At 70.8% G+C, this 113,655-nt stretch carries 100 protein-coding genes (1 of these 100 running past the window's edge); 42 read left to right on the forward strand and 58 right to left on the reverse strand.

Annotated features, from left to right (window positions below; translation table 11 throughout):
• The first annotated feature begins 19 nt into the window (after positions 1–19).
• Positions 20–892 (forward strand): formate dehydrogenase accessory sulfurtransferase FdhD, encoded by an 873-nt coding sequence (fdhD, locus tag ACFOYY_RS28300; RefSeq protein ID WP_386193578.1) that lies wholly within the window; start codon positions 20–22, stop codon positions 890–892.
• Between the two features lie 24 nt (positions 893–916).
• On the opposite strand, the gene ACFOYY_RS28305 is transcribed toward fdhD, so the two are convergent.
• The 3 genes from ACFOYY_RS28305 to ACFOYY_RS28315 all read right to left on the reverse strand — a co-directional run bounded on the left by ACFOYY_RS28305 (position 917) and on the right by ACFOYY_RS28315 (position 5,987).
• Complete coding sequence (locus tag ACFOYY_RS28305) at positions 917–3,553, reverse strand: phosphoenolpyruvate carboxylase (RefSeq protein WP_362910286.1); 2,637 nt, start codon at positions 3,551–3,553, stop codon at positions 917–919.
• A gap of 65 nt (positions 3,554–3,618) precedes the next feature.
• Entirely contained in the window at positions 3,619–5,223 is a 1,605-nt protein-coding gene (locus ACFOYY_RS28310) for a hypothetical protein (RefSeq protein WP_386193582.1), read from the reverse strand.
• Positions 5,199–5,987 carry an ABC transporter ATP-binding protein gene (locus ACFOYY_RS28315; protein WP_362772717.1) on the reverse strand — a complete coding sequence of 263 codons (789 nt, stop codon included), beginning with the start codon at positions 5,985–5,987 and terminating at the stop codon, positions 5,199–5,201. Before ACFOYY_RS28315 ends, ACFOYY_RS28310 begins: the two co-directional genes overlap by 25 nt.
• Before the next feature lie 209 nt (positions 5,988–6,196).
• Here ACFOYY_RS28315 and ACFOYY_RS28320 point away from each other — a divergent pair, with 209 nt between their 5' ends.
• The 5 genes from ACFOYY_RS28320 to ACFOYY_RS28340 all read left to right on the forward strand — a co-directional run bounded on the left by ACFOYY_RS28320 (position 6,197) and on the right by ACFOYY_RS28340 (position 11,015).
• Positions 6,197–7,789, forward strand: a complete 1,593-nt coding sequence (locus ACFOYY_RS28320; RefSeq protein ID WP_352009999.1) for an acyl-CoA carboxylase subunit beta — start codon at positions 6,197–6,199, stop codon at positions 7,787–7,789.
• Positions 7,786–7,983, forward strand: coding sequence for an acyl-CoA carboxylase epsilon subunit (locus ACFOYY_RS28325; protein ID WP_352010000.1), 198 nt, complete (start codon positions 7,786–7,788; stop codon positions 7,981–7,983). The genes ACFOYY_RS28320 and ACFOYY_RS28325 overlap by 4 nt, the downstream gene beginning before the upstream one ends.
• Positions 7,984–8,085: 102 nt before the next feature.
• The gene (locus ACFOYY_RS28330) at positions 8,086–9,027 is read left to right on the forward strand and encodes an NYN domain-containing protein (protein ID WP_352010001.1); all 942 of its coding nucleotides are present in this window, start codon (positions 8,086–8,088) and stop codon (positions 9,025–9,027) included.
• Between the two features lie 75 nt (positions 9,028–9,102).
• On the forward strand, positions 9,103–10,512 hold the full coding sequence (locus tag ACFOYY_RS28335; protein WP_386193587.1) for an AlkA N-terminal domain-containing protein: 1,410 nt from the start codon (positions 9,103–9,105) through the stop codon (positions 10,510–10,512).
• Entirely contained in the window at positions 10,509–11,015 is a 507-nt protein-coding gene (locus ACFOYY_RS28340) for a methylated-DNA--[protein]-cysteine S-methyltransferase (protein WP_362910295.1), read from the forward strand. Before ACFOYY_RS28335 ends, ACFOYY_RS28340 begins: the two co-directional genes overlap by 4 nt.
• Positions 11,016–11,025: 10 nt before the next feature.
• Here ACFOYY_RS28340 and ACFOYY_RS28345 read toward each other — a convergent pair whose 3' ends face one another.
• From ACFOYY_RS28345 to ACFOYY_RS28400, 12 genes are all read right to left on the reverse strand, one after another.
• Positions 11,026–11,982, reverse strand: a complete 957-nt coding sequence (locus tag ACFOYY_RS28345; protein ID WP_362772724.1) for a hypothetical protein — start codon at positions 11,980–11,982, stop codon at positions 11,026–11,028.
• Positions 11,979–12,659, reverse strand: coding sequence for a hypothetical protein (locus tag ACFOYY_RS28350; RefSeq protein WP_386193591.1), 681 nt, complete (start codon positions 12,657–12,659; stop codon positions 11,979–11,981). The genes ACFOYY_RS28345 and ACFOYY_RS28350 overlap by 4 nt, the downstream gene beginning before the upstream one ends.
• Positions 12,629–15,445, reverse strand: coding sequence for a hypothetical protein (locus ACFOYY_RS28355; protein ID WP_352010006.1), 2,817 nt, complete (start codon positions 15,443–15,445; stop codon positions 12,629–12,631). The genes ACFOYY_RS28350 and ACFOYY_RS28355 overlap by 31 nt, the downstream gene beginning before the upstream one ends.
• Before the next feature lie 80 nt (positions 15,446–15,525).
• Entirely contained in the window at positions 15,526–15,963 is a 438-nt protein-coding gene (locus tag ACFOYY_RS28360; RefSeq protein ID WP_362910303.1) for a pilus assembly protein TadG-related protein, read from the reverse strand.
• Positions 15,960–16,367, reverse strand: a complete 408-nt coding sequence (locus ACFOYY_RS28365) for a TadE/TadG family type IV pilus assembly protein (RefSeq protein WP_352010008.1) — start codon at positions 16,365–16,367, stop codon at positions 15,960–15,962. Before ACFOYY_RS28365 ends, ACFOYY_RS28360 begins: the two co-directional genes overlap by 4 nt.
• Positions 16,364–16,831, reverse strand: a complete 468-nt coding sequence (locus tag ACFOYY_RS28370; protein WP_386193596.1) for a TadE/TadG family type IV pilus assembly protein — start codon at positions 16,829–16,831, stop codon at positions 16,364–16,366. The genes ACFOYY_RS28365 and ACFOYY_RS28370 overlap by 4 nt, the downstream gene beginning before the upstream one ends.
• Positions 16,806–17,081, reverse strand: a complete 276-nt coding sequence (locus ACFOYY_RS28375) for a hypothetical protein (RefSeq protein ID WP_352010010.1) — start codon at positions 17,079–17,081, stop codon at positions 16,806–16,808. Before ACFOYY_RS28375 ends, ACFOYY_RS28370 begins: the two co-directional genes overlap by 26 nt.
• A gap of 1 nt (position 17,082) precedes the next feature.
• Positions 17,083–18,021: a type II secretion system F family protein gene (locus tag ACFOYY_RS28380; protein ID WP_352010011.1), complete on the reverse strand. Its 939-nt coding sequence runs from the start codon at positions 18,019–18,021 to the stop codon at positions 17,083–17,085.
• On the reverse strand, positions 18,011–18,925 hold the full coding sequence (locus tag ACFOYY_RS28385) for a type II secretion system F family protein (protein WP_362910305.1): 915 nt from the start codon (positions 18,923–18,925) through the stop codon (positions 18,011–18,013). The genes ACFOYY_RS28380 and ACFOYY_RS28385 overlap by 11 nt, the downstream gene beginning before the upstream one ends.
• Positions 18,922–20,223 carry a CpaF family protein gene (locus ACFOYY_RS28390; RefSeq protein ID WP_352010013.1) on the reverse strand — a complete coding sequence of 434 codons (1,302 nt, stop codon included), beginning with the start codon at positions 20,221–20,223 and terminating at the stop codon, positions 18,922–18,924. Before ACFOYY_RS28390 ends, ACFOYY_RS28385 begins: the two co-directional genes overlap by 4 nt.
• Complete coding sequence (locus tag ACFOYY_RS28395) at positions 20,220–20,975, reverse strand: hypothetical protein (protein WP_386193602.1); 756 nt, start codon at positions 20,973–20,975, stop codon at positions 20,220–20,222. The genes ACFOYY_RS28390 and ACFOYY_RS28395 overlap by 4 nt, the downstream gene beginning before the upstream one ends.
• A 1-nt stretch (position 20,976) precedes the next feature.
• Complete coding sequence (locus ACFOYY_RS28400) at positions 20,977–21,675, reverse strand: hypothetical protein (RefSeq protein ID WP_352010015.1); 699 nt, start codon at positions 21,673–21,675, stop codon at positions 20,977–20,979.
• A 723-nt stretch (positions 21,676–22,398) separates the two neighbouring features.
• On the opposite strand from ACFOYY_RS28400, the gene ACFOYY_RS28405 reads away from it, so the two are divergent.
• The gene (locus tag ACFOYY_RS28405) at positions 22,399–26,979 is read left to right on the forward strand and encodes an FtsK/SpoIIIE domain-containing protein (protein ID WP_386193604.1); all 4,581 of its coding nucleotides are present in this window, start codon (positions 22,399–22,401) and stop codon (positions 26,977–26,979) included.
• Between the two features lie 64 nt (positions 26,980–27,043).
• Here the strand turns inward: ACFOYY_RS28405 and ACFOYY_RS28410 are convergent, their stop codons facing one another.
• Positions 27,044–27,316, reverse strand: a complete 273-nt coding sequence (locus ACFOYY_RS28410) for a WXG100 family type VII secretion target (RefSeq protein WP_012888044.1) — start codon at positions 27,314–27,316, stop codon at positions 27,044–27,046.
• A gap of 370 nt (positions 27,317–27,686) precedes the next feature.
• Between ACFOYY_RS28410 and ACFOYY_RS28415 the strand changes: the two genes are divergently transcribed.
• From ACFOYY_RS28415 to ACFOYY_RS28450, 8 genes are all read left to right on the forward strand, one after another.
• On the forward strand, positions 27,687–29,462 hold the full coding sequence (locus ACFOYY_RS28415) for an acetyl/propionyl/methylcrotonyl-CoA carboxylase subunit alpha (RefSeq protein WP_386193609.1): 1,776 nt from the start codon (positions 27,687–27,689) through the stop codon (positions 29,460–29,462).
• Between the two features lie 107 nt (positions 29,463–29,569).
• The gene (locus ACFOYY_RS28420) at positions 29,570–30,928 is read left to right on the forward strand and encodes a hypothetical protein (RefSeq protein ID WP_386193612.1); all 1,359 of its coding nucleotides are present in this window, start codon (positions 29,570–29,572) and stop codon (positions 30,926–30,928) included.
• A 229-nt stretch (positions 30,929–31,157) separates the two neighbouring features.
• Positions 31,158–32,189, forward strand: coding sequence for a FecCD family ABC transporter permease (locus ACFOYY_RS28425; protein WP_386193615.1), 1,032 nt, complete (start codon positions 31,158–31,160; stop codon positions 32,187–32,189).
• Complete coding sequence (locus tag ACFOYY_RS28430; RefSeq protein WP_362772754.1) at positions 32,186–33,253, forward strand: FecCD family ABC transporter permease; 1,068 nt, start codon at positions 32,186–32,188, stop codon at positions 33,251–33,253. Before ACFOYY_RS28425 ends, ACFOYY_RS28430 begins: the two co-directional genes overlap by 4 nt.
• 105 nt (positions 33,254–33,358) lie before the next feature.
• Positions 33,359–34,408 (forward strand): iron-siderophore ABC transporter substrate-binding protein, encoded by a 1,050-nt coding sequence (locus tag ACFOYY_RS28435; protein ID WP_386193619.1) that lies wholly within the window; start codon positions 33,359–33,361, stop codon positions 34,406–34,408.
• A gap of 40 nt (positions 34,409–34,448) precedes the next feature.
• A complete protein-coding gene (locus ACFOYY_RS28440; protein ID WP_386193621.1) occupies positions 34,449–36,242 on the forward strand; it encodes an ABC transporter ATP-binding protein in 1,794 nt (597 codons plus the stop codon).
• A 1-nt stretch (position 36,243) separates the two neighbouring features.
• Complete coding sequence (locus ACFOYY_RS28445; protein ID WP_386193624.1) at positions 36,244–37,944, forward strand: ABC transporter ATP-binding protein; 1,701 nt, start codon at positions 36,244–36,246, stop codon at positions 37,942–37,944.
• Positions 37,945–38,047: 103 nt separating this feature from the next.
• Positions 38,048–39,277 (forward strand): pentapeptide repeat-containing protein, encoded by a 1,230-nt coding sequence (locus ACFOYY_RS28450; RefSeq protein WP_362910315.1) that lies wholly within the window; start codon positions 38,048–38,050, stop codon positions 39,275–39,277.
• Between the two features lie 7 nt (positions 39,278–39,284).
• Here the strand turns inward: ACFOYY_RS28450 and ACFOYY_RS28455 are convergent, their stop codons facing one another.
• Together ACFOYY_RS28455 and ACFOYY_RS28460 are read right to left on the reverse strand one after the other, a co-directional pair.
• Positions 39,285–40,112 (reverse strand): alpha/beta fold hydrolase, encoded by an 828-nt coding sequence (locus tag ACFOYY_RS28455; RefSeq protein WP_386193628.1) that lies wholly within the window; start codon positions 40,110–40,112, stop codon positions 39,285–39,287.
• A gap of 23 nt (positions 40,113–40,135) precedes the next feature.
• On the reverse strand, positions 40,136–41,530 hold the full coding sequence (locus ACFOYY_RS28460) for an NAD(P)H-quinone dehydrogenase (RefSeq protein WP_362772768.1): 1,395 nt from the start codon (positions 41,528–41,530) through the stop codon (positions 40,136–40,138).
• Positions 41,531–41,711: 181 nt separating this feature from the next.
• Between ACFOYY_RS28460 and ACFOYY_RS28465 the strand changes: the two genes are divergently transcribed.
• From ACFOYY_RS28465 to ACFOYY_RS28480, 4 genes are all read left to right on the forward strand, one after another.
• A complete protein-coding gene (locus ACFOYY_RS28465; protein ID WP_352010026.1) occupies positions 41,712–42,164 on the forward strand; it encodes a gamma-glutamylcyclotransferase in 453 nt (150 codons plus the stop codon).
• Positions 42,165–42,212: 48 nt separating this feature from the next.
• Positions 42,213–43,016, forward strand: a complete 804-nt coding sequence (locus ACFOYY_RS28470; RefSeq protein ID WP_386193632.1) for a purine-nucleoside phosphorylase — start codon at positions 42,213–42,215, stop codon at positions 43,014–43,016.
• Between the two features lie 12 nt (positions 43,017–43,028).
• A complete protein-coding gene (locus ACFOYY_RS28475; protein ID WP_386193635.1) occupies positions 43,029–44,666 on the forward strand; it encodes a phospho-sugar mutase in 1,638 nt (545 codons plus the stop codon).
• A 224-nt stretch (positions 44,667–44,890) separates the two neighbouring features.
• A complete protein-coding gene (locus ACFOYY_RS28480; RefSeq protein ID WP_386193638.1) occupies positions 44,891–45,463 on the forward strand; it encodes a hypothetical protein in 573 nt (190 codons plus the stop codon).
• A gap of 43 nt (positions 45,464–45,506) precedes the next feature.
• Here ACFOYY_RS28480 and ACFOYY_RS28485 read toward each other — a convergent pair whose 3' ends face one another.
• Both ACFOYY_RS28485 and ACFOYY_RS28490 read right to left on the reverse strand, forming a co-directional pair.
• Positions 45,507–46,130, reverse strand: coding sequence for a hypothetical protein (locus ACFOYY_RS28485; protein WP_386193641.1), 624 nt, complete (start codon positions 46,128–46,130; stop codon positions 45,507–45,509).
• A gap of 73 nt (positions 46,131–46,203) precedes the next feature.
• Positions 46,204–47,283, reverse strand: a complete 1,080-nt coding sequence (locus ACFOYY_RS28490) for an adenosine deaminase (protein ID WP_352010031.1) — start codon at positions 47,281–47,283, stop codon at positions 46,204–46,206.
• A 173-nt stretch (positions 47,284–47,456) separates the two neighbouring features.
• Between ACFOYY_RS28490 and ACFOYY_RS28495 the strand changes: the two genes are divergently transcribed.
• Both ACFOYY_RS28495 and ACFOYY_RS28500 read left to right on the forward strand, forming a co-directional pair.
• The gene (locus ACFOYY_RS28495; protein ID WP_386193644.1) at positions 47,457–48,044 is read left to right on the forward strand and encodes a TetR/AcrR family transcriptional regulator; all 588 of its coding nucleotides are present in this window, start codon (positions 47,457–47,459) and stop codon (positions 48,042–48,044) included.
• 11 nt (positions 48,045–48,055) lie between these two features.
• Positions 48,056–48,346 carry a hypothetical protein gene (locus ACFOYY_RS28500; RefSeq protein WP_352010033.1) on the forward strand — a complete coding sequence of 97 codons (291 nt, stop codon included), beginning with the start codon at positions 48,056–48,058 and terminating at the stop codon, positions 48,344–48,346.
• A 6-nt stretch (positions 48,347–48,352) separates the two neighbouring features.
• Here the strand turns inward: ACFOYY_RS28500 and ACFOYY_RS28505 are convergent, their stop codons facing one another.
• The 4 genes from ACFOYY_RS28505 to ACFOYY_RS28520 form a co-directional block, all read right to left on the reverse strand.
• Positions 48,353–49,336 (reverse strand): aldo/keto reductase, encoded by a 984-nt coding sequence (locus ACFOYY_RS28505; RefSeq protein ID WP_386193647.1) that lies wholly within the window; start codon positions 49,334–49,336, stop codon positions 48,353–48,355.
• A gap of 95 nt (positions 49,337–49,431) precedes the next feature.
• A complete protein-coding gene (locus ACFOYY_RS28510) occupies positions 49,432–49,785 on the reverse strand; it encodes a cupin domain-containing protein (RefSeq protein WP_386193650.1) in 354 nt (117 codons plus the stop codon).
• 158 nt (positions 49,786–49,943) lie between these two features.
• Entirely contained in the window at positions 49,944–50,567 is a 624-nt protein-coding gene (locus ACFOYY_RS28515; RefSeq protein ID WP_386193653.1) for an AMIN-like domain-containing (lipo)protein, read from the reverse strand.
• Positions 50,568–50,725: 158 nt separating this feature from the next.
• Positions 50,726–52,165 carry an MFS transporter gene (locus ACFOYY_RS28520; protein WP_386193656.1) on the reverse strand — a complete coding sequence of 480 codons (1,440 nt, stop codon included), beginning with the start codon at positions 52,163–52,165 and terminating at the stop codon, positions 50,726–50,728.
• A gap of 86 nt (positions 52,166–52,251) precedes the next feature.
• Here ACFOYY_RS28520 and ACFOYY_RS28525 point away from each other — a divergent pair, with 86 nt between their 5' ends.
• Positions 52,252–52,644: a MarR family winged helix-turn-helix transcriptional regulator gene (locus ACFOYY_RS28525; protein ID WP_352010038.1), complete on the forward strand. Its 393-nt coding sequence runs from the start codon at positions 52,252–52,254 to the stop codon at positions 52,642–52,644.
• A 55-nt stretch (positions 52,645–52,699) separates the two neighbouring features.
• Here the strand turns inward: ACFOYY_RS28525 and ACFOYY_RS28530 are convergent, their stop codons facing one another.
• Together ACFOYY_RS28530 and ACFOYY_RS28535 are read right to left on the reverse strand one after the other, a co-directional pair.
• A complete protein-coding gene (locus ACFOYY_RS28530; RefSeq protein ID WP_352010039.1) occupies positions 52,700–53,314 on the reverse strand; it encodes a VC0807 family protein in 615 nt (204 codons plus the stop codon).
• Positions 53,311–54,492, reverse strand: coding sequence for an alpha/beta hydrolase family protein (locus tag ACFOYY_RS28535; protein ID WP_386193661.1), 1,182 nt, complete (start codon positions 54,490–54,492; stop codon positions 53,311–53,313). The genes ACFOYY_RS28530 and ACFOYY_RS28535 overlap by 4 nt, the downstream gene beginning before the upstream one ends.
• Positions 54,493–54,577: 85 nt before the next feature.
• Here ACFOYY_RS28535 and ACFOYY_RS28540 point away from each other — a divergent pair, with 85 nt between their 5' ends.
• Entirely contained in the window at positions 54,578–55,132 is a 555-nt protein-coding gene (locus ACFOYY_RS28540) for a TetR-like C-terminal domain-containing protein (RefSeq protein ID WP_352010041.1), read from the forward strand.
• Positions 55,133–55,141: 9 nt separating this feature from the next.
• Here ACFOYY_RS28540 and ACFOYY_RS28545 read toward each other — a convergent pair whose 3' ends face one another.
• The 7 genes from ACFOYY_RS28545 to ACFOYY_RS28575 form a co-directional block, all read right to left on the reverse strand.
• A complete protein-coding gene (locus ACFOYY_RS28545; RefSeq protein WP_352010042.1) occupies positions 55,142–56,416 on the reverse strand; it encodes a thymidine phosphorylase in 1,275 nt (424 codons plus the stop codon).
• A gap of 3 nt (positions 56,417–56,419) precedes the next feature.
• Positions 56,420–56,824, reverse strand: a complete 405-nt coding sequence (locus tag ACFOYY_RS28550; protein WP_386193664.1) for a cytidine deaminase — start codon at positions 56,822–56,824, stop codon at positions 56,420–56,422.
• Positions 56,821–58,098: an ABC transporter permease gene (locus tag ACFOYY_RS28555; protein WP_386193667.1), complete on the reverse strand. Its 1,278-nt coding sequence runs from the start codon at positions 58,096–58,098 to the stop codon at positions 56,821–56,823. The genes ACFOYY_RS28550 and ACFOYY_RS28555 overlap by 4 nt, the downstream gene beginning before the upstream one ends.
• The gene (locus tag ACFOYY_RS28560; protein ID WP_362772802.1) at positions 58,095–59,267 is read right to left on the reverse strand and encodes an ABC transporter permease; all 1,173 of its coding nucleotides are present in this window, start codon (positions 59,265–59,267) and stop codon (positions 58,095–58,097) included. The genes ACFOYY_RS28555 and ACFOYY_RS28560 overlap by 4 nt, the downstream gene beginning before the upstream one ends.
• On the reverse strand, positions 59,264–60,814 hold the full coding sequence (locus ACFOYY_RS28565; RefSeq protein WP_386193671.1) for an ABC transporter ATP-binding protein: 1,551 nt from the start codon (positions 60,812–60,814) through the stop codon (positions 59,264–59,266). Before ACFOYY_RS28565 ends, ACFOYY_RS28560 begins: the two co-directional genes overlap by 4 nt.
• 75 nt (positions 60,815–60,889) lie before the next feature.
• Positions 60,890–61,966, reverse strand: coding sequence for a BMP family lipoprotein (locus ACFOYY_RS28570; protein WP_352010047.1), 1,077 nt, complete (start codon positions 61,964–61,966; stop codon positions 60,890–60,892).
• Positions 61,967–62,335: 369 nt separating this feature from the next.
• On the reverse strand, positions 62,336–63,571 hold the full coding sequence (locus ACFOYY_RS28575; RefSeq protein WP_352010048.1) for an amidohydrolase: 1,236 nt from the start codon (positions 63,569–63,571) through the stop codon (positions 62,336–62,338).
• Positions 63,572–64,473: 902 nt separating this feature from the next.
• On the opposite strand from ACFOYY_RS28575, the gene ACFOYY_RS28580 reads away from it, so the two are divergent.
• The gene (locus ACFOYY_RS28580; protein WP_362772810.1) at positions 64,474–65,814 is read left to right on the forward strand and encodes a peptide ligase PGM1-related protein; all 1,341 of its coding nucleotides are present in this window, start codon (positions 64,474–64,476) and stop codon (positions 65,812–65,814) included.
• On the opposite strand, the gene ACFOYY_RS28585 is transcribed toward ACFOYY_RS28580, so the two are convergent.
• Positions 65,788–65,991 (reverse strand): SCO4848 family membrane protein, encoded by a 204-nt coding sequence (locus ACFOYY_RS28585; protein ID WP_362772813.1) that lies wholly within the window; start codon positions 65,989–65,991, stop codon positions 65,788–65,790. The two genes, ACFOYY_RS28580 and ACFOYY_RS28585, sit on opposite strands and share 27 nt — an antisense overlap.
• Positions 65,992–66,085: 94 nt before the next feature.
• On the opposite strand from ACFOYY_RS28585, the gene ACFOYY_RS28590 reads away from it, so the two are divergent.
• The 4 genes from ACFOYY_RS28590 to ACFOYY_RS28605 all read left to right on the forward strand — a co-directional run bounded on the left by ACFOYY_RS28590 (position 66,086) and on the right by ACFOYY_RS28605 (position 69,741).
• Positions 66,086–67,222, forward strand: coding sequence for a D-alanyl-D-alanine carboxypeptidase family protein (locus tag ACFOYY_RS28590; RefSeq protein ID WP_386193677.1), 1,137 nt, complete (start codon positions 66,086–66,088; stop codon positions 67,220–67,222).
• A gap of 87 nt (positions 67,223–67,309) precedes the next feature.
• Entirely contained in the window at positions 67,310–68,554 is a 1,245-nt protein-coding gene (locus ACFOYY_RS28595) for a sensor histidine kinase (RefSeq protein WP_352010052.1), read from the forward strand.
• On the forward strand, positions 68,545–69,186 hold the full coding sequence (locus tag ACFOYY_RS28600; RefSeq protein WP_352010053.1) for a response regulator transcription factor: 642 nt from the start codon (positions 68,545–68,547) through the stop codon (positions 69,184–69,186). Before ACFOYY_RS28595 ends, ACFOYY_RS28600 begins: the two co-directional genes overlap by 10 nt.
• Positions 69,187–69,198: 12 nt before the next feature.
• Positions 69,199–69,741 carry a hypothetical protein gene (locus tag ACFOYY_RS28605; RefSeq protein WP_352010054.1) on the forward strand — a complete coding sequence of 181 codons (543 nt, stop codon included), beginning with the start codon at positions 69,199–69,201 and terminating at the stop codon, positions 69,739–69,741.
• Between the two features lie 4 nt (positions 69,742–69,745).
• Here ACFOYY_RS28605 and ACFOYY_RS28610 read toward each other — a convergent pair whose 3' ends face one another.
• The 3 genes from ACFOYY_RS28610 to ACFOYY_RS28620 form a co-directional block, all read right to left on the reverse strand.
• Complete coding sequence (locus ACFOYY_RS28610; RefSeq protein ID WP_362910346.1) at positions 69,746–70,690, reverse strand: YihY/virulence factor BrkB family protein; 945 nt, start codon at positions 70,688–70,690, stop codon at positions 69,746–69,748.
• Positions 70,691–70,765: 75 nt separating this feature from the next.
• Entirely contained in the window at positions 70,766–71,770 is a 1,005-nt protein-coding gene (trpS, locus tag ACFOYY_RS28615; protein ID WP_352010056.1) for a tryptophan--tRNA ligase, read from the reverse strand.
• Positions 71,771–71,784: 14 nt separating this feature from the next.
• Positions 71,785–73,098, reverse strand: a complete 1,314-nt coding sequence (locus ACFOYY_RS28620) for a hemolysin family protein (protein WP_352010057.1) — start codon at positions 73,096–73,098, stop codon at positions 71,785–71,787.
• Between the two features lie 122 nt (positions 73,099–73,220).
• Between ACFOYY_RS28620 and galE the strand changes: the two genes are divergently transcribed.
• Entirely contained in the window at positions 73,221–74,183 is a 963-nt protein-coding gene (gene galE, locus ACFOYY_RS28625) for a UDP-glucose 4-epimerase GalE (protein ID WP_352010058.1), read from the forward strand.
• A 499-nt stretch (positions 74,184–74,682) separates the two neighbouring features.
• Here galE and ACFOYY_RS28630 read toward each other — a convergent pair whose 3' ends face one another.
• From ACFOYY_RS28630 to ACFOYY_RS28640, 3 genes are all read right to left on the reverse strand, one after another.
• A complete protein-coding gene (locus ACFOYY_RS28630) occupies positions 74,683–75,441 on the reverse strand; it encodes a hypothetical protein (RefSeq protein WP_362915991.1) in 759 nt (252 codons plus the stop codon).
• A gap of 240 nt (positions 75,442–75,681) precedes the next feature.
• On the reverse strand, positions 75,682–76,659 hold the full coding sequence (locus ACFOYY_RS28635; RefSeq protein ID WP_352010060.1) for a malate dehydrogenase: 978 nt from the start codon (positions 76,657–76,659) through the stop codon (positions 75,682–75,684).
• Positions 76,660–76,700: 41 nt separating this feature from the next.
• Positions 76,701–78,161 carry an MDR family MFS transporter gene (locus tag ACFOYY_RS28640; protein WP_386193686.1) on the reverse strand — a complete coding sequence of 487 codons (1,461 nt, stop codon included), beginning with the start codon at positions 78,159–78,161 and terminating at the stop codon, positions 76,701–76,703.
• A gap of 55 nt (positions 78,162–78,216) precedes the next feature.
• On the opposite strand from ACFOYY_RS28640, the gene ACFOYY_RS28645 reads away from it, so the two are divergent.
• The gene (locus ACFOYY_RS28645; RefSeq protein WP_386193689.1) at positions 78,217–78,744 is read left to right on the forward strand and encodes a PadR family transcriptional regulator; all 528 of its coding nucleotides are present in this window, start codon (positions 78,217–78,219) and stop codon (positions 78,742–78,744) included.
• Between the two features lie 2 nt (positions 78,745–78,746).
• Here ACFOYY_RS28645 and ACFOYY_RS28650 read toward each other — a convergent pair whose 3' ends face one another.
• Positions 78,747–80,942 carry a protein kinase domain-containing protein gene (locus tag ACFOYY_RS28650; RefSeq protein WP_386193692.1) on the reverse strand — a complete coding sequence of 732 codons (2,196 nt, stop codon included), beginning with the start codon at positions 80,940–80,942 and terminating at the stop codon, positions 78,747–78,749.
• Between the two features lie 198 nt (positions 80,943–81,140).
• Between ACFOYY_RS28650 and ACFOYY_RS28655 the strand changes: the two genes are divergently transcribed.
• A complete protein-coding gene (locus tag ACFOYY_RS28655; RefSeq protein ID WP_352010064.1) occupies positions 81,141–82,670 on the forward strand; it encodes a hypothetical protein in 1,530 nt (509 codons plus the stop codon).
• A 108-nt stretch (positions 82,671–82,778) separates the two neighbouring features.
• On the opposite strand, the gene ACFOYY_RS28660 is transcribed toward ACFOYY_RS28655, so the two are convergent.
• From ACFOYY_RS28660 to ACFOYY_RS28670, 3 genes are all read right to left on the reverse strand, one after another.
• Positions 82,779–83,993, reverse strand: coding sequence for an NADP-dependent isocitrate dehydrogenase (locus tag ACFOYY_RS28660; RefSeq protein WP_352010065.1), 1,215 nt, complete (start codon positions 83,991–83,993; stop codon positions 82,779–82,781).
• A gap of 102 nt (positions 83,994–84,095) precedes the next feature.
• Positions 84,096–84,383, reverse strand: a complete 288-nt coding sequence (locus ACFOYY_RS28665; RefSeq protein ID WP_352010066.1) for a DUF3017 domain-containing protein — start codon at positions 84,381–84,383, stop codon at positions 84,096–84,098.
• Between the two features lie 43 nt (positions 84,384–84,426).
• Entirely contained in the window at positions 84,427–85,548 is a 1,122-nt protein-coding gene (locus ACFOYY_RS28670) for a citrate/2-methylcitrate synthase (RefSeq protein ID WP_352010067.1), read from the reverse strand.
• A 181-nt stretch (positions 85,549–85,729) separates the two neighbouring features.
• Here ACFOYY_RS28670 and ACFOYY_RS28675 point away from each other — a divergent pair, with 181 nt between their 5' ends.
• Together ACFOYY_RS28675 and ACFOYY_RS28680 are read left to right on the forward strand one after the other, a co-directional pair.
• Positions 85,730–86,383, forward strand: coding sequence for an FHA domain-containing protein (locus ACFOYY_RS28675; protein WP_352010068.1), 654 nt, complete (start codon positions 85,730–85,732; stop codon positions 86,381–86,383).
• A 479-nt stretch (positions 86,384–86,862) separates the two neighbouring features.
• Entirely contained in the window at positions 86,863–87,327 is a 465-nt protein-coding gene (locus ACFOYY_RS28680) for a hypothetical protein (RefSeq protein ID WP_386193699.1), read from the forward strand.
• A gap of 137 nt (positions 87,328–87,464) precedes the next feature.
• Here the strand turns inward: ACFOYY_RS28680 and ACFOYY_RS28685 are convergent, their stop codons facing one another.
• Genes ACFOYY_RS28685 through ACFOYY_RS28705 form a run of 5 tightly spaced genes read right to left on the reverse strand, consistent with a single transcriptional unit; the run spans position 87,465 to position 95,789 of the window.
• On the reverse strand, positions 87,465–88,463 hold the full coding sequence (locus ACFOYY_RS28685) for an aldo/keto reductase (protein ID WP_352010070.1): 999 nt from the start codon (positions 88,461–88,463) through the stop codon (positions 87,465–87,467).
• A complete protein-coding gene (locus tag ACFOYY_RS28690; protein WP_352010071.1) occupies positions 88,463–90,214 on the reverse strand; it encodes a CocE/NonD family hydrolase in 1,752 nt (583 codons plus the stop codon). Before ACFOYY_RS28690 ends, ACFOYY_RS28685 begins: the two co-directional genes overlap by 1 nt.
• The gene (locus ACFOYY_RS28695) at positions 90,207–92,783 is read right to left on the reverse strand and encodes a N,N-dimethylformamidase beta subunit family domain-containing protein (protein WP_386193703.1); all 2,577 of its coding nucleotides are present in this window, start codon (positions 92,781–92,783) and stop codon (positions 90,207–90,209) included. Before ACFOYY_RS28695 ends, ACFOYY_RS28690 begins: the two co-directional genes overlap by 8 nt.
• 40 nt (positions 92,784–92,823) lie before the next feature.
• On the reverse strand, positions 92,824–93,753 hold the full coding sequence (locus tag ACFOYY_RS28700) for an AraC family transcriptional regulator (protein WP_352010073.1): 930 nt from the start codon (positions 93,751–93,753) through the stop codon (positions 92,824–92,826).
• A 41-nt stretch (positions 93,754–93,794) separates the two neighbouring features.
• Positions 93,795–95,789 carry a dipeptide ABC transporter ATP-binding protein gene (locus tag ACFOYY_RS28705; RefSeq protein WP_386193706.1) on the reverse strand — a complete coding sequence of 665 codons (1,995 nt, stop codon included), beginning with the start codon at positions 95,787–95,789 and terminating at the stop codon, positions 93,795–93,797.
• A gap of 244 nt (positions 95,790–96,033) precedes the next feature.
• Here ACFOYY_RS28705 and ACFOYY_RS28710 point away from each other — a divergent pair, with 244 nt between their 5' ends.
• The 4 genes from ACFOYY_RS28710 (at position 96,034) to ACFOYY_RS28725 (ending at position 100,824) form a co-directional block, all read left to right on the forward strand.
• On the forward strand, positions 96,034–97,647 hold the full coding sequence (locus tag ACFOYY_RS28710) for an ABC transporter substrate-binding protein (protein WP_352010075.1): 1,614 nt from the start codon (positions 96,034–96,036) through the stop codon (positions 97,645–97,647).
• A 6-nt stretch (positions 97,648–97,653) separates the two neighbouring features.
• Positions 97,654–98,598, forward strand: coding sequence for an ABC transporter permease (locus ACFOYY_RS28715; protein ID WP_352010076.1), 945 nt, complete (start codon positions 97,654–97,656; stop codon positions 98,596–98,598).
• On the forward strand, positions 98,595–99,497 hold the full coding sequence (locus tag ACFOYY_RS28720) for an ABC transporter permease (RefSeq protein ID WP_352010077.1): 903 nt from the start codon (positions 98,595–98,597) through the stop codon (positions 99,495–99,497). Before ACFOYY_RS28715 ends, ACFOYY_RS28720 begins: the two co-directional genes overlap by 4 nt.
• Positions 99,498–99,567: 70 nt before the next feature.
• A complete protein-coding gene (locus tag ACFOYY_RS28725; protein ID WP_386193711.1) occupies positions 99,568–100,824 on the forward strand; it encodes a multidrug effflux MFS transporter in 1,257 nt (418 codons plus the stop codon).
• An 89-nt stretch (positions 100,825–100,913) separates the two neighbouring features.
• Here ACFOYY_RS28725 and ACFOYY_RS28730 read toward each other — a convergent pair whose 3' ends face one another.
• The 5 genes from ACFOYY_RS28730 to purN form a co-directional block, all read right to left on the reverse strand.
• A complete protein-coding gene (locus ACFOYY_RS28730) occupies positions 100,914–101,084 on the reverse strand; it encodes a hypothetical protein (RefSeq protein WP_386193714.1) in 171 nt (56 codons plus the stop codon).
• A 156-nt stretch (positions 101,085–101,240) separates the two neighbouring features.
• Positions 101,241–102,110, reverse strand: a complete 870-nt coding sequence (locus ACFOYY_RS28735; RefSeq protein WP_352010080.1) for a bifunctional methylenetetrahydrofolate dehydrogenase/methenyltetrahydrofolate cyclohydrolase — start codon at positions 102,108–102,110, stop codon at positions 101,241–101,243.
• A gap of 22 nt (positions 102,111–102,132) precedes the next feature.
• Positions 102,133–102,306: a hypothetical protein gene (locus tag ACFOYY_RS28740; protein WP_352010081.1), complete on the reverse strand. Its 174-nt coding sequence runs from the start codon at positions 102,304–102,306 to the stop codon at positions 102,133–102,135.
• 158 nt (positions 102,307–102,464) lie between these two features.
• Positions 102,465–104,009, reverse strand: coding sequence for a bifunctional phosphoribosylaminoimidazolecarboxamide formyltransferase/IMP cyclohydrolase (purH, locus tag ACFOYY_RS28745; protein ID WP_352010082.1), 1,545 nt, complete (start codon positions 104,007–104,009; stop codon positions 102,465–102,467).
• 43 nt (positions 104,010–104,052) lie between these two features.
• Positions 104,053–104,673, reverse strand: coding sequence for a phosphoribosylglycinamide formyltransferase (gene purN / locus ACFOYY_RS28750; protein WP_386193718.1), 621 nt, complete (start codon positions 104,671–104,673; stop codon positions 104,053–104,055).
• Positions 104,674–104,751: 78 nt separating this feature from the next.
• On the opposite strand from purN, the gene ACFOYY_RS28755 reads away from it, so the two are divergent.
• A complete protein-coding gene (locus ACFOYY_RS28755; RefSeq protein ID WP_352010084.1) occupies positions 104,752–105,162 on the forward strand; it encodes a hypothetical protein in 411 nt (136 codons plus the stop codon).
• A gap of 6 nt (positions 105,163–105,168) precedes the next feature.
• Here the strand turns inward: ACFOYY_RS28755 and ACFOYY_RS28760 are convergent, their stop codons facing one another.
• Both ACFOYY_RS28760 and ACFOYY_RS28765 read right to left on the reverse strand, forming a co-directional pair.
• On the reverse strand, positions 105,169–105,642 hold the full coding sequence (locus ACFOYY_RS28760) for a TIGR00725 family protein (RefSeq protein WP_352010085.1): 474 nt from the start codon (positions 105,640–105,642) through the stop codon (positions 105,169–105,171).
• Between the two features lie 80 nt (positions 105,643–105,722).
• Positions 105,723–106,451 carry an SDR family NAD(P)-dependent oxidoreductase gene (locus tag ACFOYY_RS28765; RefSeq protein WP_352010086.1) on the reverse strand — a complete coding sequence of 243 codons (729 nt, stop codon included), beginning with the start codon at positions 106,449–106,451 and terminating at the stop codon, positions 105,723–105,725.
• 144 nt (positions 106,452–106,595) lie between these two features.
• Here ACFOYY_RS28765 and ACFOYY_RS28770 point away from each other — a divergent pair, with 144 nt between their 5' ends.
• The 4 genes from ACFOYY_RS28770 to ACFOYY_RS28785 all read left to right on the forward strand — a co-directional run bounded on the left by ACFOYY_RS28770 (position 106,596) and on the right by ACFOYY_RS28785 (position 110,960).
• Positions 106,596–107,252 (forward strand): TetR/AcrR family transcriptional regulator, encoded by a 657-nt coding sequence (locus ACFOYY_RS28770; protein ID WP_352010087.1) that lies wholly within the window; start codon positions 106,596–106,598, stop codon positions 107,250–107,252.
• A 443-nt stretch (positions 107,253–107,695) separates the two neighbouring features.
• The gene (locus ACFOYY_RS28775; RefSeq protein WP_386193724.1) at positions 107,696–108,040 is read left to right on the forward strand and encodes a hypothetical protein; all 345 of its coding nucleotides are present in this window, start codon (positions 107,696–107,698) and stop codon (positions 108,038–108,040) included.
• A gap of 122 nt (positions 108,041–108,162) precedes the next feature.
• The gene (locus ACFOYY_RS28780; protein ID WP_386193726.1) at positions 108,163–109,503 is read left to right on the forward strand and encodes a KGGVGR-motif variant AAA ATPase; all 1,341 of its coding nucleotides are present in this window, start codon (positions 108,163–108,165) and stop codon (positions 109,501–109,503) included.
• Positions 109,503–110,960, forward strand: coding sequence for a hypothetical protein (locus ACFOYY_RS28785; protein ID WP_386193729.1), 1,458 nt, complete (start codon positions 109,503–109,505; stop codon positions 110,958–110,960). Before ACFOYY_RS28780 ends, ACFOYY_RS28785 begins: the two co-directional genes overlap by 1 nt.
• Before the next feature lie 30 nt (positions 110,961–110,990).
• Here the strand turns inward: ACFOYY_RS28785 and ACFOYY_RS28790 are convergent, their stop codons facing one another.
• Complete coding sequence (locus ACFOYY_RS28790; RefSeq protein ID WP_352010088.1) at positions 110,991–112,652, reverse strand: cell division protein PerM; 1,662 nt, start codon at positions 112,650–112,652, stop codon at positions 110,991–110,993.
• A gap of 231 nt (positions 112,653–112,883) precedes the next feature.
• Positions 112,884–113,655: the 3' portion of a succinate--CoA ligase subunit alpha gene (gene sucD / locus ACFOYY_RS28795; protein WP_352010089.1), read on the reverse strand. The gene runs 104 nt beyond the window's last position; only the last 772 of its 876 coding nucleotides appear in the window; its start codon lies off the right edge, out of view — the gene reads right to left on this strand; it ends in the stop codon at positions 112,884–112,886.

The following is a 113,655-nucleotide window of genomic DNA, read 5'->3' on the forward strand; positions in this document are numbered from 1 at the left end:
GAGCGCCAGGATGGGAACCATGAACGAAGACTCACGTCATCCGGTGCCCGGAGGGGTCGTCCGGCGCCCCGGCCCCAGCACCAGGACCCGGGTCAGGGAGGTGGCCGGCGGGGTCGTGCGGGACAGGCGTGACGACCTGGCGACCGAGGAGCCGCTGGAGATCAGGGTCCAGGCGGACGGCGCGCGCCGTACGGTGGCGATCACCATGCGGACGCCGGGGGCCGACTTCGAGCTGGCGGCCGGGTTCCTGCACGGCGAGGGCCTGGCCTCGGCGGCGGAGATCGTCTCCATCGCCTACTGCACGGACGAGGACGTGGCGCCCGAGGCCCGCTACAACACCGTCACGGTACGGCTGCGCGGCCCGCTGCCCGACCTGCCCTCCCTCGACCGGCACTTCGTGACGTCGAGCGCCTGCGGCGTCTGCGGCAGCGCCAGCCTGGACGCGCTGCGCGACCGGTGCGCCCCGTTGCCCGCCGGTGACGTGCGGGTCTCCCCCGAGACCCTGTACGGCCTGCCGGAGAGCCTCAGACGGGCACAGGGCGTGTTCGGCAAGACCGGGGGGCTGCACGCCGCCGGGCTGTTCACCCCGGAGGGCGACCTGGTGGCGCTGCGCGAGGACGTGGGACGGCACAACGCTCTGGACAAGCTGGTCGGCTGGGCCCTGATGAAGGGCATGACGCCGCTGACCGGGCACGTCCTGATGGTGAGCGGGCGCACCAGCTACGAGATCACGCAGAAGGCGCTGAGCGCGGGCGTCCCGGTCGTCTGCGCCGTCTCCGCCCCCTCCTCCCTGGCCGTCGACCTGGCCAGGGAGTTCGGGATGACACTGGTCGGCTTCCTGCGTGAGGAGCGTTTCAACCTCTACGCGGGTGCCGAGCGGGTGACCGGGTGAGGACCCGGTCACCCGCTCGAACGGTCAGCCGGTGTTCTGCAGGCCCGCGGCCACGCCGTTGACCGACAGCAGCAGGAGCGTGGACAGCCGCTCGCGCTCCTCCTCGGTCAGGGTGTCGCCGGAGCGCAGGGCGGACAGGGCGCGCAGCTGCAGGTGCGAGAGCGCGTCCACGTACGGGTCGCGGAGCTGGACCGCGCGGGAGAGCACCCTGCGGTTCTCCAGCAGGCGGCTGTGGCCGGTCACCTCAAGGGCCAGACGGCGGGTGCGGTCGTACTCGGTGAGCACCTGCTCGACGAAGTCGTCCCGTCCGCCGAGGGCGAGGTAGCGGGCCGCGATGTCCCGGTCGGTCTTGGCCAGAGACATCTCCACGTTGTCCAGCAGCGAGGCGAACAGCGGCCACTCGCGGTAGGCGGCGCGCAGCTCGTCGATGCCCGACTTGGCGACGGCCGCCTCAAGACCGCTGCCCAGGCCGTACCAGCCGGGCAGGTTGACCCGGGTCTGCGCCCAGGAGAACACCCACGGGATGGCCCGCAGGTCGTCCAGGGACCTGGGCGCGCCGAGGCCGCGCCTGGCGGGGCGGGAGCCTAGGCGCAGCAGGCCGAGCTCCTCAAGCGGGCTGACCAGGGAGAACCACTCGGGGAAGCCGGAGGCCTCGGTCAGCGACCGGTAGGCCCGCTCCGAGGCGGAGGCGACCTGCTCGGCGAGGCCGCGGAAGCGTCCCGCCGCCCTGGCCGTACGGTCCTCGATGGTCGGGGTCGAGGCGAGCAGCACCGCCGAGGTGACCTGCTCCATGTGGCGGCGGGCGATGGCGGCGTGGCCGTAGCGGGCGAAGATGACCTCACCCTGCTCGGTGACCTTGAACCTGCCTCCGACGGAACCGGGCGCCTGGGCGAGCACGGCGCGGTTGGCGGGACCGCCGCCCCGGCCCAGGGCGCCGCCCCGGCCGTGGAAGAGCGTCAGCCGTACGTCGTGTTCCGCGGCCCAGGCGGTCAGCGCCTCCTGCGCCTCGTACAGCTTCAGCGTCGCGGCGGCCGGGCCGAGCTCCTTGGCGGAGTCGGAGTAGCCGAGCATGACCTCAAGCCGGCGGCCGTTGACCGCGAGCCTGTCCTGGATGCCGGGGATGTCCAGCATGCCGGACAGTACGGCGGGCGCGTTGGCCAGGTCGGCGCCCGACTCGAACAGCGGGACCACGTCGAGGCTGGGCGCCCGATCTCCCAGGGCGTGCCCGGCCAGCGTGTAGACGGCGGCGACGTCGTCCGCGGAACGGGTGAAGGAGACCACGTAGCGGGAGCAGGCGGTCGTGCCGAACCGCTCCTGGATCCAGCCGATCGTCCTGATGGTGGCCAGGACCTCGTCGGTGCGCTCCGAGGTACGGCCCTCGGCCAGCTCGGCCAGCGCCTGGGCGTGGACCTGCGAGTGCTGGCGCACCTCAAGCTCGGCCAGGTGGAAGCCGAACGTCTCCACCTGCCAGACGAGGTGCTGCAGCTCGCCGTAGGCCTGCCGGGACGCCTTGGCGGCGACCAGCGACTCCTGGGCCAGGCGCAGGTCGGCCAGTAGCTCCTCCGGAGAACGGTAGGCCAGGTCGAGGCCGCGCTTCCTGGTCGCCGCGATCCTGGCGGCGACGAACAGCAGCCACTGCCGGTGCGGTTCCTGCGGCGAACGGGTGGCCATCTCCGAGACCAGCTCGGGGTGGTCGTTCTCCGCCGCGTACAGCGCGGCCCGCAGCTCCGCGGAGGCGGGCGCGTAGGAGGAGGTCAGGGTGAGCGACCTGCCGATCCTGAGCGCGGCGTTCTCCAGTGCGATCAGCACGTGCTCCGACTGGATGAGCACGGCGTCCCTGGTCACCTTGGCGGTGACGTTGGGGTTGCCGTCGCGGTCGCCGCCGATCCAGCTCCCGTAGCGGATGAAGGCCCTGGCCAGCGGCTCACGGGTGCCGGTGCCCTCGCCGAGCGCGGCGTCCAGCGAGCGGTAGACCAGCGGCACGACCCGGAACAGCGTCTCGTCGAAGGCGGCCATGGCGGTGCGCACCTCGTCGAGCGGGTCGAGCTTGGTCGACCTGAGCTGCGCGGTCCGCCACAGCAGGTCGATCTCCTCAAGGAGCCGCCGCCGGGTCTCGGCCCGTTCGGCCGCGCCCCGGTCGGGACTGTTGTAGGCGGCGAGCCTGCCGCTGATCCGCTGGATCGCGGTGACGACCGCGCGCCTGCGGGCCTCGGTCGGGTGCGCGGTCAGCACCGGGTGCAGCCGCAGCCCCTCGACCAGCTCGGCGACGCGCTCACCGCCCAGTTCCTGTACGGCCTGCGCGATGGACTCCGGCAGCGGTTCCTCCCCCGTGTCACGGACACGGAGGGTGCGGATCCTGAAATGCTCCTCGGCGAGGTTCGCCAGGTGGAAGTAGCAGGTGAAGGCGCGGGCGATCAGCACCGCCCTGTCGACCGGCCACTGCGCGACCATCTCGGTGATCTCGTCGCCGGAGACCTTCCCGCGACGGGCGTCGATGACGGCCTTGCGAAGGCGTTCGACGTCGGCGAGCAGGTCGTCGCCTCCGTGCTCGGCGATCACCTGCCCCAGGAGCCCACCGAGCAGCCGCACATCCGCGCGGAGCTCGTCGGGCATCTCGGTGACAGCGGATGAACGTTCTGCGGTGTTCGCGATAGCGGACATAATCGTCAGCGTAGTCAGTCCGAATTCTTCACCGCAGACCGGTCCCACCTATTGGACTAGACCAATCAACCCCCTCGGGAGACGGCCCCCACGAGCTCCGGATACCTGCGGAAACCGACGCTCCCCGCCACTCTCCGTCCCGCCCACGCGACCAGCAGTCCGTACGGCACCGCCAGCACGCTGACCCAGGTGGCGCCGAGCAGGACGGGCACGACGACGGGCAGCGACAGCAGGCCGCCGCCGATCATCGCGCCGAAGGAGGCCACGAAGGCGAGGCCGCCCTGTCCCGGCACCGCGCCGGTGAAGGCGTTGAGCCGCTCCGGCACCGAGTACGGCACCAGCACGCTCGTCAGGGCGCCGACCCCGAGCCCGACGCCCAGGACGCCCCAGCCGCTGAGCGCTCCGGGGATCGCCAGCATCGGGTCACCGGCCAGCAGGGAGGCGATCACGGCCACCAGGGCGAGCAGCGGCACGGCGATCGTCGCGACGGCCAGGTGCCGCCCGGCCAGGTCGGTCCGCCAGTCTCCGCCGGTGCCGTAGACCACGGCGTTCATCCACAGCGAGCGGCCGTCGATGCCGAAGGAGTTGGCCGACTGCAGGGCGATCATCACCGCGCCCAGGCAGGCCGGGCCGACCACCAGGCCGGCACCGCCCATCCCCTCCCCCCTGCTCAGGGAGAAGGCCATGATGCCGGTGACCACAAGGGAGGTGAACCAGACGACCCTGCCCCTGGGGTCGCGGCGGGCGTACTTCAGCTCCTTGGTCGCGACCGCGGCGAGCTGCCCGTCCGGCAGGAACCTGGCGAGCAGGCCCCGGGAGTTGCGCACCGAGGCGCCCTGGGTCGAGGCGTCCGGGGTGACCAGCGCCCTGCGCAGCGCGGCGATCCACAGCCGCCCGATCACCAGCACCAGTACGGCCAGCACCAGCAGTTCGGCGACGGCGACCAGGCCGCCGTCCGCGACGGCGTGGGCGGCCAGGCCCGGCGGGGTCCAGCGCAGCACCGAGGCCACGGCGTGCAGCATCCGCCCCGGGTCGGCGGAGAAGCCGCCGTTGAGCACCAGGTTGGGGATCTGCCCGGCCAGGACGAACAGGACGACGGAGACGGCGAGCACGTCGCGTCCCCTGCGGGTGCGCATGACACCGGACAGGGAGGTGGTGACCAGCCGTGAGGTGACGATGCACAGCGCGAACTGCAGCAGCACCGCGACGACCCCGAGGAGCACTCCGCCGATCCCGCTCGCGATGCCGACGACCGCGCCGGACATGACGATCAGCGCGGAGATCGGCCAGACACCGGTGATCGAGGCGGCGAACATCCCGGCCGCGAGCCTGCCGGTGGTCAGCGGCAGCAGCGCCAGGCGCGACGGGTCGAGCGTGTCGTCGAGACCGAAGACCAGCAGCGGCCCGATGGCCCAGCACACCACGAAGACGGTGAACAGCACCACCCCGACGTCGGCCGCGATCCCGGCGGGGGCGAACCGCAGCGCGGAGACCCCGACGAAGCCGAGACCGGCGACGACCACGGCGGCGAGCACGGTGAAGACGAACCCGGCGACACGCGCGCCGTTGCCGCGCAGGTTCCCGGCGATCAGCCTGAGCTTGAGCCGTACGAAGAGCATGGGGCCGACCCGCGCGGCCCGTTCGTTCACGCCGAGGTCGCGCCCAGCCATGACAGACCCTCCCCTCCGCCGTCGCCGTGTCCGTGGCCGCCCGCGCCGACCAGCCCGAGGAAGGCCTCGTTGAGGCTGCGTCCCGCGCGGACCTGGTCCAGCGGCCCCTGGGCGACGATCTGGCCCCTGCTCATCACGGAGACCCAGTCGCACAGGCGCTCGACGAGGTCCATGACGTGGCTGGAGAAGACGACGGTCGCGCCGGACTCGGTGTAGCGCCGCAGGACCTCGGTCAGTGTGTTGGCGCTGACCGGGTCGACGCCCTCGAAGGGCTCGTCGAGGAAGAGCACCCTGGGGTTGTGCAGCAGGGCGGAGGCCAGGCCGATCTTCTTGCGCATGCCGGTGGAGTAGTCGACGACGAGCTTGTCCGCCGACTCCGTCAGGTCCATGACCCGCAGCAGTTCCTCGGCCCTGCGTTCGACCTCGGCCTTGGGGATGCCCCTGAGCTGGCCGTTGTAGGACAGCAGTTCCCTGCCGGACAGGCGTTCGAACAGGCGCAGCCCCTCGGGCAGCACACCGATACGGGCCTTGACCTGGACCGGGTCGCGCCAGACGTCGAGGCCGTCGATGTGGATGGCGCCGCCGTCCGGGCGGAGCAGACCGGTGACCATGCTGAGCGTGGTCGTCTTACCCGCGCCGTTCGGACCGACCAGTCCGGCGAAACTGCCGCGGGGCACGACGAGATCGACACCGCCGACGGCCACCTGCTGCCCGAATCTCTTGAAGAGCTGTTGTGTTCGTACCGCTTCGGCGCTGTCCATCATGACCTCTATTTTGCCAGAATTAACCTTTTGGAAGTCATACCTCCCAGCTCAGAACGGTCCGGGACCCCTCTGGGTTCCGGGATCACCGGAGGGCTACCCTGCTGGAAACGAGCGGGGAAAGCGCCCGCGCGCCCGGGAACGTCAGGCCGCACAACGGCAGCCACGCCCGGACGCGCCTGTCACGAACGCAGCGAGGAGTGAAGGACCCGATGAGCGCCGAGCCGACAGCCCCGGGGATCGACATCCACACGACCGCGGGCAAGCTCGCCGACCTGGAACGCCGCCTGGACGAGGCGGCTCACGCCGGTTCGGCGCGCGCGGTCGACAAGCAACACGCCAAAGGCAAGATGACGGCCAGGGAGCGTGTGCTCTCCTTCCTGGACGAGGGCAGCTTCGTCGAGTTCGACGAACTGGCCAGGCACCGTTCGACCAACTTCGGCCTCGACCGCGAGAGGCCGTACGGCGACGGCGTGGTGACCGGGCACGGCACGGTCGACGGCAGGCCGGTGGCGATCTTCGCCCAGGACTTCACCGTGTTCGGCGGCTCCCTCGGCGAGGTCTTCGGCGAGAAGATCGTCAAGGTCATGGACCACGCCCTGAAGACCGGCTGCCCGGTGGTCGGCATCAACGACTCCGGCGGGGCGCGCATCCAGGAGGGCGTCGTCTCCCTGGGCCTGTACGCCGAGATCTTCAAGCGGAACGTGCACGCCTCCGGCGTCGTCCCGCAGATCTCGCTGGTCATGGGCCCGTGCGCGGGCGGCGCGGTCTACTCCCCCGCGCTCACCGACTTCGTGCTGATGGTGTCGGAGAAGTCGCACATGTTCATCACCGGCCCCGACGTCATCAGGACGGTCACCGGCGAGGAGGTGACGTTCGAGGAACTCGGCGGCGCGCACACGCACAACTCCAGGTCGGGCGTGGCGCACTACGAGGCCGTCGACGAGGCCGACTGCCTGGAGTTCGCCAGGGCGCTGCTGTCCTACCTGCCCTCGAACAACCTGGACGAGGCCCCGGTGCTGGACGCGGAGCCGGTCCTGGAGACCACCGACGAGGACAGGGAGCTGGACACGCTGATCCCCGACTCGGCGAACCAGCCGTACGACATGCACACCGTCGTCGAGCACGTGCTCGACGACGGCGAGTTCCTTGAGGTGCACGCGCTGTTCGCGCCGAACATCCTGGTGGGTTTCGGCCGGGTCGAGGGACGTTCGGTGGGGATCGTCGCCAACCAGCCGATGAGTTTCGCCGGGACGCTGGACATCGCGGCCTCCGAGAAAGCCGCCAGATTTGTCCGTACTTGTGATGCCTTTAACATTCCCGTTCTTACTTTTGTGGACGTACCGGGATTCCTTCCGGGAACTGATCAAGAATGGAACGGGATCATCCGCCGCGGGGCCAAACTGTTGTACGCCTACGCCGAGGCGACCGTCCCACTGGTCACCGTGATCACCCGCAAGGCGTACGGCGGCGCCTACGACGTCATGGGCTCCAAGCACCTGGGCGCGGACGTCAACCTGGCCTGGCCGACCGCGCAGATCGCGGTGATGGGCGCCCAGGGCGCGGTCAACATCCTCTACCGGCGTGAGCTGGCCTCGGCCGCCGATCCCGACGCCGAGCGGGCCAGATTCGTCACCGAGTACGAAGACACCCTCGCCAACCCGTATCTCGCGGCCGAACGAGGGTATGTGGACGCCGTGATCCGCCCGTCCGACACCCGAGTCCAGGTCGTCAGGGCCCTGCGCGCCCTGCGCAACAAGCGAACGGTCCTGCCCCCCAAGAAGCATGGGAACATCCCGCTATGACACACCTGAAGATCGTTCATGGAGAAGCGACACAGGAGGAGGTCGTCGCGCTGGTGGTCGCCCTCGCCGCACGGACGGCCCCGGCGGCGAAAGCAGTACCAAAGCGCGAAAATTGGCGTAATCCCTCACACCGCATGCGAAAGTATCTGCCCACCGGACATGGTGCTTGGAGATCAAGCGGACTGCCTCGTTAGATCCATGGAACGGGGTGTCAAGTTGCACGAGACTTGGGACTATCTAAGAAATGGGCGCATATAGTCAGCCCGATCAGTGAGTTCCGAGGCCTGGAGGACGAGATGACCATCCTGGACCTCACAACGCATCCCGTCGCCGCCAAGTACGCCGTCCTCGTGGACGTCGGCTATCTCTACGCGGCGGCGGGAGAGGTCCTCCTGGGCGCCAAGGAGCGCAAGGAGTACCGCGTCGCCGCCGACGAACTCATCCAGGCGCTGCAGAAGCACGCCGAGGCGCGCATCCACGGCGAGCTGCTGCGGATCTACTGGTACGACGCCGCCAGAGACCGGGTGCCGACCGTCGACCAGCGCGTCATCGCCCAGCTCCCCTGGGTCAAGGTCCGGCTCGGCAACCTCAACGCCCGCGGCCAGCAGAAAGGCGTGGACGCCCAGATCAGGAGCGACCTGGAGGCCCTGGCCAGGCACCACGCGGTGAGCGACACCATCCTGCTGGCCGGGGACGAGGACATGGTCCCCGCCGTCGAGGCGGCCCAGGCCTACGGCGTGCGCATCCACCTGTGGGGCGTCGAGCCGCCCTACGGCACCAACCAGGCCGAGCGCCTGGTCTGGGAGTCCGACACCGTCGAGATCATCAGCGCCGACTTCCTGCGCTCCTTCTTCAGCCGCGCCCCCGCGCCCGTCCCCGTCCCGGTGCCGCCGGTGACGCCCTCCCCGGCCCAGGTCTTCGCCGGCCGTACCGCCGCCAAGCCGAAGGCCCCCGCCGGCCAGCCCGCCAAGCTCGGGCCGAGCCGCCCCCGGGTCGAGGACGTCGGCGAGCACGTGGCCCAGAAGTGGATCCTCACCCGGGGCCGCGACAACATCCGCGACCTGCTGCCCGGCCCGATCCTGCCCACGGTCATCGACACCGAGCTGCTCATCGAGGCCGAGAAGGAGCTGGGCCACTCCCTGCGCCCCTACCCCGAGGCCAGGGTCTGGCTGCGCGACGGCTTCTGGGCCAGGGTCTACCGCGAGTTCGAGATCGGGGTCGGCATCTCCTCGAAGTGATCTCCCCGCGGTGATCCACGGTCACGTCCGAATCCCGCCGGTCACACCCTCTACGCTGCTCATATCGTTGAGGACATGTCCGTCGCAGAGCTTGACTTCGACTCCTGTTACCGCGCGGTGACCGCCAGGGACGCCCGGTTCGACGGGCGGTTCTACACAGCTGTCACCTCCACCCGCATCTACTGCAGGCCCATCTGCCCCGCCCGCACACCCGCCTCGCGCAACGTGCGCTTCTACCGCCACGCCGCCTCCGCCGAGGCGGCCGGGTTCCGGCCGTGCAAACGCTGCCGTCCCGAGCTCAGCCCCGGAGACCCCGGCTGGGACCACCGGGGCGACCTGATCGGCAGGGCACTGCGGCTGATCGACGAGGGCGTGGCCGACGACGGCGGGGTCGCCAGGCTGGCCGGTCGCCTGCACATCACCGAACGGCACCTGCACCGCCTGTTCACCACCGAGATCGGCGTCGGCCCGCTGGCCGTCGCCAGGACGAAACGCCTGCTGCTGGCCAAACAGCTGCTCACCGAGACCGGCCTGCCGATCACCGACGTGGCCTTCGCCTCCGGCTTCGGCAGCGTGCGCCAGTTCAACGCCACCATGAAGGAGACGTACGGCTTCACGCCCGGCGAACTGCGGGCGACCGCGAGCAGGGACGGGGGCGGGAACGGGGGCAGGGCCGTGGCCGACACCTCGCTGACGCTGCGGCTGCACCGGCGCGAGCCGTACGACTCGCGGGCGCTGCTGCGGTTCCTGCGGGCCAGGGCGATCCCCGGCCTGGAGACCGTCGACGAGACCTCCTACAGCAGGGTGGTCCCCGGCGGTGCCGTCACCCTCACCCCGTTGCCCGGCCACGTGCGGCTCGACGTCGAACTCGACGACACCCGGGGGCTTGCCCGCGTCGTGGCCCGCTGCCGCCGTCTGCTCGACCTCGACGCCGACCCGCAGGCCATCGCCGACGCGCTCGGGGGAACCTCCCTGGGCCCGCTGGTCACCGCCAACCCGGGCCTGCGGGTGCCCGGCGCGTGGGACGGCTTCGAGGTCGCCGTGCGCGCCGTGGTCGGCCAGCAGATCTCCGTCGCGGGCGCCCGTACCCTGCTGGGCAGGATCGTCGCCCGCGCGGGCCACGGGGGCGTGCTGTTCCCGGCCCCCGGCGAGCTGCTCGAAGCCGACCTCGAAGGGCTCGGGCTGACCGGGCGGCGGGTCGCCACGCTCAGGGCGCTCGCCGCGTGCGTCGCCGAGGGCGAGATCGACCTGGACGGCGCGCAGGAACCCGCCCAGGTCGTCTCCCGGCTGCTGCCGCTGCCCGGCATCGGGCCGTGGACGGCGAGCTACGTGGCGCTGCGGGCGCTGCGCGACCCGGACGCCTGGCCCGACGGCGACCTGGTGCTGCGCAGGACCATGGCCCGCCTGGACATCCCCGAAGATCACATCGAGCGGTGGCGGCCCTGGCGGGCCTACGCCGCGCTACACCTCTGGAGCGCCGCATGACCGTCGAGGCACAGGTCCTCCCCACCCCCATCGGCCCGCTGGCGCTGCTCGCCCGCGAGGGCGTCGTCGTGGCGGCCGGTTTCACCGCCGACCCCCAGGAGATGTTCGTACGGCTCCCGCCCGCCCTCAGGGCCCTCGACCTGGTCGTCACCGACGACCTGGGCCCGTCCGCGCGGGCCGTACGGGACTATCTGGACGGCGACCTCAAGGCCCTCGACAGCGTCGAGGTGACGCAGCCCGGCACCCCGAAACGGCAGCGGCTGCTCGACGCCCTGCGGCAGGTCCCACCCGGCGTCACGGTCAGCTACGCCGAGCTGGCCGAACGGGCGGGGCTGCCCAGGACGGCGGCCAGGGCCGCGGGAGGCGCCTGCGCGCAGAACCTGATCGCCCCGTTCGTGCCGTGTCACCGCGTCCTGCCCTCGACCGGCGGCTTCGGCGGTTACTACTACGGCGTCCCGGTCAAGCGGTGGCTGCTCACCCACGAGGGCGCCCTCCTGCCCTGACCGGCCGGCCTCATTCGTCTCCCTTGACGACGCTCTGCACCTCGCCGACGGCCACGTCCCGGTCCGCGCTCACCTGGACCGGGGCGTAGTCGAAGTCGACCCCCGGCGCCGTGACGGGCCACACCGCGGTCACGGTCATCGTGTAAACCCCGCGCGGCTGGTCGGCCGAGGCCCGCCGGTAGGTCACCCCGCAGCTGAACCTGTCCTTCTCCCCCTTGCTGTACGGCTTGCCGCCCCCCGCACAGTTCTGCTTGACGTCGGCGCGATCGCCCGTGGTGCCCGACTTGATCTGCAGGCTCCCGAGGGTGGCCGTGACCGTGGCGCTCATGACGCCGGGCAGCGTCGCGGTCACCGAGCGCGTCTTGGCGCCGGTGTCACCGAGCCAGACCCAGGTGTCCAGGTTGACGTAGCTCTTGACGTTCGGATTGACCTCGATCTTCGGCTTGGGCACGGTCAGCGCGGCCCTGGCGATGTCGGCCAGCTCCCTGACGGTGATCCCGGCGGGCGGGGTGGTGTTCGGCGGGACGAACACGTACGGTTCGAGCCCCGCCAGGCAGGACAGCGCGTTCGGGTCGGCCGCGTTGTAGGCGCGCGTCCACCAGTTCCCCTCCTTGCCGACCTTGTCCTTGAACTGCTTGAGGTCGTCCAGGTGCCTGCGCCACTCCGTCTCGGGGATCCACTCGGGCTTGCTCCCCTCCTGCTTCTTCAGCATGTCCTCGGCGTTTCCGCCAGGTTCGTACCAGCAGGGGCGCTTGACCCGGTAGCCGTCGCTCTTGCCGCCCGTCCCGTTCCCGGACACGACGATCCGGGAGTCCTTCAGGACGACGCCGACCTTCTCGTTGCCCTCGCCCCCCTGGAAGCCCGTGGCCTCGGGACCGCCGCCCCCTCCGGGAGGGGCCGCGAAGGCGACGGAGGGACTCGTGACAGCGAGCAGGACCAGCCCCGCGACGGCCGTTCTCCCGATCATCGCAAACATCCCTTCACCCGTTCGCTGGGAAGTTCCGTGTGCCGCAGCAGCGCGACCCGCCACACCCCGTCGTCGCCGAGCCGCATCCCGGCCGCCTGAAGGAAGGGCTCACGGGTCCACGCGGGCTGGCGGGCGAGCGGCCTCCCGGTCGCCGTGTCGAGCAGACGCATGCCGGACTCGTCCATGCACGCCTCCATCTGCGCCCCTCTGCCGTCCACGGGGCCGACGGTCAGCGCGTAGACGCGGGCGGTGCCCCGTACCGAACGGTGCTGGTCGAGGAACTCCCCCACCCACGTGCTCAGCTCGCCGACCGCGTCACCGGTGACGGCGTCGAGATAGCCGACGTCCCTGCCGCCGGTGACGACGGCCCTGAACGACCCGGCCAGGTGGTCGCGGAAGGCGGCGACCATCCCGGCGGTGTCCCGGTCGGGGGCGGCGGGCCACTCGACGACCAGCCGTACGCCGGGGGCGACCTCGACCGTCTCCGTCCGTGCCGTGGGGGTCGCGACGGGCGCCCTTGAGAGGTCCGGCGTCGCGCTCGCCCCACCGGCGTCGCCCTGCGGGACGAACCTGTCCGGCTCCGCCGTACAGCCCGCGAGCAGGACTCCTGCCACCGCGACCCCGGCCGCCAGGGCCCTCCCCGCCCTCATGCGGACGGCGCCGAGCGCATCCGCCACGAGGGCAGCAGCTCGTCGATCAGGGCCTCGGTCTCCGGGGCCATCCCGCTCCCGCCCGGCTGGGCGGCGGCCCTCCTGCTCAGGGCCTCGACCACGGTCCGCAGCCGCGCCTGGTCTCCGGTGAGGTGGGTGGCCCGCAGCAGGTCACGCCAGAGCCCCTCGTCGTCGGCGGCGAGCAGCAGGCCCGCCCGCACCGCGGCGACGGCCCGTCCCCCGTCGCCCTCCTCGATCCGGATGTCGCAGAGCCGGTGCGCGGCGTCCGCGACGGCCGCCGTCACGTCGTACTCCAGGTCGTCGTCGGCCAGCCAGGCGTACCGGCCGCGCGGGCGGCCGTTGAGCAGCGGCCCGCGCACCAGGTTCAGCGCCCGTTCGAGCAGTACGGCGCGCACCCCGGAGTCGGTGTGGGAGCGGCGGACCAGATCGCGGAAGACCATCCAGTCGGTCCGCACCTCGGGGCCGAGGCGGAACCTGCCCGCCTCGTCGGCGTAGAGGTTGGGGCGCCCCGCGCCGTCGGTGCCCAGCCAGTCGACGACCCTGGCGATGGTCGCGTCCCTGACCGCCGCCTGCACGCCGCGTGGCCACAGGACGCCGCCGAGCACGACCGGGTGGACGCCGCCCGGGTGGGTCGCGAGGTAGACGACGAGTTCCACCGCGAGCGTGGCCCGTCCCTCCTCCATCGGTGAGGGGCCCGCGATCTCCACGGGGCCGAGGACCCGCACCTCGACCGAGGCGTTCGCCGGGACGGGCTCCGGCCGGTCGCTCATCGGCTCGCCGTCGAGCCGTCCTGCGGTCTCGAACAGGTCGATCAGGGCACGGTAGTGGCGGCGGGGCAGCAGCTGGGCGTCCACCTCGAAGCCGAGCGCGTCCACCTTCGCCCTGCCGTCCTCGGTGACCTCCCAGTTCCAGGTGGCGTGCGGGACCTTCCCCGCCACGACGTACCCGGCCGCTGTCCTGACGCCCTTCCTGGCAAGTACGGCCAGCCGGTGCCCCTCCTCCTCGTTCGGCACGAGCGCGGAGAGCACGTAGTGCGGCGGCCAGATCGGCTCCGCGGCCCGCCCCTGGATCCTGCCGGTCAGCACGTCCCCGCCCTGGCCGCGTTCCGCGGCCCTGGCCTCAAGCTCGGGCAGCAGTTCGGCGAGGGTCGCGACGTGCCTGACCCGGTCGGGGGCGATCACGGTCAGCTCCTCGCCGAACCCGACGAGCGTGACGGTCATCAGGTCCGACCAGCGGTTGGTCGCCAGTTCGACGGCGAGCGCGGCCAGGGCCTCGGTGCTGCGCGGGCCGTCGAGGCTGATCAGGCCGTGCGCCGCCTCCAGGTCGACGAGCACGCGCCCCTCGCCGTTCGACCCGAGCGAGACCAGCCCGGGGTACGGCGCGGGCGCCTCGGACAGCGCCCGTTCGTCGAGCATCCTGCCCTCGTGGGCGGGCAGCTTCCACACCTGGCCGCCGTCGTGGGCGCTCCAGGGCGCGGGCGCCTCGGCCACGGGCGGGTGGATCCACAGGTCGAGGCTCTGCGCCGACAGGTGGGCGGCGTAGATGGTGGGCGGGATGCGCTTCTGCGCGGCCAGGGAGCGGCCGAGCAGCCGCAGCCCGATGTCCAGCATCCGGCTGCCCGGGGCGTCGGCGCCCAGTCTGAGCGCCACCTCCGCCTTGGCCGCGTCGTCCTTCGGCCTGGCGATCCTGCGCCCGAACGCCCTGTGCCACAGCTGCTGTCTGCGCCTGCGGCCCAGGGCCGCCAGCAGCCCGGCCGCCGCGAGCGAGGCCCCGGCCAGGTAGTCGAGCAGCTCCAGCCCCTGCTGCTGCCCCTGGTCGCGGCCCTGGTCCTGGCTCTGCTCCTGTCCCTGGTCCTTGGTCCTGTACGGCTCCCGCCTGCCGCTGTCGGCGCTCTCCTCACGGGAGTCGGCGGGTCTGCGGGCCTCGCCCCTGTTCTCCCCGCCGCCCGCCTCCTGCCGGGCCTCGCCCGGCAGGTCGGAGCCTCCCTTGGCCGAGATGTCCTGGGTGTGGCCGTCGAGTTCCGCAGGCTTGCCCGGGTGGTCCTCAAGGGTCTCCCCGCGCGGCTGGGAGGCCGGGACGATGTGCACGTTCCTGGCGTCGTCCGGCATGTCGAGCACCCAGCCCGGCCTGATGAGGTCGGCCATGTGCAGGCGGCTGCCGTCGGGCTGCTCCTTGTGCTGGTTGAGCCGGTAGATCTCCGGATAGCGCCGCCCGTCCCCGAGGCACTTCTCCGCGATCTCCCACAGGCTCTCGTGGTGGCGCCCGTGCGGCGGCTGCACCACGTAGACCTTCCTGGCCTTCTCGACGTGCACCAGCGGCGCCCGTTCCTCGGGCTCCGGGGTGGTGACCGAGGCCGCCGCGGTCGCGGGGGCGGCGGGCGTCGCCGTGGGCCTGACGATCGGCACGACGACCGCGGAGACGGTGAACAGCAGCAGGACCGCGGAGACCAGCCGGTTGGCCAGCATCTGGGTGCCGCCGGAGAAGGGCACCCTGGCGGGCATGCCGACCCGGCGCAGCCCCGCGTAGATCTCGACGATCACGCAGACGGTCAGCTGCAGCCAGGCCAGCCAGACCAGCAGCACGAGGATGGCCACGATCATGCTCGTACCGACCTGGCTGGTCAGCAGGTTCAGGTGGAGCAGTTCGGGCGACAACGGCGGCCCGGCCAGCCTCAGCAGCGCGTAGGGAACCCCGCCGACCAGTGCGACCAGCACGACCAGCGCGCCGAGACCGGCGGCCAGGTCGCCCGCCGTACGTCTCGGTCGTATGCGCGTTGGCTGTCGCGTGGGCATGCGTCTCCCTTCGTGTCCAGGTTCTTCGTCCTCAGCCGGCTCCGCCAGCCGTTCGCCTCAATCGGTACGGCCCGCGCCCGTCACCCGTCGTCCCCCATGTCGGGCCCCGCGGTTGCCGAGGCCTCCATGTCGGAGCCGGGGAAGCCGAGCGCGGCCAGGAAGAACGACGTCCAGGCCGCGGAGACCCGGACCGTGACCTCGCCCTGCCCGCCGCCGACCGAGCACTCGCCGAGGCGGACGTCGGAGCCCGCGTAGCCGGAGACGATCTTCTTCGCCTCCGCGCAGACCTCGTCCTCGCCCAGCAGCCGGGCCTGACCGGTCTCCCTGAGGTATTCGACGTCGATCTTGTCGGCGGCGGCCCTGGCCGCCTGCTCGGCGATGTCCGCGGCCCGCAGCCTGGCGTTGATGGCGCCTCCGCCGTCCACGAGGAGCCCGGCCAGCATGAAGACCATCACCGAGAAGATCACCGTGAAGACCGACATCGACCCCCGGTCTCCGGGTCGGCGGGCAGAGGTCATTTCTCCACCCTCCGGAGCTGCTCAAGCGGGGCCACCGCGTCCCCCCGCATGTCCTTGGCCGCGCCGAAGCCGAGGAAGTCCAGGTCGAGTGAGCAGGTCACCGTCACCTTGACCTGGCCGCCCGCCTTCCAGTCCGTGCCGGCGAGGCTGACGTCCGGTTCGCACTGCCCGGACAGGGACCCCTTGGCGGCCTCGTCCGCGGCGCTCTCCGCGTCGGAGCGGGTGCGTTCGACGGAGGCCGCCCGCGCGGCGTCCCTGGCGGCGCCGTTCACCTCGCCCTGGGCCTCGACGATCCGTCCGGCGCCCACCAGGAACAGCAGGAACAGCAGGAAGACCGGTGCGAGGAGCACGGCCTCCGCCGACAGCGACCCCCGCTCGGGGTCCCCGCCCGCTCTCCTGGTCACTCCTGACACCCCTCACCGCCGTCGTCGGGCCGGAAGCACTCGACGGGGCCGCCGAAGCGCGAGGTGATGGTGAGGCTCGTCGAGGGCAGCAGCGGGACGACCTGGACCGCGGTCGCGGTGATCTCGACCCCCCGCTGGTCGCCCTCCTCCCAGGTCGTCACCTTCGCGCCGTCGAGAAGCTTGGGGCCGATGGCCTTGAGCACCTCCTCGGCCTTGGAGGTCGCGTCCTCCTGCCAGGAGTCGGAGTCGATCCTGGCCAGCCGTGACCCCTCCCGCGCCGCGGCGTCGGCCACCTGGCGGCCGTGGAACCACAGGGCGAACTGCACGACGAGCAGCACGACGGCCAGCACGACCGGCATGATCATCGCGAGTTCGACGACGGAGGCGCCGCGCTCGCCGTCCCGTCCGCGCACGCGCCGGGAGCGGCGCGCGGGCGCCTCAGCCGTTGCCGCCAACCGGGCCACCTCCGCCGTCGGTGCCGCCGCCCCCGCCACCGCCACCGCTTCCGCCGCCGAACTGGTCGGAGATCTCCCCCTGCCTGCCCTCGACGAGGGTCCTGATGAGGGTGGCCAGGCCGAGGGCGACCCCGGCGATGATGGCGGTGATGATGACCCACTCGACCGCTGAGGCGCCCCTGCTCGGAGCGTTGCGCGCCCGGTCGATCCGCACACTCAGGAAGGTCGTCGCGTAGACGATCCACGGATGGTTCAGCATGTCAGGACCCCAACATCTTCATCGCTGCCGGAAAACTCAGGAAGATCACAAAGCCGGCGCAGAGCAGAAGCTGCGCGACGAGCATCGACTGGGAACGTTCACCCGCCTGCCCCTCGATCTCGGCGAGCTCCCGCCGCCGCAGGGTCGCGGCGCGCGCGGTCAGCGACGAGCGGACCTTGGCGCCGTCGTCGGCGACCAGCCCGAGGGCGGCGGACAGGTCGCGCAGCTCGTCCACGTTGATCTCGTCGCCGAGCTGCCCGAGGGCCTGCCACGGGGTGATGCCGACGATCCTGGCGTTGCCGAGCGCCTCACGGATGCGGGCCATCGCCCAGTTGGCCTCCTCCTCGTCCCCGGCGGGCGCGCCGACGGAGACGGCCATCAACAGCGCCTCCGGCACGCCCCGGCCGCCCGCGAGGTTCATCGCGACCAGGTCGAGGAAGGCTCCGACGACGTGCCGGAAGTCGCGGCGCATCCGTGCGGCGTCCCGTTTGACCTGGAGGTCGGGCAGGACGAAGAACACCCCGGAGACCGCGAGGGCGACCCACAGCGGCATCGTGAGCGAGGCGTCCCAGCTCATCAGCGCCAGCCAACCGGCCAGCAGGGGGAAGGCCAGCAGCCCGGAGACGGCCAGCAGCACCTTGGTGGCCAGGAACGCCTCGAACGACCTGCCGAGCAGGGCCAGGTCGGACTTGGCCGAGCGCGCCTGCCAGCCCCTGGCCGCGTACAGGCGGGCCAGCCGTACGCCCAGCTCCCTGCGCAGGGCGCTGACGTCCTCGTCCGGCAGGATGAGCCTGGCCCTGGGCGCCTGGGTGCCCTCCCTGGCCGCGTCGAGGGCCAGCAGCCTGGTCACCAGCCCCGGCCTGGCCGGGAACAGCGCCCGCATCAGCAGGAACAGGCCGAGGCCGAACACGCCCCCGGCGAACAGCGCGTCAGTCGGCATCGCGCGCCTCGCCTCCCATGGTGCCTCCCACGGCCCCTCCGGTGGGCAGGCCGAGCAGTCTGGCGGGCTTGTCGAAGCGGGCCAGGCGCCGCATCCAGGCGAAGCCCGCGCCGAAGAACCCGGCCACGACCACGAGCACGGCCTGCCCGAGGGCGCTGTCGTACTCGGCGACGTAGGAGGGGTTGAACACCACGAGCGCCACGGCGAAGGCGATGGCCGTACCGACCACGATCTGCACGCTGCGCCGGGTCGAGCGGCGCTCGGCCTCGACGCGGCGGCGCATGTCCAGCTCCTCGCGGGCCGAGACGGCCAGCGCGCCGAGCACGTCGCGCAGGCCGGGGCCGCGCAGCTTGGAGTTGAGGATGAGCGCGGCCACGACGAGGTCGGCCGAGGGGTCGTCCAGCTCGTCGGCGAACAGCCTGAGCGCGTCCTGCAGCGGCATCCTGGTGTGCAGCCGGTCGACCAGCGACAGCAGGTGCGGGCGCAGGGTCGGCGCGGCGGCCCTGATCGACGACGGGATCGCCTGTTCCAGGCCCGCCGCCCCGGCGATGGTGTCGCGGAGCGACTCGGTCCAGGCGGCCAGGCCCTCAAGGCGCCGCATCGCCGTACGCTCCTCGGCCGCGCCGCCCGCCAGGCCCCGCCATCCGAGCGCGAGCAGTACGGCCCCGGCCGCCATGACCGGCCATCCGGTCACCACGAGCACCAGGACGCCCACGATCGCGCCGATGGCCGAGCGGGTGGACAGCGCCTTGAGAAGCTCGCGTCTTCCCGCCTTCCTGCCCGGGCTCGCGGGCCGGGGGCGCAGGCCGTACAGGGCCAGGCCGAGCAGGAACAGCCCGGCGCCGAGCGCCGCGCCCGCGAGCATGACCAGCGGGTCGAACAGGCCGGGGGGAAGGCCGTTCACGCCCAGCCTCCGGGGTCGTAGCCGTGGTGGGCCAGCTCCTCCATGCAGGACAGGGGGGCGTTCGGCAGGACCCGGCCGTCGGGGGCCGTGGCGAAGACCTCGGAGGAGAGCACCCGCCCGTCGACACCGGCGACCTCGCGCACGCTGGAGACGAAGCGGCGCAGTCTGCCGCCCTTGGCGTAGTCGTTGCGCTTCTCGATGAAGACCACGAAGTCGATCGCGCCCGCGATGAGCATGTGGGTCGCCTCGATCGGCAGACGCTCGGCGGCCTGGAGGGCGTAGGTGGCGATGCGGTTGAAGACCTCCATCGAGGAGTTGGCGTGGATGGTGGACAGGGACCCGTCGTTGCCCTGGGTCATCGCGTTGAGCATGGTGACGATCTCGTCGCCGAGGACCTCTCCGACGATCACCCGGGAGGGGTTCATGCGCAGCGAGCGGCGCACCAGCTCGGCCATCGAGATCTCGCCCTGGCCCTCGGAGTTGGGCAGCCGCTGCTCGAAGGCGACCACGTTCGGGTGCAGCTCGGCGAACTGGTCGAGGCCGAGTTCGAGGGCGCGTTCGACGGTGATGAGGCGTTCGTGGGGCGGGATCTCGTTGGCCAGGGCGCGCAGCAGGGTCGTCTTGCCCGCGTTGGTCGAGCCGGAGATCATGATGTTCTTGCGGGCCGCGACGGCCGCGGAGAGGAAGCGGCCGATCTCCGGGGTCACGGTGCCGTTGCCGACCAGGTCGCTGAGGAAGACCTTGCCCAGGCGGGAGCGGCGGATGGAGACCGCGGGGCGGACCGTCACGTCCATCACCGCGGAGAGCCGGGACCCGTCGGGCAGGCGCAGGTCGAGCTGGGGGTTGGCGGTGTCGAACGGCCTGCTGGACAGGCCGCTGTAGGCGGCGAGGACCTGGATCAGCTCGATGAGCTCCTCGTCGGAGTCGGCGACCGGCTCCCGCATGAGCTCCTGGCCGTCGGCGTAGCCGACGAAGACCCGGTCGCAGCCGTTGATGTCGATGTTCTCGACGTCGGGGTCGTCGAGCAGCGGCTGCAGGCGGCCGACGCCGAACAGCGCGGCGTGGATTCCGCCGGCGAGGGCCTCCTCCTCCTCTGCGGTCGGCGGGGTACGGCCGACGCCGATCTCCCCGCGGGCGAACTCCTCAAGCACCTGGGCGATCAGCGCGCGGGCGAACTGGCGCTCGTCCTCGCCGCTCATCGGCGGCAGGCCGCTGGCCTGGTCGAGGCGGCGCTGGTGGGCCAGCCGGTCGCCGACCTCCTGCCGGAAGCGCTTCACCAGGGTGTGGTCTATGGTCACAGGACGTGCTCCGGGGCGCGGATCTGGGCGGCGAGGCGTCCGGCCAGCTCACGGGCGGTGCGGATGAGCAGCGAGCGGTCCAGGCGCCCGCCCCACTGGCCGCGCAGCAGCTCGGCGCCCTTGGGGTCGTGCGCGATGCCGGTGACGAAGGCGACCTGCCTGCCGGTCGCCGTGACGATCCGGCGGACGTCGTCGATCGTCGTGCGGTACTGGCGGGGGTCGGCGATCACCACGACCGCGACCTGCACCGAGGAGGGCAGCACCTGGAGGCGTTCGCGCAGGTGGGCGACGTGGTCGAGGCTCGCCCTTGTGAACAGCACCACCAGGGCCGCCTCCGTGACCAGCTCGGTCATCTCGGGGTGGCCGCCCAGGCGCCCGCAGTCGGCCAGCACGTCGGCGCCGGGCAGCGCCGCGAACGCGCGGCCGAGCGGCCCCCACAGCCAGGTGAGGCCCGCGGCCTGTTCGCCGTGGGTCAGCCCGGCCAGCACGTCGAGCCCGCCGACGATCCGCTGGGTGTGCTCGTGGATCTGCTCGGGCTGCAGCCCCCTGCGGGCCGTGGCCCCCAGGGTGAGCAGGCCCCTGCCCGGGTTGAGCACGCCGCCGTCCTGCGCGGGCAGTCGGTAGGCCAGGTCGCCTCCCGCCGGGTCGCACTCGGCGAGCAGGACGGAACGAGGCCAGACCGCGCCGAGCGCGGTGGCCGCCGTGGTGACCCCGGGCGCCCCCTTGTCGGCCGCCAGCACGATGAGCGCCATCTCAGCGGGCCCCGGGGAGCTCGACCACCGCGACCTCGCCGCTTGAGGCGTAGGTGCTGATCAGGGGCGCGTCCTTGACGTCCACCACGATCGCCAGCGGACCGGCCGGGGTTCCCCTGCTGGTCGCGGTCATCCGGTGGACGAGCGCGCTCTGCGCCAGGACCCGGCTCTGCGTCCCGTCGCCGCCCCGGCCCGGCACGTAGATCACCTGGACCCGGTCGCCCTCGTCGAGGGTGATGGGCAGCTGGCCGGGTTTGAGCGACAGGCCGACGATGGCCTTGCCCGGCCCGAGCTCCCCGCTCGCCGAGGCGACCATCCTGGGGGTCAGCAGGGTGCCCGGCAGGAGGGTGACGCTGGCGAAGTCATGGGCGACCTGGGCGCTCTGCGACCACGGAACGTAGTCGATGCCGGTGTCGGCGATCTGCACCTCCTGCATGGAGGTGACGAGCATCTGCTGCCCGGCGCCGATCTGCTTGACGATCCGGATCGCGGAGACCCGGTCTCCGCTGCGCAGCACCAGGAGGGTGGTGGCCAGCGCGCCGCCCAGGATGAGCAACAGGGCGAGGGCCGCGAGCGCGGGTTTGCGCTCACGCGGGGACACGGGGAGTTTGCGCGACGCCGGGCCGGAAAGCCCTGGTTGCGCGCCCGGCCGCTCGGCGTTCGCCGGGGGGCGGCCGCCCGGCTTCTCACTGGTCCTCATGGGTAGGGGGACTCCCAGAGTCTTCGCAAATGGGACTACTGCTCGAATTTACGCCATTATGCGCACCGCACCGATGAACAGGCAGACAAAATCCAGGTCCCATGCTCGTTTGATAGGAACAGGTCTGTCAACGCCGATCGCAAGGATGCTGACGGTTCGGTGAGATGACAAGAGACTTATCGGGGTGATAAGGGCATCTGATTAACTCGTGCGGCGTCCACCCCGGCGTTTAGGGGGCTCATTCGGCGGGAAAGACCCGCGCCCTTCACCATCCGGCCGGAAGGCCGTTCACCGTGTGTCATCCTTGCGTCATGGCTTGCGTCATGGCGAAGTGGTCCGGGTACGCCGCCCCGGCCCCACACCGGATGCGGTTCCCCCTCAGGAAAACGGATCACCCGTGTCACCGCGAAACCACATACGCGAAGACGGCGTCTCCCGTTGCCCGCCGTCCGCGTCCCGCCGCCACGACCTCCCAGGTCAGGCCGTACGGCGAGGCGGCGGCCTGAGTTTTCCACAGCCCCACCCGGCCATTCCCGTGCGCGGCCCGATGAGCGAACGCCCATTTAAAACGGCACGACCGGCCACTGTCATCAGGCGGTTTTCCACAGGCCGCCACGTTTTCCACATACCGCTCCACAACCCATGGCATTGCCGCAAACCACTCCTTCGCGACAAGTGCCACTCTGTACCGTGGACCGGGGCTCCGACCCGAGGAGAGCGTCGATGCGGATCATGCTCACCGTGCTCAGCGAGCACACCGACCGCGATGTCGTGGTCGAGGGCGACGACACGACCACGGTCGCCAGGCTCGCCGAGGCGCTCGCCGGCCAGGGCGGTGAGCGGCCGAGCAACGTGGTACGGCTGACGCGCAGCAAGGCCCCCTACGGCCTGGACCGCGACATCGGGTCACAACCCCCGCCCATGTGGCTCGACGGCCGCCTCCTCGAACCGTCCGCGCCCGCCCTCGGCCTGCTCCGCGACGGCGACCTCGTCACCCTCGAACGCGACCTGGCCGCCGCGACACTCGCCGAGGAACCGGGCGGCATCGTGGAGATCCGGGTCGTCGGCGGGCCCGCCGCCGGGTCCGTGCACCGCATCAGCCTGGGTGTGCACACCATCGGCTCCGACCCGGCCTGCGCGGTCTCCGTCGCCGATCCCATGCTGCCCCCCAGGGCCGCCGTCGTCCGGCTCACGCCCGAGGCCATCACCGTCGAGGCGGGGGAGGGCGCCACGCCGAGACTCGACCGGGAACCGCTCGAAGGCCCGGCGCCCTGGCGGGAGCACGCCGTGCTGACCTGTGGCGCGAGCGTGCTGACCCTCAGGGCCGTCGAACCTCCGGACGCGCACCTGGACGCCCAGCCCGACGGCGGCCTCGCCTACAACCGGCCGCCCAGGCTGCGCACCCCGCCGAGCACACGGCGCTTCGAGGTCCCCGCGGAGCCCAAACGCGCCGAGACCATGCGGCTGCAGCTGCTGACCGCCTTCCTGCCCGCCGCGCTCGGCGTGGTCATGGCCTGGACCCTGCACGTCTGGTACTTCCTGCTGATGGCGCTGATGACGCCGTTGATCATGATCGGCCAGTGGTGGAGCGACCGGCGGCACGGCCGCAAGCAGTACCGCCAGCGGATGAAGGAGTACAGGAAGCGCCTGAAGGACTTCGAGGCGGACGTCGAGCGCGCCCGCGCCGACGACGAGGCGGAGCGCCGTACCGCCGCGCCGGACCCGGCCGAGGTGCTGCTCACCGCGACCGGGCCGAGACGGCGGCTGTGGGAGCGCCGTGACCACGACCAGGACGCGCTCAGGCTGCGGGTCGGGCTCGCCGACCTGCCCGCCGACCTGGAGTTCACCCCGGAGCGCTCCGCCCCCGCCGACTGCGTGCCCCCCGACCCGCCCGACTGCCACGCGGTGCCCGTGGCCCTGGCCATGCGCCGTCTCGGCGTCGCCGGCCTGACCGGGCACAGACCGGCCGTCACGGGGCTGGCCAGGTGGCTGGTCGGCCAGGCGGCCGCCCTGCACAGCCCCCGCGACCTGGCGATCGTGGTGCTGTCGGCGCACCGCGACGGGGAGGAGAACTGGAACTGGGTGCGCTGGCTGCCGCACTGCGCCCCGCGCGGCGGCGAGGACTGCGTCGCGCTGGTCGGCGCCGACCCCGAGGCCGCCGCCCGCAGGGTGACCGAGCTGACCGCGTTGATCGAGGGACGCCAGGGCGAGGAGGAGGGGTCGGCGGCCAAGCTCGGCCGTATCGCCTCCGGATGGGGCGACGGCGCCCCGGCAGGCGCCGACGTCGCGCCCGTATACGACGAGCGGCCCTACGACGTGCTGGTCGTCCTGGACGGCGCCCAGGTCCTGCGCGCCCTGCCCGGCATGCCGCAGGTCCTGCGCCAGGGCCCCAGGGCGGGCGTCTACACCCTGGCCCTCGACGACGACCAGCGGCTGCTGCCCGAAGAGTGCGCCACCGTGGCGGACGTGGCCGGGGACGGCACCGTACGGCTGCGCGGAGGCGGCCTGGACGGGCTCGGCGAGATCCTGGCCGACCAGGTCTCCTCCTCCTGGTGCGACCGGCTGGCCCGCTCCCTGGCCCCGGTGCGCGACGTCAGCCGGGACGAGGCCGCCCTGGCCCTGCCCGGCTCCGCCAGGCTGCTCGACCTGCTCGACCTGCCCTCGGTCTCCGGCGCCGTCCTGGCCGAGCGCTGGGGCCGTACGACACGGGCGGTGATCGGCGCGGGCCCCGACGGCGTCTTCTCCGTCGACCTGCGCACCGACGGTCCGCACGCGCTCATCGCGGGAACGACCGGCGCGGGCAAGTCGGAGCTCCTGCAGACCCTGATCTGCTCCCTCGCGGTGGCCAACCGCCCCGACGAGATGACGTTCGTGCTGATCGACTACAAGGGCGGGGCCGCCTTCAAGGAGTGCGTACGGCTGCCGCACACGGTCGGCATGGTCAGCGACCTCGACGGCCACCTCACCCAGCGGGCGCTGGCCTCCCTGGCCGCCGAGATCCGCCGCCGCGAACGGCTGCTGCTGGCCGCCGGGGCCAAGGACATCGAGGACTACCACGAGCTGCGCGACGCGCAGCGGGCCCGCGCCTCACGGGACCTGATGGTGGCCGGGGCGGGCTCGGCGGTCAGGCAGCTGCCCCTGCGCGCCGACCCGCTGGCGGCGCTGCCCCGCCTGGTGCTGGTCATCGACGAGTTCGCGGCCATGGTCAGCGAGCTGCCCGACTTCATGACCGGCCTGGTGGACATCGCCAGGCGGGGCCGTTCGCTGGGCATCCACCTGATCCTGGCCACCCAGCGGCCCGGCGGCGTGGTCACCGCCGACATCCAGGCCAACACCTCGCTGCGCATCGCGCTGCGGGTGACGGAGGCCGCGGAGTCCTCCGACGTCATCGACAGGCCGGACGCCGCGCACATCTCCAAGGCCACCCCGGGACGGTGCTACGTGAAGTCGGGCGTCGGCACGCCCACGGCGGTGCAGACCGCGCGGATCGGCGGACGCGGGCCCGGCGCGCAGAGCGAGGTGCGGGCCAGGGTGACGGAGGTCGGCTGGCGGGCGCTCGGGCAGCCGCTCACGCCGCCGGAGACGGCCACGGAGAACGCCGCGGTCACCGACCTGTCCGTACTGGTCGACGCCCTGGTCGAGGCCGCCCGTGTCACCGGTGTCCCCAGGCAGCCGAGTCCCTGGCTGCCGCCGCTCGACGACCTGCTGGTGGCCCCCGGGGTCACCGTGGCCCCCGGGGACGCGCCGCCGTACCGGGTGGGGGTCCAGGAGGTGCCGCCGCTGGCGTTCGGGACGACCGACCTGCCGTGGGCGCAGGCCCGCAGGCCGCTGGCGCTCAACCTGGCCGCCGGGGGTCACCTGCTCCTGGCGGGTGCCTCCCGCAGCGGGCGTTCGACCGCGTTGCGCACGCTCGCCGGGGCGATCGCCGCCGGGGCCTCCCCCGAGGACGTGCACCTGCACGCGATCGACTGCGGTTCCGGGGCCCTGCTGCCGCTGATGGCCATGCCGCACTGCGGCGCCGTGGTGACCCGCGACCAGCTCGACCGGGTCGAACGGCTGCTGAACCGGCTGCGCGCCGAGGTCGGGCGGCGCCAGCAACTGCTGGCCGCGGAGGGCTACGCGTCGCTGGCCGAGCTGCGCGCCGCCGCGACCGGGCCCAGGCTGCCGTGGATGGTGCTGATGCTCGACCGGTGGGAGGGGTTCGTCGCCGCGTTCGAGGGCTACGACTACGGGCGGCTGATCGAGTCGGCGATGCAGTTGCTCAGGGAGGGACCCGCGGTCGGGTTGCGCGCCGTGGTGACCGGGGACAGGTCGGTGCTGCTCGGGCAGATCTCCACGGTCTTCGAGGACCGGCTGATCCTGCGCCTGGCCGACCCCTCCGACTACGGCCTGGCCGGGCTGCCGGTGAAGGACCTGCCCGCCGCGCTGGCCCCCGGCAGGGCGCTGGCCACCGGGGAGCACGGGATCGTCGAGAGCCAGATCGCGCTGCTGTGCGACGATCCCGCCGGCCCCGCCCAGGTCGCCGCGTTGCAGGCGCTGTCCAGGGATGTGCCCGGCCGCTTCGGCGCCTCCCCCGGTACGGCCGAGCCGGGGCGGTGGCCGTGGAACGGCGAGCCGCCACTGCGGGTCGACGCGCTGCCGATGCGGATCACCTCGGCGCAGGCGCTGGAGCTGGTGCCCTCCTTCGAGCCGCCCTCCCCGCTGTGGGCGCTGTTCGGCGTCGGCGGCGACTCGCTGACCCCGCTCGGCGTCGACCTGCTCGCCCAGGGACCCGGCGCGGTCGTCGCCGGGCCGTCCCGTTCCGGGCGTTCCTCGGCGCTGCTGACCGCCGCCCGTTCCCTGCTGGACAGGGGGACGCCCGTGGTGGTGGTCACCCCCAGGCGCAGCCCGCTCAGCACGCTGGCCGGGCAGGAGGGGGTGCTGGCCGTACTCGGCGCGGACGGCGACCTCGACAGGGCCGTAGCGGGGCACGAACGGTACGTGGCGATCGTGGACGACGCGGAGCTGGTCTCCCCCGACTCGCCCCTGGGCATGTCCCTTGAGCAGGTGTTGCGCACCGGCCGCGACAGCGAGCACGGCCTCGTCATCGGCGGTACGACGGGTGACCTGACCACCGCCTACCGGGGTTTCGTCGCCGAGGCCAGGAAGGCCCGCACCGGTCTGCTGCTCTCGGTGCAGAGCCCCGCGGACGGCGACCTGTTCACCATCCGGCTCCCCCGCGGCGCGGTCGGCGGCCCGCCGGGACGGGGCCTGCTGGTGACGCTGGGCACGGCCACCGCCGTCCAGACGGCCCTGCCCGGCTGAGGTACGGCGGGGCAACGAAAACGCCGCCCCGGTCTCACGAGACCGGGGCGGCGTGGCGGCCGAATCAGCGCGTGGCGGACTCGATGTTGCCGCGGTAGGTGTTGATCACGCGGGAGGCCTCGGCGAGCTCCTCGGACATGCGCTGGAAGGCGGCACGGTAGTTCTGCCAGGCCTCGGTGAAACGCTGGGCACCCGGGCCGGTCCAGGCGGTGCCGACCTTTCCCGCCTCACGGTCCAGAGCCGCCATCGTGGCCCTCACCTGGTCGGCCTGCTGGGTGAACTGGGTGGCCATCTGCTGCATTTCCGCGGGATTGCCACCAAGCAAGTTCTGGCTCATGCCAGCACTCCTTCTGGATCGGTGTCGGGGGCTCACCAAACGACATCACGATAGGTGAGTGGATCACGGAGATACTCGGATTATGCCGAGCGGCTATGGATCTTCCCATACCCACGGACCGGATAACGCGTCATTCGCCGTAAGTCACATGTCATACCGGGAATCGTCATCCGAGAGGCGCCATGTGCCGGCGGCCGTGCCCACTCCGGCGCACGGGGATCATCACCAATACGGCCATCCAAAAACAACCCATGACATATCCCAATCCCGGCGGGCGGGACCCCGCTCTTCCCAGGCTCCGTACGGCGCCTAAACTCCGTTGGAGGCCCGCCAGCCCCCCCGTTCGCACGTGATGAAGGGAACCATGTCGGTGCAGAAGGTCTTGGTCGCCAACCGTGGCGAGATCGCCGTACGGATCATCCGCGCCTGCAGGGACGCGGGCCTGGCCAGCGTCGCGGTCTACGCCGAGCAGGACCTGGACGCCCTGCACGTCCAGCTCGCCGACGAGGCCCACTCGCTGGGCGGCCAGTCCCCCGCCGAGACCTACCTCGACATCGCCAAACTGCTCGCGGTCGCCGAGACCAGCGGCGCCGACGGGGTCCACCCCGGGTACGGCTTCCTGGCGGAGAACGCGGCCTTCGCCCAGGCGGTCATCGACGCCGGGCTGACCTGGATCGGGCCGCCCCCCTCCGCGATCGTCGCCCTCGGCGACAAGGTGCAGGCCAGGCACATCGCGCAGAAGGTGGGGGCGCCGCTGGTCGCCGGGACCGCCGAGCCGGTCTCCGGGTCCGAGGAGGTGGTGGCCTTCGCCGCCGAGCACGGCCTGCCGATCGCGATCAAGGCCGCCTTCGGCGGTGGAGGGCGGGGCCTGAAGGTCGCCAGGACCCTTGAGGAGATCCCCGAGCTGTACGACAGCGCGGTCCGCGAGGCGGTCGCGGCCTTCGGCCGGGGCGAGTGCTTCGTCGAGCGTTACCTCGACCGGCCCCGGCACGTGGAGACGCAGTGCCTGGCCGACACGCACGGCAACGTGGTGGTGGTCTCCACCCGTGACTGCTCGTTGCAGCGCAGGCACCAGAAGCTCGTCGAGGAGGCCCCGGCGCCGTTCCTGACCGACGAGCAGATGGAGCTGCTGTACTCCTCCTCCAAGGCCATCCTGCGGGAGGCGGGCTACGTCGGGGCGGGCACCTGCGAGTTCCTCGTCGGCCAGGACGGCACGATCTCCTTCCTTGAGGTCAACACCCGGCTGCAGGTCGAGCACCCGGTCAGCGAGGAGGTCACCGGGCTCGACCTGGTCTCCGAGATGCTGCGGATCGCCGAGGGGCAGCCGCTCGGCTACGACGACCCGCGGGTGAGCGGGCACAGCATCGAGTTCCGGATCAACGCCGAGGACGCGGGACGGGGCTTCCTGCCCGCGCCGGGCACGATCACCGCGGTGCGCTGGCCCTCCGGGCCGGGCGTGCGGGTCGACGCCGGATACGAGGCGGGCATGACCGTCCCCGGCGCGTTCGACTCGCTGGTGGCCAAGGTCATCGTGACCGGGGCCGACCGGGGACGGGCGCTGGCCCGGGCCAGGCGGGCTCTCGCCGAGCTGCACCTTGAGGGAATGCCGACGGTGGCCGAGTTCCACCGGGTCGTGGTCGAGGAGGAGGCCTTCACCGCGCCGGACGGCGCGTCGTCGTTCGCGGTGCACACCCGCTGGATCGAGACCGAGTTCGTCAACCCGGTCCAGCCGTACGCCGGGCCGGTCGCCGAGCCGGGGACGGCCGAACGCGAGCGGGTCACGGTCGAGGTCGGCGGCAAGCGGCTTGAGGTCGTCCTGCCCGCCGGGCTGGTCGGCGGGCAGGGCGCGGGCGTGACGGCCCAGGGCGGCGCCGGGGGCAGGCGCGCGAGCAGGCGCCAGGGCGCCGGACGTGCCACGGCGGTGAGCGGGGACGGACTGGTCAGCCCGATGCAGGGCACGATCGTGAAGGTCGCGGTCGCCGACGGGGACGTGGTCGCGGCCGGGGACGTGATCGTGGTCCTGGAGGCGATGAAGATGGAGCAGCCACTGACCGCGCACCGGGCCGGAGTCGTCGCCGGGCTGAACGCGGCGGTCGGGCAGACCGTCACGGCGGGTGCCGCCATCTGTGACATCCGCGACAACTGACCCCTCCTTCTCCCGGGTGACGCGTCCAGGTTTGGAAAGGATTACGGTCAGGGGGGAACTCTGACGTCCACTCGCTCGTCTTCCAGGGCGAAGGAGGGCTTTCTGCCGTGACCACCAAGCAAACAGCGTCAGGTCGCCTCGGTGCCGCGATCATCGCGTTGCTCGCCGGGCTGCTGACCATTTTCATGATCGCCCCGGCGGCGAACGCCGCGGCGCCCGACCCGAGCACGATCGCGTCCGGCCTGAAGGACGGCGACCACTTCTACGCCGACCCCGCGGCGGGCATCCCCGCCAGCGCCGCGGACGCCATGAGCAGCGCCGCCGAGCAGACCTCGACGGTCTACGTGGCGCTGCTGCCCTCCGGCTCGATCACCAGCCAGTCCCAGGCGAAGACTCTGCTGACGTCCCTGCGCAAGGACGTCGGAGGCAAGGCGACCATCCTGGTCATGAACGGCAAGCAGCCGTTCGGTGTCTCCAACGTCAAGGGCATCGACGTGGACGAGCTGCTCAGCAGGGCGGCCACGACCTCGAGCCCGACGGACAACATCGTCAACTTCGTGAAGCTGGCCGACGACGCGGCCACCGGTGCCGGGCTGGGCTCCAGCCCCTCCCGCTCCTCCGGGGGCTCCTCGGGTGGCGTGCTGATCGGCATCCTGGTGCTGGCCGTCGCGGGCGGTCTGGGCATCTTCTTCTACTCCCGTAAGAAGAAGCGGCAGCGCGAGGCCCGTGAGGCCGCCGAGCTGGCCGCCGTCAAGCAGACCGTCGACGAGGACGTCACCAAGTTCGGTGAGGAGATCACCGACCTGGACACCGACGTCAAGCTGCTCGGCAACGGCTCCGATCACCTGCAGGACTGGCAGCGCGCCCTCGACTCCTACGAGCGGGCCAAGGTGGAGCTCGCGGCGGTCAACCGCCCCGACGAGCTCCGCGGCGTGACCACCGCGCTTGAGGAGGGCCGCTACGCCCTGGCCTGCGTGAAGGCGCGCGTGAACAACCAGCCGCTCCCCGAGCGGCGCTCGCCGTGCTTCTTCAACCCGCAGCACGGTCCCTCGGTCCGTGACGTCCGCTGGGCCCCGCCCGGCGGCGCGGTGCGCGACGTGCCCGCCTGCGCGGCCGACGCCGAGGCCATCGAGCGTGGCTTCGAGCCGCAGACCCGTCAGGTCATGGTGGACGGCCACTACCGCCCCTACTACGACGCGGGCCCGGCCTACCAGCCCTACGCCTACGGCTACTACGGCGGCTTCGGCGACGTCATGAGCGCGATGCTCGTCGGCACGATGATGGGCAGCATGCTGGGCGGCGGCTGGGGCCACAGCGGTTACGGCGCCGGCTACGAGCAGGGCCTGGCCGACGGCGGTGGCGGCAGTGACTTCGGCGGCGGCGGAGGCGACTTCGGCGGCGGAGGCTGGGGTGACTTCGGCGGCGGCGACTTCGGCGGCGGTGACTTCGGTGGCGGCGACTGGTAGTCACCGCTGACGGATCCGGCGGCCACCACGGTCACCGGCTGAGAGCCCTCGCCGGCCAGAGATCAGGACGGGCGCGTTCCCTCGGGGACGCGCCCGTCGTCGTTCGCGCGCCGTACGGCCCCGGCCGTTCGAGGGGCCTGCGGCCGTCTGTCCCGTGGACCGGAGGGATTCCCTGGCGGACCAAAGGGATAACGTACGTCGAATGAGTGCGTCTGTGGTGAAACGTCCCATGTCTGCGGCCACGGGGGTCCGCCGGCGACGGCAAGGGGTGGGCCTGGGCGCGCTCGTGGTCGTTCTCCTGCTCGTGGGGACGGTTTCGCTGGCCGTCGGTACCCGCGCGTTGAGTCCTGCGGAGGTGTGGCACGGGCTGTTCACGGCCCCGGGCTCCGACCGGCGGCTCACCGAGATAACGCTCATCGTGCAGACCGTGCGGATACCCAGGACCGTGCTGGCGATCGTGGCCGGAGTCGCCCTGGGGGTCGGCGGGGCGTTGATCCAGGGATACACGCGCAACCCGATCGCCGACACGGGGCTGCTTGGGGTGAACTCCGGCGCCTCGTTCGCCGTCGTTTCGGTGATCACTCTGTTCGGGATCAGCAATCCGTACCAGTACGTCTGGTTCGCCTTCCTGGGGGCGGGGGTCGCCGGGGTCATCGTGTTCGGGCTGGCGAGTCTCGGCCGGGGAGCGGGCAGTCCGCTGACGCTCGCGCTGACCGGTCAGGGGGTCGCGGTGTTCCTGGCCGCGATGACCACGGCGGTCGCGCTGACGGACCAGGCCTCGCTGAACGCGCTGCGCTTCTGGAACGCGGGCTCGGTGTCCGGTGTCGGATTCGACGTCATCTGGCCGCTGACCGCGTTCGTCGTGGCCGGGCTGGCCCTGGCGGCGGTCACGCTGCCCGCCGTCAACCTGCTCAGCCTGGGCAACGACGTGGCACGAGGGCTCGGGGTGAACGTCACGCTGAACCGGACGGTCGGCATCGCCGCCATCACCCTGCTGGCGGGCGCGACGACGGCCGCGTGCGGCCCCATCGCGTTCCTCGGCCTCATGGTCGCCCACGTGGCCCGGTATCTCATCGGACCGGACTATCGCTGGCTGGTGCCGTGCGCGGGCCTGCTCGGCGCCCTTGTCCTGCTGGTCTGCGACATCGTGGGGCGCGTGGTCGCACGGCCCGGCGAGTTGCAGGCCGGCATCGTCGTCGCCCTCGTCGGCGCCCCGTTCTTCGCGGCGCTGGTGTGGCGTGGAAAGTTCAAGACGGCATGAACGAGACAACGATGAAGCGGTCGTCGGCACCGGGCGTGCGGCTCGGTCCCGTGTCGTTCGTGTGGCGGCCCTGGATGGTGCTCGTCACGCTGCTGCTGGCGGCGGCCGCCTTCGTGGCGTTCTGCCTGTCCATCGGCGTCGGCGACTTCCCCATCGGCCTGCGCCAGGTGGTCGCCACCCTCCTCGGCCGGGGGGAGCAGGTCGACGAGTTCGTGATCATGGATCTTCGGATGCCACGTGCCCTGGCCGGGCTCGTCGTGGGGATCGCGCTGGGGGTGTCCGGGGCGATCACGCAGTCCATCGCACGCAACCCGCTGGCCAGCCCCGACGTTCTGGGGATCACCGGAGGCGCGAGCGCGGTCGCGGTGACCCTGGTGACGGTTTCCGGCGGGGCCGCCGCGACGGTCGCCGGTTCCGTCGGCCTGTCCGCCGCGGCGCTCGCCGGCGGGCTCGGCACCGGCCTGCTGGTGTACCTCCTGGCGTGGCGGCGTGGGATCAACGGTCTCCGGCTCATCCTCATCGGCATCTCGGTGAGCGCCGTGATGGAGGCCGTCACGACCTGGCTGCTGGTCACGGCCGACATCAGGGATGTGGCACGGGCCCAGGCGTGGCTGGTCGGCTCGCTGAACGACCGGTCGTGGGCGGAGGTCCGGGTGGCGCTGTGGGGCACTCTCGCGCTCGTGGCCGTCGTGGTGTGCGTCGCCCCCCATCTCAGGGCCCTGCAACTGGACGACGACGTCGTGACGGGCCTGGGCGTCCGGCACTCGACGGTGCGGGCGATCCTGCTGCTGTGCGCGGTTTCGCTGGCGGGCATGGCGGTGAGCGCCGCGGGCCCGGTCCCGTTCGTCGCGCTGGTGGCGCCGCAGGTGGCGATGCGCCTGGTTCGGTACCCGGCGCCGCCGCTCGTGGCCTCCGGGCTGACGGGCGCGCTGCTGTTGATCTGCGCGGACCTGGTGGCGCGTACGGTGCTGCCGATCTCCCTGCCGGTCGGCGTGGTCACCGCCGCGATCGGCGGCCCCTTCCTCGTCTACCTGCTGGTGCGGGCGAACCTCAGGGCGGGATGACCGGCCAACCAAGGTGAGGTTAGGCTTGCCTAATCCCTTCATGCTACGGTTTCCCCACCGCTGGTTAGTTTTGTGGCGGATTGTACGAAAGCAAGGGATTCCGGGATGCTCCTCCACCGAACAACGGCCACGAAGACCTTGCGGCGGTTCGCCACGGCGTTCTCCGCCGCGGCCCTCGGCGTCGGCCTCCTCGCGGGATGCGGTTCCGAACCCGCGGACAAGCCGGCCGGCGATGTGGCCGCCGCTCCGGGAGGCGCGTTCCCGGTCACCGTGGAGCACGCGTTCGGGTCCACGCAGATCACCAAGGCCCCGCAACGGGTCGTCTCCGTCGGCTACACCGACGACCAGGCCATCCTGGCCTTCGGCGTGAAGCCGGTCGGCATGGTCGACCAGTACCCGAACCCGCCGGGCACGACCCCCGACATCAACACCCAGTGGCCCTGGGTGAAGGACAAGTGGGGCGACGCCCGCCCCGAGGTCATCATGAGCAACGGGGACTCCGGCCCGAACTACGAGAAGATCGCCGCCCTGCGACCCGACCTGATCATCGCGGTCTACTCGGAGATCGACAAGGCCGCCTACGACCGGCTCTCCAAGATCGCCCCGACGGTCGGCCGTACCAAGGGCGAGGCGGAGCCGTTCAGCGCGCCGTGGCAGGACAACGCCCTCCACATCGCCAAGGCGCTCGGCAAGGCCGACGAGGGCGCGCAGCTGGTGCAGGGCATCCAGGACAAACTCGACGCCGCCCGTAAGGCGCACCCGGAGTTCGCGGACCAGACCGCCGTCGCGCTGTCCTGGTACAAGGGCTCGGTCGCGCCGTTCGCCACCACCGACGTACGCGGACGGCTCGTGACGGGCATCGGCTTCAAGGGCGCGACGGAGATCGACAAGATCGCGGGCGGCAAGTTCTACACCGTGCTCTCCCCCGAGCGCATCGACCTCGTCGACGTCGACCGCATCTTCGTCATCGCCGACCAGGCGGACCAGGAGGCGCTGAAGAAGTTCGCGCTCTTCACCAACCTGTCCGCGGTCAAGAACGGGAAGGTCTCCTACCTCCTGGACAGCGAGGGCCCGGCGATCGGCGCGGCCCTGTCCCAGAGCACCCTGCTGTCCCTGCCGTACGCGATCGACGAACTCGTCAAGTCGGTCGGCTGAGGTCACCGATGAGCGTCCCCCGTCCCGCTGCGGTCCCGGTGTGAACACCGCGGACACCCCCGTCGCCCCGGCCCCGCTGCGTACGGCGACCGGGCGGGAGGCGGCCCGCTGGGTCGCGGCGCACTCCCGCGAGGCGCCGTGGCTGACGGCCGCCACCGTGCTCACCACGGTGGCCGGGGCCGCCCTCCAGGTGCTGCCGATGCTCCTGCTCGGCCGGGTGGTCGACGGGGTGATCGACCGCGAGCCCCGGTCGACGCTGATCACGATCGGCGCGCTGATGCTGGCCGCCGCGCTCCTCGGCGCGGCGGCGGTCGCGGCCCCGACGTATCTGATCGGACGGCTGGGCGCGGACCTGCTCGCGAGGTTGCGGGAGGGCGCCGTCCGCGCGGTGCTGGGAACACCGAGCGCGCGTGTCGAACAGGCGGGCCGGGGAGACGTGCTGTCCAGGGTCGGCGACGACGTGGCCGTGCTGTCCAAGGGCATCCGCACGGCCGTTCCCACCGTGTTCTCCGCGGGAGTGCTGGTCGTCATCGCCACGGCCGGCATGTTCGGGCTGGATTGGCGGCTCGGGCTTGCGGGCGTCGGAGCGCTGCCCGCGTACGCGCTGGCCCTGCGCTGGTACCTCCCCCGGTCCGCGCCGCTGTACCGGAGGCAGCGGGAGGCCCAGGCCGATCGCGCGCAGGCGCTGATCAGCGGCCTGAACGGGATCGGCACGGTACGGGCCTACCGTCTTGAGGCCGCCTTCCGCGAGAAGGTCACCGGCGAGTCGGCACGGGTGCGCGACCTCGGCGTCGAGGTCTTCCGGCTCTTCGGCCGGTTCGTCGGCAGGGAGAACCGCGCCGAGTTCGTCGGGCTGGTCCTGATCATCGTGGTGGGATACGTCCTGCTTGAGGCCGACGCCGTCACCCTGGGCGAGGCCTCGGCGGCCCCACTGCTGTTCCATCGGCTGTTCAACCCGCTGGGCTCCATCATGTTCACCTTCGACGAGGCACAGAAGTCGGGCGCGAGCCTGACCCGGCTGGTCGGCGTGCTCGGCGAGGCGACGCAGGAGAGGCTGGTGGGTCATGCGACCGCCACGGCGGGCGCCGGGCCGTACCCGGTGGTCGTGGAAGGGGTGACGTTCGGCTACCCCGGCTCGGACCGGCCGGTCCTGCGGGACGTCGACCTGGTGATCCCGGCAGGCGGCTCGCTCGCGCTGGTGGGGGCGACGGGCGCGGGCAAGTCGACCCTGGCGGCGCTGGTCGCGGGCGTCGTGACCCCGCAGGCAGGGACGGTCCGCATCGGGTCGACCGATCTCGCCGACCTGGACGAGGCCGGGGCACGGGCCCTGGTGAGCGTCCTCACGCAGGAGACACACGTGTTCTCCGGCACGCTCGCCGACGACCTGCGGCTGGCCGCGCCGGAGGCGACCGACGCCGAGCTGATGGACGCGCTGCGCGGGAGCGGCGCCGACACGTGGGTCGCGACGCTGCCCGACGGGCTGGACACCCCGGTCGGCGAGGGCGGCGAACGCCTTGACGGCGCCAGGGCCGCCCAGATCGCCCTGGCCAGGCTGGTGCTGGGCCGCTCACCGGTGGTCGTGCTCGACGAGTCGACCGCGGAGGCGGGCAGCCAGAGCGCCGCCGAGCTGGAACGGGCCGTGTCCGCTGCGTGCCTGGGCCGGACCACGCTGCTGGTGGCCCACCGGCTGACCCAGGCGACGACGGCGGACCGCATCGCCGTACTGGACGCCGGACGCGTCGTGGAACAGGGGACCCACGAGGAGCTGGTGGCCCTGGACGGCCGGTACGCGCGGCTGTGGCACGCGTGGCGACAGGACGGTCGGCGCACCTGAGATGACGACCTCAGAAGAACGACGGTTCCACACGGGAACCGGCATCCTCCGTACGGCACTGCGGCGCAACGCGGGCGCCATGGCCTGGGGCACCGTCCTCATGGGCCTGTACCAGGCCGGTGAGACCGCCTTTCCCATCGCGCTCGGCCTGATCGTCGAACACACGTTGCGGGACAGAGGTCTCGGCGCGCTCGCCCTGTCGATCACCGCGCTGGCCGTGATCATCACGACCGTCTCCCTCTCATGGCGGTTCGGGATGCGAATCCTGCAGAAGGCCAACACCGCCGAGGCGCACCGCTGGCGGGTGCGGGTCGCGGCCTGCGGACTCCAGCCCGTGGCCAGGGACCTCGACCTCAGGTCCGGCGAGATCCTGACCGTCGCCACCGAGGACGCCGACCAGACCGCCGACATCATCGAGGTGGTGCCGCTGCTGGTCAGCTCACTGGTCGCGGTGCTGGTCGCCGCGGTCGCCCTGGGCACGGCGGACGTACGGCTCGGCCTGCTGGTGATCGTGGGCACCGCCGCGACCCTGTCCGTCCTGAGTGTGATGTCCAGACGGATCGGCACCGCCACCGGTGAACAGCAGGCCAGGGTGGCCCGGGCGGCCGCGAAGGTCGCCGACCTGATCACCGGTCTGCGCCCGCTGCACGGTTTCGGCGGCAACCACGCGGCGTTCCTGTCCTACCGGAGGGTCAGCGCGGAGGCCAGGGACCAGGCGGTCGCCGTCGCCGGGGTCAACGGCGCGTACGCGGGCGTCGCGCTGGCGCTCAACGCCCTCCTCGCCACGGCGGTGACCCTCACCGCGGGCTGGCTGGCGTTCGACGGCCGGATCACCGTCGGGGAACTCGTCATGGCCGTGGGCATGGCGCAGTTCATCATGGAACCGCTGAAACTGTTCTCCGAGATGCCGAAGTACGTGATGATCGCGCGTGCCTCGGCGGAGCGGATGGCGTTGGTGCTGGCCGCGCCCGCGGTGACGACCCCGGGGCGGGAACCTCTGCAGGAGAGCGGAGATCTCGTGCTGGACGGCGTCCGGCACGGCTGCCTGCGGGATCTGACGTTCCAGGTGCCCGCCGGGGAGTTCGTGGCGATCGTCGCCTACCGGCCGCGCGTGGCGGCCGACCTCGTGGCGGTGCTGGCCATGGAAGCCCCGCCCGGTTCCTACGAGGGCGCGGTGCGGATCGGCGGGCGGAGGCTGGCGGACCTGTCCGTCGAGACGGTCCGCGAACGCATGCTGGTCAACCCGTTCGACGGGGAGATCTTCTCGGGCACCCTCCGCACGAACATCGTCCCGGCGGGCGGCGACCGTATGATCCACGAGGCCGTCGAGGCGTCCATGCTGACCGACGTCGTCGCCCTCCACCGTGAGGGTCTCGACCACGGCGTCCGGGACCGCGGCGCGAACCTCTCCGGCGGGCAGCGCCAGCGGCTGTCCCTGGCCCGGGCCCTCGCCGCCGACGCCGGCATCCTGGTCCTGCGCGACCCGACGACGGCCGTCGACGCGGTCACCGAACAACTCATCGCGCACAACATCGCGAAGCTGCGCCGCGACCGCACCACCATCGTGATCACCAGCAGCCCGGCCTTCCTCGGCGCCGCCGACCGCGTCCTCGTCCTGGACGACGGCACCGTCACCGCGGACGACACCCACCACAACCTCCTCGCCTCCGACGAGGCCTACCGCCTGGCCGTGGCCCGATGACATCCGGCACGCGGGGTACGGCACGCCCCGCGACGTGCAAGCCTCCGTCTAGCGGGATGCAATGATCCACTGACACGATCGGGACTGTTCCAAGGAGGTTCCCGTGCGTCGTTCCGTTTCCCTGACACTCCTCGCCGCGATCTTCGCGCTGTCAGGGGCCATGATCTCTCCCGTCACGGCCCAGGCCGAGACGGCGGCCTCGGCCGCGGCCGGGCCGTGCAGGCCCGGCCAGGGCGCCAACCTGCGCGGCAGGGACTTCACCAAGGGCGCCGCGCTGCCGTACAGCCTGCGCTGCGCCGACCTGACCAAGGCGAAGCTGGGGGGCGTCGAGCTCATCCAGAAGGACCTGACCGGAGCGATCCTGCGCGGGGCCGACCTCAGGCAGGCCAACCTCACCCAGGCCACGCTGAAGTACGCCGACCTGCGTGAGGCGAACCTCAGTGAGGCCGACCTCGGACAGATGCACGCCGACCACGCCGACCTGCGCGGGGCGATCCTGGTCGACGCGGAGGCCGGACAGGCCGAGTTCCCCTACGCCAACCTGACCGGGGCGAAGCTGACCCGGGCCGTGCTGACCCAGGTCAACTTCGTCAACGCCAAGCTGGTCGACGCCGACCTCAACGAGAGCAGGCCTGGCCAGATCAAGGGACGCAAGGCCGACTTCACCCGGGCCAAGCTGCACGAGGCCAAGATGGGGCAGTCCGACCTGGGCTTCGCGGTCTTCAAGGACGCCGACCTGCGTGAGGCCGTGTTCGACCAGGCCGAGCTCGACGGCGCCTCCTTCGTCGGCGCCCTGGTCGACGACGCCTCCTTCACCCAGGCCGACGACGCCGACCTGACCGGTGCCCGGGGAACCCCCAAGGGCATCGACGGGCCGTTCTCCGTGCCGACGCCCGCCGAGGAGCAGGCGAGCGACGACGAGCCGGAGAGCACGGCCACCCCGGACGCCCAGGCCTCACGGGGAGGGACGTCCGTCGGGCTGGTCATGGTCGTGCTCAGCGCGCTCGGCCTGGCGGTCACCGTGGTGGCCTGGGGGGTCAGCGCCCAGCGGCGCAACAGGCGCAACGCCAGGTTCGCGCTCATGCGGCGCGGGGCCGAGGAGGACATCACCCGCCTGGGCGAGGAGATCGACCAGCTCGACTACGAGTTCCAGATCAGCGGGCGGGGCGGCATGACCGCCGACGCCGACTGGCGGCACGCCCTCGACGCCTACGAGGCGGCCAAGAACGCGCTGGTGATGGCCAGGCGGGACGAGGAACTGCACTTCGTCGCGCGGGCCGTACAGGACGGCAGGAACGCCCTGAACAGGCTGCGCGCCAGGACGTCCCGCTGAGACGGGCTCAGACCGGGTGGCGGGCCAGGTGGGTGAGCAGGAGTTCGTTGACCCGGTCGGATGCCTCCAGCTGCAGCCAGTGGCCCGCCCCGTCCACACGTTCGTAGCGCCAGGAGCCGCTGACGTGCGCGGCCGTACCGGTCATCGACTCCTCGGTGAGGAAGCGGTCGCGGCTGCTCCACACCCCGAGCGTGGGTGCCCGCAGGGCGGGCGGCTCCGAGGGCGGGGCGACCAGGCTCTCCGGGGGCACGCCGGTCCGGTAGATCGCCAGGCCCGCGGTGAGCGCCTCCGGATCGCGCATGCGCGCGACGACCTCTTCGGCGTCGGGATGCCCCTCAAGCATCTCCCTGGCGTTGCGGAAGTCGTTCTGGCTGAGCCATCGCTCGGCGACACCGGCGAACTGGAACAGCAGCATGTACCACGACTTCTCCCGCTGCCGCCAGCCGGCGGCGGCCAGCGCGGCGGGGTGGCCGACCGACAGGCAGGTGAGACTGGCCACCCGTTCCGGGGCGAACACGGCGAGGAACTGCGCGAGCGCCGAACCCCAGTCGTGTCCGACCACGTGCGCCCGCTCGACGCCGAGCGTGTCGAGGACGGCGAGCAGGTCGCCGACGAAGAGCCGGGGCTCGTACGCCTCAAGCCCGGCCGGTTTGTCCGAGTCGCCGTACCCCCGCAGGTCCGGCGCGATCGTACGGTATCCGGCGGCGTTCAGCGCGGCCACCTGGTAGCGCCAGCAGGTGTGGCTGTCGGGGTAGCCGTGCACGAGCAGCACGGCGGGCCCCTCCCCCTCGACCTGGACGTTGAGCCCGATCCCGTTGACGTCGAGACGTGTCATGGCGCTCCCGTCGGTTGGCGAGGTCAGATCCCGCTGGGGGTCATCGGCTGCATCAGGCGGCGGGCCGCCTCGGTGACGGACCCGGAAAGCGAGGGGTAGACCGCGAAGGTGTGGGCGAGCTGGTCCACGGTGAGCCGCTGCTGGACGGCCACCGAGACCGCCAGGATCAGCTCGGAGGCCCGGGGCGCGACCACGACGCCGCCGAGGATGATGCCGGTGTTCGGGCGGCAGAACAGCTTCACGAAGCCGTCGTTGAAGCCCTGCATCTTGGCCCTGGCGTTGGTGGCCAGCGGCAGCTTGACGACGTTGGCCACGATCTCACCGGCCTCGATGGCCTTCTGGGTGACGCCGACGGCGGCGATCTCGGGGTCGGTGAAGATGTTGGAGGCGACGGTGGCCAGGCGCAGCGGCTGCACGGCCTCCCCCAGCGCGTGCCAGACGGCGATCCTGCCCTGCATGGCGGCGACGGAGGCCAGCATCAGCACGCCGGTGCAGTCACCCGCCGCGTAGACGCCGGGGGCGGAGGTGCGGGAGACCTTGTCCACCTGGATGAACCCGCCCCGGTCGAGGGTGACCCCGGCCTCCTCAAGGCCGATGCCCGAGGTGTTGGGGATCATGCCGACCGTCATCAGGCAGTGCGTGCCCTCGGCCGTCCTGCCGTCCTCAAGTGTGACGACCACGCCGTCGGCGGTGCGTTTGACGGACTCGGCGCGGGAGCGGCCCATGACGTTCATCCCACGGCGCCGGTAGACCTCCTCCAGGACCTCGGCGGCGTCGGCGTCCTCGTTGGGCATCATCCGGTCGCGCGAGGAGACGAGCGTGACCTCGGAGCCGAGTGAGCGGTAGGCGCCGGCGAACTCCGCGCCGGTGACGCCGGAGCCGACCACGATGAGGTGCTCGGGCAGCTCCTCCAGGTCGTACATCTGCCGCCAGGTGAGGATGCGCTCGCCGTCCGGCTCGGCGGAGGGCAGGATGCGCGGGGTCGCGCCGGTCGCCACGATCACGACGTCGGCCCGGATCGTCCGGTCGCCCGCCCTGACCACCTGGGGGTCGACCAGCCGCCCGGCGGCCTTGATCACCTCGACCCCCTCGGCGGCGAGCCGCGCGGCGATGTCGGCCGACTGGGCCTGGGCGAGGTGCTTGACGCGGCTGTTGACCAGCGGCATGTCGGCGATGACGCCGCCGACCTCCCCGTCGGGGCCGCCGGTGAAGTGCACCCCGAGCATGCTGGCGTCGAGCAGGGCCTGCTTGCGGACCGAGGTCGCGATCAGGGTCTTCGAGGGCACGCAGTCGGTCAGGACGCAGGCCCCTCCTGGGCCCTCCTGTTCGACCACGGTCACCCGCGCCCCAAGTTGCGCGGCCACCAGAGCCGACTCGTATCCGCCGGGCCCGCCACCGATGATCACGATCCTCGTCACGTACCCCATTGTCCCGCATCCTTTGCGGCATTCGCCCCCTGGGGCCCCTTCGCTTGTCGCAGAAGGACCGGTTATGGCAAAGGACACCCGGGTACGGTGGGCACCGGCGTGGGACAAAAGACACCGACACCACACCGACACACGTGAGCACCCGCCGGATCTTCGATTAGTGTTGGACGCTGTGCCTGTCTACGCCGCCTACGGCACCAACATGGACCCGAAGCAGATGGCCCTGCGGGCCCCTCACTCCCCCATGAGGGGGTCGGGCTGGCTTCAGGGCTGGCGCCTCACCTTCGGCGGGAACGACCTCGGCTGGGAGGGCGCCCTCGCCACCATCGTGGAGGACTCCTTCGAAGAGGTCTTCGTCGTGCTCTACGACGTGCCCGAGTGGGACGAGACCTCCCTCGACCAGTGGGAGGGCGCCGCGCGCGGCCTCTACCACAAGGTCAGGCTCCGAGTGCAGACCCTGGACGGCGAGGTCGTCGCCTGGTTCTACGTCATCGACGGTTACGAGGGCGGCCTGCCGTCCGCGCGCTACCTCGGCATCCTGGCCGAGGCCGCGGAGAAGGCGGGCGCGCCGGACGACTACGTCAGGCGGCTGCGGGGCCGTCCCTGCACGTCCGCGGGAGGCTGACCGGCTCCGTCCCGCCGTTTCCCACGGCGGGACGAGTACCCTCAGTTCGTGACCAACGACCCTTATGCCCTCGCAACGGACGCCGCAGCCGCCCTGAGGAAGGCCGTCGGCGTGAGCTCCTTCGATGTCGCCCTGGTGATGGGTTCGGGCTGGGTCCCGGCCGCCGACGCGATCGGTGAGACGATCGCCGAGATCCCGGTGACCGACCTGCCCGGGTTCGCCCCTCCCGCGGTCGAGGGACACGCGGGCAGGATCCGCGCGGTGCGCACCGGGTCCGGCACGAACGCGTTGATCTTCCTCGGCCGCACCCACCTCTACGAGGGCAGGGGCGTCGACCCGGTCGTGCACGGGGTGCGGACCGCGATCAGGGCGGGCGCGGGGACGATCGTGCTGACCAACGCGGCGGGCGGGCTGCGCCCGGAGACCCAGCGGGTCGGCGAGGCCGTACTGATCAGTGACCACATCAACCTGACCGGCACCAGCCCGATCACCGGCGCCACCTTCGTCGACCTGACCGACGTCTACGCCCCCCGGCTGCGCGACCTCGTCCGGGAGGTCGAGCCGTCCATGACCGAGGGCGTCTACGTGGCCTTCCGCGGGCCGACCTACGAGACGCCCGCCGAGGTCCGCATGTGCAGGATTCTCGGCGGCGACATGGTCGGGATGTCCACGGTGCTTGAGGCCATCGCGGCCAGGGAGGGCGGGGCGGACGTGCTCGGCGTCTCCCTGGTCACCAACCCGGGCGCGGGCCTGGTCGGCGAGCCGCTCAACCACGAGGAGGTGCTGGCGGTCGGCCGCGCCACCGCCTCGCGCATGGGCGACCTGCTCGCCCAGGTCGTCTGCAAGCTGTAGCGGGAGGCCACGATGAGCGACGATCTCCTGCGGCGCGCGCGGGCCTGGCTCGCCCAGGACCCCGACCCGGAGACCAGGGCCGAGCTGACCGATCTGCTCGACCGGTTCCCGGAGAGCCTGGAGGCGCTGCGCGAGCGCTTCCACACCAGGCTTGAGTTCGGTACGGCCGGGCTGCGCGGTGAGCTGGGCGCGGGCCCCAACCGGATGAACCGGGTCACGGTCATGCGCGCCGCCGCCGGACTCGCCCGGGCCCTCGGCCCCGGGGCGCACGTCGTGGTCGGCTACGACGCCAGGCACAAGTCCGACGTCTTCGCCCGTGACACCGCGGCCGTGCTCACCGGCGCCGGGCTGCGGGCCTCGGTTCTCCGCGGCCCGCTGCCGACCCCGGTGCTGGCCTTCGCCGTACGGCGTCTCGGGGCGGACGCCGGGGTGACCGTCACCGCGAGCCACAACCCGCCGAGGGACAACGGCTACAAGGTCTACTGGGGGGACGGCTCGCAGATCGTGCCGCCGGTCGACACGGAGATCTCCACCGCGATCGACGCCGTCGGGCCGGTCTCCGAGCTGCCGCTCGGCTCGTCGTGGACCGAACTCGGCGACGACGTCGTGGCCGCCTATCTGGAGGCGGTGACGGCGTTGCCCATCGGCGAGGCCAGGCGGCTGCGGGTCGCCTACACCCCGCTGCACGGCGTCGGCGGCGACCTGGCGGCACGTGCCTTCCTGGCGGCCGGATTCGACGCCCCCGTGGTCGTCGAGGAGCAGGCGGCCCCCGATCCGGACTTCCCCACCGTCGCCTTCCCCAACCCGGAGGAACCCGGCGCGATGGACCTCGCGTTCGGGCTGGCCCGGCGGATCGACGCCGACATCGTGCTGGCCAACGACCCCGACGCCGACCGGTGCGCGGTCGGGGTGCGCCTGCCCGGCGGGGGTCACCGGATGCTCACCGGCGACGAGGTCGGCGCGCTCCTCGGCGAGCACGTGATCAGGCACACCTCCGGCGAGGACCGCCTGGTCGCCACCACGATCGTCTCCTCCTCACTGCTCGGCAAGATCGCCGCCGAGTACGGCGTCCGCCACGCGGAGACCCTCACCGGCTTCAAATGGATCATGAAGGCCGGGCCCGGGCTGGTCTTCGGCTACGAGGAGGCCCTGGGCTACAGCGTCGGCTCCGACGCGGGCCTGCCCGTCCACGACAAGGACGGCATCGGCGCCGCGCTGACCGTCGCCGGACTCGCCGCCGAGGCCGCGGAGCGGGGACGCACCCTGCTCGACCTCCTCGACGACCAGGCCAGGAGGTACGGCCTGCACGCCACGTCCCAGCTGTCCTTCAGGGTCGCCGACCTGTCGCTGATCACCGAGGCGATGGCCGGGCTGCGCGCCGTACCCCCGGCCGAGCTCGGCGGGCGCAAGGTCGAGGCGGTCGACGACCTGGGTGCGGGCCTGGACGGGCTGCCGCCGACCGAGGGTCTGCGTTACCGCCTGTCCGGGGGCGCCCGCGTCGTGGTCCGCCCCTCGGGTACCGAACCGAAGCTCAAGTGCTATCTGGAGGTCGTGGTGCCGGTCGAGGAGGAGGTCTCGGCGGCCAGGGAGCGGGCCGTACGCGACCTGGGCGCCCTGCGCGCCGACCTCTCCGCCGCCCTGGGCCTGTGACCCGCCACGCCGGGCCGGCGGTCCGTCGTCCTGGATCCGTGACCTGCGGTCTTGGAAATGCGACCTGCCGGTACGGCCGGCGAGCCGCCGGTCGGCTCCGGACGGTAGGACAGCCCTCACCCCACGGCTACAGCTACCCTGAGTAATCGAATGCATGCTTTCTGATGCAGACGAGGCCGGGGCGTTCGCGCATCCGGTCTCCCTCCACAAGGAAGGCAGAGAGTATGCGTCCGATCCGCGCCCACCTGGCCGTGCTGGCCACCGTACTGGCCACCGTGCTGGTGCCCGGACTGTCCACCGCCGCCTCCGCCGAGACCGCCCCGGCCCCCCTGCCACCCAGGGTGACGCTCACCATCGGCGGAGGGCACGTGGTGAACATCGACGGCAGGGTCTTCGCCGCCCTGCTGCCCTCACCCCCGGCCACCAGGTTCCGCCTTCTGCCCGCCCGCGGCGGCGTCCGGTTCCTTGACGAGCGCACCCACGGCCTGGTCTACGTCCCCGAAACCGAGCCCTTCACCCAGTTGCGCGTGAGCGGCCCCGGCCATGTGCCCCCGCACTCGGTCTTCGTCATCGAGGCGGCCACTCCCATCGAGGACGACCTCGCCTCCGGCCCCACCTCCGACCTGACCCCCGACGGCCCCGGCGAGGCGATCCGGACCGCCAGGATCAGGCTGGCGGGCACCGACCAGTACATCGGCCGCAACCTCATCGAGGACCGCAGCCTGCTGCCCAAGTGGGTGGTGCTGCTGCCGGCGGGGGTCCGCGCCCCGGTGTTCGGCATCCACCCTGTCTTCTGACCCTCTGACGCGCTCTCCGGCGCCCGGCACCTGGGGCCGGGCGTCAGGAGAGAAGGGCTGCGACGATCATGGCCACCGAGACGGCCAGGGCCGCCAGGGCGGTCGGTGACCAGGTCACCCTGACCGTCCCCGGCTCCGGCACGGTGCCGGTGGCCTTCGACGCCGTCCGCTTGGCCGAGCGCGCTCGTTCGAGCAGCTGCTCGGCGACCCAGTCGGCGTGGGTCTTGCCCGCCAGCGCCTCGACCGCCGCCTGCTCGCCCTTCGACCGCGCGGGCTCGGTCCTGAGCCGGCCCGCCTTGCTCGGCAGGGCCCTGCGCATGGCGGAGACCCGCTCACGCCCCGAGGCCTGCGGCGTCCAGCAGCGGATCTTCCTGCCTCCCGAGGTGATCATGATCGAATGGGAGACGCTGACGTCGTCCACGAGCGGCCACGGCACGAAGAAGTTCCTGAGGGGGTTGCGGACCAGCACACCGTCCTCGACGAACTTGGTCACCGGGCGCAGGCAGGTGATGAGGACCACCGCGGTCAGCACGGTCAGCACCGCGGCGGCGATCATCGAGGGCCGCCCGCTGAACCGGACGATCAGATCGACCGCGTTGAAGGCGGCGAAGGCCATCCAGATCCAGCCGAGCACCTGCACGGCCGTCGATCGGAACGCCTGTTTCATCACACAGCTCCCACTCTCGTCACGAGCCTCCATCCAACCCGATCGCGGGAGACTTCAACACATCCGCGGGGAATCACGCCCGCCACTTGAGCCGTGCGAACCCGGGCTTGATGACGCCGTTGATGAGCGCCAGCCGTTCGTCGAACGGCAGGAACGCCGACTTCATCGCGTTGATGGTGAACCACTGCAGGTCGTCCCAGCCGTACCCGAAGGTCTCCGAGAGCTTGGCGAACTCCTCGGACAGGGAGGTGCCGCTCATCAGCCGGTTGTCGGTGTTGACCGTGACCCGGAAGTTCAGCGACCGCAGCAGCCCGATCGGGTGCTCGGCGATGGAGGGGGCGGCCCCGGTCTGGAGGTTGGAGGTCGGGCACATCTCCAGCGGGACGCGCTTGTCACGGACGTAGGCCGCCAGCCTGCCCAGTTTGGCCTGTCCGTCCTCGGAGACCGTGATGTCGTCGATGATGCGGACCCCGTGGCCGAGCCGGTCCGCGCCGCACCACTGGAGCGCCTGCCAGATCGACGGCAGGCCGAAGGCCTCACCGGCGTGGATGGTGAAGTGGGCGTTCTCCCGCTGGAGATACTCGAAGGCGTCGAGATGACGGGTCGGCGGGTAGCCCGCCTCGGCCCCGGCGATGTCGAAGCCCGCGACGCCCACGTCGCGGTAGCGGACGGCCAGCTCGGCGATCTCCATGGACCTGGCCTGGTGGCGCATCGCGGTCAGCAGGGTGCCCACCTTGATGCCGCGGCCCCGTGAGCCGGTCTCGAACCCCTCGATCACGGCCTCGATCACCTCTTCGAGGCTGAGGCCCGCCTGGGTGTGCTGTTCCGGCGCGTAGCGCACCTCGGCGTAGACCACGCCGTCGGCGGCCAGGTCCTCCGCGCACTCGGCGGCGACCCGCACCAGGGCCTCGCGGGTCTGCATGACGCCGACCGTGTGGTCGAAGGTCTCAAGGTAGCGTTCGAGCGACCCGGAGTCGGAGGCCTCGCGGAACCAGGCGCGCAGCGCGTCCGGGTCCGTCGTCGGCAGCCCGGCGTATCCCGAATCACGCGCCAGATCGGCGATCGTCTCCGGCCGCAGGCCACCGTCGAGGTGGTCGTGGAGCAACACCTTGGGAGCCTGACGGATCTCCTCAAGGGCGAGTGGCTGACTCATCTCCTCATCCTAGGGGCGAGGTCCGGAACGGACGGCGGCAGCCACGCGACCGTTCCGGGCGCCCTGGAACGGACCGGCCGGCCCGCCCGGATCCGGGAGGACCCCTTCCGCACAATCGAAACGCGTGCGTACACTTCTTGATGTGAACGGCACCGTTTCGACAGGAGGCCGGGATGCCGACGCGCCGACGCGGCGAGATACGGGAGGAAGCCATCCTGCTCGCGGCCATGAGCCTGCTGGGTGAGGTCGGCTACGACCGGTTGACCATCGAGGCCGTCGCGGAGCGGGCCCACGCCAGCAAGGCCACGATCTACCGACGATGGCCGGGCAAGGCCGAGCTGGTGGGGACGGCCGTACGGCGGCATGCCGGAACACCGGTGGCCGCCCCGCCCGAAACCACGAACCTGCGTGACGACCTGGTGGCGGTGCTGCTGGAGCTGCGAGCCGGCCTCACCGGTCAGGACAGCGCGCTCATCCTCGGGCTCCTCGTCGCGATGCGTCGCGACCCCGATCTCGCGCACGCCGTACGGCGACACGTCCTCGACCACAAACGCGACGTGTTCGCGGCCGTCCTGGCCAGGGCCGCCGCCAGGGGCGAGGTTCCCGAGACGGTCGACCACGCGCTCCTCGCCGAAATCGGCTCGGCCGCGCTGCTGTCCCGTCTCCTCGTCACCGGCGAACCCCTCGACGACCACTTCCTGCACACGCTCGTGGACGCGGTGTTGCTTCCCATGCTCAGCCGTCAGCTCGACCGACCATAAGGACTTCCACGATGTGGCAGACGATCGTTCTCAGTTTCCTCGGCGGCCTCGTCGCCGGTAACGGACTTCCGCACTTCGTCCGCGGCATCACCAGAAGGCGTTACCCGAGCGCCCTGGGCAACGGGCCCGTCCCCAACCTCGTCGCGGGATGGGCGGGCCTCGTCCTCGGCGGCGCGCTGCTGTGGTGGGCGCACATCGACCGGCACCCCGGACCGGCCTTCGCCTCCATCGGCGTGAGCGTCCTGCTCATCGGCCTCTTCCACGCGGGCCCTGGCGCCTTCGGGCGTGGGGAGACGGCCTGACGGCCGTCAGAACACGTCCAGGCGGGCTCGCTGGTCCTCCGTCAGCTCCAGGTCGACGGCGGCCAGGCTCTCCTCAAGCTGCGCGACGGAGGAGGCGCCGACCAGCGGGATGATCGGGTACGGCCCGCCGAGCTGCCAGGCAAGCACCACCTGGTTGACCGTCGCCCCGGTCTCCGCGGCGACCTCGCGCAGCGCCGCGAGCCTGACGGGCGTTCCCGGGTGGTCGTAGTCCGGCGGCAGCTGCTTGTCCTGCCGGGTGTAGACGCCGCCCATCAGCGGGGAGTAGGCGACCAGGGTGAGGTCGCGCTCCTCCTTCAGGTAGCTCAGCAGTTCGGCCCCTGCGTGACCGAGACTGCCCTCGGGGAAGATGCCGTAGGGCATGTCGTAGCGCGGGCGCAGGAGGCTGTGCTGGTACTGCAGGACCTCGTAGCCGGGCAGCCCGGCCTCGGCGGCGATGGCACGGGCCCGCTCGACCCGCCAGACCGCGTGGTTGCTCACCCCGAGCAGCCCGACGGTTCCCTCGGTGACCAGTTCGGCGAAGCCCTCGACGGTCTCCCGCGCCGAGACGCTCCTGTCCTCGATGTGCGCGTAGAGCATGTCGAGCCTGTCCACCCCGAGCCGCTGCCTGCTGGCCTCGGCGGACTCCCTGATCGCCTTCGCGGACAGCCCGTCGGCGCCGTCGGCGTAGCCGGTGCCGGGCACGAGCGGGCGGGCGCCCAGCTTGGTGGCGATGACGATCTCGTCCCCGACGCCGCGGCTGCGCCGCCACCGCCCGAGCAGTTCCTCGCTCCGCCCGCCCAGGCCTCCGTCGACCCAGTAGGCGTAGTTGTTCGAGGTGTCGACGAACGTCCCGCCCGCCTCGACGTAGCGGTCGAGGATCGCGTAGGAGGTGCTCTCGTCGGTCGCCGACCCGAAGAGCATGGCGCCCAGGGCGATCACGCTCACCTCGCGGCGGGTCTTCGGGTCGGTGCCGATGGTGCGGTACTTCATGGTGTCCTTCCGGTACGGCCCGGCGTTCGCGGGCCCCGGGAAAGGAGTCTGGGATGTGGAGTGCACTCCAGGTCAAGCCCGGAGCCCTCCGGTCGTCATTCTGAGCGGTTGGCGCTCTCCGGGGAGAAGGCGGGCAGGCACACCGCGACGTACTCGGCGCCCTCGGGGCCGGAGCTGTACCGGATCCTCTCCCCCGGCTCGCTCACGAACGCCTGGCCCGCGCCGACCTCGGTGACGCCCTCGTCGTGCTCGACGACGACCGTGCCTCTGAGCACGAGGGTGTACTCGGCGAACTCCGGCGTCTGGGCGGGTTCGTCCCACCCGGGAGGAGCCGTCATGTGGGCGATCGAGATCCGGGTGTCGCCGCTGTTGACCCGGCCGACGTACTCGTCGATGGTCTTGCCGCCGGGGACGGGGATGCGGGTGGCGTTGTCGATTCTGCGTACCATCGGGCCAGTCTGCCAGCGCGCGGGCCGGCCGCGCCGCCGGGGGACGTCCCCGGAGATCACGCCGGTCCGCCGGTGTACGGCCGGCCCGTGTGCGCGGTCGGTGCCGTCACGCCGGCGAACCCCACGCGGACCTTCGTACGGCCGGCCCGTGTGCGCGGTCAGTGCGCGACGTCGATGACCAGGCGCTGCGGGTTGCGCTGCTCCAGGACCCGGAAGGGGGCCCGGTGGTCGAGGACGATGCCCACGCCGACCACGGCCTCGAAGTCTCCGGTCTTGACCACGCTGCGCACGTTGCCCAGCCCGGCGTGGAAGACCGGGCCGCCGACCCAGGTCGGGGAGCCGGTCTCACCGTGCGCGTTGGCGGGGGTGATGGTCACCTGGAGGTAGGCCCCTCCCGGGGCGTCGATCGGGTCGCCCGAGCCGTCCTGGACCAGCCTGGGCACCCACTGCACGCTGTAGCCGGGCTGCCCGCCGTTCAGGTCGATCACCACCCGGTCGAACCCGTCGTGTTTGGCGAAGCGCGCCCCGAGCACGAGGGGCGGGTTGTCCGTGGTCCGCCTGACCGTGACCTCCCGCGTGCTCGTCGGGGGCCCGAGCCGGGTCTCCCCGGGGAAGTCGGGGGAGGCCGGGGCGGCGGAGGAGACGGAGGGTGAGACGGTGACGGTGGCCGTGACGGTCGGGGCGGTCGTCCCCGGAGCGGCCGAGGGCGGGCCGCCGGACAGGCCGCAACCGGTCAGCAGGACGAACGGGGCAAGGGCGAGTGCGACGCGGGTGCGCTTCATTATGGCCTCCTGTCCGGTTAGATGCCCAGAGGCCGGTCCGGGTTCACCACCTGCGAAGATCCACACCCGGCACACGGCCTCAGGGCCGCCGACGCGCCCCGGTTCCTGCGTCGGCGGCCCTGAGGACCGGGTTCCGCGGGCCGTACGGCCCGCGCGTCTCAGACGGTCTCCAGCACCCTGCCCTCTCCGGCGTCCCCGGCGTCCACAGCCGCGGACTCCGAACGGGGGCGGCGCAGCCCGGTGAGGGCGACCAGCAGGCCGACCACGGCGAGGATCGCGGAGACCGTGATCGCGGCGCGGAAGGCGTCCAGCGGGTCGGCACCGGTGTTCGAGGTGAGCACGGCCGTCACGACGGCCAGCACGATCGCCCCTCCGACCTGCCCCGAGGTGTTGAGCAGGCCGGAGGCCAGGCCCTGCTCGTCGTCGGCGACGCCGTTGGTCGCCTGGATGTTCAGCGAGGGGAAGGACAGGGCGAAGGCGATGCCCAGCAGGACCATGCCGGGGATGATCAGCGTGGCCAGGCTGGGATCGGCGTTGACCCGCAGGAACAGGGTGAAGGCGCCCGCAAGCGAGGCCGAGCCGACCGCGATCAGCTTGCCGGTGCCGAACCGGTCGGCCAGGCTGCCCATCCTGGTCGACGTCACGGCCACCAGGACTCCGGCGGGCAGGAAGGCCAGCGCGGTCTCCAGGGCCGACCAGTGCAGGAAGTTCTGGAAGTACTGCATGGCCACGAACTGGAAGCCGACGTAGGAGCCGAACAGGATCACCAGTCCGAGGTTGGCCCGGACGATGGGCCCGGAGCGCAGGATGCCGAGCCGTACCAGAGGGTGCTTGACCTTCGACTCGGTCAGCACGAACAGGCCGAGCAGTACGGCGGAGCCGACCAGGGAGCCGATGGTGCGCAGGGAGAACCAGCCCGCGGCGGGCGCCTCGACGACGGTGAAGACGAGCAGCAGCATCGAGGCGGTGATCGTCACCGCGCCGATGAGGTCGTGACCGCTCTCCGCCCTCTCCTCACGCCGCTTGGGCAGGACCTTCATGGCCGCGAACAGCGCGATGATCGCGACGGGGACCGGCATGAGGAACGTCCAGCGCCAGCCGAGTTCGGTCAGGAAGCCGGAGATGACCAGGCCCAGCGAGAATCCGCTGGCGCCGGAGGCCGTGAAGACGCTCAGGGCCCGGTTGCGGGCGGGGCCCTCGGCGAAGGTCGTGGTGATGATGGACAGCGCGGCGGGGGCGGTGAAGGCGGCGCTGACGCCCTTGACGAACCGGGCGGCGATCAGCATCGTGCCGTCGTTGACCAGGCCGCCGAGGAGGGAGGCGAACACGAAGACGGCGAGCGCGGCCAGGAAGACCTTGCGCCTGCCGAGGAGGTCGGCGGTGCGGCCGCCGAGGAGCAGCAGCCCGCCGTATCCGAGCACGTAGCCGCTGACCACCCACTGCAGGGCGGAGGTGGAAAGACCCAGGTCGGCCTGGATGGACGGCAGCGCGACTCCCACCATCGAGACGTCGAGGGCGTCGAGGAAGATGACGGCGCAGAGCACCGCGAGCGCTGCCCAGAGGCGCGCGTCCCAGCGCTCTTCCGTGGAGGAGATCATGCGGACAACCATACATGCAGACGCATCTAATGCAAGCGAACTTAATTCTCGTGCATTAGTTGACTGAGGATGGTATGCTCCGCGACATGAACGAGGACTCCGTCGTGCACCTGTGGCGAGATGTGCTGGCCAGGCACGCCGCGGCCTCGTGCGCGCTGGAACGTGAGCTCTCCGAGCGCCACCGGCTCGGGATGAGCGAGTTCGAGGTCCTGGAGCGCATGGTCGAGGGGGGCCGTGACAAATACCGCGTCCAGGAGGTGGCCGACGCCGTCCACCTGAGCCAGAGCGCGTGTTCACGGCTGATCGCGCGGCTGGAGAAGGCGGGCCTGGTCTGCAGGAACATGTGCGAGGCCGACCGGCGCGGGGTGTTCGTCCGCATCACCGACGAGGGCCGCGCGCGCCACAAGGAGGCCCTGCCGACCCACCGGGCCGTGTTGATGAGCGCCCTGACCACGGAGTCACGCCCCGCGGAGGCCTGATCTCCCACGTCCGGAGAAGCGCGGTCCGTGGTCACGGGCCGCGCTCTCGTGGTGTTCAGGAACGGGAGGAGGTGATCACCCGTTCCGCGCGACCGCCGTACCAGGCGGACCACACGCCGAGCAGCAGCAGCGTGCCGACCAGCAGCAGCGTGGACAGACCCGCCATGACGTCCACCGGTAGCAGGTAGACCAGCGGGATCCGCACGGCCGACTCGACCAGCAGGGCGAACGCCCAGGTCAGCGTCATCACGAAGTAGATCCGCCGGAAGGCCGCCAGATCGGTGTAGAGCCTGTCCCAGCGGGCGGCGGTCGCCTCGTCCTCCGCGCCGAGGCGCTTGGCGATCCCGAAGGCCGCCGGACGCCCGGCCAGGCAGGTGCCGATCAGGACGAGTCCGAGGACCGTCGTGGTCACCGACTTGACGACCAGCATGAACCGCTCGTCCCCGGTGAGGAAGGAGAGGCCGAGACCGAGCGCGAACACCAGGCCCGTGCACGCGGCGAAGCCGTCCAGCCTGCGTTCCCTGACACCCACGTAGACCACGCGCAACGCGCCCACACAGGTGGCGGCCAGCAGCGCGGCGTACTCGCTCAGGCCCAGCAGGCGCAGCGCGTAGTAGGCGGCGATCGCGGGAAGCACGTCCCACAGCAGAACCGGCAGCATCTTCCTCATCGGAACGTCCTCTCCAGCCAGTCGCCGATGCGGGCCATCGCCAGGCGCTGGGCGCCCGACTGGCAGTGCGCGTCGGCCCCCTCGGCCTCGTGGAACTCGATGAGCGTCTTGTCGCAGGTCAGGTGGGCGTACAGCGTCTCGGGCTGCCCCCTAAACGCGAAGTCGTCGGAGGCGGAGCAGACGAGCGTCGGGCAGGTGATCCGCTCGGCGACGCCGTCGCCCAGGTGGTAGTCGTCGAGCATCGCCCTGGCGTAGCCGCTCGGCGAGGTGCCCGTCACCCAGGTGCCGTGGCCGACGGCCCAGCGCGTGACCGCGTCCCGCTCCATCAGCCCGCGCATGAACGTGTCGGCCTCCGGGTCGTCGAGGGCCCGCCTGGCCGCCTCCCTGTCGCCGCCGAACCTCTCGGCGATGACGACGCCCATGTCGTAGACGCCGTCGAAGGCGACGAGCGCCCTGACCCTGGGCTCGAACGCCGCCGCGCGCGGCGCCAGCAGGCCCCCCATGCTCGCCCCGAGCAGCGCGACCCGCTCCCCGTCCACGTACGGCCTGGCCTCAAGCCAGTCGAGCACCGGGCCGACCACGTTCTCCCAGTCGGGCCGGAAGACCAGGCCCTTCCTGACGGCGCCCGGCTGCCCGGGGCCGTCGAAGGTCAGCACGTTGAAGCCGCGTTCCCGCAGCGCCGCCGCCCCGAAGAAGTGCATCTCCTCCACGCTGCCGTCGAAGCCGTTGTGCATGACGACCGTGGCGCCCCCGCTGCCACGATAGAAGTAGCCGGGCAGCGTGGTCCCCTCGTAGGGGATCTCGACCGGCTCGATGTCATGGACCGCGGCGAACTCCCTGAAGGCCGCCACCTGCCGTGCGTAGGCGACCGCGAGGCGCGGGTCCGACGGGTCGCCGTGCAGGAAGAACTCGGCCGCGCGGTAGTAGTTGGACGCGCGCAGGAAGCCGTCGGCGGCGCTGATCCGGTGCCCGGCGGCCAGCGAGCGCTCCGCCTCCGCGGCCACCCGGTCCGCCGTGGCCAGCCACTCGTCGTGCCAGCTGTCGTAGTCGCTCTCGGTGATGCGCTGGGAGGTCGTGACGACCTCGCCGAAGTCGGCGCCGCCGTAGGCGATGTGGCCGAACATGCGCAGTGTCTCGTACCAGAACGTGGTGTCTTCCGTGAAGACGAGAGGACGCACCCCGAACTCCTTAATGCGAGTAATTTCGCTTCAAAGTAGCGTGCACTCGACGCTAAAGCAAGCCGGTTCGCGTTAGGCTGTTCTCATGCAACCTGTACAGCGACCGGGAGGGCGCACCGCGAAGGTCAGGACGGCCGTGCACGAGGCGGTGCTCGACCTGCTGCGCGAGGACCGCTGGGACGACCTGAGCATCGCCGTGGTGGCGGAACGGTCCGGCGTGCACCAGGCCACGATCTACCGGCGCTGGGGCACGCTCAACGCGCTGGTGGACGACGTGGTGGTCGAACGCCTGTCCCAGGGGTCCCCGGTGCCCGACACGGGCACGCTCCGCGGCGATCTGGAGGCCTACGCGCTCCAGGTGGCCGAGGACGTCGCGGGGCCGCTGGGCAACCTCTACCTGCGCGCGGCCATGATCGGCTCACGCGGCCCCGAGGGCGCTACCTACCTGGTCGACCGGGCGGTGCAGCTTGAGGGCATGCTCGACAGGGCCGCCGAGCGCGGGGAGCGCCCTCCCACACTGCTCGAACTGATGGAGGTCGTCATCGCGCCCCTGTACTACCACGCGATGTTCTTCAACCGTCCGGTCGGCCCCGACCACGCCCGTTCCCTGGTCGACAGGCTCCTCAGGCTGGGCGGCTGAGACCTGCGCTCAGGCCGTGATCCGGTCGATCACCAGGGGCAGCGCCTCGGCGGCTCCCCCTTCGGCGATGACGTAGGCGCCGTCGAGCGCGGCCAGCGCCCGCTCGAAACGGGAGGCGTCGTCGGCGTGCAGCGTCATCAGCGGCTGCCCCCGCCGTACGGTCTCACCCAGGCCCGCGTGCAGCACGACGCCCGCGCCGAAGGAGACCGGGTCCTCCTTGCGCTCCCTGCCCGCGCCGAGCCGCCAGGCGGCCAGGCCGACACCGTAGGCGTCGAGGCCGGTCAGCACGCCGGATTCGGGGGCGGTCACCTCAAGGGTCTCCGCGGCCCTGGGCAGCGGGGCGTCGGGGTCGCCGCCCTGGGCGGCGATCATGCGGCGCCAGACGTCCATCGCGGAGCCGTCCCGCAGCGCCCGCTCCGGGTCGCCGTCGATCCCCGCCGCCTGGAGCATCTCGTGGGCCAGCCGCAGCGTCAGCTCCACCACGTCCGCCGGGCCGCCGCCCGCGAGCACCTCCACGGACTCGGCCACCTCAAGCGCGTTGCCCACGGTCCTGCCCAGCGGCCGGTCCATCGCGGTGAGCAGCGCCACGGTGCGCACCCCGGCGTCCGTACCCAGCTCGACCATGGTCGTGGCCAGCTCGCGGGCCCGCTCCACGGTCTTCATGAAGGCGCCCGAGCCGACCTTCACGTCCAGCACCAGCGCCCCGGTGCCCTCCGCGATCTTCTTCGACATGATCGAGGAGGCGATCAGCGGGATCGACTCCACGGTGCCGGTCACGTCGCGCAGCGCGTACAGCTTCCTGTCCGCCGGGGCGAGCCCCTCCCCCGCCGCGCAGACGACCGCGCCGGTCTCGCCGAGCACCCCGAGCATCTCCCGGCCCGACAGCGAGGCGCGCCAGCCGGGGATCGACTCCAGCTTGTCCAGCGTGCCCCCGGTGTGCCCCAGCCCCCGCCCGGAGAGCTGCGGGACGTAGCCGCCGCACGCGGCGACCAGCGGCGCCAGCGGCAGCGTGATCTTGTCTCCGACGCCGCCGGTCGAGTGCTTGTCCGTCGTACGGCCCGGCAGCCCCGACCAGTCCATCCTGGAGCCGGAGCGGATCATGGCCTGGGTCCAGTCGGCGATCTCCCGCCGGTTCATGCCGTTGAGCAGGATGGCCATCGCCAGCGCGGACATCTGCTCGTCGGCGACCACGCCCCGGGTGTAGGCGTCGAGCACCCAGTCGATCTGCCCGGTCGACAGCTCACGGCCGTCCCGCTTGGTGACGATGACGTCGACGGCGTCCATTCCTCAGTCTCCCCGGTCCAGGTCGTCCGGCCCGAACGCGTACGGCAGGATCTCGGCCAGCGTTCTGGGACCGTCCACGGTCTCCACGAGCAGGCCGGGTCCGCCGAACTCCAGCAGCAGCTGCCTGCACCTGCCGCACGGCATGAGCAGCTCCCCACGGCCGTCCACGCAGGTGAAGGCGACCAGCCTGCCACCCCCGCTCGCCTGGAGGGCGCTGACCAGGCCGCACTCGGCGCACAGGCCCAGGCCGTAGGAGGCGTTCTCCACGTTGCAACCGGAGACGACCCTCCCGTCGTCGACCAGGGCCGCGGCGCCGACGGGGAACTTCGAGTAGGGGGCGTAGGCGTGGGCCATCACCCGTACGGCCTCCCGCCTGAGGGCCGGCCAGTCCACGTTCTCCCCGCTCACTTCGCCTGCCCCCTGCGATACGGCACGCCGTCGGCGGCGGGCGGGCGCAACCGCTGGGCGGCCAGCGAGAGCACCAGCAGCGTGGTGACGTGCGGTGCGACCGAGGTGAACTCCGAGGGGATGGTGCTGGTCAGCGCGAACACCACGAAGACCGCGACCGCCGCGATCCCGCTGATCACCGCGGCCCGGGTGCGCCGCTGGGCGACGAGCTGGTAGACGGCCGCGGCGGCGACGAGGATCGCCACCACGAGCAGCAGCGCGTGCACCGACTCCCCACCCCGGCGGAGCTGGAGCGCGTCGGTGTAGCCGAACAGCGTCGCGCCCGCGGCCAGACCGCCGGGACGCCAGTTACCGAAGATCATCGCGGCCAGGCCGATGAAGCCCCGGCCTCCGGTCTGCCCCTCCCGGTAGGCGGTCGCGGCCACCAGCGAGAGGAAGGCCCCGCCGAGACCGGCCAGGGCGCCGGAGACGAGCACCGCGGCGTACTTGTGGAAGTAGACGTTGACGCCCAGCGACTCCGCCGCGACCGGGCGCTCACCGCAGGAACGCAGCCGCAGGCCGAAGGCCGTACGCCACAGCACGTAGTAGCTCAGCGGGACCAGCGCGATCGCCAGGACCGTGAACAACGAGACGTTCGTCAGCAGGCCCCGCACGATGCCCGCCAGGTCGGAGACCAGGAACCAGTGGCCGGACTCAAGGGCGGCCAGGCCGTCCCCGATCCCGGGCACGCTCACGATGCCGGGCTTGGGCACGGGGGGCGACTGGGAGTCGCCGCCACCCGGCATCTCCGCGAAAGTGATCTTGGAGAGGAACTCGGTGACGCCCACGCCCAGGATGTTGATCGCGACACCGGAGATGATGTGGTCGACCCCGAACGTCACGGTCGCGACCGCGTGCAGCAGGCCGCCCAGGGCACCGCCGATCGCCCCGGCGAGCACACCCGCCCACGGGTTGCCGAAGTGGAGCGCCCCCCAGGCACCGCACCAGGTGCCCATGACCATCATGCCCTCAAGGCCGATGTTGACCACGCCCGCCCGCTCCGACCACAGGCCGCCGAGACCGGCCAGGCCGATCGGGACCGCCAGCGCGACGGCGGCGTTGATCGCCCCCGCCGAGGTGAGGTCGGCGGCGCCGGTGACCGCCCTGGTGGCCGAGAGCAGCACGACCAGGGCACCGAAGGCGGACAGCAGGACCGGCCAGGTGACCCTGAACCGGCGCGGCCTGGGCGGCTCCACGACGGGAGCCTTGGCCAGGGTGAGACCGCCTTCGCTCATGCCGACGCTCCTTCGGCCTGGACCTTGGGTCCGCCGGACAGCTCCTTGCTGACCCTGCGCTGTCCCGCCGAGATCCGGTAGCGGTGGACCAGCTCGTAGGCGACGATCACCGACAGGACGATCGTGCCCTTCATGATCTCGACGATCTCCGGGGAGATGTCGTGGATCTGCAGGATGTTCGACGAGGTGTCGAGGAAGGCCCACAGCGCCGCGCCGAAGGCGATGCCCACGGGGTTGTTGCGGCCGAGCAGCGCGATGGCGATGCCGGTGAACCCGAGCCCCGGCGGGAAGTTCAGGCTGTAGCTGTAGGACTCGCCGAGCAGGTTCGGCATACCCGCCAGGCCCGCGACCGCGCCGGAAATGATCATCGTGGTGAAGATCATCCGCTTGACGTTGACGCCGCTGGCCACGGCCGCGGGTTCCGAGCGCCCGGTGGCGCGCAGGTCGAAGCCGAACCGGGTCCGGTTGAGCACCACGTAGTAGAGCAGGCCCATGACGGCCGCCAGGATGATCAGGCCGTCCACCTTCAGCGGGCTCCCCGGGATGAGCGGGATGCCGGGGACCTGGGCGGAGGGGCCGAGCGGCTGGGTGCCGATGTTGTTGCTGCCCGCGACCTCGACCGCGAGCCGGTCCTTGTTGAGCAGCCAGGAGCCCAGGGCGGTCGCGATGGCGTTCAGCATGATCGTGGAGATGACCTCGCTGACGCCGCGCCTGACCTTGAGCACCGCGGCGATCGACGCCCAGCCCGCGCCGACCAGCACGGCCACCAGCAGGATCGCGGCGACGTGCAGCGGGGCGGGCAGGGTGATCGCGCCGCCGACGGCCGCCGCGATGAGCGCCGCCAGCCGGTACTGTCCGTCGACGCCGATGTTGAACAGGTTCATCCTGAACCCGATCGCCACGGCCAGCGCGGACAGGTAGTAGCCGGAGGCGAGGTTCAACGCCAGCGTCAGCGGCCTGGGCTGCAGGCCGTAGTCGACCATCGTGCCCATCGTCTCGATCGGCGGGGCTCCGGTGACCAGCAGGATGACCGAGGTGATCAGGCCCGCGAACACGATGGCCAAGACCGGCGCGGCCAGGGAGAGCAGACCACCCAGCTTGACCCGGCCCATCAGCCTGTCGGCGAAGGTGGACCCCGCCTCCCGGCCGCCGGCCGTACCGTCGCTCATGCCGCCTCCCCCGCGCCCGTCATGGCCGATCCCAGCAGCTCGGGCGTGACCGTCGCCGGATCGACGTCGGCGACCAGCCGCCCGCGCAGGATCACCTTCAGCGTGTCGGACAGGCCGATCAGCTCGTCCAGGTCCGCCGAGATCAGCAGTACGGCCAGCCCGGCCGCGCGGGCGGCCCGCAGGTGGTCCCAGATCGCGGCCTGCGCCCCGACGTCCACCCCCCGGGTCGGGTGGGAGGCGATCAGGAAGACCGGCTCCCCGCTCATCTCCCTGCCGACGATCAGCTTCTGCTGGTTGCCGCCGGAGAGGGACGCGGCCTCCACGTCGATCCCCGGCGTACGGACGTCGTACTGCTCGACGATGCGCCGGGTGTCCGCGCGGGCGCCCGCGCGGTCGATCCAGGGTCCCCTGGCGTTCGGCCGCCGTGTCTGGTGGCCGAGGATCCTGTTCTCCCAGAGCGGCGCCTCAAGCAGCAGGCCGTGCCGGTGCCGGTCCTCGGGGATGTAGCCGATGCCCGCCTCACGGCGGCGCAGCGTCGTCCAGGTGGAGATGTCCTGGCCACCGAGGAGGATCTCCCCCTCCGCCTGGCGCATCCCCATGACGGCCTCGACCAGCTCCGCCTGGCCGTTGCCCTCGACGCCCGCGATGCCGAGCACCTCGCCCTTGTGGATGTCGAAGCCGATCCCCTCGATGAGGACCCTGCCGTCGGGCGCGCGGACCGTCAGGTCCCGCACCGAGAGCGCGACCTCGTCGGTGACGGTCGACTCGCGCGTCTCCGGGCTGGGCAGCTCGCTGCCGACCATCAGCTCGGCCAGCTGCCTGGCGGTGACGTCCGCGGGGTTCACCTCGGCGACGGTCGTGCCGCGCCTGATGACGGTGACGGCGTCGGCGACCGAGAGCACCTCGTCCAGCTTGTGGGAGATGAAGATGATCGTCAGGCCCTCACGGACCAGGTCGCGCAGGTTCTCGAAGAGCTCGTCCACCTCCTGCGGCACGAGCACCGCGGTCGGCTCGTCGAGGATGAGGATGCGGGCTCCCCGGTAGAGGACCTTGAGGATCTCCACGCGCTGCCGCGCGCCGACGCCCAGGTCCTCGATCATGGCGTCCGGATCGACGCCCAGGCCGTAGGAGTCGGAGATCTGCCTGATCCTGCGGCGCGCGGCGCCGAAGTCGATGGCGATCCCGCCGACGCGGGGCTCGCTGCCGAGGATCACGTTCTCCAGAACGGTCAGGTTGTCGGCGAGCATGAAGTGCTGGTGGACCATGCCGATGCCCACGGCGATGGCGTCGGAGGGAGATTTGAAGGTCACGCCCGTGCCGTTGACCCGGATCTCACCCTCGTCCGGACGCTGCATGCCGTACAGGATCTTCATGAGGGTGGACTTGCCCGCGCCGTTCTCGCCGACGACGGCGTGCACGTGGCCTTGCTGGACGGACAGGGAGATGTCGCGGTTGGCCACGACGCCGGGGAACCGTTTGGTGATCCCCTCAAGCTCGACGGCCGGTGTCGAGGTGCTGATGACGGCCCCCTCCGTACGGATGGCCACGGTGGTGAAAGCGCAACGCTGGACGTTACCCAAAGGGCCCGGGGAGGAATCCGCCGGGCCCTTCGAGGTCGTGGATCAGGAGGTCTTGTCGGGGACGACGATCTCGCCGGAGACGATCTTCTGCTTGAGCTCGTCGAGCTGGGCCTTGATGTCGTCGACCTGGCCGCCGGTGGTCGAGTAGTCGACACCGCCCGCCTTGAGGTCGTAGACCGTGGTGCCCGGCTTCAGCGAGTTGGAGGTGAAGCCCTTGAGGAAGTCGAAGACGGCGACGTCGACCTTCTTGATCATGGAGGTCATGATCACGCCCTGCACCTCGGGCGCGGCGGTCTTCGCCTGGTCGGAGTCGACGCCGATGGCCAGCCCCTTGGCGGACTTGGCCGCCTCGAACACGCCGCCACCGGAACCGCCCGCGGCGTGGTAGACCACGTCGGCGCCCGCGTCGAACATGCCCTGCGCGGCGGTCTTGCCCTTGGCCGGGTCGTTGAAGCCGGTGAAGTCCGGCGGCTGGGTGAGGTACTTGACGTCGATCTGGACGTCAGGCTTGATCTTCTTCGCCCCGGCGTAGAAACCGGCCTGGAACTTCTGGATCAGCGGCACCTGGACACCGCCGACGAAACCGATGTGCTCCTTCTTCGACTTCAGCGCCGCGGCGGCACCGACGAGATAGGAGCCCTCCTGCTCGGCGAAGAGCAGGTTGGAGATGTTGGGGCCGGTGGCCGCGGCGTCGTCGACGATCGCGAACTGCACGTTGGGGAACTCGGCGGCGACCTTCTTCAGCGAGGCCGAGTAGGCGAAACCGATGGCGATGACGGGGTTGTAACCGCCCTGGGCGAGCAGCCTGAGTCGCTCCTCCTTGGCCGCCTCGGTCTCGCCGCTGCCCGCTTCGAGCTCCTTGGTGTCGGCCAGGCTCAGCTCGGTCTTGGCCTTGTCGAGGCCCGCGGCCGCGGCGTCGTTGAAGGACTGGTCACCGCGACCGCCGATGTCGTACGCCAGGCCGACCTTCGGTCCCTTCTCCTGCGGAGCGCCACTCGCGCTGGCGTCGGGCTTGGCCGACGTCGCCGGCTCCTCGCTTCCCCCGCACGCGGCAGCCCCCATGAGCATGCCTCCCGCGACCACCGCCGCGGTCAGCCTGCCGAACCGGTTCCGAAGCAAGATGGACCCCCTTCGCGTTCAGTGCACGCGCGAGGAGACGCACGGCAACCCTGCACGGAAGATAGTTGGTTGACCAGGGTTGACCAAACCAGCACACCAGTCCGCAACAGGTCTGTTATGCAGCTCACGCCACCTCGTGACCCACAGGGACGGCCGATCCTACCGAACGGTAGCTTCGGGTGTCGTCACGGTAGCGTCACGGTAGGGCACCGTCTTCCATGCGGAGGCCCACGGGTGATCCGTCCGGGTTTCACCTACTCCGGTCACCGGCGGCCACCCAGACGCCGGTGACCGGCGTCCGGGACGGCGCTTCAGGCGACGTCACTTCAGGAGAAGGCACTCATACGGGGCGCTTCGGGCGACGACGCCTCAGGCGATGGCCCCCGCCACGTGCTCGCTCGCGCTGGGCCGCTGCCCCTCCCACAGGGCGGTCAGCGCCGTGGCCGCGAGGAAACGCACCCCGGCCGCGATGCAGGACTCGTCGACGTCGAAGGTGCCCTGGTGGATGTCACCCGGATGCGGCGTCCCCGGCGTACGGGTGCCCAGCCTGGCGAAGGCCCCGGGGATCGACTCCAGGTACCAGCCGAAGTCCTCGCCCCCCAGGCTCTGCTGCGTCGGCTCGGCCGAACCCTCGCCCAGCACGCCCCCCGCCGCCTCGGCCAGCATCTGCACGCTGACCTCGTCGTTGACGACCGGCGGCACACCTCTGACGTAGTCCATCCGGGCCTCGACACCGTAGGCGCCCGCGACGGACTCCAGCAGGGCCTTGATCATGTCGGGGGCCGCGTGCCACGCCTGCTCGTCCAGGCAGCGCACGGTGCCCTCGGCCAGCCCCTCGTCGGGAATGGCGTTGGCCACGGAACCCGCCTCGACCCGGCCCCAGACCAGGCTCAGCGAGGAACGCGGGTCGATCCTGCGCGACAGCGCCGCGGGCAGCTCGGTCAGGATCTTGGCCAGGGCGAAGACCAGGTCGGCGGTCAGATGCGGCCTGGCCGTGTGCCCGCCGGGACCGCTGACCCTGATGAAGACCTTGTCGCAGGCGGAGGTGATCGGCCCCGTCTTCAGACCGACCTTGCCGACGTCGACCCGGGGGTCGCAGTGCAGGCCGAAGATGCGGTCCACACCGCTGATACCGCCCGCCGCCATGACCTCAAGCGCGCCGCCGGGAAGCTCCTCCGCGGGCTGGAAGATCAGCCGGACCCTGCCGGGCAGCAGACCCGCCTCGGCCTGCCTGGCCAGGAAGAGGGAGGTGCCGAGCAGAACCGTGGTGTGCACGTCGTGCCCACAGGCGTGGCACACCCCGGGAACCGTCGAACTGTAGGGAACGTCCTTCTCATCCGGCACGGGAAGCGCGTCGATGTCGGCCCGCAACGCGACGGTCGGCCCGTCGCCGCTGCCGACCTCGCAGATCAGGCCGGTACCGCGCGGCAGCACCGAGGGCGTGAGACCGGCCGCGATCAGCCGGTCGGCGACGCGCTGGGTCGTCCGGTACTCGGCGAACGCCAGTTCGGGATGCATGTGCAGGTCACGCCGGAAACCGATCAGCTCCTGCCCGGTCTCGGCGAGGAACACGTCCAGTTCCCCCCGCAGATTATGCCCCCGCATTGGTCACCGTCCTATCCGCGCCTGCCAGCTCTGGGTCCCGACGCACCGTGCCACTGCCCTCAATCACGTGAATCATGGGGCAGTCGACAAAACGATCACCGCACCGACAAGCCTGAGGGGGTGCCCAGAGCCGTTCCGGCGCGGACCGATGGACCGCCAGCACGAAAGCGGCAGGCCGGTCAGAGTCCACCGGCGTGTTGACGATGACTTCGACTTTATCTCCCCTCGGACACACCTCGCCGTCATCTCGGCCAAATGTTTTGCCGCCCCATGCTCTCCATTCACATCTCCTGACCCACTTGGACCAGGGATGATGGCCCGGATTGACTATGCCTCTTTGCTCCGCCTAGCGGCGTCGCGGGGGGCTTGGGCGCCCTGAGTCGGTGCTTTCCCTCGTCGCTCATCCGCTGCGCTCCTTCGCTCCTCAGTCCAAGCACCGACGCGCCCAAGCCAAACCCTTCACGCACGGCACCGGTAAGGCACAAGCAACCCCTCACGCCCGGCGACGGGAAATCCAAGATCAAGCGGAGGGCGGGAAAAGCCAAGATCAAAGCCCTTGTCCGTGGGGCGGGGGCGAACCTTGCCGGCGTTCACGGGGCGAGGGTCACATCGGCGAGGGGTGTCCCCGGGTGGTCTCGATCAGGGGCTTCCAGCCGTCGCGGGTGGCGATGTTTGGGGTGGGGAGTGGGGAGGGGGACCGTTCTGGGGGTAGTGGCAGGTTTGTGGGGGTTTGAAACGTCGAAGGGCTGCCAATTTCCGTGTCCTCAGGTACCAGTCATAGAACCCGACGGAGTGATGCAAAGGGGAGGAATGCATGTTTAACTCCGCCTATGATCACTTGCATCCCGTTCGGGGAGAAGCATTCCGGATTGAGCATCTTTGAACCGGACGAAGGGACCATAGTGATCGTCCCTTCACTGTCGCTTCCCCAGGACGAACTCCGCAGGATCACGGGCGCCTACTGCTACGAGGAACGCATGTTGTTCTTCCTGCTCACACTCCGGCGCCCGGGTGTCGAGGTCGTCTACCTCTCCTCGGCGCCGGTGGACGCCGCCACGGTTGACTACTACCTGAGCTTCCTTGACGACCCCGCTGAGGCTCGTTCGCGGTTACATATGATCAATTTGGGTGATACGGGAGCGACCCAACTCACCGAGTCCCTGTTGCGCCGCCCCGACCTGCTGGCGAGGATCCGCACGGCCCTCGACCGTACGGCCGACGCCTGGATGGTGCCGTTCATCGTCAGCGAGCACGAGGAGCGGCTCTCGGCGCTGTTGAACCTGCCCATCTACGGGCCCGCGAGCAGACTGGCCTCCTTCGGGTCGAAGAGCGGGAGCCGTACGCTCGCCGAGGCGGCCGGGGTGCCGGTGGCGCGGGGATTCTCCGACCTGCGCTCGCTGAGCGAGGTCGAGCACGCGGCCCGCGCGCTGAATCCCGCGGCCCGGCTGATGGTCAAGCTCAACAACAGCTACTCGGGGCTGGGCAACGCCGTCGTGACCAGGGGGGACGGGCCGCTCAGCGCGAGCCCGACGAGCTTCTCCGCCCCCGACGAGACATGGGTGACCTTCGCCGAGAAGATCGCCGAGCGGGGCGCGGTGCTTGAGGAGTTCATCGAGGAGCGCCCGCTGCGCTCCCCCAGCGCCCTGGCCATGATCACCCCGGGCGGTTCCTGCCACGTGGTCGCCACGCACGAGCAGATCCTGGGCGGCCAGAACGGCGACGTCTACAAGGGCTGCGTCTTCCCCGCCGCGGCCGACTACCGCGCCGAGGTCCAGGAGTGCGCGGACCGGATCGCCAGGGCGCTCGCCGGACGCGGTGTGGTCGGGCTGTTCGGTGTCGACTTCTTCGCCATCAAGACCGACGCCGGGTACCGCGCGCTGCTGTGTGAGATCAACCTGCGTCTCGGCGGCACCACCCACCCGTTCGGGGCCGCGCTGCTGACCACCGGCGCCTCCTCCGGCGGGCAGACCGGGCTGGTGAGCGGCGACCGCCCCAAGTACTACGTGGCCACGGACAACTGTGCCTCGGACGGCCTGCTCGGCCGTACGCCCGCCGATGTCGTCAAGTTCGTCAACGACAGCGGGCTCGGCTTCGACCGCGACAGCCGTACCGGGAACGTGTTGCACCTGCTCGGCGCGATCCACAGGTACGGCAAGCTCGGCTTCACCAGCATCGGGGACTCCCCGCAGGAGGCCGCCGACCTGCACGACAGGACCCTACGGGCGCTTTGCGAGCCCGCGTAGCCCGATCACCCCGAGGGCGATTCCCAGGAGGATGTTGACCCCGATCAGGACGCCGTGCACGACGTAGAAGGCCGTTGGGTGGCCGTCGGCGAGGTTGAAACCGAGGTTTATCCACTCGAAGATCATGAAAACCGCGACGGCTACCAAGAAACCGGCGATCTTTCGCGACATTTGCATGCGTTCAGTACTCCGTCGCACCATTGCGCCCCTGATCAGGGCGTCGTGTACATGATGCGAATCAGTACGAAGCTACCCTGTGATCACTATGGGGATGAGACACGTCGCGCCCGTCGGGGTGCTGCTGGCGGCGAACGCCCTGCTCGGGCTTCCCGCACACGCCGACAACGAGCCGGTCGGCGGCACCACGCACTCCGCCGGCAGGGCGCCCGTCGGCGGCGCCGCGCTCGGCACCCGGGGCATCGTCGCCCCCTCCGGGGTGAAGGCGCCGCCGAAGACCGCCGCGAAGTCCTACGTGGTCGCCGACGCGGAGACCGGGGAGGTGCTCGCCGCCAAGGACCCGCACGGACGCTACCTCCCGGCGAGCACGCTCAAGACGCTGACGGCGCTCACCCTGATCCCCAAGCTCGACAAGAACATGAAGGTCAAGCCGAGCAGCCGCGCGGTGAACGAGGAGGGCAGCGCCGTCGGCCTGGTCTCCAAACCCCTGTACACCGTGGACGACCTCTTCAAGGCGTTGCTGCTGGTCTCGGGCAACGACTGCGCGATGGCGCTCGCCGAGACCAACGGCGGCCTCGCCAAGACCCTCAGGGAGATGAACGCCGAGGCCAGGCGCCTGCAGGCCTACGACACCGTGGCCAAGACGCCGAGCGGCCTCGACAAACCCGGGCAGAGCAGTTCGGCGTACGACCTGGCGCTGATCGCCCGCGCCGGGCTGGCCAACCGCGACTTCCAGCGCTACACCAGCACGAAGACCGGGAGATTCCCCGCCCCCAAGGGCTACTACGAGATCGGCAACCACAACAAGCTGCTGTGGCGTTACAAGGGCATGATCGGCGTCAAGAACGGCTGGACGTCCAAGGCCCTGGGCAGCTTCGTCGGCGCGGCCAGGCGTGACGGCCACACGATCATCGTGACGATCATGCGGCACGACGGCTACTTCTGGAACGAGGTGGCCGACCTGCTCGACTGGGGGTTCGCCGCCAGGAGCAGGGTCACGCCGGTCGGCACGCTCGTCGACCCGCTCCCCGAGGCCGCCCCGACGCCGACCGGCCAGGCCGTACCGAGGACGCCCCAGGTGGCGCGCTCGACCGCCCCGAGGGCCGACGCCGCACCGGCCGGGAACGGCGGCCTCTCCCCCGCCGTCTACGGGCTCGGCGCGGGTCTGCTCGGCGGCGGCGTCCTGCTGGTGTACGGCCTGCGCAGACGTTCCCGGAGCGGGTCCTCCTGAGCCTCGCCGGGGTGGAGTTTCCCTCACCTTTTTCCGGGATACCTCGCCCATGTCACACAAGCACGGCCAGTCCATACCTTTGATGCCATGAACGAGGTGCTCACCCCCTGGGACCGGGTTCGGGCCTGGGCCCGCGCCCACTGGTCGGCACTCACCTGGCTGCGCACCATCCACGTGGTGACAGGACTGCCGATCGCCCTGCTGTCCTCCGGCGTGGTCATCGGCCTGGTCGCGGCCTCGATCGTGCTGGTGTGGACCGTGGTGGTCCCGATCGCGGCGTTGCTGCTGCTCGTCTGGGCCGTACCGCTGCTCACCCACCTGCAACGGGCCCGTTTCCAGGCGTTCCTCGGCGTGGACATCCCCAGGACGCACCGCCGCTTCGGCACCCGCAACCCGTTGAAGCTGCTGGTGCGCGCGGCCAGGGACGGCGGCACGTGGCGGCAGCTCGGCTACCACCTGCTGGCGCCGCTGATCGGCCTGGTCGGCTTCCTCGGGGTCGTCTGCGGCTGGGCCGCCTGCCTGGTCGCGCTCCCCACGACCGTCCAGATCTGGCGGGCGGGCGGTGAGTGGTACATGATGCCGCCCGTCGTGATCGCGCTGGCGCTCTTCGTCACCGTGCCGTGGGTGGCGCGCGGGATCACGGCCCTCGACCTGATCGCCGCCGAGGCGCTGCTCGGCCCGAGCAGGAGCGACCTGCTGGCCCAGCGGGTGGAGAGCCTGCGGGAGAGCCGTGCCGAGGTGGTCGACGCGGCGGACGCCGAACGCCGCCGTCTGGAGAGGGACCTGCACGACGGCGCGCAGCAGCGGCTGGTGTCGCTGGCGATGAACCTGGGCATAGCCCGCACCACCCTCACCGACCTGCCCGCCCCCGCCCACGAGGTGATCGTCCAGGCGCACGAGGAGGCCAAGCAGGCGCTCAAGGAGCTGCGCGACCTGGTGCGCGGCCTGCATCCCGCGGTGCTCAACGACCAGGGGCTCGACGCGGCGCTCTCCGGGGTCGCCGCCCGCGCCCCGGTCCCGGTCAAGCTGCAGGTCGAGGTGGAGGAACGGGTCTCCCCGACCATCGAGGCGGTGGCCTTCTTCGTGGTCTCCGAGGCGCTCACCAACATCGCCAAGCACGCGCGGGCCTCCAGGGCGGAGGTCAGGGTGCTACGCCGCGACCGGCTGTTGCACGTGAGCGTCCACGACGACGGCCGGGGCGGTGCCCGCCAGGACGGTGGCACCGGTCTGCGCGGCCTGGCCCAGCGGGTCGGCTCCGTGGACGGGAGACTGAGCATCCACAGCCCGGACGGCGGGCCCACGACCATCACGGTGGAGTTGCCATGCGAGTGATCCTGGCCGAGGATTCGGTGCTGCTCAGGGAGGGGCTCGTCCGCCTGCTCGCCGGTGTCGGCATCGAGGTCGTCGCGGCGGTCGCCGACGCCGCCGCGCTGCTGCGCGCGGTGGACGAGCACACCCCCGACCTCGTCGTCACCGACGTGCGCATGCCGCCCTCGCACACCGACGAGGGACTGCGCGCGGCGCTGGTGCTGCGCAGGCAGCATCCCGGGCTGCCGATCCTCGTGCTGTCGCAGTACGTCGAGGAGCGTTACGCCACCCAGTTGCTGTCCACCGCGACCAGCGGCGTCGGCTACCTGCTGAAGGACCGGGTCGCCGACGTCGCCGAGTTCGTGGACGCGCTGCGCCGGGTCGCCGAGGGCGGCACCGCGCTCGACCCCGAGGTGGTCGCCCAGCTCCTGCTGCGCGGGCGCAGCGACCCGCTGGACCGGCTGACCCGCAGGGAGTACGAGGTGCTCGCTCTGATCGCCGAGGGGCGTTCGAACGCCGGGATCGCCGAGGCCCTCGTCGTCTCCGAGAGCGCCGTCGGCAAGCACATCAACAACATCTTCACCAAGCTCGACCTCTCCGGTGCGGACAAGGACCACCGACGGGTGCTCGCCGTACTGCGATTTCTGAAGATCTGAGGAAGGACAGGCATGCGAACCGGTGTCAGGGCCGCCTGGATCGTCGTCGGCGGGGCGCTCAGCGTCGCCCTCGTACTCGGGCTCGCCGTCACGACCTGGGGCCAGATCGAGCTGCCCCGCGCCTACGACTTCGTCTACCCCGGATCCTTCGGCTCCTCCCTCATCGAAAGCCGGGGGACCTCGGACGGCGAGAGCACGAAGGTCTACTCGCTGGCCGCCCCCTGGGTCATCGTGGACGCCACCGGCCCGGTCGGCGTCAGCGTCACCCCCGGTACGGCGGGCAGGCTCACGGTGCGGCAGAAGCTCACCTCGACCCAGGTCTCCCGCACGATGCGGGAGGTGTGGGAGAAGGGCAAGACGCTGCGGGTCGACCTCGACTGCCCCGGCTACGGCCCGCCGTGGGCGCCCTCCCCGCCCTGCCGGGCCGACTACACCCTCGCCGTCCCGCCGGGCGTCAAGGTCGTGGTCGTGACCCGTTCGGGGACCATACCGTGCCCGCTCACCTCGGAGCGGACGGTCTGCCGGTCCCCGGACGCGGAGGCGGAGGCGGGCTGAGCCCTCAGGCAGGCTCCCCGCCCAGCGCGCCCGCGTCGGGGATGGGGGTCGGGTCCGGCGGCGGGCCGAGCCTCGCGGTCTCCGTCCAGGCGGCCGCGTAGAGGATCACCCTGGCGGAGAGGTTGATCCAGATCAGCAGGCCGACCATCACCGCGAACACCCCGTAGATGGGGTTGTTGAGGGTCCGCGACAGGATCAGCGCGGCCAGCTGCTTCAGGATGCCGAAGCCGACCGCGCCCAGCAGCGCGCCCCGCACGACCACCCCGAACGGCTGCCGCGACCGGCCCATCCAGCGCAGGACGATCACGAAGAGAACGGTGTCGGCGAGCAGGCCGACCGCCACGCCGAGCAGCCACAGTGACCAGCTCCCCGCGATCGAGGCGGACAGGCCCAGCTTCTCCGCGACGAACCCGCCCGCCTGGGTGGCGACTCCGCCGACCAGCACGGAGGCGATCATCGTGACGCCGACCAGGATGAAGGCGGCCAGGTCCCTGAGCTTGGCCAGGAGGAAGTTGAGCGGGGGTTCGGCGGTCATCGACATCTCGCGGAGCGCGCCGCGCAGCGCGTCGATCGCGCCGAGCCCCGCGTAGAGCAGACCGAACAGGCCGATGACCCCGGCGCTGCCGCGGGAGTCGGCGATCTGTTTGATCGGCAGCTGGTCGGCCAGCCCGGGGAGGTACTGGTCGATGGCCTGCTGCAACGTCGCGATGGCGTCCGGCCGTACGGAGAGGAAGTAGCCGAAGACCGCGAAGGCCAGCGCGATGATCGGGAAGAACGACAGGAAGGCGAAGTAGGTCACCGCTCCGGCCAGCCGGTCACCCGACTGGAGCTGGTAGCGCTGCACGGTTCTGATCAGATGGTCGAACCAGGGACGCCTGATCCGCTCCGAGGCGATCGTCGCCCTACCCCGCTCACGGATCGCGACGATCCGCTCTCGCACGCTTGTCACGCGCGTCACCTACCCAAATACCGCCGGGCCGTACGTATGACTCCACGTGGGACGTACGGCCCGGGGCGGGAGGCGTCAGACGGTGGGCAGGAACCCCACCCGGTCGCGGACCTTGGCCATGGTCTCCGCGGCGACCGCGCGGGCCCGTGCGGCGCCGACGGCGAGCATCCGGTCGAGCTCGGCCTCGTCGGCGAGCAGCTTCTCGGTGCGCTCCCTGATCGGGGTGAAGGTGTCGACCACGGCCTCGGCGACGTCCTTCTTGAAGGTGCCGTAGCCCTGCCCGGCGTAGCGGGCCTCAAGCTCAGGGATCGGCGTGCCGGTCAGGGCCGACTGGATGCGCAGCAGGTTGGTGACGCCGGGCTTGTTCTCGTCGTCGGCCAGGACCTCGGAACCGGTGTCGGTGACGGCGCGCATGACCTTCTTGCGCAGCGGCCCCGGCTGTTCGAGCAGGTCGAGGATGCCGCCGGGCGAGGAGGACGACTTGGACATCTTCGCCGTCGGGTCCTGCAGGTCGGTGATCTTCTCGACGTCCTTGACGATGTGCGGCTTGGGCAACGTGAAGGTCTCGCCGAAGCGGTGGTTGAAGCGCTGGGCCAGGTCGCGGGTGAGTTCGAGGTGCTGCTTCTGGTCGGCTCCGACCGGGACCTGGTCGGCCTGGTAGAGCAGGATGTCGGCCGCCTGCAGGATGGGGTAGGTGAACAGGCCGACGCTGGCCGAGCCCTCGCCGTAGCGGGCGGACTTGTCCTTGAACTGGGTCATCCTGGCCGCCTCGCCCATGCCGGTGAGGCAGATCAGCACCCAGGCCAGCTCGGTGTGCTCACGGACGTGGCTCTGCACGAAGACCGTCGAGCGCTCGGGGTCGAGACCCGCGGCGAACAGCTGGGCGGCGGCGATCCTGCTGCGCCTGCGCAGGTCCTCGGGCTGGTAGTCCACCGTGATCGCGTGCAGGTCGACGACGCAGTAGAAGGCGTCGAACCCCTCCTGCATGGCGACGTACTGACGCACCGCGCCGAGGTAGTTGCCCAGGTGGAAGGAGTCTGCGGTGGGCTGGATTCCGGAGAGGACACGGGGACTGGCCATAGCTGGTAATTGTGTCAGCTGTCGGGAGTGTTCGGTGCGCCGGACGCGGGCGCTCGACGCTTTATCCGGATTCTTGACGCTCTGCGGCCGTCCATTCCGGTGACCGACAGCTCGAACCCGGGGATCTCGACCCGCTCTCCCGTCGAGGGCAGGTGTCCCAGGGCGGCCATGACGAACCCGGCGAGTGTCTCGTACGGCCCGTCGGGGAGCCTGATGCCGGTCTCCGCCTCGACCATGTCGAGGTTGGCCAGGCCGTCCAGCTCGACCTCCCCCGCGGGCAGCGCCACCCGCTTGTGCTGGACGTCGTGCTCGTCACGGATGTCGCCGACCAGTTCCTCGACCAGGTCCTCAAGCGTGACGATGCCCGCCGTCCCGCCGTACTCGTCGATCACGATCGCCAGGTGGTGCCCCTCCCCGCGCATCTCCGACAGCGTGGTCAGGACACGTTTGCTGGTGGGGACGAGCTTGACCGGGCGGATCGGCACCAGTTCGCTGATCGGCTCGATGGACCCGGTCAGCACCGGGTCGAGCAGGTCCCTGATGTGCACGAACCCCACGACGTCGTCGTAGGAGTCGCGGTAGACGGGGAAGCGGGAGTGCGGCATCGCCGCGGCCAGCACCGCGGCCTCGGCCAGCGGGGTGTCGACCGCCATGAACTCGACCTCGGTGCGCGGCAGCATCACCTCGCGGAGCTGGCGCTTGGCCGCGGCGAAGACCTCCGCGATCAGGTCGCGCTCGTCCTGGGTCAGCTCGTGGTGGCCGACGACCATGTCGCGCAGTTCCTCGGTCGTGATCTCCTCGCGGTCGGCCTCCGGGTCGCCGCCCAGCGTCCTGACCACGACGTCGGTCGAGGTGGACAGCGCCCAGATGACCGGGCGCGACAGCGCGGCGACCCGGTCGAGGAAGGGCGCGACCAGCAGCGAGATGCCCTCGGCCCGCTGTCTGGCGATCCGCTTGGGCACCAGTTCGCCGAGCACCAGCGAGAAGTAGGAGATCGCCAGCGTCACCAGCACCAGGGCCAGCGGGGCCGCGACCGCCGTGGGCACCCCCCAGCCGGCCACGACCGGCTGGAACTCCCTGGCGAGGGTGTCGGCGCCGAAGGCCGCCGAGAGCATGGTCGCCACGGTCACGCCGATCTGGACCGCGGACAGGAAACGGTTCGGGTCGTGGGCGAGTCTGGCGGCCCTGGCGCCCCTGCGCCCCCGGGTCTCCAGCCTGCGCACCTGGCTCTCCCTGAGGGAGACCATCGCCATCTCCGCCGCCGCGAAGAAACCCCCGACCAGGATGAAGACCAGGACCAGGGCCGCGTTCGCCAGGACGTTGTTCACGAGATTGTCTCCGTCATGGCCGCCGCCCGTTCCGACTGTGGCCGATATTTGAGGTGCAAGCATATGCTGGCACCGTCCTCACAAAAATAAACACATACCCACATCATCAAACAGGAGGTCTTGTGAAGCTGCTGGTCACCGGTGGTGCCGGATATATCGGGAGCGTCGTGGCGGCGCAGCTCGTCGAGGCGGGCCACGAGGTCGTCGTGCTCGACGACCTCTCCACCGGTCACGCCGACGCGGTCCCCTCCGGCGCGCGGTTCGTCCAGGGGTCGATCACCGACGCCTCCGGCGTGCTGACCGGCGTGGACGGTGTCCTGCACTTCGCGGCCAGGTCCCTGGTCGGCGAGTCCGTCGACAAGCCCGGCCTGTACTGGGGGCACAACCTCGGCGGCACCCTCGCCCTGCTCGACGCCATGCGGGCCGCCGGAGTCGGCCGGATCGTCTTCTCCTCCACCGCCGCGACGTACGGCGAGCCGGAGCGCTCCCCCATCCTGGAGACCGACCCGACCCGGCCGACCAACCCCTACGGCGCCTCCAAGCTCGCGGTCGACACGGCCCTGACCGCCTTCGCCGGCCTGTACGGCCTGGCCGCGGTGAGCCTGCGCTACTTCAACGTGGGCGGCGCCTACACCGCGCCGGACGGGCGAACCTACCGCGAACGGCACACCGTGGAGACCCACCTGATCCCTAACGTCCTCGCCGTCGCGCTCGGCGGGCGCGAGACGGTCAGCCTGTTCGGCACGGACTACCCCACGCCCGACGGGACATGCGTGCGCGACTACGTCCACGTCGCCGACCTGGCCAGGGCGCACCTGCTGGCGCTGAACGCCTGCTCCCCCGGCGAGCACAGGATCTACAACCTGGGCAGCGGCACCGGCTTCTCCGTCCGCGAGGTGCTGTCGGTCTGCCGCGAGGTCACCGGCCACCCGATCCCCGCCGTCGAACTCGACCGCAGGCCAGGCGACCCGGCCGTACTCGTCGCCTCCTCCGAGAAGATCCAACGCGACCTCGGCTGGAAGCCCGAGCACCCGACCCTCAAGGAAATAGTCACCGACGCCTGGACCGCCCTACAGACCCCCTGACCACAACTCCTCCCCCTCACCGCGCGTGAGGAGTGCCGGCCTGGCTTCCCGGCACCGGGTGCGAGGGGTTTGATCTTGGCCCTACCGGTGCCGTGTGTGAGAGGTGTCGGCTTGGGCGCGTCGGTGCTTGGACTGAGGAGTGAGGGAGCGAAGCGGACGAACGACGAGGGAAAGCACCGACTCAGGGCGCCCAAGCCCGCGACGCCGCCAGGCGTCGCAAAGAGGCCCGGCTTGGGCGCGTCGGTGTCTGGACTGAGGAACGCAGGAGCGCAGCGACGGAGTGACGAGGGAAGACACCGACCCGAAGCGCCCGAGCCCGCGACGCCGAAGGCGGAGCAAAGAGACACGGCTTGGGCGCGTCGGTGCTTGGACTGAGGAGTGAGGGAGCGAAGCGGACGAACGACGAGGGAAAGCACCGACCCGAAGCGCCCAAGCCCCGCGACGCCGCCAGGCGGAGCAAAGAGACACAGCCCGCGACGCCGCCAGGCGGAGCAAAGAGTCACAACCTGATGCGCGCCATGTTGTTCGCCGGGCGGCGGTCTCCCACGTGGGAGGAGTAGACCGTCGCCCTGGCCTTGGGGGCCGTTCTTCTGGCGCGGAAGGCGAGTCTGAGGTTGATCCGGCTGCCCGAGCCGACCGCGCCCAGCGCGCAGCCGACGTAGCCCGCGTACGCGTGGCAGCGCGCCCCCTCGGCCGACAGGAAGCGCGCCTTGACGGTGCGCAGGAAGACGGAGGCGTCCCTGACGGTTCTGGGACCCCGGTTGTGGACCACGGCGTCCATCGTCACCAGGCGGCCCTGCCGGGTCTTGCGCGCCAGCCGTACGGCCAGGTCGGCGCCCTCGTCGACCTGGGTGGTGAGCCGGGCCGAGTTGTTCGTCTCGTCGGCGTCGACCACCTCGGAGGTGAGGGCGGCGGTGGCGGTCAGCGGGCCGTGCGCGCCGGTCCTGACGATGCCGCTGATGGTCACCCCGCCGTCGGTCCCGGCCAGGACGTCCTGCTGGGAGGGGCAGATCACCTCGTTGGTCGTCCTGCCCGGCACGCATTCGGCGACGTTGACGCTGAGGACGTCCACGCCGTGCGGTAGCCGTACGACGAGGAGGGGAAGCACCGCGTCCTCCGGGCCCGCGTTGTGCACCTCCACCCGGTAGGACAGTGGTTGCCCTGGTTGCGCCACTCCCGGTAGGGCGTGGATCCGTACCGAAAGGTCCGCTCCACCGGGTCTTTCTCCCCTGTTCTCCGCCTGAGCCGCCCCCGGCATTACGAAAGCCGTGAAAAGGGCAAAACCTACAACTGCGGCGACAAAACGCCCCGCACCATACGCTGTGAACACCGATCCCCCGAACGTCAGTGGTCATTCAACGCGAGACACCCTCCCGGGGCATGCTGACACGCCGCCCGCCGACGCTCTGGAGACCTGAACCGGTTCACCCGGGGAGACGCGAGAGGGGGCCCCGGCGGACCGGGACCCCCTCTCGCGTGCGGAACGCGACCGCTCGGATCAGATGAGACCGAGCTCGCGTACGGCGGCGCGCTCCTCCTCAAGCTCGCGCACCGAGGCGTCGATGCGCTCGCGGGAGAAGGCGTCGATCTCCAGACCCTGGACGATCTCCCACCTGCCGTCACGGGAGATGACGGGGAAGGAGGAGATGAGGCCCTCGGGCACGCCGTAGGAGCCGTCGGAGGGGATGGCGGCGGAGGTCCACTCGGAGCCGTTGACCCAGTCGTAGACGTGGTCGATCGCGGCGTTGGCGGCGGAGGCCGCCGAGGAGGCGCCCCGGGCCTCGATGATCGCGGCGCCGCGCTTGGCGACGGTCGGGATGAAGGTGTCGCGCAGCCAGGCCTCGTCCACCTGCTCGGCGGCGATCTTGCCACCGACCTCGGCGTGGTAGAGGTCGGGGTACTGCGTGGCGGAGTGGTTGCCCCAGATGGTCATCTTCTTGATCTCGGTGACCGGGACCTGGAGCTTGGCGGCGAGCTGGGACAGCGCGCGGTTGTGGTCGAGGCGGGTCATCGCGGTGAAGCGCTCGGCCGGAACGTCGGGGGCGTGCTGCTGGGCGATGAGGGCGTTGGTGTTGGCCGGGTTGCCCACGACCAGGACACGGATGTCGTCGGCCGCGTTGTCGTTGATGGCCTTGCCCTGCGGGCCGAAGATGCCGCCGTTGGCCTGCAGCAGGTCGCCGCGCTCCATGCCCGCCGTGCGGGGACGGGCTCCGACCAGCAGGGCGACGCTGGCGCCGTCGAAGGCCTTGTTGGCGTCGTCGGTGACCTCGATGCCGCTCAGCAGCGGGAAGGCGCAGTCGTCGAGCTCCATCGCGGTGCCCTCGGCGGCCTTGACCGCCTGCGGGATCTCCAGCAGGCTCAGCTTGACCGGGACGTCGGCGCCCAGCAACTGGCCCGACGCGATGCGGAACAGCAGCGCGTAGCCGATCTGACCGGCGGCGCCGGTGACGGTGACCTTTACGGGAGTCTGGGCCATGACCTTCCCCCACTCGTAGGATGAATTGCGACGTTCGGATGTTACCCGTCGACGGTCGCCGACCTCGCGGCGAGTACCTTGATCCGTCCGGAGGGCAGCGCGATCAGGGCGATCAGCGCCACGACGGCCCCGCTGACGGCGAGCCAGGGGACGACGTTCGCGGTCGCCGCCGCGTGCGCCGCGCTCAGTCCGCGCAGGGGCGCCTCCTGTCTGACGACGGAGGCGTAGAGCGTTCCGGCCAGGGCCAGGGCGACCGAGCCGCCGATCTGCCGGAAGAAGGTCAGGTTGGCGCTCGCGGTGCCGATGAACCTGGGCGGCACCGCGAACTGCACCGCGACGGTCAGGCCGGACAGCATCGGCCCCATGCCGAGGCCGAGCAGCGCCATCCATCCGGCGAGCAGGACACCCGAGGTCCCGGCGGTGATCCCGGAGCACAGCAGGGCCCCGGCCGCGATGAGGAACGCCCCGCAGATCAGCCACGGCCGGTAACGCATGCTCCTGGTGATGAGCAGGCCGGTGCCCGCGCTGCCCACGACCATCCCGAGCATGAGCGGGTAGATGCGCAGGCCTGACTCGGTCGCGCTCAGGCCGACGGACTCCTGGAAGTAGCGCGGCAGGAAGACCACCCCGGCGTACAGGCAGAACGCGGTGAAGAAGGAGGCGATGTTGGCCAGGGCGTAGGTGCGGACGCGGAACAGTTCGAGCGGGATGATCGGCGCCTGGGCCCGGCTCTCGACGAGGACGAACAGCGCCAGCAGCGCGACGGAGCCCAGGACGGGCCACAGCACGGGAGCGCTGGTCCAGGTGTGCCCGTCGATCCCCTTCTCGGTCAGGCCGATGAGCAGCACGCTGATCGCCACGCTGAAGACGGCGATGCCGAGGTAGTCGGGACGGGTGCCCCGTCCCTGCCCGGCGGTGTGCGGCAGCCTGGCGACGATGATCGCGATGAGGGCGACGCCGATGGGCAGGTTGACCAGGAAGGCCCAGCGCCAGCTCGCCTGGTCGGTGAACAGTCCGCCGAGGAAGGGCCCGGCGATGTAGCTCAACGCCATCACCCCGCCCAGGGCGCCCTGCACCCGGCCGCTCCTGCCGGGCGGGAACAGGTCGGCGACCAGTGCGAGGGACAGCGGCAGCAGCGCCCCGGCCCCCAGTCCCTGCAGAGCGCGGAAGGCGATGAGCTGGCCCATGTCCTGCGCCGCGCCGCACAGCGCGGAACCGACCAGGAAGAGCGTGACCCCGGTCAGCAGCAGGGGCTTGCGGCCGTAGGTGTCCGACAGCCTGCCGTACAGGGGGACGGTGATCGTCGAGGTCAGCAGGTAGGCGGTCACGACCCAGGTGTACAGGCCTGCGCCGCCGAGTTCCTGGACGATCCGGGGTAGCGCCGTTCCCACGATCGTCTGGTCGAGCATGGCCAGGAACATGCCGCCGAGTACGGCGAGCAGCAACAGCCCGTTCTTCGCGGGCCGGGTCTCCACGGGAGGATTCAATACGTCGGTAGACACATGTTGATGGTGACATGTCAATCCTGACATGTCAATGCGTAGCTATGATGAGGACATGTCTCTCCGGATCGCGCTCCTGGGCCTGTTGACCGCCGCGGGACCCTCAAGCGGCTACGACCTGACCAAGCTCTTCGAGAGTTCGATCAGCAACGCCTGGCAGGCCCGGCACAGCCAGATCTATCCCGAGCTGAACAAGATGGCCGCCGAGGGACTGGTCACGGTCGAGGAGGCCGGACCGCGCGGCAGGAAGAGCTACGCGATCACCAAGGAGGGCTCGGCGGAGCTGCGCGCGTGGATGCTGGACGAACAGCCCTCACGCATGCACCGCAGTGAGACGGCGCTGCGCGCCTTCCTGCTGCCCACGATCGAACCGCACGAGGCCGTCGCGCTGCTGCGCGGGCAGGCCGAGGTGCTGGCCGCCAAAATGGCCGAGCTTGAGGCCATCCGCGCCAAGGCCTCCGTCTGGCGTAAGCCCGGTTTCGGACGGTACGCCCTTGATCTGGGCATCCGGCAGACCCGTCTGCTGCACGACTGGGCCGAGGAGACCGCGGCCGAGATCGAGAAGTCGGCCGGGCAGGACTGACCTCAGCCGCACCCGGCCATCGTGGGAAGGGTGTCCTCCCTGGTGGAGAAGTCCACCTTGGAGAAGTGACGGTCGAGCAGCCTGCTGATCGTGCCGTCGCGGTAGAGGCTCACGATCGCGCCCTGGACCGCCTTGCAGGTGCGCTGGTCGCCCTTGCGCAGGGCCACCGCGTAGCGCTCGTCGGTGAGCTTGAGCCCGACCACCTTGTAGCGGATGCTCTCGCGGTCGGCGAAGCCCGCCAGCACCAGGTCGTCGCCGGGGATCGCGTCCACGTCCCCGGCCAGCAGCATGTTCATGCACTCGGTGTAGGTGCTCGCGGCGACCAGGTCCAGGCGCTTGACCACGTCCTGCAGGGCGCCGACCGAGGCACTCGCCCCCGGCTGGCAGAGCTTGCGGCCTTCGAGGTCCGCCACGGAGGAGATCGCCGAACCTCCCTTGACGAGCACGTCCACGTGCGCCACGTAGTACGGCCCGGCGAAGGTGACGGCGTCCGTCTTGTTGATCGAGTAGGTCGAGATGACCAGGTCGAGGTCCCCTGAGGCCAGCAGCTTCGGCCGTTCCTCGCGGGAGGTGCCCCTGAAGGTGATCCCGCTCGCCGGCACGTCGAGCTTCTTGGCGATCGCGGTCGCCAGATCAACCTCGAACCCCTGCCAGGTGCCTTCGTTGTTCAGCGCGACGCCGGGCAGGAAGTCACGCATGCCGATGGTCAGCCGGTGGGTGCTCGCCGCCTTGTCCACGACCGAGGAGAAGGTCTTCGGGCTCGGCGTGACCGGCGTCAGGGTCGACTGCTGGACGCGTCCGGCCAGTCTCGGCAGCCAGCCCGAGAAGTAGGCGACCGCGCCCGCTCCCGCGACCAGCAGGACGGCCACCGCCGCCGCGATCCAGCGTCCCCGCGAACGCCGCCGGGGCTCCGGGGCGGAGGCCTGGTTCGCGACCGTCGCCTGCCAGTTCGGCGGCTGCTCGGCGTACCCCCCGGACGGGCCGTAGGCGGGCTGCGCCGGCCCTGTCTGATGCTGGGCCGGCCGCTCGCCGTACACCGGGAACCGCTCGGCCTGGGACCACTCAGGCTGGGACCGTTCGGCCTGGGGACGTTCGGGCTGGGACCACTCGGGCTGGGACCGTTCGATCTGGGGGCGTTCGACCTGGGACCACTCGGTCTGAGGGCGCTCAGTCTGGGACCGCTCGGGCTGGGGGCGGTCAGCCTGGGGGTGCTCGGCCGACGGGATCCGCGGGCGGGAGATCTGGGAGAGCGAGGACTGCGGGGGGCGCGGGATCTGCACGGTCGGCGGCGACTCGGAGACGGGCATCCTGATGGGGTTGGTGGCGTCCTCGGGGCCCGCGACCTGCGCTCCCTCGTTGAGCACCGCGGGCGAGGCGTTGACGGTCTCCGGGTGGCCGAGCAGGCGCAGCAGGATCTGGTCGGCGGAGGGGCGCTCGCCGGGCGCCTTGGACAGCGCCGCCGCGGCCACGCCGCGCAGCGGCTCGGGCAGGTCGCCGAGGTCGACCTCGTGGTTGAGGATGCGGTTGAGCACCACCGCGATCGAACCGCCCGCGAACGCCGTCTCGCCCGTCGCGGCGAAGGCGATGGTCGCCCCCCATGCGAAGACGTCCGTGTGCGGCCCGACGTCGCCCCCGGAGACCTGCTCCGGGGCCATGTAGGCGGGGGTGCCGATGGCCCTGCTGGTGATCGTGCCGGTCGAGTCGATGACGCGGGCGATGCCGAAGTCGACGACCCTGGGCCCGTCGGCGGCGATGAGCACGTTGTCCGGCTTGAAGTCGCGGTGCACGATCGCGGCCTGGTGGATGGCGGTCAGGGCGGTCGCGGTGCCGACGGCCAGGCGCTGCAGCGCGGTGCCGCGCAGCGGCCCCTCGGCCTCGACGACCTCCCGCAGCGACCTGCCCTCGATGTACTCGCTGGCGATGTAGGGGGTGTCGCCGTCCAGGTCGACGTCGATCACGCCCGCCGTGCAGAAGGAGGCGACCCGGCGGGCGGCTCGCGCCTCCCTGGCGAAGCGGGACCTGGCGATCGTGTCGCCGGAGAACTTTACGTGCAGCAGCTTGATCGCCGCCCGTTCCCCCTCGGGGGTCTCGCCCAGGTAGACGATCCCCTGGCCGCCCTCCCCGATCCGGCCGACAATGCGGAACTGCCCGAGCTGGTGCGGTTCCCCCGCCCCCAGCGGCGCGATCTGCGGCATCATCGTCCTCACGATCCGGTGACTCCCCGACCAGCCAAACTTTACGACCCCGCGCCCCCATCTCCGTCTTGTACGGTCTGTGGCGGGTCATCTGGACACGCCGACCTGCCCGATTACCGACAAACCACCCCAAGATGGCGCGGCACGCGCTTAGATCGCTACCGTTGACCGTTCCTTCAGTCAAAGCGGAGCCAATCCTTGATGCGCCGATACACGGGTTATCGCGACTTCATCCAGCGCGATCAGCGTCTCCTGGTCGGTACGGCCCTGCTCCTGACCGGTAGCCACGACCAGGCCTTGCGGCTCGTCCTGTGGTCCCTGCGCTCCGTCGGGCTGAGCTGGCCCCCGACCCTCTGGGAGAACCCCACCGTTCACGCCCAGATCACGATGTACCGCCGCTATCTGCGGCGGCCCGTCACGACGAGGGCCACGGCCCTGCTACGGCTCCCGCCGGTCCGGCGGGTGATCGCCGTGGCGTGCCTGCACGACGGCAGGACCCCCGAGGAGGTGGCCACCGCCCTGGGCCTGTCCCGGGAGGCCGTGGAGACGGAGGTCTCCGAGGCGGTGACCACCCTGGCCAAGGGCGACGCCAAGCGGCTGACCACCAGGCTGGCCGCCACGGCGGCCGAGGCGTCGGTCCCCGACCTCGCCGTCAGGTCCGTGCGCGCGCTGCGCCGCCGCCGCGTCCGGGGGGTGCTCCTGACCACGGTCGCGGGCCTGATCCCGGTGGGTCTCATCGCCTTCACCCTGCAGCAGGGGCAGGTGTGGAACTCCGCGCTCGGTGAGAGCAACCAGATCGCCTCGGCCGGGGTGGGGTCGGCCGTGGGTCCCGGCCCGCAGGCCTGGCAGACCCCCCGTACGTCGTTCACGATCCGCTACGCCGTACCGGACAAGTGTCCCGACGACGGCGCCTCGACCGACGGCAGGCCCGCACCCTCCCGGGCGGGGAAGGTCACCTGTGCGGGCTGGACGCTGAAGCTGGCCGGGGGCGACGAGGGCCGTCCCGCGCTTGAGTCGGTCGAGTGCGAGCGTCCCGGCCACTGCGAGTCCACCGTGAAGGTGCCCGACGCGGCCCAGCATCTGGCGCACGGCGACGACTGGAGCTACTGGAGCCTGTCACCCGCGGTCAGCGGGGACGGGCGGCGTATCGCCTATCTCAGCGCCGCGGAGGGCCGTTACGTCGCCCACGACCTGAGCAGTGGCGAGAAGAAGTACCTGTCGCCGGTCCTGGCCCCCTCCGACACCGAGACGGGGACCGGGGTGAGCGTCTCGCGCGACGGCGGCTTCTTCGTCGTCGAACTGAACGGACGGCGGCTGCGGACCGACTTCGCCACCGGCGCCACGACGTCGCTGCCCGCGGGCCAGGCGACGGCCGCGGAGAAGGCGGCCGACTGGATGCGGCAGACCTACCGGGTCTGGCGTGACTCGCCGAGCGGGAGGTTCACCGCCGCCGTCAAGCCGGGCGGGGACGACAGCGACCGCCTGCACGTCATCGACGCCAGGACCAGGAAGGTCTTCAAGGACCTGCCGATGCCCTCGCTGGGCGACCCCACCTCCGCCGAGGTCGTCGGCTGGGCGAACGTCCGCGAGGTCGTCGTCAAGCTGACCGACAGGCGGACCGGGGACCTGCTCGGCTTCTTCAGGGTCGACGCGATCACCGGACGGCTGCACCGGATCGCCGGGCTGCCGGACGGGGACTCGATCGTGCTCGGCGACCTGACCGAGCCGTGAGCGCGGCCTCTGGTTCCCGGCACGGGGGAACGCTTCCTGCGCGTTCGTGGCACGGAAGAAGGAGAGGGGCCGCCGTGACGGCGACCCCTCCGCGTGAGGAACGACCTCTCAGGCCATCTTCCTCTTGAGGTTCTCGTCCAGGGCCCCCAGGAAGTCCTGGGTGGTCAGCCACTTGGCGTCGCCGCCGACCAGGAGGGCGAGGTCCTTGGTCATCTGACCGCCCTCGACGGTCTCGACGCAGACCTGCTCCAGCTTCTCGGCGAAGTCGATCACCGCGGGGGTGTTGTCGAGCTTGCCGCGGTGGGCCAGGCCCCGGGTCCACGCGAAGATCGAGGCGATCGGGTTGGTGGAGGTGGGGTTGCCCTTCTGGTGCTGGCGGTAGTGACGGGTCACGGTGCCGTGAGCCGCCTCGGCCTCGACGGTGCGGCCGTCGGGGGTCAGCAGGACGGAGGTCATCAGGCCCAGCGAGCCGAAGCCCTGGGCGACGGTGTCGGACTGGACGTCACCGTCGTAGTTCTTGCAGGCCCAGACGTAGCCGCCCTCCCACTTGAGCGCCGCGGCGACCATGTCGTCGATCAGACGGTGCTCGTAGGTGATGCCCGCGGCCTCGAACTCGGCCTTGAACTCGGTCTCGTAGACCTCGGCGAAGATGTCCTTGAAGCGGCCGTCGTAGGCCTTGAGGATCGTGTTCTTCGTGGAGAGGTAGACCGGGTAGTTGCGGGCCAGGCCGTACCGCATGGACGCCCGCGCGAAGTCGCGGATCGACTCGTCCAGGTTGTACATGGCCAGCGCGACACCGCCGCCGGGGAAGTCGTAGACGTCGAGCTCGATCGGCTCGGAGCCGTCCTTCGGGGTGAAGGTGAGGGTCAGCGTGCCCTCGCCGGGAACCTTCAGGTCGGTGGCGCGGTACTGGTCACCGAAGGCGTGACGGCCGACGACGATCGGCTTGGTCCAGCCGGGCACGAGCCTCGGCACGTTGGACATGATGATCGGCTCGCGGAAGATGACACCGCCGAGGATGTTACGGATCGTCCCGTTCGGGGACTTCCACATCTTCTTGAGGCCGAACTCCTCGACCCGGGCCTCGTCCGGAGTGATCGTGGCGCACTTGACGCCGACGCCGTACTGCTTGATCGCGTTGGCGGCGTCGATCGTCACCTGGTCGTCGGTCGCGTCACGGTGCTCGATCCCGAGGTCGTAGTACTTCAGGTCGACGTCCAGGTAGGGAAGGATCAGCTGGTCCTTGATGAACTGCCAGATGATCCGGGTCATCTCGTCGCCGTCAAGCTCGACGACGGGACCCTCTACCTTGATCTTGGGCATGCGTGTGGTTCCCCTTCTGAACTAACACTGGCCAGACAGTCCTTGAGGCTCACTGGCCGTTGAGGCTATCGGACGGGTTTGACCGCCCTGCGACGCCCCCTGTCATCTGCCATATCGCGGCATGAGCCACGGATACTGCAACAACAGCGATCCCACCATCAGCGCGATGCCGAAGATCGCCAAGGTGACGGCGTCGGTCGCCTTGCGGCGTACGGCGAGCCGCCCTCCCCCGCCCAGGCGCAGCAGCGCGCCCAGCGCCATGACGGCGCCGAGGGCGAAACCTCCCCACTCGGGGTCGGCCAGCACGGCGAAGACCACCGCGAGAACCGCGCCGGCCAGGACCACGGGGTACGGTCCCCACCGTTCCCTGGGGACACCGCCCGCGTTCACCGTTCGCCTCCGCGCCCGTTCTCCTGCGTTTCCCGTGTCCGGCTCATCGCTCGTCGATCGGCTTCCACTTCTGGTCACGCTCGCCGACGTACTCACTGTCCGGGCGAATCAGACGGTTGTCCGCGTGTTGTTCGATGACATGTGCGGTCCATCCTGACATGCGACTGACCGAGAAGACGGGAGTGAACAGGTCGGTCGGGATACCGAGATAGTGGTAAACGGTCGCCGCGTAGAAGTCCACGTTCGGGTAGAGGCCCTTCGTCTCGAAGACGACCTCCTCCATCTCCTTGGACATCCGGTAGTAGGTGTCGTCGCCGGAGGCCTCGGCGAGCTCCCGAGACATCCTGCGCAGGTGCGTCGCGCGCGGGTCCTCCGTCTTGTAGACCCGGTGCCCGAAGCCCATGATCTTCTCGTGGGCGGCGAGCCTGTCACGCACGGACTGGGCGACCGAGGCCGGGTCCAGCGCCTCAAGGGTGCGCATGACCTGCTCGTTCGCGCCTCCGTGCAGGGGGCCCTTCAGGGTGCCGATGGCCGCCACGATGGCCGAGTGCATGTCCGAGAGCGTCGCGGCGCAGACGCGGGCGGCGAAGGTCGAGGCGTTCATGGTGTGGTCGGCGTGCAGGACCAGGCAGGTGTCGAAGATCTCGACGGCGTGCGGGTCGGGGACCCGGCCGGTGATCTGGAGCAGGAAGTTGGCGGCGACGCTCAACTCGGGGTCGGGCTCGGGGATCTCGGCGCCGGTCCTGGCCGCGTGGTAGCGGGCCACCAGGATCGGCTGCTGGGCGGTGAGCCTGGCCGCCTTGCGAAGGTTGGCCTCCGGGCTGTTGGAATCCTTGTCCGGATCGTCGCCCGAGGCCAGCGAGACCAGCGTGCGCAGCGCCTCCATGGGAGCCTGCTTGTCCGCGATCTCCGGGATGTTCGCCTCGGCGAGCGCGCCGAGCGTGCGCCCCCTGACGAGTTCGGCGCCGTAGTCGGCGAGTTGCTCCCTGGTCGGGAGGCTGCCGTGCTGGAGCAGGTGCGCGGTCTCCTCGAAGGTCGTACGGCCCGCGAGATCGTGGATGTCGTAACCGCGGTAGAAGAGACGACCGGCCTGTCCGTCGATGTCGCTGAGCGCCGTGGACGCGGCTACGACATCTGCGAGACCTTTTGTGGGCTTGTCCGCCATGACTGTTTCCTCCGCTTTTCTTCCAGCGAAGTCTACCTGTGAGCAGGACAAACCTTCCCAAGAGGTCAAGGCCAATTTCACGTGGGATTCTCCTCACGGCAAAGGCGATTCCCCTTCCCCTCGTTTGGGTAAGCCGCAGCTGTAGGAATAGTTACGGCGGGCTACCTGGGGAGGAACTGCCGTGGAGGGGCCGTTCATACGCATCGAGGACACAGGCGAGGTTGTCCCGTTGCGCCCCGAGATCACGACGATCGGGCGTGGCCGGGGAGTAGACATCCGGCTCAACGATCCAAGTGTTTCCCGGCTGCACGCGGAATTCGTCCGGCGCGGCCCCTACCTGTATGTCGTTGATCTGGGCCTGTCCCGCAACGGCACACGGGTTAACGGCAGGCCGATCGCGAGAAGGGTGCTCGACGACGGCGACGTCGTCTCCTTCGGCGCCGCGAGGGGCAGGATAGGCGGGGTCCCGCGCGAGGACTTCGCCCCAGAGGTCGAACTGCGCCGCGCAGCGGCGCCCGAGCTGACTCGCCGGGAGGTGGACGTGCTGACATCACTGTGCCGTCCAGCCCTCTCCGACGAGGCGTTCGTCGCTCCCGCGACCGCGCGGGAGATCGCCGACGACCTGGTGGTGACCGAGGCCGCGGTCAAACAGCATCTGCTGCGGCTGTACCAGAAGTTCCGGATACCCGAGGGCACCAACCGCCGAACGCGGCTGGCCAACGAAGTGGTCGCCCTCGGTCTGGTCAGGCCGACTCCGGTGGTGCCGCCGCAACGCGCGGCGGGTCCTCCGGAGCCGCAACCCGCGACCACGACGGCCAACCGCCGGGCCTCCTAGCCCGCGACCGGTGTCCCGCCCCCGGGTCTGGGGCAGGGTGTTCCGTCGGCACGAGCGTACGGTGTGCCTCCCTCCGGCACACCGTGCTCCGTCATGTCCGCAGCCTTCTTCGGGGCGGCGTGACCGCGTCCCGCGTGACCTTCGGACCGGGCCCGCGCGGCCCTTCACGGCCGGGACGGCACGGCCCGCCAGAAACCGGCAAAAAGTGACAGACCACGGCGAGCATCGGCCGCTCAGTGACGATCTCCTGACCGGCCCCCGCGTTCGCCCGCGAACCGGCCCAACGCGCTGACCAGCGGATTCGCGCTCATCTCATGGCCCTTTCCGGCCGCGGAGCCCGGTACTGACGACCGGATCGTCCCCTTGATGACAGGTTCAGTGACATGAGCGCTGTCATAAGTGTCTTTTTCCGCCTATGCCCCAAGAAGCACCATTCAAGTGCGGAAACGACCGCTTGACGTGAAGGAGCGAGGAGAGGCATGGGCAAGTACGATCACCTGTTCGTCCATCACATGCGGGACTGCGCCGACGACCTGGTGAACGAGGGCGCCGCCGCGGGTGGCGAGCGTCCGGCCAACATCGGCAACCCCTTCGGACTGATGCGCTCCATCGATGTGGACCTCAGCACGGTCCACATGGCCTACAGCTGGATCAACCCGACGACGGAGCAGGTGCACTGGGTCAACGACCACGAGCACACCTACGACGAGGTCCTCATCTGGATGGGCAACGACCCCGACAACATCCACGACCTCGGCGCGGAGCTGTACCTCGACATCGAGGGCGAGCGGCACACGGTCAACACGACCGGCTCGGTGTTCATCCCCGCGGGCACCCGGCACTGCCCGCTCGGGTTCAACTACGTGAACCGCCCGTTCACGTTCATCGCACTGTCGCTGAACCCGTCCTACGCCTCGGACGAGAACGTGCCGCGCCACACCTGATCGGTTGGGGGGCGGCGTGGGCCGGGTGGAGACTCTCCACCCGGCCCACGCCCGTTCATGGGACGTCACCCGGAGCGGGCCCGGGGACGAGAACGGGCCGGGCGGAGAGACTCCGCCCGGCCCGCTTCCGTTCACATCTAGGCCTCCGGGACGGGACCCCTCCCCGCACCGGTCTCCCGCAGCGCCGCCACCAGCTCGGCCAGGTCCTCCCGGGTGAGGCTGAGCGATCCGGCGGGCAGCCAGCCGTCCACCTGCCCCGGGTTACGGGCGCCGACGATCGCCGCCGTCACCCCCGGCACCGTCGTCGTCCAGGCTGCCGCCACCGCGCCGACCGGCACCCCGTGGCGCTCCGCGATCGGCCGCAGAGCCTCCTGGAGCGCCAGGTTGCGCGACAGGGCCGGCTCCCTGTACTCGTCGTTGCGCGAACGCCAGTCGTCGGACGGCAGCGCGGCGGCCCGCTCGGCGGTGAACGTGCCGGTCAGCAGACCGGCCGCCATCGGGCTGTAGACGATCACTCCGGTGTCGTGCTCGGCGCACCACGGGATCACGTCGGCCGCCGAGTCACGGTGGATCAGCGAGAGCGGCGGCTGGAGGGTCTCGACGGGACCGACCGCCTCGCACCGTTCCAGCAGCTCGACGTCGAAGTTGGACACCCCGGCGTGCCGGACCTTGCCCTCCTTCACCAGTTCGAGCACGGTGCCCCAGGACTCCTCGATGGGCGGGCCCTGCGGGTCGGGGGCGTGGATCTGGTACAGGTCGACGTGGTCGACGCCCAGGCGGCGCAGCGAGTCCTCGCACTCACGCCGGATCGACTCCGGGGTGAGGTTCTGGCTCTCCACGCCGTTCTCGTCCCAGACCAGGCCGCACTTGGTGAACAGCAGCGGCCGGTCGGCGGCGGGCAGCGCGGCCACGGCGCGGCCGACGACCGTCTCCGAGTGGCCGAAGCCGTACACCGCCGCCGTGTCCACCCAGTTCACCCCGCCCGCCACGGCGCGGTGGATGGCGGCGATCGAGTCCTCGTCGGACTGAGAGCCCCAGCCCATCAGCCCCGGGCCGCCGGTGACCCAGCTGCCGAAGCCGACCGAGCTGATCTCCAGCCCGGTACGGCCGAGCCGGCGGAATTCGTTGATGGACATCAGTGCTCCGTGTGGTAGGGACGCGTCGCCTCCGGGCTGACGACCGGCAGCACGACACGGGAGAGGTTGAGGCCCGCGTGATGGATGTTCTGCAACGCGCTGATCATCTCGGTGGACCTGCCGGGCAGCTCACCGGTGTTGGGGTTGCGGTCGAAGTGCGGGAAGTTGCTGCTGGAGATCTCCACCCGGATGCGGTGCCCCGGCTGGAACACGTTGCTGGTCGCGCCGAGGTCGAGGTGGTACTCCACGATCTCTCCCGGGACGACCGGGTTCAGCCCGGCCTTCGGGTCGCGGTGGCTGGCGCGCAGGATGCCGTCGGTGATGTTGCGGGCGTAGCCGCAGGGGCCGACGTCGACCAGCTTGGCGGTCCAGTCGGTGTCCAGCGCGGAGGTGCTGGCGTGCAGTACCACCGAGACCGGGCCGGTGACGTCCAGCGGCTCGCCGAGCGGCTCGCTGGTGTAGACGAGCACGTCCTCGCGCTCCTCGATCGGACGCTGGTCGTAGACGCCACCCTTGGTGTGCACCGGGCTGCAGCACAACGAGCCGCCCAGCGTGGGGACCGGGTTGCGCGGGTTGTAGACGTAGCTGTCCGGCGGCTGCTCCGCACCGGGGCTGTCCCTGGACAGGCGTCCGTCGCCGTGCAGCGTGTTGGCCCGGCCGCCGCTGTGCAGGTACCAGTCCTGGTAGTCGGTGCCCGGCAGCGGCCAGGAGTCGGCGACCCGCCACTGACCGGCCCCCATGGCGTACAGCAGCACCGGCGGGTCCTCCCCCGCCGAGTCGCCGCCGTCGCGCAGCCACCGGTCGAACCAGCGAAGCTGCAGGCCGTCCACGTCGAGGGCGCCTCCGGTCGAGCGTCCGCCGAAGTTCCACGAGCCGACCGGGTTGCCGCTGAACAGGCCCTCGTGCGGCCACGGCCCGACGAGCAGCCGCTGCCGGTCGCGTACCGCCTCGCCGCCCTCGGCGCGCATGCCCGCGAAGTTCGCCAGGGTGCCGCCGAGGAAGGTGTCGTACCAGCCGCCCATGTTGAACGCGGCCACGTTGATCTGGGGGTAGGCGCGGGAGACGTCGAGCCGCTCCCAGAACTCGTCGTAGGTGGGGTGCTTGAGCCACTCCCGGTAGTACGGCGCGACACCGTCGAGGTAGGGGTGCCTGTCCAGGGGCAGCGTCAGCACCGTGTCCTGCAGGTCGTCCAGGGCGTCGGTCAGCGCCCCGCGCACCTCGCCGGAGACCGAGGGGTCACGGGCGGCGTTGTGCGCGGCGAGCGAGAGCGTCCAGCCCAGGCTGAAGCTGAGCTGGAACGCGCCACCCCGGTAGACCCAGCCGTGGTGGTAGCTGGAGGCCGTGACGTTCGGGGCGATCGCCTTCAGCGCCGGGTGCCCGGACATGGCGGCCTGCCACTGGGTCACCCCGTCGTAGGAGCCGCCGAACATGCCCACGTTGCCGTCGCACCAGGACTGGGAGGCGACCCAGTCGATCGAGTCGTAGCCGTCCTCGCGTTCGTGGACGAACGGTGTGAACCGGCCCCCCGAGGCGCCCCGGCCCCGGGTGTCCTGCATCACGACGGCGAAGCCGCTGGAGGCCGCCCGCAGGGCGAGCGTGCCGTACATGCCCAGGCCCGTGCGGTCGTACGGCGTGCGGAAGATCAGGGCGGGGCAGCGCTGCCCGACCGGACGGTAGATGTCGGCGCGCAGGACGGTGCCGTCCCGCATCGGGATGGCGACCATCCGGTCGACCGAGAGCGACTCAATCATTCTTCTTACCCAGCCAGTGGTCGAGAACGTTGCGGGTGATCCTGGAGATCCCGTTGTCGTAGCCGTGGGCCGAAAGCCCACCGCTGTAGGAGATCGAGCCCGTGGCGAACACGGAGCCGCCGCCACGGGTGTGGAAGTAGACGATGTCGGAGCGGACCTCGGGATCCTCCGATCCGCCGTGGCCCGGGTGCGTGCCGCTCAGCTCCTCCACGGCGAACTGGTAGCCGTCGAGCAGTCCCTCTGAGGTGGCCAGCACGACCGCCTCGGGCGGGCTGCCCAGCGAGAGGTCGTAGCGGTCGATCTCGCCGCCGGCCGAGCCTCCGCCGTCCAGCCCGGAGTCGCCGAACACCTCGGGCACGCCGTCCAGCAGGTGCTTCAGGTCCTCCGGCACGGCGTCGGGGCCGATCCGGTAGCGGCCGGAGGGGCCGCTGCCCTGGGCGCTGAAGCCGACGCCGAACACCTTCTGCGGCGGGCGGCTGCGGTTCATCCACAGGCCGCCGCGCTCACCGGTGGTGGCGTGGTGGTGCTCGCCGGTCTGGGCCTGCCAGCTCCTGGTGCCGTTCTCACCGCGGCGCAGCTCCATCACGTGCGGCAGCTCGGGGTGGAAGGAGACCACCCAGTAGTAGCCGTTGCCGCCCAGGTAGGCGAAGTTGCCGCCGCCGTCGACGTACGTCTCGATGGCGTCGATCATCTGCTCGGTGGCGTACTCCGGGTGGCTGCCGCTGATCACCCCGGCGTAGGGGCGCAGCAGGTCCACGCCCTCGGCGTGCAGGTCGTGGTCGGTGATGACGTCGAAGGAGTAGCCGAGCTCGGTGAGCCAGTCCAGGAAGTACAGGTCGGAGGCCAGCATGAACGGCGACAGGTGGACGCGGAAGCCCGGCGCCAGGGTGAGGATCGGGCGGCTCCACGAGATGTAGCTCACGCCGCTGCCGTCGGTGTACCTCGCGTAGGCCGAGTGCCCCAGGTCGTAGCGGTGTTCGAGGAACACCGTGCCGTCGGGGACGACCGGCACGTGGCCGAGGCCGCGCTCGTTGGAGTAGGCCAGGTAGGTCGCGGTCGGCAGGAGCAGGGCGAGCCTGCCGGTGGCGGTTCCCGGGCGGGGACGCACCACGAACGGGATGCCCCGCTCGCAGGAGCCGTCGGCCGCTGTGACCTGCAGGGCGTAGACGCCGCTCGGCAGGTCGTCGGGGACGGTGAACTCGTGGCTCGGCTCCCATCCGGCGTCGGCCAGGGAGTCCTCGTGGAAGTGGATCGCGGCGTATCCGCGCGGGTCGGCGGCGTAGTGCTCGATCCGGCCGGTGAAGTGACGCCCGGTCACCCCGCGCACCGGCAGGTTCACCAGCCTGCCGTCCAGGCCGGGACGGCCGACGCACGGCACGACCAGCGACGCCGCGGTCTCCCCCGGCTCGAAGGACCAGCGCAGCGGGGCGTCGTGGTCGTCGGAGACCGCGACCACCAGCGCGGCCCTGGCCAGCGGGTACGGCCACACGCCGGGCCGTTCGATCTTGCCGTTGTAGTGGTCGTCCTCGGGGGTGCGGGCCGCGAACAGCAGGTCACCGTGCTCGGCCGGGGCGAAACCGCCCTCGACGTCCTGCTCGGTCACCTGGGGCCGGTCGTCGACCACGATCGGGCTCACCCGGCTGTTCACCCCGGTCACCAGCGGCCGGGCGACCAGTGTGGCGCGCCCGGTCTCCGGGTCGTAGGAGGCGGCGACGCCGTACCAGCGGTGCAGGGGGAGGGGGGTCTCGGCGTGGACCGCGCTCTCGCCGGAGCCGTCGCCGAGCCAGAGGGTCAGCCGTCCGGTCTCGTCCAGGCCGAGCGCGTAACCGCGCGGGCCCTCCTCCCAGCGGGACACCACGACCTGCGGCCTGCCTGTCACGCAGGTCGGGTAGATGTAGGCGGCGACGGTGAAGCCGTCCGCGCCCGTGGTCGCGCCGTGCGGGTCGCGGACGGCGATGTGCGAGCCGAGCCGTACCCGCTGTTCCCGGCCGGTGTGGCGGCCCTGCCAGACGTCGGGCACCTGCTCGATCCGGACACCGGGGCTTTCCGGGTTGTCGTCGGTGTGCCGCACCCGGACCAGTTCGGTGGTGTACTCGGTGACCTGTTCGGCGCTGACCATGAACGTGATCCGGTCGCCGGGGGCCGCGCTCACCCGGTCGGCGTAACCGAGCAGGACCGGTCCCTCGTGCCGTAGCTCCGGCCCGTCGATCGCGTCCTGTGAGGGCTCTCCCCAGCCGAAGACGTCGAACAGCTCGCGCCGCAGGCCCGCCTCACGTGCCTCGTTGAGGCTGGTGAACTCCCGCCGGTCGGCGAGCCGGTAGGTCTCGCCGCGCCGCGCCGGAGGGCGGACCAGCCGCCAGACCTCGCGCCTGGTCTGTTCGTAGACGGACAGGCGCTCGGTCGCGGCCCGCTGGCCGAGGAAGTTCGCCAGCAGACTCAGCGGCTCCCGGTGAACCGCCTCAGGATCGTGGATCCACGCGGTCACCAGGTCCTCGGTGATCAACGAACGTAGCTGCTCGACGCGGCGTTCGGCGAACCGCGCCCTAATGCCCACAACTGAGGATTCCATGACTTAACGCTAGGCAGCAGGTCGCGGCACATATAGCTCGTCAGGTCGGCGGCCCTGTCACTGAACGGAGGTAATCCGCGGCGCCGGCGCGCCTGCGGAACTCTCCCGGGCTCGTTCCGGTCTCGCGCTTGAAGAAGCGGCCGAAGTACGACGGGTTGTCGAACAGCAACCGCTGGGAGACCTGGGCGACGGTCAGGTCGGTGTGCCTGAGCAGCCGCTTGGCCTCGACGGTCAACGCGGCCCGGATGATCTCCGCGGGCCGCTTGCCCGTGGTGCGTTTGACCACGTCCGCCAGGTGCTTGGGGGTCACCCCGATCCGGCTGGCGTAGCCGCTGACACTCTGCTCGTACGGCAGTTCCTCGCTCACCAGCCGCAGGTAGCGGCGGGCCAGCGCGGTGCCGCTGTCCTCCTCGACGGTACGGACGTCCGCGCCCCGGCTGAACCTGCGCATCTCGACAAGCAGGATGTGCAGGTACGCCTGGAGCACCGAGACGTCGGTGCCGCCGGGACGCTGGTACTCCCTGACCAGCGCGGCCAGCAGCGTGGTGACCGGCTCGACCTCCTCGGGGGCCAGGTGCAGGGCGTGCCCGGTGCCCAGCGGGTCGAGCGCCAGGGACCGACGCGGGGAGACCCGGTCCCCGTACTGGGGAACCAGGAACTCCTCGACGAAGGTGACGATGTATCCCTCAAGAGGGGTGTGGCCCTCCCAGAACTGCACCTGACCTGGGGCGACGAAGTACATCGTCATCGGGGTGACCTTGTACGGCACGAAGTCGATCACGTGGGTGCCCGTGCCGCCGGTCACGCACACCAGTTCGTAGAACTCGTGCCGGTGCGGGTAGGGCGCGGACGACCAGGGCGCCAGGTCGGCGAACGACCCGATGGCGAAACCGGGGGCCCCGTCGCCGATGAGGGGGTCGTCGAAGCTGTGGGTCGGGAACGAGACGGGAGAGACCGAGGTGGATGACACAGACGAGATGGACGACACAGACGGCATGGCGGCTCCCAGTGTCACTGACGCGAACTTGCGGTGCCCTCGGCTTCCGGTGAAACCGAGGAGGCTTCCGGCGAAGCCGGGGAGGCTTCCGGCGAAGCCGGGGAAGAGGGGGTGATGCCCGGGTTGGCCGCCAGCAGGGTACGGGTGTAGTCGTGCTGCGGCTCCGTGGCGAGCTTCTCGGGGGTGGCGACCTCGATCAGCCTGCCGTTCTTCATCACCCCGACCCGGTCGGCGACCGAGAGGATCAGGCTCAGGTTGTGGGTGATGAACAGGTAGCTCAGGTTGTGCTCGCGGCGCAGGTCCAGCAGGAGGTTCATCACCTGTCCCTGCACCGAGACGTCGAGCGCGGAGGTGGGCTCGTCGGCCACGATGAGCCGGGGCTCGGGGGCGAGGGCACGCGCGATGGCGACCCGCTGGCGCTGCCCGCCGGAGATCTGCCCGGGGAGCTTGTCGATGATCGCCTTGGGCAGGCCGACCTCGTCGATCAGGCGCTCCACCCGGCGGCGCAGGTCGGCGCCGCGCAGGTCGGTCAGCTCGCGCAGCGGCTCGGCGATGATCCGGCCCACGGTGTGGCGCGGGTCCAGCGAGCTCTGCGGGTCCTGGAAGACCAGCTGCACGGTACGGCGGAAGGCCCTGACGTCGCCTTCCAGGCCACGTGAGGTGTGCCGCTGGCCGTCCACGGTGATCGTGCCCTCGGTGGGGTGGTCGAGCGCCGAGACGATCTGCCCGAGGGTCGTCTTGCCGCTGCCCGACTCGCCGACCAGACCGAAGAACTCGCCCGGCCGGATGTCCAGGCTGACCCCGTCGACGGCGGGCATGCGCTCGCGGCGGCGCAGCCTCAGCAGGCCGCCGGCGCGGCCGCTGCGGGTGACGAACTCCCGGCGGACGTCGTCGATCACCAGGAGCGGTTCGGTCCGCGCCTCGGCCCCGGCCTCGGTGGCCGTGACGACGGGCGGGGGCAGGGCGACCGGGCCGGCGCCGGGGTTCCAGCAGGCGACCTCGGCCTGCCGCTCCACCACGGCCGTTTCGGAACGCTCCACACGCTTGACCTCCTCCACCGGAACGGTGACGAGGGCCAGCGGCGGTTCCTCGGAGCGGCAGCGGTCCCCCGCGTGCGAGCAGCGTGGGGCGAACCGGCAGCCGGGGAGCTTGGCGCCCGCCTCGGGGACGGAGCCGACGATGGACGGCATGCCCCGGGTGTGGCGCACACCCACCTGCGGCACGCACTCGACCAGGGCCCGCGTGTAGCGGTGCCTGGGCGAGCTGAGCACCTCCGCTGCGGGCCCGACCTCGACCAGGCGGCCCGCGTACATCACCGCGATCCGGTCGGCGATCTCCGCCGCCACACCCATGTCGTGGGTGATGAACACGCACGCCATCTGGTGTTCCTGCTGCACCGTACGGAACAGGCGCAGGATCTCGGCCTGGGTGGTCACGTCCAACGCGGTCGTGGGCTCGTCGGCCAGCAGAAGATCAGGGCTGGACATCAGCGCCATGGCGATCATCACCCGCTGCTGCATCCCGCCGGAGAGCTGGTGCGGGTACAGGTTCGCCACCCGCTCGGGGTCGGGGAACCCCACCTCCCCCAGCAGCTCAAGCGCCCTGGCCTGCCCCTGCGCACGAAGGTCACCACGACGTGAGGCGGCGTCGGCCGACCAGTAGGCCTCGCCGAGCTGCACACCGATCCGCTGCGCCGGGTTCAGCGAGTCGAGCGCCTCCTGGAACACCATTCCGATCCGCCGGCCGCGGAACGACCGCATCTGCGTCGCGTTCAGTGAGGTCAGGTCGACGTCGTCGAGCCGGACCGCGCCGGTGGTCCGCACCGGGGCGACGAACTCCAGCAGGCGGATGATGGACAGCACGGTGACGGTCTTGCCGCTGCCGGACTCGCCGACGACGCACAGGGTCTGTCCGGAATCAAGGCTGAGGGTGAGTTCGTGGACCAGGTCGGTGGTCACCTCGTCGGAAAGTACTCCAACGGAGAGGCGGTCTATCTCGAGTAGTGACATGGGTGTCATCCTTTCCGTCGGCCAACCTGACCTCGGGTCGGGGATTCTGCACCTCAAAGCTGCCGCTTAACAAGGCTGTGGGCACAGTGTGCCGATCGGGAACGGCGTCTGTCCACACTCATGGGCACAGGTTGGCTGATTTCGCATGAGTGACATAAAAGCCGACATCGACGCCTATCTTGGACGGGCGGGCCGGGTTACGTTCTCCGCCACCGACCCGCGGAAACAGGCGCGAGGAGCCGCAATGGATCGCACCGGACAACGTCGCAAACCCAAGATCATCGCCCTCGTCACGGCAGGGCTCTTGCTCTCGGCTTGCGGCACTGCCACAAAGTCCCCATCCACCCCGGCCACCCCGGCTGCACAGAGCGACGCGGGACAGCCCGCGCGAGGCGGCAACCTGACCGTCCGCCTCGCCCAGGACCCTGGATCGCTGGACACGGTGCAGAACAGCAACGCAGGAACCAGCTATCTCGGGCACGAGATCTTCGAGTCTCTGGTCGCCATCGACGCCAACTACCAGCCCCAGCCCGTGCTGGCCGAATCTTACAAGAAGAGTGATGACGGCCTGACCTACACCTTCACCCTGCGCAAGGGCGTCCAGTTCTCCGACGGCTCGCCGCTGACCTCGGCGGACGTGGTGGCCTCCATGCGCTACTGGGTGGAGAAGGGCAGCTACGCGGGCTCGCTCAAGCCGGTGCTCAAGGAGATCACCGCGCCCGACGAGGGCACCGTGGTGTTCTCCATGAAGGCGCCGTTCAACCTCGTCGCCCTCATGGCCTCCAGCCACGGCAGCGGCATCCGCAGGGCCGCCGACGTGGCCGCCGCCGGAGCCACCGGAATCCCCCAGGACCACTCGATCGGCACCGGGCCGTACAAGCTGAAGACCTGGACGGCGGGCCAGGAGATCGTGCTGGAGCGCAACGACAAGTACAAGCCGCCGGCCGGTGAGTCCAGCGGGTACGCCGGAGCCAAGGGCGCCTACCTGGACACCATCACCTACAAGGTGATCGCCGACCGCGACGCCGCGTTCAACAGCCTGCAGACCGGGCTGCTCGACGTCTCCGAGCCGTCCTACGACCAGTACGACCAGATCAAGCAGAACCCCAACCTCAAGATCGGCGTCGAGGGCGCCGCGAACGTCCAGTACATCGCGCTCAACCACAACTCCGGCTCGATCTTCTCCAAGCCCGAGGCCAGGGACGCGATGAACATGCTCGTCGACAAGAAGGCGATCATGGACTCGCAGGGCGTGCCCGACCTGGTGCTGCCCAGCAACGGCGCGTTCGCCACCCAGACCAACAAGGCCATGTACTCCGAGGCCGGCAAGGCCAAGTGGGACCAGCACGACCCGGAGAAGGCCAAGCAGATGTTCGCCGCCGCGGGCCTGCGCCCCGGCCAGACCATCCGCATGATCACCACGGACGAGTTCCCGCAGTTCAAGGACGCCCTGGTCATCATCCAGGACTCGCTGAAGAAGATCGGGATCAACGCGACCGTCGAGAGCTACGACTTCGCCACCCTGATCGGCCGCAAGAACAACCAGCCGAACAGCTGGGACGTGCTCGCGCTGATGGACGACGCCAACCCGCCCGTCCCGTCCTACAGCGACAACGTCCAGGGCATGGACAACATGGGTTACCCGAGGGACAAGCTCGCGCCCCTGCTGACCGCGTACAACGCGGCCAAGACGCCGGAGGAGCAGAAGCAGGCGATCGACAAGATCCAGGAGTTCACCTCGCAGAACCTGCCCACGCTGACGCTCTACCACGCCAGGTCCTACGTGGCCTACAACCCGAAGGTGCAGGGCTATGACGGCTGGGGCCTGGAGTTCGCCAACACCTGGCTGGCGAGGTAGCACCTGATGCTGGGGGTCATTCTGCGCCGGTTGCGCGATCTGGTGATCGTGCTGTTCGTGGTCGGCACCGCACTGTTCTTCCTGCTGCGCTCGATCCCGGGTGACCCGGCCGCGGTGCTCCTGGGCACCAAGGCCAGCCCGGAGCAACTCGAACGGCTCCGCCAGGACCTCGGCCTGACCGGACCGCTGTACGAGCAGTATCTGCACTGGCTGGGCAACGTGCTGAGCGGTGACTTCGGTACGTCGATCAAGTACAACCTCCCGGTCCTGCAGATGATCTTCGACAACATCGCACCCACGCTGACCCTGGCCATCCTGAGTACGGTGATCAGCTTCATCCTCACCGTGCTGATCGTCACCTGGGTCACCGTGGCGCCGCACAACCGGGTGGCCCGGCTCGTCAACCGGGCCACCCAGTTCGGGCTGGCCCTGCCGGAGTTCTGGCTCGCGCTGCTGGCGGTCTACCTGTTCGCGCTCACCTTCGGCTGGTTCCCGACCGGCGGCTACACCCCGCTGTTCGAGGACCCGGCGACCGCGATCACCCAGCTGGCGTTGCCGGTCGCGGTGCTCGTCGTCGGGCAGACCGCCTTCCTCACCATCACCATGGAGGAGAGCGTGCTCGGTGAGCTGACCCAGCTCTACCTGCGTACCGCGCGGGCCAAGGGCGTCGGCGAACGGCGGATCATGCTGAAGCACGTGCTGCCCAACTCCATGCTGCCGGTCCTCACCACGGTGGGCCTGAACTTCGCCTCGCTGATCGGCGGCGTGGTGGTGATCGAGAGCATCTTCATCATCCCGGGCCTCGGCACCACACTGCTCGGCGCCGTCTACGCCCGGGACTTCCCGCTCATCCAGGGGGGTGTCATGTTCATCGCGTTCCTGTTCGTGCTGATGAACCTGCTGGTCGATCTCGCCTACGCGCTGATCGACCCGAAGGTGCGGGTGTCGTGACCGCCGACCTCGCCACCGCGCCGACCGTGACGGCCCCCACCCGGGTCCGCTCGTTCGTCCGGCGAAACCCCACGCTGATCGTGACGGGCGGGCTGCTGATCCTGATCACCCTGGTGGTCATGGTGCTCCCGCCGTTCCTGCCCGACCCGAACGCCGCCGACCCGGTGAACCGGTTGCTGCCGCCGTCGGGTGAACACCTGATGGGCACCGACAAGTACGGCCGCGACCTGTTCGCCAGGTGGGCCTCCGCCGGTCGGGTCTCCATCGGGATGACCATGCTGATCACGCTGTGCTCGGTCGGGCTCGGCACGTTCATCGGCCTGGTCGCGGGCTACTTCGCGCGGGCGGGCACGGTGATCATGCGGGTCGTGGACGCCTGGATGGCGTTCCCGTCGATCATCCTGGCGATCGTGTTCGCGGTCGTGGTCGGTCCCGGCATGATGAGCGAACTGCTCGCCGTGACGATCATCTTCACCCCGTACACGGCCCGGATCATCCGCAGCCGTGTGCTCGGCCTGACCACCCGCACCTACGTGAAGGCGGCCAGGGTGTCCGGCATGGGGCCGTGGAAGACCCTGGGCGTGCACATCCTGCCGAACACCCTGCCGCTGGCCGTCGTGCAGTGCGTGCTGCTGTCGGCGGGCGCCATGCTCATCGACGGCTCGCTCAGCTTCCTCGGTCTCGGCATCTCACCACCCACCGCCACCTGGGGAAACATGGTCGCCGACGGGCGTACCTACCTGCAGACCCACCCGACCATGGTGATCTTCCCCGGCCTGACCATCGCCCTGTTCGTGTTCCTGCTGAACCTCACCGGTTCGGCGCTGCGCGCCTTCGTCGATCCTCGGGCGAGGATGCTGCTCGACCAGCAGCGACGACAGCGGCGGTCGCGCCGGTGAGCGCAGGCACACATTCGGGGGAAAGCCACCCGGTGACCGCGTCCAGGCGAGGCCACCCGGTGGGTCACACGTGAGCGCGGACGGCCCACCGGCCGTCCCGCCTCCGATCGCCCGGACCCGCAGGCTGCTCTTCACCCTCGGAGCACTGTCGACGTTCGGCCCGCTGTCGATCGACCTCTACCTGCCCGCGTTGCCCGTGCTGGCCCGCCAGCTCGGGGCCTCCGACGGCGCCGCCCAGTGGAGCATCTCGGCCTGCATGATCGGCCTGGCCGTCGGCCAGCTGTTCATCGGCCCGCTCAGCGACCGGATCGGCCGCAGGCGCCCGCTGTTCGCCGGGGTGGTGACGTACACGGCGGCGTCGTTGCTGTGCGCGGCGGCGCCGTCGATCGAGACGCTCATCGTGCTGCGCCTGGTGCAGGGACTGGCCGGATCGGCCGGGATGGTCGTGGTCGAGGCCATGGTCCGCGACCTGTACGAGGGCCGGCAGATGGCCCGCATCATGTCGCTGCTGATGCTGATCGGCGGATTCGCACCGATCGTCGCCCCGGTCATCGGCGGGCAACTGCTGTACGTCGTCGACTGGCGCGGCCTGTTCGTCTTCCTGGCCGCGATCTCCGCGGTGCTGCTGCTCGTGGCGTTCACCCTGCCCGAGACGCTCCGCCCCGAGCACCGCCACTCGGGGGGCATGGCCCGGGTACGGGAGGGCTTCTCCGCGGTGGCGGACGACCGGCTGTTCGTCGGCTGCACCCTGGGGTCGAGCATCGGCAGCATCGCGCTGTTCATCTACATCTCGTTCAGCGCGTTCGTGATCGAGGACGGCTACGGCGTGAGCCCGCAGGTGTTCTCCCTGATCTTCGGGATCAACTCGGTCGGCCTGATCCTGGGCGGCTGGTTCAACGCCCTGCTCCTGCGCCGCTTCACACCGGAGCGGCTGCTCGTGCCCGAGGCGCTGGTCGCCGTCGTGACCGGTGTCGGTACGGCCGTCGCCGCGGCGCTGCACGCGCCGCTCTGGGTGTTCCTGACCTCGCTGTTCTTCACGATCATGTCGGGCGGACTGGCCTCACCGAACGCGACGGCGCTCGCGCTGGTCCGTCATCCGGCCAACGCGGGCACGGCCGCCGCGCTGCTCGGCAGCACGGGCTTCCTGTTCGGCGCCCTGTTCGCCCCGCTGGCATCGCTCGGCGGCGCCGGCGCCATCGCGATGACCGGCGGGATCGCCCTGGCCCGCATCGGCTCCTGGCTGGCGTACGCGCTGGTGGCCAGGCCGCGTGCGAACCACACGCCCGAGGCCGCGCCACAGCCGTGCGGTTCCGAACCGAACCCGTGACCGGCTGTTCGCCGGAGCCCGGCACCTCGGCGACGAAGAAGTGGAGGCCTCCGGGGAACAGCTCACGGGCGGCCGGGCCGGGCTGCGGCTCACCGAATGACGGAGAGCCGGAACCCGGCGTTCGCGAAGGCGTCGGTCACCGCGTGCAACGGTTTGCGCCGGAACCCCATCGGGACGGTCCGCCCGCCGAGCGTCCGGTCGAAGGAGTAGCCGGTGGTCGCGAGGTGGTCGGGCCGGGGGCCCTGGATCGTGTAGGCCACGAAGGGGTGGTCGACGCGATCAGCCGGCCGCCGGGCCCGAGCACCCGCCGCAGTTCGGCCGGCCCCCGGTCCTCCAGGTGGTGCGGCACCGGCGACGCGACCACGTCGTCGAACGGCAGGCGCTCGCGCGGGTCGGCGACGTGCGGGGCCACGTCGTCACAGTGGGCCCTGGGTGCCCTGGACCTGACGTTCCGCGGCCTCGACGACGTTGCTGAGCAGCAGCGCCCTGGTCATCGGGCCGACACCGCCGGGGTTGGGGGTCAGGAAGCCCGCGACCTCGCCGACCTCGGGGGCGACGTCACCGGCGATCTTCCCGTCGACCCGGGAGACCCCGACGTCGAGTACGGCGGCGCCGGGCTTGACCATGTCGGCGGTGATCAGGTGGGGCACGCCCGCGGCGGCGACGACGATGTCGGCGCGCCTGACGTGGGCGGCCAGGTCCTGGGTGCCGGTGTGGCACAGGGTGACGGTCGCGTTCTCCGACCTGCGGGTCAGCAGCAGGCCCAGGGAACGGCCCACGGTGATGCCGCGCCCGACCACGGCGACCTCGGCGCCCTTGAGCGGCACGCCGTACTCCCGCAGCAGCAGGACGATGCCGTGCGGGGTGCAGGGCAGCGGCGCGTCGACCATGTGCACGAGACGGCCCAGGTTGATCGGGTGCAGGCCGTCGGCGTCCTTCGCCGGGTCCATCCGCTCGATCAGGGCCAGGGCGTCCAGGTGCCGGGGAAGCGGGAGCTGGACGATGTAGCCGGTGCACTCGGGCGAGGCGTTGAGCTCGTCGATGACGGCCTCGACCTCGGCCTGCGTCGCGGTGGCGGGCAGGTCCCTGCGGATGGAGGAGATGCCGACCTCGGCGCAGTCACGGTGCTTTCCCGCCACGTAGATCTGGCTGCCGGGGTCGTCGCCGACCAGGACGGTGCCCAGGCCCGGGGTGACGCCACGCTCCCTCAGCACGGCCACCCTGGCCGCGAGGTCTGCCTTGATCTTGGCCGCGGTGGCCTTGCCGTCCAGAATCTGCGCGCTCATGGCGCCAATCCTTCCATGAAGTTCAGCCGCGGCTCGCTTGCCTGCGCTCGATGATGCGGCGGGTGAAGGGGATGTACTCCACAGCCTTGGCTCCCAGGTAGGCGGCCCCGAGGGCCACGATGACGAGGAGCACGGGGCTCTGCCAGAACCCGTTCATGATCACGAAGGCGTTCAGGAAGGAGCCGAGCAGGGGCATGGGAGTCTCCACGGGCGCGATGGACGAGATGCTTCACCTTAACCGGGCTTTAAACCCTTTTTAGCCGAAAAATCCTGTCCGTCCCGCCACGTTCCTGTCTCTGGTGCACGGCTGCCCCACGGATGGCGGCAGCCGTACGACCTGGGAAGATCTTGAGACTAGTGGAAGAAGTGCCGGGTGCCGGTGAAGTAGAGCGTGATCCCGGCGGCCTCGGCCGCGGCGATCACCTCGGGGTCGCGGATGGAACCGCCCGGCTCGACGACCGCGGTGATCCCGGCGGCGACGAGCAGTTCGAGGCCGTCGGCGAACGGGAAGTACGCGTCGGAGGCCGCGACCGACCCCTTGGCGCGCTCACCGGCGCGGGCGACGGCCAGCCGTGCCGAGTCGACCCGGTTGACCTGCCCCATGCCGACGCCGACGCTCGCGCCGCCGGAGGCCAGCAGGATCGCGTTCGACTTCACCGAACGGCTGGCCCGCCAGGCGAAGGCCAGGTCGGCCAGGACCTCCGGTGAGGCCGCCGCCCCCGCCTTGAGCTCCCAGGTGGCGGGGTCGTCACCGGGGGCGTCCACCCTGTCGGTCGTCTGCACCAGCAGGCCGCCGTCGATCCGGCGGAACTCGGCCTTGTTGTCCGGCCCCTTCGGGCAGGCCAGCAGACGGATGCTCTTCTTCGCGGTGAGCAGCGTCAGCGCCTCGGGAGTGAACGACGGGGCCACCACGACCTCGGTGAACACCTCGGCGATCTGCCCGGCGAGCTCCTCGGTGACCTCCCCGTTGACCGCGATCACCCCGCCGTAGGCGGAGACCGGGTCGCAGGCGTGCGCCTTGCGGTGCGCCTCGGCGACGTCGGCGCCGACCGCGATGCCGCAGGGGTTCTGGTGCTTGATGATCGCGACCGCGGGCTCGGCGAAGTCCCACGCGGCCCGCCACGCGGCGTCGGCGTCGAGGTAGTTGTTGTACGACATCTCCTTGCCGTGCAGCTGCTCGGCGTTGGCCAGGCCGTCCCGCTGACCGGAGTAGAGGGCCGCGCCCTGGTGCGGGTTCTCGCCGTAGCGCAGCGGCGTCCTGAGCGTCCAGGCCGCGCCCATGTAGGTGGGCCAGGCGCCCTCCTCTGCGGCGTAGACGTTGGCGAACCAGGAGGCGACCGCCGTGTCGTAGGCGGCGGTGTGGGCGTAGGCGGAGGCGGCGAGACGACGGCGCTCGGTGACGGTGAAACCGCCGGCCGCGACCGCGGCGAGCACGTCGCCGTAGACGGCCGGGTCCACCACGACCGCGGCGGTGCCGTGGTTCTTGGCCGCGGCGCGGATCATCGCCGGGCCGCCGATGTCGATCTGCTCGACGCACTCGGCGTCGGAGGCACCGGAGGCGACAGTCTCCTGGAACGGGTACAGGTTGACCACGACGAGCTCGAACGGCTCGATCTCCAGCTCTTCGAGCTGCTTGACGTGGGCCGGGTTGCCGCTGTCGGCCAGCAGGCCCGCGTGCACCCTCGGGTGCAGGGTCTTGACGCGGCCGTCCAGGCACTCGGGGAACCCGGTGAGCGACTCGACCGGGGTGACGGGAACACCGAACGAGGCGATCGTCGCGGCGGTGCCGCCGGTGGAGACGATCTCCACGCCTGCGGCGTCGAGTCCGCGGGCCAGCTCCTCCAGCCCGCTCTTGTCATACACCGCGATCAACGCGCGCCTGATGGCGATGCGGGTCACTTCGTGGTCCTCCTGTTTTGTTCAGATTTTCCGGCCGTCCGGCTCATCCGCCGGATCGTCCGAGACGTACGGTCCGTCCGGTCACCGTCCAGCCCTCCCGGGCCAGCCTGCCGACGGTCTCGACGAGCAGCCTCCGCTCGACGACCTTGATGCGCTCGTGCAGCGTCTCCTCGTCGTCGCCGTCGAGCACGGTCACCGCCTCCTGGGCGACGATCGGCCCGCTGTCCACCCCGGCGTCGGCCAGGATCACCGTGCAGCCGGTGACACGGACGCCGTAGGCGAGGGCGTCGCGGACACCGTGGGCGCCGGGGAAGGACGGCAGCAGCGCGGGATGGGTGTTGACCATGGTGAAGGAGGTCGTGGACGGCTCACCGAGGATCTTCATGAACCCGGCGAGGATCACCAGGTCGGGCCGGTGCTCGGCGATCCTCTCGGCGATCGCCCTGTCCCACGCGGCCCGGTCCTCGTGGTCGGGCAGCCGCTCCACGAAGGTCGGCACTCCCGCGCGCTCGGCGCGGGCCAGTCCTTCGATGCCGTGCCGGTCGGCTCCGACCGCGACGATCCGGGCCCCGTACGCCTCATCGGCCGAAGCGTCCAGCAGGGCCTGTAGGTTGGTTCCAGAACCGGATACGAGGACCACAAGCCGAGCGGCCTGGGATGACACCGACGCACTCCTTTCGGACGGGACTCACGCCGCTGCAAGGGTATCGGCCTGTGCGCTCGTACGACGCAAGGAGGTCCGTTGACGTCACCCGTCCAGGCACGGCCTGCGGAAAGCGCGGGGCGCAGGGCGCTGTGGCTCGCGTTCGCCTCCGTGGTGATGACGTTCCTGCTCCCTCTCGCCGGCCTTGTCATGTCGATATTCGCGCTGGTCGTCTCGATCCGCGCGATCCCCGCCCTGCGTTCGGTCTCCAAGCCGACCGGTACGGCCGTCGCCGGGATCGTCCTGTCGGCCCTGGCGCTGCCGATCTCCCTGTCGATGGCGGCGATGCAGCTCTATCTCAGTGACGAGCTCTCGGCCTACGCCAACTGCCGCGCGGGAGCGGGCACCGTCGCCGCGCAGCAGGACTGCGTCCAGCAGCTCGAACAGGCGCTGCAGAAGAAGATGCCCTTCCTGCAGCCCGGCGACATCCGGTTCCCCTTCACTCCGTAGGAACCCTCACGGCCACAACCCGGTCAGCTCAAGGGCCTGCCCGGGTGAGGTGGCGTGCCGTACGCCGGGCAGCGGGGCGCCGTCGCGGTCGAGGACGCGCCAGCCGCCGAGCTGGACCACCGGGGCGCGTCCCCCGCGCATGGTCAGGGCCAGCTCGGACAGCGTGCCCCACGAGCCGCCGACGACGATCACGGCGTCCCCCGAGTTGACGACGACGGCGTTGCGTGCCTCGCCCAGGCCGGTGGGGATCACGACGCTCAGGTCGGGGTTGGCCTGCCACCGGTCGGCCCTGGACAGGATGCCGACGACCGTCCCACCGGCCGACCGCGCCCCCGCCGCGACGGCGGCCATCACGCCTCCGTAGCCGCCGCAGACCACCACCGCGCCCCGCTCGGCCAGCAGCCTGCCGACCTCGCGCGCGTCGGCCTCCTCCTGGGGCGTGCAGTCGCCGGGACCGCAGACCGCCACCTGAACCGCCATCGCGCTCCCCCGTCGTCGCCGCGCCCGCCCCGGTCCGGCCCCGTGGCGTAGGCAAAGTGTCCCCCGCCGGGCGGTTCCCGTCAGCCGAAGACGCTGAAGGTCGCCTCGGCGCGGCCCCGGGTCGCGTACATCTCCCAGGCGGCGTCGGCGAGCGCGTCGGGGTCGAGGGTCATGCCCGCCACGGGGCCGTACCGCTCCGGCTGGGAGGAGACCATCCCGTGGATGTCGCCGCGTTCGACGACACCGCCGATGACCAGGCAGCCCGCGTAGACCCCCGTCTCGGTCAGGGCCGCGTTGAGGGTCACCGCGTAGGTGCGCAGGGCCGCCGACAGGATCGCCAGGTTGCCGAGGGCGGGCATCGGCATGACGGCGCTGAGCCCGGTGGCGAACAGCAGGCCGCCCTCACCGCGTTCGATCATGCCGGGCAGGACTCGCCGGGCCACCTCGACGGCGGGGTAGGCCCACTCCATCGCCCGCCGGACGTCCTCCGGCCCGGCCTGGAGGATCGGGACGGGGTGGGACTCGGGGTCGGTCGAACCCGGCCCGTAGTAGACCATCCCGACGGGACCGTGCCGTTCGACGACCGTGTCCAGGACGGACAGCAGGCGGTCGTGGTCGCGCACGTCGGCGGCGAACGCCTCGGCCCTGATCCCGGCGTCGGCGAGCGAGGAGACATATCCGGCGTGTCTGGCGTCGCTTCTGGACACCAGGACGACGGGGTGGCCCTCGCGGCCGAGCCGGTGCGCGATGGACATGCCGAGACCGGGCCCCACTCCGATGACGACCGCGACTCCACGTGAAGCGGACATGGCTGCGCCTTCCTTCCCCAGACAGGTTGAGGGAACCCTCAGGTTAGAAGTTGAGGGAAGCCTCAATTTCTTGCGAAGGTACCATGAAATCGAGGCTTCCCTCGACTTTTCGTGGGATCCGCGCTTCGAGGGGACTGACGACACATGGCGCTTCAAGCCCGGCCGGCGAGGCCGCTGCGTGCCGACGCCGTACGCAACCGCGACAGGTTGCTGGCAGCCGCCAAGCAGGTGTTCGGCGAGCGCGGGCTCGACGCGCCGCTTGAGGAGATCGCCCGCAGGGCCGAGGTCAGCATCGGCACGCTCTACAACCACTTCCCCACCCGGGAGGCGTTCTTCGACGCGATCCTCCCCGAACGGCTGGCCGCCCTGGAACGCATCGCCGCGGCGGCGATGGCCGACCCCGACCCCTGGCGCGGCTTCACCGGCTTCCTTGAGGGGCTGTTCGCGCTCCAGGCCGAGGACCAGGGGCTGAACGACGCGATGGCCCGGCGGCTGCCGCTGAGCGAGGGGGTGCTCGCCTCCTGCCACCAAGGCTTCGAACTCGCCGGTCAGGTCGTCGAACGCGCCAAGGAGAGCGGCACGCTGCGCGCGGACTTCGAGATGCGGGACCTGCCCCTACTGGTCTGGGCCATGTCCCAGGTGATCCGCGAGTCGATGGGGGTCGCGCCCCAGGCCTGGCGGCGTTGCCTGTCGTTCTTCCTCGACGGCCTGCGCGCCGGGACCGCCCGCCCGCTCCCCGTCCCCGCCATGGCCGATGAGCAACTCGACGCGATCAGACTGCGGACGACGCCGGGGAGCTAGGGCCTGTTTTGTGGATCTTCGCCGTGGCGAGGATCGTCCAGGTGGATGCCCCGCGAGGCGGAGGGGGAGCTCATAACGGAGTTATGGGCGACAGATTCTCCCCGGGCCCCCGCGGCAAACGCGGAGCCTGCGGAGCGTTTTCGTGGGGTGGGGCGACAACGCGGCGGGGGGCCGCCTGGACGACCGCGGTAGGCGTAAAGATCCACAAAACAGGCCCTAGGACGACGGGGGCGCGGCGGCAAGCACTTCCCCAGCAAATGCCGCCGCGCCTTTTGCGCACGATCCAACCGCGAGGGCCGAATCACACTCCCCAAGGGAGTACCCACAACCCACTGGTTTTTCCCGAATTTCCCGGGAACGTCCTATATCGGCCATCCCGCCAGGTGTCACCTCCCCCAGAGCAAACATCTCTGCCCTGCGAAAACAGTGAATAAGATCCGAGCGTGCCCCCGTCCTCTGCCCAAGACGACTACGCTCACGCCGCTCTGCGCCACTACCGGGACGCGGTCTACCTGCATGACGACAAACGGCTCCCCAACGCCGACCATCACTACGGATTCGCGGTGGAGTGCGCGCTGAAGAGCCTTCTCCTGCGCTACCTCAACGCCACGATGATCGACGCCAGAGGCAGACCCTCCCACTACCCATGGACCGTTGACACCGGTGGCAACCATACGAGGCACGGCCACCTGCCCGGCATCTGGTCCGACGTGGCGACTCTGCTCCGAGGCCGGACAGGTAGCACACTTGGTGCTGTGCTGACCTCTTCCGCCCCCTTCGCCAGTTAGGACGTCGCCGACCGTTATCTGAAGGCCCCATCGCTCAGCACGACAATCATGACCCAGCGCAAGGCAGCCGCCACGCAGATCCTCACCCTGCATCAGCAGGCGCTCATTACCGGAGCCATCCAGTGACCACCCCTGACACCACCGTCCGTTTTGACGATGCCTGGCCCATCGCCCTGGCCGTGGCCAGGGCGACGGCGGCCCAGGGGTATGACACCGTACTGGTGCGTGACATCCTGGGACGTTTCAGCCTGGCGCTGGACGACCGAGTTCCGAAGGTCTCATCGGAGTCGGCCGACAGGTGGCGCACCGAACTGGCCGAGCGCCTCGGTCGTTATGCCGCCGCGAACACCGTCCTGCTCGCCTCCGACCTCTTCGCTCCAGAAGCCGTCTTCGAATCCCCCCATCTGATCGACCTTCCAGGGCAGGAGGTCTCCCAAGGACACGGGCGCATTCGTGTGCTGGACAACGGTGTGGTCGGTGAGGACTGGGCGCCTGTCACCACCCCTCGGACGGAGGACTCCGGTGTCGGCACCACACGGATCGCGTTGTACGGATTCAAGGGAGGTGTCGGAAGATCGACTGCCACGTTCATGCTCGGCAAGCACCTGGCCGATCAGGGATCATGCGTCCTTGTCCTCGATCTCGACCTCGAATCGCCGGGATCAGGTCCTCTGCTGCTCAGGGAAGAGGACACGCCTCAGTACGGCCTGGTCGATCATCTCGTCGAGTTCGCTCTCGGCAACGCCGACGGTCTGGATCTCGTGGCGACGGCCTCCGGCATCTCGGTCGCGGGAAACGGCGAGCTGTGGGTCGCCCCCGCACGAGGCCGTGGTTCCGGGACGGCGCCGTACACGTATGTCGACAAACTCAACCGCGTCTACGGGAGCGTGCCCGGTACTCCGTCCCTCACCTTCGCCGACCGGCTGGAACAGGCCGTGACCGCCTGCGAGGCGGCTGTCGCCGCCCGGAGCCGCCGACCGGATGTCATCCTGCTGGACAGCCGGGCCGGTATCCACGACATCGCCGCGGTCACCATTTCGCGGCTGTGCGACCTGGCTCTGTTGTTCGGCTCCGACAACAGTCAGACGTGGAACGGCTACCGCGACCTCTTCACCGCCTGGCAGGCCTCCGGCCAGGCGGAGGCGATTCGCGACAAGGTGAAGATGGTGGCCTCAATGGTTCCGGACACGCACCGCGCGGAATATCTCTCGACGTTCCGTGATCGTTCCTGGGCGTGTTTCTCCATTCTCTACGACGACCTGCCAGCCGACGACTCGACTGGTTTCAACCCCAGCCCCGAGGACCTCTCCGCCCCGCATTCCCCCGTCCCCATCCTGTTCACCCTGGATCTCGTCGGCCTCGACGGGGTGTCCAGCCCCGGATGGAGCGAGCAGAGGTTCGTACAGGCCGCCTATGACGAATTTCTGACCACCGCCACTCGGCTCATCCTCGAAGGAGCATGATGACCGTCCTGCTCCCTCCTCAGGAGCTCCGCGCGCTGCTCGGTGCCGCGCTGCCGAGCACATACGACGCGGACACCATCGAACCGACTGTGAGCACGCTGTTCACGCCCGCCGGGCACCGGCGCGCGCTGGATGTGGACACCACGGTCGTCAAAGGCGGCCGTGGCGCCGGTAAGACCTTCTGGTTCAGATCTCTGCGTGACGATCGCCTGCGCGCGGTCGCGGCCAGTGAATACCTCATCGACCGGCTCGCACGGGTGAGAGTCGACGCGGGGTACGGCGCGGCCATCGACTCCGACCTGTATCCGGGACCCGGAGAGCTGCACCACCTGGTGGGCCGTGACGTCGCCGCCCACGATGTGTGGAACACCGTGCTCCTGGCCGCGCTCGGCGTACCCGATCTCAAGAGCGTCCTCTCCTGGGAGGAGCGCATCAGATGGGTGCGCGAGCATCCCATGGCCAGGGATCGGGTCATCGCCGACGCCGACCGGCAGGCCAGGACCGACGGAACCCTGCGGATGATCCTTTTCGATGCCCTGGAGCATCTCCATCGGGACCGCCGCCACGCGGATCAACTCGTCGCCGGCATCCTCCAGCTTGCCCTTGAGGTACGGCTGCGCACCCAGAACATCCGGTTCAAGGTCTTCATCCGGCCCGACATGCTCGATGGAGCGCTTCTGTCCTTCCCCGACGCCTCGAAGCTCACCTCGAACGCGGCCAACCTGACCTGGTCTCCTCCGAATCTGTACGGACTTCTCTTCCATCACCTCGGTAACGTTTCGACCACCGAGGCAGAACGGTTCCGTGCCTCGGTCCCCGGATGGACCGAGCCCACTCCCGGACGTCACCTTCCCCCTCCCTCACTGCTCGGTGACGAAGATCAGCAGACTGCCCTGTTCACGGCCATCGCAGGCCCTTACATGGGGGCGAACTTCCGTAAGGGGCATACCTACACCTGGCTTCCGAACCATCTGATGGACGGGGCCGAGCAGGTCAGTCCCCGAAGCTTCCTCAACGCGCTGGCCAAGGCGGTCGAGGAGACCGAGGCACGGTATGCCACCCACCCCTATGCCATCCACCACGAAGGCATCCGGCGGGGCGTTCAGGCGGCGTCCACGACCCGTGTGGAGGAGATCAGAGAAGACCTCCCATGGGTTCAGACGGCCATAGCCCCTCTCGCGGGGCAGCAGGTCCCCATCGACGAGAGTCTCGTGATCGGTCTGTGGACCGATCACGAGCTGACCGAGTCCCTTCAGCGGCAGATGACGGGCACCGTTGGAAGCGAGGCGGTGAGGACGGGTCCGCGGAACCCCGACCGCTATCCCGATCTCATCGGCGAACTCATCGATCTGGGGGTGATGCGCCGCCGCAAGGACGGCCGTATCGACCTTCCCGATGTCTATCGGGTCGCTTTCTCCATCGGTCGCAAAGGCGGCGTGCCACGGGTCAGGACTTAACCACAGCCGCCGAACCATCCGGCCTTGGTGTCAGTCGCGGTCCCAGGCGTAGGGGTCCAGGTAGATGACGTGGCCGCCCTTGTCGTCCGACTCGTCGACGATGTCACGCCGGGGTGGGCGCGGAGGCTCCCGGTCGACCGGTTTCGACGGGCTCTCCGCGGCGGCCGAGGCGTGCTCGTCCTGCCAGTCGTCCCTGATGACCGGGATCGGCTGGGTCTCGCACTCGGTGGCGTCCAGCCAGTGGCCGGGCAGCCTGCCCAGCTCCTCGGGATCGGCGAGGCCGACCTTGCTCGCCACGGTGCCCGCGGCCTTGGCGATCTTGACACCCGCCTTGCGGACCGGGGCGGTCGCCGTACCGACCCTCTCGGCGGCCCTGGCGACGGCGGTGTTCTGACCCCGGAAGATCAGCCACCAGTTGGCCAGTCCCGCGGAGATCCCCGCGGCGACACCGACCTCCAGGGTGACCGAGAGCATCACCTCCCAGGCCGCGGGGCCGACCACGGTGAGCCGTGTGCCACCGAGCGGACCCCCGGACAGCGCCGCCAGCGCCCCGGCCACCGCGCCCGTGAACAGCCCGCAGGCGAACCCCCACAGCGGGGCGCCCTCGTAGGTCGGCGAGGGCGCGATCCTGACGCTCAGGACGCCCGCGACCGCCCCCGCCGCGAACGGCAGCGCGACCACCACCATCACCCACGCCGGAGTGGGACCGGCCTCGGGAAGCGCCCCCAGGATCGGCAGGCTGGGCACGACGCCGAGCTGGACCCCCGTCGGGGCGACCAGCGTCCCCGCGCCCACGGCGAAACCGGGGCCCGCGGTGTAGGCCATGCCCCAGACGATCGCGTTCGGTAGGTAGAGCACCTGGATCAGCAGGAGCAGCAACCCCCCGACGAAGCCGGGAGCCAGGATCTCCGACAACGCCCTGACCTGCGAGAAGTTCGCCACGAGCGCGCCGGTCACCAGGACCGTGCCCGCCACGAGCATGATCCCCAGCGCGGCGGCCGAGCTGATCAGGGCCGCGCGCAGGCGCTCGGGCAGCAACCTCAGCATCGCCCGCCACGGCCCGATCGCCCTGGCCGTGGCCAGCGAGCCCGCGGCGAAGGCCAGCAGCAGGTGGCTGAGCAGCGTCTCACCGATGAACGGCTGGGTGACCTCGTTGTCGGTGATCAGCGCGATCACCCCCGCCAGCAGCGCGTACGGCGCCGCCAGTGAGACACCCGCCTGGGCGACCAGCACGAGCTGCGCCCTGCGCCGGGCGTTGGCCTCGTCCTTCGGGCTGTTCTTCGGCAGTCTGGCGGGCATCCTGAGCCGCAGGTCGGCGTCCCTGGTCATCCAGACGCCCGCGCGGTAGAGCAGGAAGGCGGGCAGGACCGTCAGCCCCAGGGGAAGCAGCCCGATGACCCCGCCGGAGATGGAGAACCCCGCGTGGTGGGCCACCAGCCACAACTGCGCCGCCGTACGGAAGACCCCGGGCAGGCCGCTGCTGAACGCGCCCCTCGGGGAGGCGATCCAGCCGACCAGGGTGAAGGTGGTGAGCACCGCGAGACCCACGCCGAGCGTCCACACCGCGGCGAGCATCCCCGAGACGGGAAGCGGCCTGCGGACGTCGTCGTCGTCACCAGTGACGCCGGGCAGGGGGATACGGCTGAGGACGTTCCGGGGAGCCGTCCGTAGCTGGTCGAGAAGGGCCGTCACAATAGTCGATGGTCTCAGGATCTTCCACGGGGAAGGCACTCATCGCCCCGCGTGTCGCGGCGCCGTACGGGCTGATGTGCGTCCGGGGTGTGCGAACGGCCCCGCACGGCCGACAACCCCACACGGCCGGGAACCTCGCGCGTCCGATGATCCACGCGGCCGGGGACGCCGGGAACAGGGAAAGGCGCCCGTCGAGGACGGGCGCCTTCGCCTGTGGCCTGCCGGGATGTCCTAGCGGGCCTGCATGACCTCGCGCATCAGGCGGGCGGTCTCGCTCGGGGTCTTGCCGACGCGCACGCCGACCTTCTCCAGAGCCTCCTTCTTCGCCTGGGCGGTTCCGGCCGAGCCGGACACGATCGCGCCCGCGTGACCCATGGTCTTGCCCTCGGGGGCGGTGAAGCCCGCGACATAGGCGACGACCGGCTTGGTCACGTGCTGCTCGATGTAGGCGGCGGCGCGCTCCTCGGCGTCTCCGCCGATCTCACCGATCATCACGATCGCGTCGGTCGCCGGGTCGTCCTGGAAGGCCTGGAGGGCGTCGATGTGCGTGGTGCCGATGACCGGGTCGCCACCGATGCCGACGGCGGTCGAGAAGCCGAAGTCACGCAGCTCGTACATGAGCTGGTAGGTCAGCGTGCCGGACTTGGACACCAGGCCGATACGGCCCGCGGTGGTGATGTCGGCCGGGATGATGCCCGCGTTGGAGGCGCCGGGGGAGGCGATACCGGGGCAGTTGGGGCCGATGATGCGGGTCTTGTTGCCCTTGGCGACGGCGTAGGCCCAGAACTCGGTGGTGTCGTGGACCGGGACGCCCTCGGTGATGACCACGCAGAGCGGGATCTCGGCGTCGACGGCCTCCTTGACCGCGTCCTTGGTGAACGCCGGGGGCACGAACACGACCGAGACGTCGGCGCCGGTCTGCTCGATGGCCTCCTTGACGGTCCCGAAGACGGGCAGGCCCTCGTGGACGGTCCCGGCCTTGCGGGCGTTGACGCCGCCGACG

It is taken from the genome of Streptosporangium jomthongense, assembly GCF_042650425.1.
Classification (GTDB): domain Bacteria; phylum Actinomycetota; class Actinomycetes; order Streptosporangiales; family Streptosporangiaceae; genus Streptosporangium.

Excerpts from the sequence above, each read along its gene's own strand:
- fdhD (WP_386193578.1), top strand. The coding sequence starts at position 20 with ATGAACGAAGACTCACGTCATCCGGTGCCCGGAGGGGTCGTCCGGCGC.
- ACFOYY_RS28305 (WP_362910286.1), bottom strand. The coding sequence starts at position 3,553 with ATGTCCGCTATCGCGAACACCGCAGAACGTTCATCCGCTGTCACCGAG.
- ACFOYY_RS28310 (WP_386193582.1), bottom strand. The coding sequence starts at position 5,223 with ATGGCTGGGCGCGACCTCGGCGTGAACGAACGGGCCGCGCGGGTCGGC.
- ACFOYY_RS28315 (WP_362772717.1), bottom strand. The coding sequence starts at position 5,987 with ATGATGGACAGCGCCGAAGCGGTACGAACACAACAGCTCTTCAAGAGA.
- ACFOYY_RS28320 (WP_352009999.1), top strand. The coding sequence starts at position 6,197 with ATGAGCGCCGAGCCGACAGCCCCGGGGATCGACATCCACACGACCGCG.
- ACFOYY_RS28325 (WP_352010000.1), top strand. The coding sequence starts at position 7,786 with ATGACACACCTGAAGATCGTTCATGGAGAAGCGACACAGGAGGAGGTC.
- ACFOYY_RS28330 (WP_352010001.1), top strand. The coding sequence starts at position 8,086 with ATGACCATCCTGGACCTCACAACGCATCCCGTCGCCGCCAAGTACGCC.
- ACFOYY_RS28335 (WP_386193587.1), top strand. The coding sequence starts at position 9,103 with ATGTCCGTCGCAGAGCTTGACTTCGACTCCTGTTACCGCGCGGTGACC.
- ACFOYY_RS28340 (WP_362910295.1), top strand. The coding sequence starts at position 10,509 with ATGACCGTCGAGGCACAGGTCCTCCCCACCCCCATCGGCCCGCTGGCG.
- ACFOYY_RS28345 (WP_362772724.1), bottom strand. The coding sequence starts at position 11,982 with ATGATCGGGAGAACGGCCGTCGCGGGGCTGGTCCTGCTCGCTGTCACG.
- ACFOYY_RS28355 (WP_352010006.1), bottom strand. The coding sequence starts at position 15,445 with ATGCCCACGCGACAGCCAACGCGCATACGACCGAGACGTACGGCGGGC.
- ACFOYY_RS28360 (WP_362910303.1), bottom strand. The coding sequence starts at position 15,963 with ATGACCTCTGCCCGCCGACCCGGAGACCGGGGGTCGATGTCGGTCTTC.
- ACFOYY_RS28375 (WP_352010010.1), bottom strand. The coding sequence starts at position 17,081 with ATGCTGAACCATCCGTGGATCGTCTACGCGACGACCTTCCTGAGTGTG.
- ACFOYY_RS28380 (WP_352010011.1), bottom strand. The coding sequence starts at position 18,021 with ATGCCGACTGACGCGCTGTTCGCCGGGGGCGTGTTCGGCCTCGGCCTG.
- ACFOYY_RS28395 (WP_386193602.1), bottom strand. The coding sequence starts at position 20,975 with ATGGCGCTCATCGTGCTGGCGGCCGACAAGGGGGCGCCCGGGGTCACC.
- ACFOYY_RS28400 (WP_352010015.1), bottom strand. The coding sequence starts at position 21,675 with ATGAGGACCAGTGAGAAGCCGGGCGGCCGCCCCCCGGCGAACGCCGAG.
- ACFOYY_RS28405 (WP_386193604.1), top strand. The coding sequence starts at position 22,399 with ATGCGGATCATGCTCACCGTGCTCAGCGAGCACACCGACCGCGATGTC.
- ACFOYY_RS28410 (WP_012888044.1), bottom strand. The coding sequence starts at position 27,316 with ATGAGCCAGAACTTGCTTGGTGGCAATCCCGCGGAAATGCAGCAGATG.
- ACFOYY_RS28425 (WP_386193615.1), top strand. The coding sequence starts at position 31,158 with ATGTCTGCGGCCACGGGGGTCCGCCGGCGACGGCAAGGGGTGGGCCTG.
- ACFOYY_RS28430 (WP_362772754.1), top strand. The coding sequence starts at position 32,186 with ATGAACGAGACAACGATGAAGCGGTCGTCGGCACCGGGCGTGCGGCTC.
- ACFOYY_RS28435 (WP_386193619.1), top strand. The coding sequence starts at position 33,359 with ATGCTCCTCCACCGAACAACGGCCACGAAGACCTTGCGGCGGTTCGCC.
- ACFOYY_RS28445 (WP_386193624.1), top strand. The coding sequence starts at position 36,244 with ATGACGACCTCAGAAGAACGACGGTTCCACACGGGAACCGGCATCCTC.
- ACFOYY_RS28455 (WP_386193628.1), bottom strand. The coding sequence starts at position 40,112 with ATGACACGTCTCGACGTCAACGGGATCGGGCTCAACGTCCAGGTCGAG.
- ACFOYY_RS28475 (WP_386193635.1), top strand. The coding sequence starts at position 43,029 with ATGAGCGACGATCTCCTGCGGCGCGCGCGGGCCTGGCTCGCCCAGGAC.
- ACFOYY_RS28480 (WP_386193638.1), top strand. The coding sequence starts at position 44,891 with ATGCGTCCGATCCGCGCCCACCTGGCCGTGCTGGCCACCGTACTGGCC.
- ACFOYY_RS28485 (WP_386193641.1), bottom strand. The coding sequence starts at position 46,130 with ATGAAACAGGCGTTCCGATCGACGGCCGTGCAGGTGCTCGGCTGGATC.
- ACFOYY_RS28490 (WP_352010031.1), bottom strand. The coding sequence starts at position 47,283 with ATGAGTCAGCCACTCGCCCTTGAGGAGATCCGTCAGGCTCCCAAGGTG.
- ACFOYY_RS28495 (WP_386193644.1), top strand. The coding sequence starts at position 47,457 with ATGCCGACGCGCCGACGCGGCGAGATACGGGAGGAAGCCATCCTGCTC.
- ACFOYY_RS28500 (WP_352010033.1), top strand. The coding sequence starts at position 48,056 with ATGTGGCAGACGATCGTTCTCAGTTTCCTCGGCGGCCTCGTCGCCGGT.
- ACFOYY_RS28505 (WP_386193647.1), bottom strand. The coding sequence starts at position 49,336 with ATGAAGTACCGCACCATCGGCACCGACCCGAAGACCCGCCGCGAGGTG.
- ACFOYY_RS28510 (WP_386193650.1), bottom strand. The coding sequence starts at position 49,785 with ATGGTACGCAGAATCGACAACGCCACCCGCATCCCCGTCCCCGGCGGC.
- ACFOYY_RS28515 (WP_386193653.1), bottom strand. The coding sequence starts at position 50,567 with ATGAAGCGCACCCGCGTCGCACTCGCCCTTGCCCCGTTCGTCCTGCTG.
- ACFOYY_RS28520 (WP_386193656.1), bottom strand. The coding sequence starts at position 52,165 with ATGATCTCCTCCACGGAAGAGCGCTGGGACGCGCGCCTCTGGGCAGCG.
- ACFOYY_RS28525 (WP_352010038.1), top strand. The coding sequence starts at position 52,252 with ATGAACGAGGACTCCGTCGTGCACCTGTGGCGAGATGTGCTGGCCAGG.
- ACFOYY_RS28530 (WP_352010039.1), bottom strand. The coding sequence starts at position 53,314 with ATGAGGAAGATGCTGCCGGTTCTGCTGTGGGACGTGCTTCCCGCGATC.
- ACFOYY_RS28540 (WP_352010041.1), top strand. The coding sequence starts at position 54,578 with ATGCAACCTGTACAGCGACCGGGAGGGCGCACCGCGAAGGTCAGGACG.
- ACFOYY_RS28545 (WP_352010042.1), bottom strand. The coding sequence starts at position 56,416 with ATGGACGCCGTCGACGTCATCGTCACCAAGCGGGACGGCCGTGAGCTG.
- ACFOYY_RS28555 (WP_386193667.1), bottom strand. The coding sequence starts at position 58,098 with ATGAGCGAAGGCGGTCTCACCCTGGCCAAGGCTCCCGTCGTGGAGCCG.
- ACFOYY_RS28560 (WP_362772802.1), bottom strand. The coding sequence starts at position 59,267 with ATGAGCGACGGTACGGCCGGCGGCCGGGAGGCGGGGTCCACCTTCGCC.
- ACFOYY_RS28575 (WP_352010048.1), bottom strand. The coding sequence starts at position 63,571 with ATGCGGGGGCATAATCTGCGGGGGGAACTGGACGTGTTCCTCGCCGAG.
- ACFOYY_RS28585 (WP_362772813.1), bottom strand. The coding sequence starts at position 65,991 with ATGCAAATGTCGCGAAAGATCGCCGGTTTCTTGGTAGCCGTCGCGGTT.
- ACFOYY_RS28590 (WP_386193677.1), top strand. The coding sequence starts at position 66,086 with ATGAGACACGTCGCGCCCGTCGGGGTGCTGCTGGCGGCGAACGCCCTG.
- ACFOYY_RS28595 (WP_352010052.1), top strand. The coding sequence starts at position 67,310 with ATGAACGAGGTGCTCACCCCCTGGGACCGGGTTCGGGCCTGGGCCCGC.
- ACFOYY_RS28600 (WP_352010053.1), top strand. The coding sequence starts at position 68,545 with ATGCGAGTGATCCTGGCCGAGGATTCGGTGCTGCTCAGGGAGGGGCTC.
- ACFOYY_RS28605 (WP_352010054.1), top strand. The coding sequence starts at position 69,199 with ATGCGAACCGGTGTCAGGGCCGCCTGGATCGTCGTCGGCGGGGCGCTC.
- trpS (WP_352010056.1), bottom strand. The coding sequence starts at position 71,770 with ATGGCCAGTCCCCGTGTCCTCTCCGGAATCCAGCCCACCGCAGACTCC.
- ACFOYY_RS28630 (WP_362915991.1), bottom strand. The coding sequence starts at position 75,441 with ATGCCGGGGGCGGCTCAGGCGGAGAACAGGGGAGAAAGACCCGGTGGA.
- ACFOYY_RS28635 (WP_352010060.1), bottom strand. The coding sequence starts at position 76,659 with ATGGCCCAGACTCCCGTAAAGGTCACCGTCACCGGCGCCGCCGGTCAG.
- ACFOYY_RS28645 (WP_386193689.1), top strand. The coding sequence starts at position 78,217 with ATGTCTCTCCGGATCGCGCTCCTGGGCCTGTTGACCGCCGCGGGACCC.
- ACFOYY_RS28650 (WP_386193692.1), bottom strand. The coding sequence starts at position 80,942 with ATGATGCCGCAGATCGCGCCGCTGGGGGCGGGGGAACCGCACCAGCTC.
- ACFOYY_RS28655 (WP_352010064.1), top strand. The coding sequence starts at position 81,141 with ATGCGCCGATACACGGGTTATCGCGACTTCATCCAGCGCGATCAGCGT.
- ACFOYY_RS28660 (WP_352010065.1), bottom strand. The coding sequence starts at position 83,993 with ATGCCCAAGATCAAGGTAGAGGGTCCCGTCGTCGAGCTTGACGGCGAC.
- ACFOYY_RS28670 (WP_352010067.1), bottom strand. The coding sequence starts at position 85,548 with ATGGCGGACAAGCCCACAAAAGGTCTCGCAGATGTCGTAGCCGCGTCC.
- ACFOYY_RS28680 (WP_386193699.1), top strand. The coding sequence starts at position 86,863 with ATGGGCAAGTACGATCACCTGTTCGTCCATCACATGCGGGACTGCGCC.
- ACFOYY_RS28685 (WP_352010070.1), bottom strand. The coding sequence starts at position 88,463 with ATGTCCATCAACGAATTCCGCCGGCTCGGCCGTACCGGGCTGGAGATC.
- ACFOYY_RS28690 (WP_352010071.1), bottom strand. The coding sequence starts at position 90,214 with ATGATTGAGTCGCTCTCGGTCGACCGGATGGTCGCCATCCCGATGCGG.
- ACFOYY_RS28695 (WP_386193703.1), bottom strand. The coding sequence starts at position 92,783 with ATGGAATCCTCAGTTGTGGGCATTAGGGCGCGGTTCGCCGAACGCCGC.
- ACFOYY_RS28705 (WP_386193706.1), bottom strand. The coding sequence starts at position 95,789 with ATGTCACTACTCGAGATAGACCGCCTCTCCGTTGGAGTACTTTCCGAC.
- ACFOYY_RS28710 (WP_352010075.1), top strand. The coding sequence starts at position 96,034 with ATGGATCGCACCGGACAACGTCGCAAACCCAAGATCATCGCCCTCGTC.
- ACFOYY_RS28715 (WP_352010076.1), top strand. The coding sequence starts at position 97,654 with ATGCTGGGGGTCATTCTGCGCCGGTTGCGCGATCTGGTGATCGTGCTG.
- ACFOYY_RS28735 (WP_352010080.1), bottom strand. The coding sequence starts at position 102,110 with ATGAGCGCGCAGATTCTGGACGGCAAGGCCACCGCGGCCAAGATCAAG.
- ACFOYY_RS28740 (WP_352010081.1), bottom strand. The coding sequence starts at position 102,306 with ATGCCCCTGCTCGGCTCCTTCCTGAACGCCTTCGTGATCATGAACGGG.
- ACFOYY_RS28760 (WP_352010085.1), bottom strand. The coding sequence starts at position 105,642 with ATGGCGGTTCAGGTGGCGGTCTGCGGTCCCGGCGACTGCACGCCCCAG.
- ACFOYY_RS28765 (WP_352010086.1), bottom strand. The coding sequence starts at position 106,451 with ATGTCCGCTTCACGTGGAGTCGCGGTCGTCATCGGAGTGGGGCCCGGT.
- ACFOYY_RS28770 (WP_352010087.1), top strand. The coding sequence starts at position 106,596 with ATGGCGCTTCAAGCCCGGCCGGCGAGGCCGCTGCGTGCCGACGCCGTA.
- ACFOYY_RS28785 (WP_386193729.1), top strand. The coding sequence starts at position 109,503 with ATGACCGTCCTGCTCCCTCCTCAGGAGCTCCGCGCGCTGCTCGGTGCC.